The organism is Bradyrhizobium sp. USDA3010 (assembly GCF_056429065.1).
Window position 1 is genome coordinate 115344 of record NZ_JBWJZD010000009.1, and the last position, 109069, is coordinate 224412.

Consider the following 109069-nt stretch of genomic DNA (forward strand, 5'->3'; position numbering starts at 1 on the left):
CTGGAGAGCTTTCGCCGGGTGCTCGACGTCAATGTCGTCGGTGTCTTCCTCGGCATGAAATATGTGCTGCCGGTGATGCTGAAGCAGAACAAGGGCAGCATCATCAACACCGCCTCGATCGCCGGCCTGATGGGATCGCCGATGATCGCGGTCTACAGCGCCAGCAAGCATGCGGTGATCGGATTGACCAAGAGCGCGGCCTGGGAATGCACCGGCACCGGCGTGCGCGTCAATTGCGTCTGCCCCGGCATGATCGAGAGCCGGATGCTGAGCACCATTCTGCAAGGCCGCTCCGGCGGCAACGCGCCACCACCGGTCGAGAAGATCGTCGACCGCATCCCGGCACGCCGGCTCGGCCTCGCGAGCGAGGTCGCGTCGATCGTCGCCTTCCTCGCTTCCGACGAGGCGAGCTACGTCTCCGGCTCCGCCTACACCGTCGATGGCGGCCGCACCGCCGCCTGACGCTTCAGTTCAGCATCACAAGAAGGTTCGTTGCCTATGCCCGTCGTTCTCGATCCCGATGCCGCCGCCGTTTACAAGGCCTTCCAGGAGGCCGGCCGGCCCGCCTATGAATCGCTGACCGCACCGGAAGCGCGCGAATATTATCGGGCCGCCCGCATCGTCTCCAATCCCGAGCCGCCGGCGCTTGAATCGAGCAAGGCGCTTGCGATCCCGGCGCCGCACGGCGTGATCCCCGCTCGCATCTACACGCCGAAAACACTGCGCAAGAAGGACGGGCTCGCGCCGTGCCTGGTGTTCTTCCATGGCGGCGGCTGGGTGATCGGCGATCTCGATACCCATGAGGTGGTTTGCCAGAAGCTTGCCCATGAGGGCGAACTGATCGTGATCTCGGTCGATTACCGGCTCGCGCCCGAGCACCGCTTCCCTGCCGCGGTGGACGACGCCGTCACCGCGACCAAATGGGTCGCCGCCAATGCTGGGGATCTCGGCATCGATGCTTCGCGCCTGATCGTCGGCGGCGACAGCGCCGGCGGCAATCTGGCAGCCGTGGTTGCCCTCACCGCTCGCGACGGCGGACCGAAGCTCGCCGCCCAGCTGCTGGTCTATCCTGCGACCGATTTCTCGCGGAAGCATCCCTCGCACCGCGAGCCCGAGACCAGCATCCTCTTGACGCATTCGGTGATCGGCTGGTTCGGCAACCACTATCTCGGCGACGCCGACAACAGCGACTGGCGCGCCTCGCCCGCGCGCGCGAAAGACTTCGCCGGATTGCCGCCGGCCTATGTGCTGACCGCCGGCGCCGATCCGCTGCGCGACGAAGGCGACGAGTATGCGACATTCCTCAGGGATGCCGGCGTGCCCGTGACCTACCGGCATTTCCCCGGCCAGTTCCATGGCTTCTTCACCATGGGCAAACTGCTCAACCAGGCCAATGTCGCGGTGACCGAGATCAGCGCCTGGCTGAAGGCACAGGGCTAGTGTCCTCCTCGATCGAAATCGCCAGGCACACGCTGCTCTCCTGCGGTCTGGTCCTGGCGATCGGTACAGTCGCGGCGCTCTTCGCCCAGAAGGTCAGGATTCCCGACGTCGCGGTATTCCTCATCGTCGGCATCCTGATCGGCCCGCATGCCCTTGGACTTGTCGATATCGCCGCCGATTCCGCGCTGAACCAGATCATCCTGCTGTTCGGCGCAAGCTATATCCTGTTCGACGGCGGCGCGACGCTGCGGCTCGCCGTGCTGAAACAGGTCTGGATCACGATCGCAGTGATCGCGACGGCGGGCGTCGTGATCACTGCGACCATCACGGGACTGGCGGCCAAATTCATTCTCGGCGTTCCCGCGGTCGTGGCGTTCCTGCTCGCGGCAACGCTCGCCTCGACCGATCCGGCGACGCTCGTACCGATCTTCCGCCAGGTTCGCATCAGGGACCGTGTTGCGCAGACCGTGATGAGCGAGTCCGCGTTCAACGACGCCGTGGGGGCAATCATCACCTTCAGCCTACTGGGGATGGCGACAGGCAGCGCGTTCTCGCTCTCCGCCACCTTGTTCGAGCTGGTGGCGCATTCCGCCATCGGTATCGTCGCCGGCATCACGCTGGGCTATCTCGCGGCATTGTTGATCGCTCACGAGAAGTGGGCATTCCTTGCTGAATACGCGCCGGTGGTGACCGTCGTCGCCGTCATCAGCGCCTATTTCGCCGCCGAGGGCCTGCATGCATCCGGCTTCATGGCCGTGTTCGTGTTCGGCATCATGCTCGGCAACAAGGAACGTTTCGGGTTCCAGATGGAGCCGGGCGAAGCGCAGAAGCTCGATGAGTTCGTGCTGACCACGGCCTTCATTCTACGTCTGTTCATTTTCATTCTGCTGGGTGCTCAAGTCAATTTTGCCCTGATGCAGCAGTATTGGCTTGGTGGCGTCGCGGTCACGCTGGTGTTGATGTTCCTTGCGCGCCCCGCGACCGTCTTCCTGTGCGCGCTGCCCGACCGTCGCGCGCGCTGGAGCTTCGCGGAACTGCTGTTCATGTGCTGGACCCGCGAAACCGGCGTCATCCCCGCCGCGCTCGCCGGCCTCATGCTCGGCATGAAGGCGCCGGGAGCGGAGATGATCGCCTCCGTCACCTTCGTCGCGATCCTGACCACGATCCTGATCCAGGCCTCCACCACGCGCTGGCTTGCCGCGAAGCTCGGGCTGCTGGAAGCCGACCAGGGCTGACACTTATTCCGCGCCTATAACGCGCCTCCGGCGTTCGTCTCGCATTCCTATGCGGTCGCGCTGATATTCGATCAGGTCATCAGCGCAGCTTTCGCGCGCATGGGAGATCCCTCCCGGATTGGTGCTGCCATGTCACAAGACAACGATCGGAACCCGTATTCTCTGCCCGCGTGCATCGCGATTCTGCTCGTCTTCGGTGCCGCAACTCTGCTCAGCGGGCTCACAACCTGGCTCTGACCGCCGGCCTCGAGCAGGCTGTCGTAAGCACCATGTTCCGGGTTCTGCTACCGGCGACATGCCAAACGGTCGCAGGCCCCCCGAACAGGGTTGCCCTATGCCTGTCGCTGTGCAAAACGGGCGGTGGGTGTTAGCTGCATGCCGCAGTGACAGGTAAAGCGATGGTCGGGCCACCACGCGGACTGCGTGCGCCCGATGGATCACCGACTGCCCGCCCAGGACCCGCCGCGAGCCCAACGACTTGCCGAGCAGGCGTTCGCCACCCTCCAGCGCTTCCTGCACGTCGAAGCCGTCGGCGGCGGCGTGCTGCTGGCTGCGGCAGCCGCTGCAATGATCTGGGCCAATTCTGCTTTCGCCGACAGCTATCACGCGCTCTGGCACCAGCAATTCTCGATCGGGTTTGGCGGCTTCGTCAGCTCCCGATCGGTGCATTTCTGGATCAACGATGGGCTGATGACGATTTTCTTCCTCGTCGTCGGCATGGAGATTCGGCGCGAGATACATGAAGGCGCGCTGAGCAGGTTCGATCAGGCGATGCTGCCCGTGATCGCGGCAGCCGGCGGCGTCATCGCCCCGGCACTCATCTACATTGGCCTGAATGCCGATCCCGTGCGCGGCCAGGGCTGGGCCGTACCAACGGCAACGGACATCGCCTTTGCCGTGGGGGCGCTCGCTTTGCTGGGACGATCGATCCCGGTCAATTTGCGGGTGTTCCTGCTGGCGCTCGCCATCATCGACGACGTCATCGCGGTGTTGATCATCGCCTTCGTCTACTCCGGCGGACTGGAACTGAGCGGGTTTGTCGTGGCGGCGCTCGGCATTGTGATGGTCGTCGGGCTTCAGCGGATCGGCGTCGGCTCCGCCCTCGCCTACGTTCCGCCGGGCGCGCTGGTCTGGACCGGGCTGCTGATGAGCGGAGCGCATCCGACCCTTGCCGGTGTCGTGCTCGGCCTGATGACCCCGGTGCGGCCGATGCCGCTGCGGGAGCCGCCCCTGCAAATGGTGTCGCGCGTGGTCGCGGAGTTGCGCGACGGCGATGCGGCCTGGAAGGATATCCATCGCATCAGGTCACGGCGCCGTGCGCTCCACCTCGCGCATCGCGAGATGTTGCCACCGGTCGTGCGCGTGCAGACGGCGCTGCATGGCTGGGTCGCCTTCGGCATCATGCCCTTGTTCGCGTTGGCGAACGCCGGCATCAGCCTGACCGCTTCCGGCCTCGCTGCCGGAGCTCAGTCGGTGATGCTGGGGGTGGGGCTTGCCCTCGCCTTGGGAAAACCGGTCGGTGTGGTCGGTGCCACCTGGCTCGCGGTCAAGTCGGGGCGCTGTCGGCTGGCACCCGGCATGACGTGGGGCGGCGTCTGCCTCATCGGCCTGTTGGCCGGAATCGGTTTCACCATGTCGATTTTCACCGCCATGCTCGCCTTCCCCGACGAGGCGCTGCTCAACGCGGCAAAGCTGGGCGTGCTCGGCGGTTCGCTCGCCGCCGCCCTGCTTGGGCTCGGGTGGGGCGTAGCCTACGCGCGTCGTCAGCGCCAAGGGGCAACGGCACACCCCTGACGCTTCGCGGACTGCAAACGAACCCGATCCCCCGACGCCTCGCTCCCCACGCGCGATGCCCGGCGCAGCGATTGTGGCGTGCGATTCGTCGTGCTGCGATGCACAATTAACTTACTTATAAATTGTGGAAAAGCGAGACAAATCCGTTGACATTGCTAAACTCCATTCGCCGTAACAACTTATGGAGCGTTCGCATGAGTGTTAGTGCAGAAGTCCTCGCCCGCGCCCCGATGGAAACGACCGAGGGCGAAATCGACACGGTGAGTACGCATCGCCCACGCAGCAACATTCGGCCTCTCTCGCCGATGCCGGACTACGTCGAGCACCGCAACGGCGTCAACGAGGTGGGCAAGCTATCGGCCGAGGCGGTCGTGCGCGAATACGAAGCGGCGGTGAAGGAGATCGAGGCCCTCGGAACGGAACTGCAATTGGCCGCCAAGAACTGCGAGGTCATGGTGGCGGGTGTCCACGACATGATCGCGGAAATCAAGGAGTTCGCCGCGGGTTACCGCGATCAGGGCAAGCGTTTTTTCCTGCAGATCGAAGCCGTCTCGTTGATGACCACGGAGGTCAGGAATACCTGCGAAGCACTCAAGAAGAAGATCGCGACCGACACGTTGAGCAACTGATATTTCGGCTCGGGCACGTTTGGTGCTCAGCCGTCCGTGGATTTTCAGCGTGTGTGTAAGGTGAATAGCTGCGCTATTCCGGCGCGGCGGAACCGTTAGTTCTATTCAAGACCAGGTCGTTTGAGATCAAGTCGTTCAAGCTCAAGTCATTCAACATCCGGCCCCGCTTCGGCGGGGCCTTTGTGCTCCGGTAAACTCTGTGCGCAGCGTGTCCGCGAATGCGTCGGTGACCGGCTTAACGCACGTCAGGTGCGCGCTCAGCCAAGTCCGTTGCCGGCGGCAAAGCTGAAATCGGGGACCAGCGGTCGCTGAAATCCCTGGCCGGGAGCGCGTCGGTGTCGGAGACGACAACGCCCTCGGTCCGGGGCAGGTGCGACCTGATCGTCGCGGCGGTTGCAGTGACAGCCAGCAGGGTGACGGCCACGAACCCGGTAATCGTTCGATGCTTTGTCATGTAGAACCTCCTCGGGTCCCCAACGCCCACCTAACGTGGGTCACAGGAACCGTCGCGCCGGTTCATCAGTGCGACGACAGCATGGATCGCGTGAGATCGGACAATGAGCTTGTCCCAAACTCAAATTGCCTCTGCCGGCAGCGCCGGTGAGCTTGGCGGCGGTCGCCCATCGGCAGCTCTGTTCGCTTCGTCGCTGGAATGATCGCCCTTCTTTCCAGCAACGCGCCGGAGTTTCCGCAAGTCAACGACCTACCCCGCGCGCGATGCCCGGCGCAGCGATTGCGGCGGCTGGCCGAAGGCGCGGATAAAGGCGCGGCGCATCCGCTCCGGATCGCGGAAGCCGGTGATCTCGGCGACGCGTTCGATCGCCTCGCCCGACGACTGCACGCGTTGCCGCGCCACTTCGATCCTCAACCGTTCAACCGCTTTCGACGGCGTGGTGCCGGTCTCGGCGATGAAGGCGCGGGTGAAATGCCGCGAGCTCATCCCGGCCTTGTCGGCGAGGTCCTCGACCGTCAGCGGCGCGTCGAGATGCTCGCGCGCCCAGGCGAGCAGCGGCCCGAACCGGCCGTTCGGCGCCTTCAATTCCAGCAGCGAGGAAAACTGCGACTGCCCGCCGCTGCGCCGATGATACAGCACGAGCTGCCGCGCCGTGCTCTGCGCGACCTCGTCGCCGTAGTCTTCGGTGATCATGGCGAGTGCGAGATCGATGCCGGCGGTGATGCCGGCCGAGCTCCAGATATTGCCGTCGCGGACGAAGATCTGGTCCGGCTCGAGCTTGACCTTCGGATAGGTCTTCACGAAATGCGGTGTGCGCTGCCAATGCGTGGTGGCGCGGCGGCCGTCGAGCAGGCCGGCCTCGGCCAGCACATAGGCGCCCGAGCAGACGCTGGCGACGCGGATGCCGCGGCTCGCCATCCGCCGCACGAATGACAGCGTGGTCTGACACGTTGCCGGGGTGCGCACGCCGTTGCCGCCCGCGATGATCAGCGTCGTGATCGCCGCCGACGGCTTTAAGCCGCGCGCCAGCATCTCGACGCCGGACGAAGAGCGCACCGGCCCGGCCTTCACCGCGATCGTCTTGATCGCGGGCGGGTTGTTGGCGAAGCGCGCCGCGATCTCGAACGCCGCGATCGGGCCGGCCGCATCGAGCAGCTGGAAGTCGGGAAAGATCAGGATGCCGATCATCTGCAAAATCCTCGCAATGCCGGATCCCCGGAGGCGGCGCCGACGTCTGAAAATGAGGGAATTACGCCATTTTGGACATGAGGCCACCATGGCATCGTGGTTTCGTCAAGCGCTATTTGGAGACCTCCGATGTCCGAACCCCTGCAGATTGGATTGCTCGTCTTCCCGAAGGTGACCCAGCTCGACCTGACCGGCCCGCTGCAGGTGTTCTCCTCTGTCCCCGGCGCCAAAGTGCATCTGATCTGGAAACGGATCGAACCCGTTCCGACGGACTCCGTCATGGTCCTGACGCCGACCACAACCTTTGCCGACTGCCCGCAGCTCGACGTGATCTGCGTGCCCGGCGGGTTCGGCACCGACGACATGGTCGGCGACGAGGAGATGCTCGCCTTCCTGCGCAAGCAGGCCGAGGGAGCCAAATACGTCACGTCGGTCTGCACGGGATCGCTGGTGCTCGGCGCCGCGGGTCTGCTGAAGGGTTACCGCGCCACCACGCATTGGAGTGCGATCGAGTTCCTGGCGGGCTTCGGAGCCATCCCGACCAAGACGCGCGTCTGCGTCGACCGCAACCGCTTCACCGGCGGCGGCGTCACGGCCGGCATCGATTTCGCGCTGACGCTGGTGTCCGAGCTCGTCGATCGCAAGACCGCGGAAGCGATCCAGCTCAGGCTCGAATACAACCCGGCCCCGCCGTTCAATGCCGGTTCGCCCGATACCGCGCCGGCCGAGATCCTCGCCTTTATGAAGGAGCGGATGGGACCGGCACACGCGCGCCGGGGCGAATTGATGAGCCGCGCCGCGGCACGGCTGTCCTGACCCGATCGTGAGACAAAGAAGATCGTGAGACAAAGAAAAAGGCCGCCCGGTTTCCCGAGCGGCCCTTCCTGTCTCACGGCAGCCTCACATTTGCGGGCGATTTCCGGACGTCTGCACCGGGGGCCTATCTCCCGGCCGCATCCAACTCGGAGGCCGCTGCTCATCGGGACAGTCGCGATCTGGAGCCCGATCCGACGCGATGGTCTCCCATCTCCGTAAGATGGCTTCATTGAGCCGCGAAGACGTGCGCGGCGCAAGCGGCCAGTATCGGCAGCAGCCTACCTGTCCCCGCTGTTACCGTTGTCCACAGGCGCGCGTGCGTTGCACGCGCGGCGTTACGCGCGCGCACGTCCGAAACAACAATGCGTGAAGCTCAGCTTCGCGGCGTCCAGGCGTGGTAGTCGCCGGTCGCCTTGGGGCGGCGGCCGCTCGCCAGCGTCGAGCCGGACGGACGGTAGGCCTGCGCGGTGCCGGTCATGTTCGGCAGATGCGGCTTTTCCCATTCCCGCGGCGCGTACGTCTCCTCGGTCGGGGGCACATCAACCGTGTGGTGCAGCCAGCCGTGCCAGCTGGGCGGAATCCGGGACGCTTCGGCATAGCCGTTATAGATCACCCAGCGGCGCTCGAAATGCAGCGTCGGATCGATCTCGCCGCCCTTGGTGCGGTAGTAGCGATTGCCCTGCTCGTCCTCGCCGACCAGCTCGCCGTAGCGCGAGGTCCACAATTGCGTGCCAAAGGTCTGGCCGTTCCACCAGGTGAAGAATTTCAGCAGGAATTGTTTCATGCGCGGCCGGTCGGTTCGAGGCAGTCCGGCTCTGATGCCACCTGAATCTCCAAATGTCCAGCCGCCGCCAAGGTAGCCCGGCACTCCCGGAATGGGTCCGGGTTGCGGGCCCATTGGCGGCCAAATGACGCGGTCACGAGGAGTTTTGTTCACCCGCCATACATGCGCCGCCGGTCAAGCAAAGATGACGGACAATCAATGTCGAGCGCAGGAACGTCCGACCGCAGAGATGGTTAGACATTGTCCGGTTTAATGGAGTCCAAAATGATCAATATGAAGGTTCTGAGCACCGCCGCGGCGCTGGCGCTTGCGCTGCCGTTGGCTGTGGCGCCGACCATCTCGTTCGCCCAGTCTGCCGCACAGATGGGCGCGATGGGCGGTGGCGGTGGTGCGCGCGGCGGCGGTGGCGGTGGCGGTGGCCATGTCGGCGGCGGCGGTGGTGGCTTTGGCGGCGGCCGTGGTGCCGCGATGGGCGGTGGCGGCGGCTGGCAAGGCGGTGGTGGCGGCGGCCACTGGGCCGGTGGCGGCGGCGGTGGTTGGCGCGGCGGCGGTGGCGGCTGGCACGGCGGTTATCACCGTGGCGGCGGCTTCTGGCCAGGCGCGGTTGCGGGCGCAGTCGTCGGTGGAGCCCTCGCCTCGGGCGCGTATTACGGCGGTTATGGCCCCGGATACGGCTACTATGACGACAGCTACGGCTATTACGACGACAGCGCGCCTGTCGCCGTAGAGGTCGCGCCGGGCGGCGATGCAAGCTACTGCGCGCAGCGCTACAGGTCCTACGATCCGGCCTCGGGCACCTATCTCGGCTTTGACGGCCTGCGGCACCCCTGCCCGTAACGACCTCAATGCTTGAATTGGCGAAGGGCGGCGGCAACGCCGCCCTTTCTCATGTCCGCAACGCCACCGCGACGGCCGCAAACGTCACAACAAGCGCCGCGATGTCGCTCATGCTGAGCGGCTCGCGCAGCATGGCCGCTGCCGCCAGCACGCCGACGACGGGCACCAGCAGCGTGCCGATCGACGCGGTCGCCGCCGGCAGCCGCTCCAGCGCCGCGAACCAGCAGACATAGCAAAGACAGAACTGGATCAGCGTCATGTAGAGCATCGACGCCCAGCCGAGCTGCGACAGCGCGGTGAGCTGCGGCTGCTCGATCAGGACGCCGGCGATTGCGATCGGCACGCAGCCGATCGCGAGCTGCCAGGCGGCAAGCGACAGCGGCGGCATTGCGAGCTTGAAGGATTTGGTCAGCACCGTGCCAAGCCCGACGCAGAGCGCGCCCGCGAGCGCGAACAGGAGGCCCGGCAACTTGCCGAGGCTCGCGTCGAGACCGCCACCGCCGATCAGTGCGGCGATGCCGACAAGCGCCACGCCAAGCGCGAGCGCGCGCGGCAGCGACACACGCTCACCGAGCACCGGCCAGGCCACCAGCGCGACCCACACCGGGATCGAGATGCCGAGCACGGCCGCCTCGCTGGCCCGCAGCCAGATCAGTGCCAGGCCCATCGACGCGACCCAGCCGCCGATCGAAAGCGTCGACACCAGCGCAAGCCGCAACCACATGCCGTCAGGGACGCGCACCGGCTGTCCGCGCGCAACTGCCACCAGAGCGAGTGCGATCGCGCCAACCACGCCGCAGAGCCCGCGCGACGACAGCGGCGGCCACTCCGTGAGCAGGAACTTCATGATCGGGAAATTGAGACCCCAGCCGGTCGATGCGACCACCAGGAATGCGAGGCCGAGCGGTGACAGCGGGGCGCGGCCGGCGACTGGAACTGCGGTCATGGACCCGTCGTAATGTGGGCGGACAAATACAAGTGATGGTGTCAGGGCTAGCTGGAAATCTGCTTGTCAGCAAACAGCATATGCATTCTATGATACAGACTTTCCGTCTAGGTTCCGCCTTAATCGGCAGACAGGCCAAGCGAGTCGCCGGCACGCGAGGCCGCAGATAGAGGATGCATCGTGCCGAGCGTTCTCGTGGTCGATGACGACCCGATGGTGTGCGTTGCCATCGAGGTGTGTTTGCAACGCCAGGGCTTCGACGTCACCGTCGCGGATGGCGGTGAAGCGGGCATGCGCGCGCTGGACAAGGCGTCGTTCGACGTCATGCTGGTCGACGTCTTCATGCCGCATATGCGCGGTTTCGAGGCGATCCGCGTCTTCCACGAGCGCGCGCCCCATATTCCCGTGATCGCGATGTCCGGCTATGCCTTCGCCAATGCCGACCGTGCGCCGGATTTCCTGCGGATGACGATCGAGCTCGGCGCGTCAGCGTGCCTGCGCAAGCCGTTTACCCCGCAGGCGCTGGTTGCCGCCGTTAACGAATGTCTTGCGAAGTCCGCTCCTTCTGCTCGTCTTTCCAAATAATTGCTCGTACTAATCGTCGATGGCTTCCCAGCGTCTCATCCTCGGCAGCGGCCTTGCGATCCTCCTCGTCATCAGCGCGGCGTCGATCGGGCTGGATGTCAAGTCGCGCAGCGAGATTGATTCGGTCGACCGCACGCTCAGAATCCTCAAATGCATTTCGGACGCGCGTCCGCTGCCGCGCGCCGTCGAGAGCACAGCGCGCGGCTTCGCGCTGACCGGCGACGCGTCCTTTGCCGACGAGTTTCGCGAGCAGAGCAAGGCCCTCACTGCCGCCTTCGACGAATTGATGGCCGCGGTGAATTCGGCGCCCGGGGAGGCGCAAATGATCGCGGGCACCAGGGGAGAGGTCGCGCGCGCCATCGCGCTCGGCGCCGAACTGATCCGGTTGCGCACGGCCGGCGATACGGCCGGAGCCGCCGCGCTGATCTCCGCGGGCGAGAGCCGCTCCCTGATGGATAAGGTCGGCACGGCGCTCGACCGCCTGGTCACCGAAGAGCGCCGCCTGCTCGGGATTCGCACCGAGCAGTCGAAGACCAATGGCCGGCTGCTGCTGATGATCGATCTCGCCGGCGTAGTGATGATCCTGCTGCTCGCGGTCGCGCTGACGGTGACGGCCCGGCGCGCCAGCCGCGAACTGCAGGGCGCGCTCAGCGCGACCAAGGCGACCAATTTGTCCCTCGAGGGCAAGGTGGCCGAACGCACCAAGGATCTCGGCACCGCGCTCGAGGAGCTCCGCCGCTCCACCTCGGTGATGGAAACCACGTTCCGCAGCATGGCGGAGGCGGTGCTTGTCATCGACGCCAGCGGCACCGTGCTGCTCTCCAACCCGGCCGCCGAGAAGATGCTGCGCTACAAGCCGGGCATGACGGTCCGGCAGCTGCGCGCCATGAGCAACGTGTTCCAGGCCGACGGCGTCACGCCGATGCAGGCCGACGACATGCCGTCGGCCAGGGCGCTGCGCGGCGAGGAATTCGACGGGCTGGAATTCGTCGCCAAGCCGGTCCGTGGCGCCCCTCCGATTCACCTCGTGGTGTCGGGCCGGCCGTTGCGCGACGAAGACAACACCATCACCGGCGCGGCGCTGATCTATCACGACATCACCGCCTCTCGCGAAACCGAGCACAAGCTGCAGCAGGCGCAGAAGCTCGACGCCATCGGCAAGCTGACCGGCGGCGTCGCGCACGACTTCAACAACATGCTGACGGTCATCACCGGCACCACCGAAACGCTGGTCGACAGCCTGCGCAGCCAGCCCAAGCTTGTGCAAACCGCCGAGCTGATCGACCGCGCCGCCGAGCGGTGCCGCGAGCTGATCCAGCATCTGCTCGCCTTCGCCCGCCGCCAGCCGCTGGAGCCGCGCACCGTCGACATCAACGGCACCGTGGTCGATATCGCCAAGCTGCTGCGGCCGACGCTGGGCGAGCAGATCGAGATCGATCAGGTGCTCGCGCCCGATGTCGCCAGCGTCCATATCGATCCGTCGCAGCTTGCCAATTCGCTGCTCAACATGGCGATCAATGCCCGCGACGCGATGCCGAACGGCGGCAAGCTGTTGTTCGAGACCAGCAACATCGTGCTCGACGATGCTTATGCTGCTGTCAATCCCGACATCACGCCGGGCCGTTACGTGCTGCTCGCGGTCAGCGACACCGGCACCGGCATGTCGCACGCGGTGCAGGACAAGGTGTTCGAGCCGTTCTTCACCACCAAGGAGGTCGGCAAGGGCTCCGGCCTGGGCATGAGCATGGTGTACGGCTTCGTCAAGCAGTCCGGCGGCCATATCAAGATCTACAGCGAGGAAGGCCACGGCACCACGATCAAGCTCTATCTGCCCCCTGCCCGCGGTCAGGTCGAGGTCGAGGCGCCTGCGCCGGAGCCGCCGCGGCGCGGCAGCGAAGTCATCCTCGTCGTCGAAGACGACCAGCTGGTGCGCAACTACGTGGTCACGCAGCTTGGCGCCCTCGGCTACAAGACCATTGCCGTGCCCGACGCCCGCGCCGCGCTGGCGCTCGTCGACAAGGGCGAGAAGTTCGACCTCTTGTTCACCGACGTCATCATGCCCGGCGGCATGAACGGCCGGCAGCTCGCCGACGAGGTCACCAAGCGCCGTCCCGGCCTCAAGGTGCTCTACACCTCCGGCTATACCGAAAACGCGATCGTGCATCACGGCCGCCTCGACGAAGGCGTGCTGCTGCTGGCCAAACCCTATCGCAAGGCGCAGCTCGCCAGCATGCTGCAGCAGGCGCTCGGCGAGTGATGTGAGTTACCGCGTCGCCAGCGCGACGCCGGCGAGCGTGAACAGCAGCGCTGTGATCTGGGTCGGCCCGAGCGGCTCGTGCAGCGCGACGGCGGAGGCAATCACGCCGATGACAGGCACCGCCATGGTGCCGATCGCCGCCACCGAGGCCGGCAGCCGGGCGAGCGCGGCAAACCAGGCGACATAGGCGACGCAGAACTGGATCAGCGTCGAGTAGACCAAGAGCCACCAGCCGACCGTCGTGACGCGATCGAGATGCGTGGTCTCGATCAGGAGGCCGATGATCGCGATCGGCACGCAGCCGAGACCGATCTGCCAGGCCGCGGCCGGGATCGGCGGCATCACCAGCGGATATTTCTTCGCCAGCACGGTGCCGAGCGCAAAGCCGAAGGCGCCGCCGAGCGCCATGATGATTCCCGGCAGCTTGTCCTTGCTCGCGGAAATCCCGTTGCCGCCCATGATCGCGGCAAGGCCTGCGAATGCCATCACGAGCGCAATGGTCCGCAGCCACGTCGGCCGCTCGCCGAGCACCGGCCAGGCCAGCAGCGAGGCCCAGACCGGCATGGTGTAGGCGATCAATGCGGTCTCGCTCGCCGGCAGCCACAACAGCGCGAGCCCCATCAGCACCATCCAGCCGGAGACGTTGAGCGCTGCATACAGCACGAGGCGCGGCCACAGCCTTGCCTCGACATGCAGGCTCTGGGCGCGGAGCAGCGCCAGCACCGCCAGCAGCACGGCGCCGATCACGCCGGTGATGCCGCGCAAGGTCAGCGGCGGCAGCTCGCTGAGCAGGAACTTGGTGGACGGCCAGTTGAACCCCCAGCCCACCGAGGTGATGGCGAGGAACATCAGGCCGGCGGGCGCAAGGCGCGGCCGCGCGAAAGGCTTCTGGTCTGTCATGGAACCCGGCAAGGGTGTGAAGAGGATGTGAGTCGGCCGCAGCTTGCCCGCGATTTTGTCGCCCGACCATCACGCCTCTGACATGCCTGATCCTTACTTTGCCCGTAGGGCTACGTGAGTCCCCAAAATTCAATCAGCCACGGCGAATAAAATCTTCGCCTGTGAACAGCGGGGCGAACCTCCAATCCACAGGCGATAGGAATTTTTTTGGCTTGGGAATCCCTGAGGACTCACCGATAGTTGGCTCGATCACAGGCGCGGCACCGACCCCTGTTATCCCCCTCCGTCCACCATATTTAGTGTTTGATTCAGAAACTCGTACTAGTCCTTGACGGGCGCAACGGACATGGCCTAGCTTTCAACCTGTTCGGCGCGAGTGTGTTTGGGTCCCCGCCGGTCGCTCCCACAAGGGTTCCAAAATGACCACTCCGCCAGGCCTTCGGGCCGCGGGTGAAGGGCTTGTCTGCCCTGATTTTGGGCCGCCGTTGGGACGACAGAACGGGCCGAGAAGGACCCGGAAACAGAGGCCGTAACCGGCCCACGAGAAGCGTTGGCGTGACGTGTCGCGTGAGCGTTTGGGGCGTTGAATGCATGACCTGGAAGACCCGAAACATCGGTGTCCGCGCCGGGATCGTGCCGCCGCCAGGGCCGGGTCAAACCGGCGCCGGGCGGATGAGAGAAACAGGCCGGGTCCACCGGCTGAGCTGCGGATGACGGGAGGCGTGCTGACGCGTGTTCCCTGAGTCCGCGAACAGATAACATTCCGGCAACCTGCGAATAACGTGGGACCGGGCAGAAGAAGAGACGGGGCTCGACCATGCGAATCGAACGACGCAACACCACCAGCGGACAGTCTCCCTATGCCGGGATCAATTTCCGCCTGACCACATCTGAGATCCGCAACCCGGACGGCTCGGTCGTGTTCCGCGCCGAGAACGTCGAGGTTCCGGAGTTCTGGTCGCAGGTCGCCTCCGACGTGCTGGCGCAGAAGTATTTCCGCAAAGCGGGCGTTGCCGCGCGCCTGAAGAAGGTCGAGGAAGAAACCATACCGTCGTGGCTGTGGCGCTCGGTGCCGGACACCGAGGCGCTTAGCCTGCTGCCCGAGAACGAGCGCATCGTCGGTGAGACCAGCGCCAAGCAGGTGTTCGACCGCCTCGCCGGCTGCTGGACCTATTGGGGCTGGAAGGGCGGCTACTTCTCCTCCGAAGAAGATGCCCTCGCCTTCTTCGACGAGCTGCGCTTCCAGCTGGCAAAGCAGATGGTCGCGCCGAACTCGCCGCAGTGGTTCAACACCGGGCTGCATTGGGCCTATGGCGTCGATGGCCCCGGCCAGGGCCACTATTACGTCGACTGGAAGACCGGCAAGCTCACCAAGTCGAAGTCGGCCTATGAGCATCCGCAACCGCATGCCTGCTTCATCCAGGGCGTCGGCGACGACCTCGTCAACGAGGGCGGCATCATGGACCTCTGGGTGCGCGAGGCGCGCCTGTTCAAGTACGGCTCCGGCACCGGCTCCAACTTCTCGAGCCTGCGCGGCGAAGGCGAAAAGCTCTCCGGCGGCGGCCGCTCGAGCGGCCTGATGAGCTTCCTCAAGATCGGCGACCGCGCCGCCGGCGCGATCAAGTCGGGCGGCACCACCCGCCGCGCCGCCAAGATGGTCGTGGTCGATGCCGATCACCCCGACATCGAGACCTACATCGACTGGAAGGTGAAGGAGGAGCAGAAGGTCGCCGCCCTCGTCACCGGCTCCAAGATCAACCAGAAGCATCTCAAGGCCGTGATGAAGGCCTGCGTCAACTGCGAAGGCAGTGGCGACGACTGCTTCGATCCCGAGAAGAACCCGGCGCTGCGCCGCGAGATCAAGCTCGCGCGCCGCAACCTCGTGCCCGACAACTACATCAAGCGCGTCATCCAATTTGCCAAGCAAGGCTACAAGGACATCCAGTTCGACATCTACGACACCGACTGGGATTCCGAGGCGTACCTGACCGTCTCCGGCCAGAACTCCAACAACTCGGTGTCGCTGAAGGACGACTTCCTCCGCGCGGTGGAAACCGACGGCGACTGGAACCTGATCGGCCGCACCACCAGGAAGGTGACGAAGACGCTGAAGGCGCGCGACCTCTGGGAGAAGATCGGTTACGCCGCCTGGGCCTCCGCCGATCCCGGCCTGCACTTCAACACCACGATGAACGACTGGCACACCTGCAAGGCGTCCGGCGACATCCGCGCCTCCAATCCGTGCTCGGAATACATGTTCCTGGACGACACGGCGTGCAACCTCGCCTCCGCCAACCTGCTGACGTTCTACAGCACGACCACCAAGCGGTTCGACATCGAGTCCTACGAGCACCTCTGCCGGCTCTGGACCATCGTGCTCGAAATCTCCGTGATGATGGCGCAGTTCCCGTCGAAGGCGATCGCCGAGCTCTCCTACGAGTTCCGCACCCTCGGCCTCGGCTTCGCCAATATCGGCGGCCTCTTGATGACCATGGGCCTGCCCTATGACTCGAAGGAAGGCCGTTCGCTCTGCGGCGCGCTGACCGCGGTGATGACCGGCATCTCCTACAAGACCTCGGCCGAGATGGCGGCCGAGCTCGGCACCTTCCCGGGCTACAAGAAGAACGCCGCGCACATGCTGCGCGTGATCCGCAACCACCGCCGCGCCGCCCACGGCGAAAGCCGCGGCTATGAGGCGCTCGCCGTCAATCCGGTGGCGCTCGACCACGACTCCTGCCCGCAGGCCGACATCGTCGCGCATGCCAAGCTGGCGTGGGACGATGCGCTGGCGCTCGGCGAGGTCAACGGCTATCGCAACGCGCAAGTGACCGTGGTGGCGCCGACCGGCACCATCGGCCTGGTGATGGATTGCGACACCACCGGCATCGAGCCTGATTTCGCGCTGGTGAAGTTCAAGAAGCTCGCCGGCGGCGGCTACTTCAAGATCATCAACCAGGCGGTGCCGGCGGCCTTGCGCGCGCTCGGCTATCGCGAGAGCGAGATCGCCGAGATCGAAGCCTACGCCGTCGGCCACGGCTCGCTGTCGAATGCGCCCGGCATCAACGCCTCGACCCTCAAGGCCAAGGGCTTCACCGACGAAGCCATCGCCAAGGTGGAAAAGGCGCTGCCGACCGCGTTCGACATCAAGTTCGCCTTCAACAAGTGGACCTTCGGCGAGGACTTCATCCGCGACACGCTCGGCATCGGCTCCGAGGCCATCGCCGCGCCTGGCTTCGACCTGCTCGCGGCCGTTGGCTTCACCAAGCGCGAGATCGAGGCCGCCAACGTCCACATCTGCGGCGCGATGACGGTGGAAGGTGCCCCGCATCTGAAGGCCGAGCACTACCCGGTGTTCGACTGCGCCAACCCCTGTGGCAAGATCGGCAAGCGTTACCTCTCGGTCGAGAGCCACATCAGGATGATGGCCGCCTCGCAGCCGTTCATCTCGGGCGCGATCTCCAAGACCATCAACATGCCGAACGACGCCACGGTGGAGGACTGCAAGTCCGCCTATTTGTTGTCGTGGAAGCTCGCGCTGAAGGCCAACGCGCTGTACCGCGACGGCTCGAAGCTGTCGCAGCCGCTCAACTCGCAGCTCATCGCCGACGATGAGGACGAGGACGATGCGGTGGAAGCGCTCTACGAGAAGCCGATGGCGGCGCGTGCCACCCAGGTCTCGGAGAAGATCGTCGAGAAGCTGGTCGAGCGCATCATCGTGATGCGCGAGCGCGAGAAGATGCCGGATCGCCGCAAGGGCTACACCCAGAAGGCTGTGGTCGGCGGCCACAAGGTCTACCTGCGCACCGGCGAATATGACGACGGCCGGCTCGGCGAGATCTTCATCGACATGCACAAGGAAGGCGCGGCGCTGCGCTCCTTCATCAACAATTTTGCGATCGCAGTGTCCCTGGGTCTGCAATACGGCGTGCCGCTGGAAGAATATGTCGACGCCTTCACCTTCACCCGCTTCGAGCCCGCAGGCCCCGTCCAGGGCAACGACTCGATCAAGTACGCGACCTCGATCCTCGACTATGTCTTCCGCGAGCTCGCGGTGAGCTATATGAGCCGCTTCGACCTCGCCCATGTCGATCCGAACGAGTCGGGCTTCGACGCGCTCGGCAAGGGCGTCGAGGAAGGCAAGGAGCCGGATGAGGCCCCCGCCCAGCACCAGGCGACGAAGTATGTCTCGAGGGGCCTGACCCGTTCGCGCACCGACAACCTCGTCGTCATGCGCGGCGGCTCGGCCGCGGTGAGCGCGAGCGCCGACAACGCCCCCGCCGGCGGCAGCCGCGTCACGTCGCTGGCCTCGCACGGCGCCAGCGCCCGCGGCGCCTCCGACACCATCGAAGGCGCGGTCGCCCTGAAGCAGGAGGTCAGCCATGACCTCTCGCCGACCGAGAAGCTCGAGGCCCTGAACTGGAGCAAGCCCGGCACCGCCGCAGCCGCCGCCCCGTCCAAGGCCGAGCGTCGCGCCGAAGCGAAGGCCAAGGGCTACGAAGGCGAGATGTGCTCGGAGTGCGGCAACTTCACGCTGGTGCGGAATGGGACGTGCATGAAGTGCGATACGTGTGGGTCCACGACGGGGTGTTCGTGAGGTTAGTTGGAGTAAAAACTCCCAGTTATAACCGTAGCATCCAAGGGCGGCCAAAAGAGGCCGCCCTTTCTTCTAACAACACAGCACATTCGATTTGGGCGGACGCGATTTGAACCCTATACAGCCCCACCATAGTCCCATTAGCATTTGAGCTAAGCTTAAGTTAGCATCCTTTCTATCGGACCTTTCTCTTGAGCGAGCTGCCATGCCATTTGAAAACATCACATCGGAGCAGCACGAAGCGTTTCTTTCTTCCCTCAGGTGGGGGCAGTACAACCTACTTCTAGGCGCAGGCGCCAGCGTTGATTCATTCAACAAGCTAGGAAACCTCCCAACCGGTGGTACCTTCAAAGATGAACTCGCCGCGTTGAAGGGAGCGAATAAATCACAACCATTGCAACGCATCTTCTCCCTTCTGACCCAGAAAGAGGTCGCAGAACACGTCCAAAAGCGGTTCGAAAACTGCACGCCAGGTCCAACTTACCAATTGCTTTCTACCTTTATCTGGAAACGTGCCTTCACGTTTAACATCGATGACGCCGTGGAGGCTGCCTACAACCTAGAGGTCGCAACGACGGCCAGCGTGATCGATCTAATGGACGATCCGCTTGTTCTAATCGTAGATAACTTGGCCGACCAGGTATCCGTCTTCGGTGAACTCCTAGATCGATTAGAAAAGAAGGACGTCGTCATTCTTGCGGCAGACCGATCGTACCGATTCCGATACATACAGCAATCGCTCTCTGGCGCCGAATATTCGATATACAACGACCTCTCGCTCAAGGCCTTGGACGTCGAGCGTCAGCATGCTCGTCACGCTGTTTCTATTGAATATCATCCTTTCGCGCTAACGACTCTAGGCAAGATTCTGTTAGCTCAAATGACGATGAAGGAGTTTTCTTTAGGTTCTTCGTATGCAGAAGCTTACGAGAAATTGAACGAAGCGATCTCGTTGGAGAAGTCATGGTCACGCAAAGCGATTCAGCCCTACGTTTTGCTGTTTCGGGGAACTACTGACTTTGTGCTGCGCGGCGGCACCCTCTCTGTTAAGCAGTTAGAGAATATTCAAGCCCTGATTAAGGATAGCGAGAAAATATTCAAAAGGGACCAAGAGATGAAGGACGCGCTGCAAGGCTTACGAACTGCACTCTAGTGCTGGTCGGCGCGATTTTCGCGCGTAAGCATTCTATGCTGAGAGCCTCTGACGACCAACATCGTGCAGTCTACCGCGAGGCGTTGGCACGCTTTTCAAGAACCAGCGTGCGGTCGGCGATGTCCTTCAATTCGAACGCCTGGGAGTCGAGGAACGCGACGGACCCGTTGTTGGGGTCCGCGGCGAGGCGATGGGTTTCACCGAGATGATGCTTCAGCCAGGCCCGCTGCTCGGTCTGCAATTGCGCGTGCGCCTCGCCCTTCGACTTGGCGAGAAGCGCTTGATAGGCGGTGTTGAGCCTGGTGTCCCACTTGTCGATTTCGGCCTTGCCGCAATCGAGCATCTTCGTCGACACCCCTTCGGCCTTGTCCATGCACGCATCATACTCGGCGCTTTGCTGCGCGCGGACCGACAAAGTCCCGACCACCAGCGCAGCTGCAACAATGACAAGCCTTCGCGCAAGCATGACCGCGTCCAAATCACCCTTCTGCGTCTTTCGACAACCATCGCCGCACAAAAGCGTCCGAAATGAGATCAAAGGAATGATGCACCGGCTATCTGGCGATGCTGCCCAGCAAGCATAGGCGGATGAGCCAACGGGTCGCGCGAACGCGCGCCCGATGACGGGCTCCGCGATATCCGGGACCAGCATCGCAGGACGTTACCACCCGATCCCGCATATCGCTTCGCTCATGCGGGCTACCGGCTTTCCAGACATGGACGGCCCTCATGGGACGGGGAATGACGAGGCTCAACAAACGGTCAGGCGTCGCGGCGCATCGCTCGTGGTTCTCGTCATCCCCGGTTAGATCAGCCTCGGGTGCTCGGCGCGGGCGTGTTGAGCAACTGTTGCTCCCACAGATACGCGATGCCGCTGCCGCCGGCATGCTGCGTGATCACCTCGGTCAGCTTGGCGGCCTGTTCGGTCCGGGCCCAGTCGCGCTGCCATTCGGCCGCCACCGCCAGCCAGGTCATCATGTTGGCGCCGGCCGCGATCATGCGCTTGATGGCGACCTCGTGCGCCTCGACCGACACAGCGCCCGACGCATCGGTGACCACCGTCACGTCCCAGCCTTCGCCGAGCGCCTGGATCGCCGGCATCGCGACGCACACCTCAGTCCACAGGCCGGCGATGACAAGCTGCTTGCGGCCGGTAGCCTTGACCGCATCCACCACGTTCTGGTCCTGCCAGGTGTTGATGAACGTCCGGTCGATCACCTCTTGGCCGGGAAACACATCCGTAATCTGGGGGAACAGCAGACCGCCTCGTTCCGCTACCACGCTCGTCAGGATCGTCGGGACACCGAAGGCCTTGGCGGCCTTCGCCAGGCCCGCCGTATTGTTGATCACCATCTGCGGTTCGTGGCTGTTCACGTTCGCAAGCTGGTAAGGCTGATGGTCGATCAGAACGAGCACCGAATCTTCAGGACGAAGAAGCGAAGCAAGCCCGTTACGAAAACTCATGAATTCATCCTCTGTTGTGGTGAGACATGCGCCGACTGCGGCACTGTGCCCAGACACTTGTCATTCCTGTTGGTGATACGATAGCGCCCTATTCTGCCAAGCTGTGTCGCACAATGGGGAACGCCGAATTGGACGTCGAAGACCTGGTTGCATTCGTCGAAGTCGCAGATGCCGGTGGCGTCTCGGCCGCCGCGCGCCGGCTCGGCGTTTCGAAGTCGATCGTCAGCCGGCGGCTGGTCCGGCTTGAAGCGGAACTAGGCGTCCAGCTCCTTGCAAGAACCACCCGTGGCGCCGCTCTCACGGAAGCCGGGAACATTTTTCGAGATCATGCGGCCAGAGTCCGCGCCGAGATCGATGCGGCCAAGGAAACAATCCTGCCTGCCGGAGAACTAAGCGGCCGCTTGCGAATTGCCGTGCCGCTTTCCTTCGGCCCCAACCACTTCGCCCCCGTGCTCGCGGAAATGGCGCGACGCCATCCCCGGCTTCACATCTATACCGCCTACAGTGATCGCTTCGTCGATCTGATTGCCGAGGGATTTGATTGCGCCATCCGGGTTGGCTATCTCCAGGACTCCAACCTGATCGCGAGACGCGTCGGGCCGATCTACGGGAGGCTTGTCGCGAGCCCGGACTATATTGAGGCGCACGGTGCCCCGGAGACGCTGGACGAGCTCATCGCGCATGAAGCGCTGATGCAGGGCACCGAAACCTGGCAACTCATGGATGGCGACGAAATCGTCACGGTTCATCCGCGGGGGCGCTTCAAGGCCGACAACGGCACAGCTCTCGCCGTCGCCGCGGCAGCAGGGCTCGGCGTCGCCTGGCTCCCCGATTGCGTGATCCATGAATACCTGGCATCCGGAACGCTGGTTCCGGTCATGACACGCCATCCGCCACCTTCGGCAGGTGCCTACGTCGTTCGCCCGCCGGGCCAGCATCCCTCACGGAAGGTCCGGGCCCTCACTGAATTGTTGATCGAGCGTCTCGAAGACAATCCGCCCCTTGCGTGAGCCGCGCTGCCCGAATGATCCATCGAAGTACGAAAGCGACGACGTAGACCGGGCGGGCATAGCAAGCGTGGCCCGGATCAGCCAACGGGTCGCGCGAACGCGCGCCCGATGACAGGCTCCGCGACATCAGGAAGCTGCGCGCAGGTCGCAAGGTCAATCCCGCAGATCACTTCGCTCATGCGGGCGACTTGCCAAGGCTATTTCGGTGCGGTCAGTCTATCGACTTCCTGTTGGAGTTTCTGAAGGTCATAACCCGCGCCTTGCAGCATCGTGCTGTTGAAACGGACCAGCGCGGCGGTTGCAACGGCCTCCTTGATTTGAGCATCGGTCGCACCAGCGGCTTTCGCCAATTTGGTGTGACCGTAAACGCAATAGACGCACGGAATTTGTGCTGCCACACCGAGCGCAATGAGTTGCTTGGTTTTCGCGTCCAAAGCTCCCTTGGGATTCATCACAGCCAGCTGTTCGTCCCAATGCGGCTTCAGGACCTGCTCGGGAAGTGTCTGCTTCAAATATTCAGGAGCCTCCTGAGCGCTGACGCTTGGTTCCGTTGCCAAGGCCAACAACAGCGCTAAACCGGCACTCGCTAGTAAGGTTCTCATGACTGATCTCCCTTAAGTATAATTTGCGCCGAGCAATCAAAGTCGCCGCATGGCTGTGTGGCTCAGAACCACGCCCGCGGTTTGCAACGAGCCTGATTAGAACAGGGAAATGCGACCGGCGAAATGGGATTCAGCGCTGCGTTTGCACAGCAGCAATCCTGAGCCGCTCATATCCGCTTTGGGTGAATCGCGTCGTCTTTGCAGTCGGCCAGCTATTTCTGGTCTACCCGGACATGTCGCTGCATTGCGCCAACTGACGCGATGGGCCAGAAGCGGACACGCTTCGCATATCAGGGCTGAGTTGATACCGGACCAATGCCGGGGAGGCGGCACTCACGGGCTCCGAACTCGTTTTTGAAGCACTTTGTAGCATCATGCATTGCTACGTGCTTTGCGAAAAATTCTTTGGACCAGTCGCGCATGTCGGCCTTCTGGGTTGCTTCCAACATGATCCCGCGCTGAGGATCGTCTCGAAGTGTTCCGAGAACAATTCCCCGCCCGACACCAACGTGCGCGCAGCTATTGGTATACGCGAATATCTTGAGATACTCGGCATCGATTGATCCCTTGATCACTCGATCCACTCGCGCTTTCATTAGTGTGATAGTGGAGAAAGTACCGTCATGCGCGTAGCTCACGTTGTCCGTTGCGTCATAAATGGTCGCTTCGATGACAACCGGTGCGTCGATGTCGGTCGGGATACGTTCGTAGAGGATGCCGATTAATGATGCTGGCGTACCCGGCAACACACAGGCCAATGCGTTAGTGCAAGCAGCGCAATAAGCAATAAAACAGACAGCCCACGTACGCATAGCGGCAAGCCAATTGTTGGTCATCGCGCGAGGATGCCAATTCTCTGCAATGTCCGCAACGGGTCAAAATCCGACCGGGCGGCCCGCCTTGCCCAGGTCGGCTCACCTTCCGAAAGCAGACGTTGCAGCCTTCAAAGCAAGCGCAGGGCGGATGAGCCCACCGGGTCCGCGCGTAGCGCGGCCCGATGACAGGCTCCGGCGTAATCCGCCGTCTCGCTGGCAACAGTCGCGGCGGGTTTCGCTTCCGCCTTCGCTCAATGAGCTACCGCCGACACGTCGCCAACCCGCCCCACTGCCTCCGCGGACGTCAGGCCGCTTTCGCAGTCTTGTCTTCCGCCGGCGCGGTTTCCATCGCGCGCATGTAGAGATCGAGCAAGCTTTCACGCTCGTCACGCTCGTCCTGATCCTGCTTGCGCAGCTTGACGATCTCCTTGAGGATCTTCACGTCGAAACCTTCGCCCTTCGCCTCCGAGAAAACTTCCTTCTTCTGCTCGCTCAGTTCCGCCATTTCGGCGTCCAGGTTCTCGATCCGCTGGACGAAGGAACGAATTTTTCCGCCGGGAATGGTGATGTCGGACATGGTGTCTCCTGCTGAATGAGGTCGTGAAAATGAAAGCAAAGAGATGACCAATGTCTTAAGCCGCGCGATCGCCGCGGCGCCTCGATCGCGGAGGTATTTTTGTGACGACGGCGATCACGCGACGACACCGCGCTCGCATCATCGCATGCGCAACAGATCACTCAGGCCTCACCCGCCACCCGCAACGTGATCCGCGTCAATTCGGATGGGCGGCCGAGCCGCAAGGCAAAACCCGGCCAGAGCGCGGTGCCGTTGTTGACGTAAAGCGTCATCCCGTCGACGTCGTAGCGGCCTGAGACGAATCCGGCATTGGCAGGCGCAGCCAGGCGGTCGATCCCGATAATCAAGCCGCCATGAGTGTGGCCGGAGAGTTGCAGGGCGACGCCGTGTGCGGCGGAGTTGCGTGCGTCGCTCGGCTGGTGGTCGAGCAGGATGATGGGCGCGCCCTTGGGGGCGCCGTCGAGCACCGCGGCAAGGTCGCGGACCGGATGCGGCCTGCGGCGCGACGCGCGGTCGGTCATCCCCGCGATCACCAGCCGGCCGCCGCCGCGTTCGAGCACGATGTGCCTGTTCTCGAGCGAGCGCAGGCCCAACGCTTCGTAGTGCGCCATCCATCCGTCGTAGCCGAAGATATATTCGTGATTGCCGGAGATCACGTACACGCCGTCGGCGGCGACAAGATCCCGCAACGGCTCGATGTCGTTGCGCCGCGCATCGATGGTGCCGTCGATCAGATCGCCGGTGATCGCGATCAGGTCCACGCCGAGCTTGTTCGATCGCGCGACGACCTCGCGCGCCCACGGCGCCGGAAACAGGCGGCTGATGTGCAGATCGGTCAGTTGCAGGATGGTGTAGCCGTCGAACTGTTGCGGCAGCCCGCTGATGCCGACTTCGACATCCCTGAGCGGCGGAATGCGCATGGCCTGATGGACGCCGATCGCGGCGGCCGCGGCCGCCACGCCAGCAAGCGCGTAGCGGACGCCGTCGGGCGCACCGACGAAGCCGCCATGGATCAGGGCTGCGACCAATAGCCCGGCATCGAGCGCCAGTTGCAGCAGCGCCAGCAGCATGACCGCACCGAACGCCCAGTTGAAGAGCGCGACCACCGGACGCGGAAACTCCGGCGAGAATTCCGATCCCGACGACCATCTGTTCCAGCGGTGAAACTGCAAGGCGACCAGCACCAGCAACGCTGCGACGATCTTTGCCGGGAGCGGCCAGTCGAGCGGCCAGATGAAGCGGGCCAGGATCAAGAGACTGGTCAGGCCGAAGATGAGCTGGGGAATGGGTCTCGCTCCGGATTTGGATCGGGGGCTGTGTGGTGGGCGCTCAGCGAAGGTAGGGTGGATCGGACGCGGGCGTAAGCCGCCGATCAGCACATTTTCGGCATGTGGCGCGGCGCTAAGACGCCCCGCGCGCGCAGCTTTGCCGGGGAGCAAGGCTGACGTGGCATCGCGGCGGGCGCCCGCACTATTTCGGAATAATGGAAATGTATCGCTGATTTGCCCGACGCGTCAAGCCGCTTTTCCGGGTGCCGGCGGCAACCTGCTCCTTTGCATGGGGTTGTTTTCGATATTTTGGGATTCCTGGCCTTGCTTCGTCGGTATCAATATCTCGGTCGCATCCGGCAGATTGACCGGCACGCGGACAGTATCCATATGCATCTGCATGAACCGGCTGCCCGCGCCGTTTCGCATCCACCTGGACACAGCCAAATACCATCGGCTCCCCGTCCCCAGCATTCCGGAGTCGCCGTGGCCGCCCTCTCCATCCTTGACCTCGTCCGCGTGACCGAAGAGACCGACGCGCGCGGCGCGCTTTACAATGCGCGCGATGTCGCCCGCCATGCCGAGGCGCTCGGCTATCGCCGGATCTGGGTGGCGGAGCATCACAACATGGCAGGCATTGCGAGCGCCGCGACGTCGGTGGTGATCGGGCACATCGCGGCGGGCACCAAGACCATCCGGGTCGGCGCCGGCGGCATCATGCTGCCCAACCACGCGCCTTACGTGATTGCCGAGCAGTTCGGCACGCTGGCGCGGCTGTTTCCGGACCGGATTGACCTCGGCCTCGGCCGTGCGCCGGGCACCGATCAGCTCACCTTGCGCGCACTGCGCCGGACGCCCGAATCCGCCGAGAACTTTCCGCAGGACGTGCTCGAGGTGCAGGCGTTCCTGGCGGCCGCCGGTCCCAACCAGCGCATCCAGGCGGTGCCGGCCGCGGGCACCGACGTGCCGCTGTGGATCCTCGGATCGAGCAATTTCGGCGCGATGCTGGCCGGCGAGCTCGGCCTGCCCTACGCCTTCGCCTCGCACTTTGCCCCCGAGCTATTGATCCAGGCGCTGCAGATCTATCGCGCGCGGTTCAAGCCGTCGGAGCAGCTGCAGCATCCCTACACCATGGTCGGCGTCAACATCATCGCCGCCGACACCGACGCGGAAGCGCGGCGGCTCGCCACCACGCAGCAGATGTCGTTCACCAACATCTTCCGCGGCGCGCGCGGCCTGAGCCAGCCGCCGATCGACGACATCGAGAGCTACTGGTCGCCATCCGAGAAAGTCCAGGCGATGCGGATGCTCGCCCGCTCCATCATCGGCTCGCCCGAGACGGTGCGTGCCGGCATCGATGCGCTGGTCGCGGAGACCGGCGCCGACGAATTGATGATCGTGTCCGACGTCTACGATCACCAGAAGCGGCTGCGATCGTTCGAGCTGATCGCGGAGGCCGGCGGGATCAAGCCGCAAGCGTAGGGCGGATTAGCCGAAGGCGTAATCCGCCCTTCTTCGCAGCCGATCGGCGGGTTACGCTGGCGCTGACCCGCTCTACTCTTGCCATTCAATGCGCAGCGACGGCTTGCGGCGCCACCTGCTTGGCGCGGTTGTCGAGGCTGAGCGCGCCGGCGCCGAACGCTGCGATCTGCAGCAGTCCGCCCGCCATCATCACGTTCTTCAGGAAGTGGATCATCTGGTTCTGGTCGGCGAAATTGCTGTGGAACGCGATCGCGGTCGCGATCGAGAACACCGCCAGTGCCAGCGCCACGGCGCGGGCCTGATAGCCGGCAATCAGCAGCAGGCCACCGCCCAGCTCGACGGCGACCGCCACCGCAAAAGCGAGCGGCGGAAACGGCAGGCCGACGGCGCTGATCAGACCAGTCGTGGTCGTATACGCGCCGAGCTTGCTGAGGCCGCTCATGGCGAACGGGAGGCCGATCAGAAGCCGGCCGGCGAAGGGAAGATAATTGGTAGCGCTCATGGTCGTGAACCTTTCTTGCGTGGATGAATGCGGCGCCCCACCGTGCGTGGCCTCGCCGGTCGCGAACCGTCTTGCTGTCCGCTTCGTCCCTGTTATCGCCCCGCAGCCGCCGATCGATTAGTCGGCCAGTTTCAGACGGATCGTTCCACCAGAAGAACGGTCGCGCGGCATGCGACGACGGCGCACCGGACCACCCAGCGCCGGGATCACGCAGCGTCGTTCAGTCTGTGGAACGCTCCGTCTGGCAAACACCGGCTAATGCGGCCGGTCGGTCGCGCCTATGGTCCCCTGCATCGAAGGAGACGGACCATGTGCGATATCCTGATGAACAACCTGATCAAGGCCCTGCGCAGCTTCCAGCACGCCTGCCTCACGCCGGCCATCCGGGACGACGACGAGGACGATGGCGACATCGCAACGCCGAAGACCAGCCTCGACGACGGCTGGTGAGGCCGCTCGCGAGGCGCCCTCGCCGGCCATCCGCAGACCCAGCGGCGCGCCGATATCGCGCCCGACATGGCGGCACGCGGGGCGCCGCCGCGCTGGCTGTCGGACGGCTTTCCGGTCGACAGGCGGCGATTCGACGTTGAAAATCGAAGGGAACTATGATGCGGATGAATGATCTGGTCCCGCCCGATGCGGGCGGAATTGACCTGGCAGCGCCCTTCATGCGGGACTTCAACGACCTCTATTTCTTCGCGGCAGTGGTCAAGCACGAGGGGTTTTCGGCCGCGGCACGCGCGCTCCGCCTGCCGAAGTCCAGGATCAGCCGCCATGTCGCGCTGCTGGAGGAGCAGCTCGGCGTTCGCCTGATCGAACGCTCGACGCGCCGCTTGAGCATCACGGCGATCGGCCGCGACGTCTACCGGCATGCGCAGACCGTGGTCGACGCCGCGGAGGCCGTCGATGAGGTTGCTCTGCGGATGAAATCCGAGCCGCAGGGCCTTGTCCGCATCGGCTGCCCGGTCGGCGTGCAGCGCGCGCTGGCGCCGAAATTGCCCGAGCTGTTCGCCAAATATCCACGCCTCAGGGCGCAATTCCTCATCACCAACCGGCCGATCAATTTGATCGAGGAGCAGGTCGACGTCGCCATTCGCATCCGCGACAGCCTCGATACCGACAGCGAGATGCAGATGCGCAGGATCGGGACCAGCCGGAGGCTGCTGGTCGCGAGCCCGGCCTTGCTCAGGGCGCACGGCGCGCCCAAGGCGGCGGGAGATCTCGCGGCGCTGCCGATCCTCGATGCCACGGAAACGCCGGGCCCGCGGACATGGGAGCTGTCAGGCCCGCGCGGGCAAAAGGCCTCGGTCGCCGTCGAGCCGAAGATCTCGGCGGGTGACTTCACCATCCTCATTCACGCGGCCCAGGCCGGGCTCGGCATCGCGCTGCTGCCCGAGCTGCAATGTCAGGACGCACTCAGCGAAGGCAAGCTGGTCCGCGTTCTGCCGGACTGGAGCGCCAAGGACGGCATCATTCACCTCGTGTTTCCGTCCCGCCGCGGCATGTTGCCCGGCGTCCGCGCCACCATCGATTTCCTGGCCACCGCGCTCAAGGCGCAGATTTAGCTGGCTCAGGTCTGGCTGGTCCGTCCTGCGCGCTCGCCGTTCAGCCGCACACGCGACGGTTTTTTCTTGCTTTGCCCGCGTGCACCCCTACGGTGCGCCCGTCACGACGGATACGATCTCAACGATGGACGCGGCCATGAACTGCCCGAAATGCAATTCCGAGCATGCCTATCAGGACGCGGCTCTCTGGGTCTGCCCGGAATGCGCTCATGAATGGAGCGGCGAGGCGATCGCAGTAGCCTCGCAGGAGGCAAGCGTGCGCGATGCGCACGGCAATCCGCTGGCGGACGGCGACAGCGTCATCGTGATCAAGGATCTCAAGGTCAAGGGCTCGTCATCGGTCGTCAAGGGCGGCACCAAGGTCCGGAACATCCGCCTCACCGACGGGAGCGATGGACACAACATCGCCTGCAAGATCGATGGCATCGGCGCGATGAACCTGAAATCCGAGTTCGTGAAGAAGGCCTAGCAAGCGTCGGGCCGGTGAGCGGACCGCATCCTCAACGTGGCGCTTCTCCTGCCCTGTGCGTTCGCTCACACCCTGCTCAATGCCTGCGCGATGTCGGCGACCAGATCGGACGGATGCTCGATGCCGATCGAAAGCCGGATCGTCGTATCCAGCACCCCGATCTTCTTCCTGATGTCGGCCGGCACGCCGGAATGCGTCATCGTCGCCGGCAGGCTCGCGAGCGACTCGGTGCCGCCCAGACTCACCGCGAGCTTGAAGATCTGCAAGCTGTTGAGGAATTTCTCCGCGGCCGCCTGCCCGCCGACGATGTCGAACGAGAAGGTCGAGCCGGCACCAGAGCTTTGGCTTGCGAACACACGCCCCGCCGGCGACGCCGCGTCGTGATGGCCGAGATAATGCACCTCGGCCACCTTGGGATGGTCGCGCAGATAGTCGGCGACAATGTGCGCATTGCGATCGGCCTTTTCCATGCGCAGGCTGAGCGTTTCCAGCGAACGGCTGATCATCCAGCAGGAATGCGGATCGAGCTGGGTGCCGATCGCGCCGCGCAGCGCCTTGACGTCTTTCATCAGCTTCTTCGAGCCGAGCGCCGCGCCCGCGATCAGGTCGGAATGGCCGCCGACATATTTGGTCAGCGAGTAGAGCGAGAGGTCAGCGCCGTGCTCGATCGGCCGCTGAAACACCGGCCCGAGCAGCGTGTTATCGCAGGCGATGATCGGGGTAAAACCCTGCGCCTTGCCGATCGCGTCGGCGACGCGCCTGACAAGCGCGATATCGACCTGGCCGTTGGTCGGATTGGCCGGCGTCTCGATGAAGATCATCGCGACACGGCCCTTCTTCATGGCCTCGTCGGCAGCGGCGCGGACGATGCTCTCGTCGAGGCCGTCGGCAAAGCCGACGGCTTGAATCGAGAACCCCGCCAGCGTCCTGCTGAACAGCGTCTCCGTGCCGCCATAGAGCGGCTGCGAATGCAGGATGACGTCGCCGGGTCGCGCGAAGGCCAGCACCGTGGTCGAGATCGCCGACATGCCGGAGGAGAACAGCGCACAGCTCTCGGTGCGCTCGTAGATCGCAAGCCGGTCCTCGACGATCTCGCTGTTCGGATGATTGAAGCGCGAATAGACCAGCCCCGCTCCCATGCCTTCCGGAGGCTCGCGCCGGCCCGAGACGAAGTCGAAAAAGTCCTTGCCGTCCTCGGCGGTTCGGAACACGAAGGTCGAGGTCAAAAATACCGGCGGCTTGACGGCGCCCTCCGACAGCTGCGGATCGTAGCCGTAGTTCAGCATCTGGGTTTCCGGATGCAGCAGGTGATTGCCGATGTGGGTTCTGGACGGAAACGGTTTGACCACGGCCAGTCTCCTTGTTCGAGGAACCGTCGCATGTGCGGCAGGCCCTTGAGAATCTGCCGCAAGCATACTCCACCTTTGTGCCATTCCGCCAAAACACTGCGTCGAACACTCTGGATAACGAACGGCCGGCGTGCGCCCCGCGCCGCCGGCCGTCCGAAAACCGTAGCTCGCATCGCGCGTGCGTGATGTCGCTTGGCTCACGACATCGGGACCGATCGCCGACGCGGCCTGCTCACGCTGCGCGCTGCGCTGAATACACGGCTACCAGCCGCGATCCACATTGCGCACCTCGCCGGTCCGCGCATCGACATCGACCTGCATCCAGCGGCCGAGCCGGTCACGGCCCTCGACTTCCCACTCGTCGCCGAGGAACTTGGTGTTGGACACCGTCACGATGCCGAGATTGGTTGCGACGTCGAGGGCCGCCTCCATCGAGATCTGGCTGCCGGAATCATAGGCCATCGCCGGCGTCGCTGCGCCGATCGCCAACGCCGCAATGGCGGGAATAATGAAGCTTCGCATCAGTCACTCCTCATGGAACGGGAAATCATGTCGCATAAAACGAGCGGCAGACCCGATCAGTTCCAGGAACAGCGGCCACGGAGCAGCGCGAAACTTCAGCAGTTAAGGCAATTTGGTGGCAGTTCCAGTTTCACCGACGCGCGCTGCGCGACTTGCGCGTTGCCTTCTTCCACATCCGGAAGCCGCCCTCGAACGCGTTGGCGTTGTCGCCGAATCTGACCTTGGGCGGCGGGTTGTCGACCTTGTCGGCATTGCCGCCGCCGAGCACGACGTAATCGGGCTCCAGCGCCGCGGATAGCTGCGCAATGACGTCGTCGACGCTCTTGCGCCATTTCTTCCGGCCGCGCCGCTCGAGGCCGGCGGCGCCGACATAATCCTCGAACGTCTCGTCCCTGTGGTAAGGCAAATGCCCAAGCTCCATTGGCTCGTAAACCCCCTCCACGATCATCGCCGAGCCAAGCCCGGTGCCGAGGCCGAGAAACAGCATCCGCCCGCCCTGATAGCTGCCGATCGCCTGCATCAGCGCATCGTTGACGACCTTGACCGGCCGGCCGAACGCGCTGTGAAAATCAAAGCCGGCCCAGCCGCGGCCGAGATTGTGCGGCTCCGTCAGTGGACGGTTGTGCACCACTGGTCCGGGATAGCCGATCGAGATCACGTCATAGGACCAGTCCCTGGTCAGCGCCTTGACCTGCCGCACCATCTCGGTGGCGGACAGCGTTGGACCTGACTCGAATTCGCGCTTGATGCGCTCCTTGTCGGTCATGACCTTCACATGCGTGCCACCAATGTCGATCGCCAGCACCGTCCGGCGCGACGCGGGCTTCGTCGTCTTCCTGGCTGTCGTCTTGCTTGTCTTCTTGCCTGTCTTCTTGGCCATCGGTGCGATCTCTCTTGTGGGCACCGAGTGGAGCAGAGAAACGCATCGCGCGCCACAGCTCCGTTCTGCATTTGACTCCAGTTTGTTCGCGAGGAACGAATCGGAATCGAGAAAATCGGCGCAGCTCAAGCATTAACAAGATGTGTGCGCTCGACGTATCCGAGCAGTTGATGTTGTACCGAGATGGGATAATTGCTCCCGACACGCAATATCTCCGCGCATTTCGGGCGCACTGCGGTCGATCGCCTCACCTATCAAGCGACGAATCGCATCACAGCCACGTTCCCCATCCGACTCCAGATTGTTCGTGAGGAACGAATCGGAATCGAAAAATCAGCGCAAAGCGATTCTTAACAACGCGTTTGCGCAACTTACCGCGGATGCATTTCGTACGGCGGATCAGCGCAAGCGCAATCCGACATCTCTCGACAACGTCGTTGCGGCGCGTTACCGCTCGCGCGTCATCGGCGACGCTTTGCGCGGAGCCGTCTGCTGCCCCGTGCTGCGCGCGACGCGAGCCGCCACTCTTCGAGATGAAGCCAAAGTGCTTCCGCGACCGGTCCGTGCGCATGCTGCCGATGGCGGATTGCCGCCAAATGTTCCTCGCGGCCCGGAAAATTCGGTCCCGCGATGCTGATCAGTCGGCCATCCCTGAGCTCATCCTCGATCAGCCACGCAGGCAGATGGCCCCAGGCGAGACGATACAGGATCAGCTCCTTCTTCATCATCTGGTCCGGCACGCTGCACTGATGGGCGCCGTCGATCAGGAAGAAATTTTCCGACGACGGTCGCCGCGCCGTGTCACGGATCACGCACTGCGTGAAGGGGCGCATCTGCTCCGGCGTGATCCGCTTCGTCCACGCGAATGGCAGAAACCCGGGAGCGACAACCGGCACCATGGCCGTGGTTGAGAGTTCGATCTGCTCGAAGCGCGGATCGGACGGGTCCGCGCGATGAAACACGAGGTCGGCGTTATCATCGATCAAGCGCTCGAGCGGTCCCCCGACCGCCTCATATGCCAAATGCAGGCGCGTGTTGGGATATTTGGCAAAGAACCCCGAGAGCATTTGCAGGACGGGCGGCCGTGGGCAGAGGTCACCGATGACGACACGCAGGACAACCTCTTCCCCGCTGACAAGCTGTGCCGCATAGGTCTGCAGCAGATCGAGTTCGCGCAGCGCCAGCCGCGCGCGCTCGTGAAACGTCCGCCCTGCGTCCGTCAGCCCGACGCGGTACCCGCTGCGGTCGAACAGCGTGAGGCCGAGCTGCTGTTCGAGGCGCGCGACCGCCGCGAACACTGACGGGTGCGAGCGGTTCAGGGCGGCGCCCGCAGCCTGAAAGCTTCCCTTGGCCGCGACCGCGTCGAAGCAGCGCAAGTCGTGGAGCTTGATCCGGTCCATTGTCCACAAATCCTACAGAGACTGATCGATCTTAGTAATTTTATCTGCCGAGCGCGAGCCCTAGCCTGGCCGCGGGATTCCTCCAGCAGAAGGGACTGACGAAATGAGCGGCGATCGACACTTCACGACGGGGGACGGCTGCCGGATTGCGTACCGTATCGACGGTCCTGATGATCGGTCGGTGCTCGCGCTGTCGAACTCGATCGCCACCAATCTGCACATGTGGGACCGCTCAGTGCCGGCGCTTGGCCGGTCGTTTCGCCTGCTCCGCTACGACACCCGCGGTCACGGCGGTTCAGACGCGCCCGTGGGCGCCTATTCGATGGATCGGCTCGGTCGCGACGTGGTCGAACTGCTCGACGCCCTCGGGATCGATCGCGCACATTTCCTCGGCCTGTCGCTCGGCGGGTTCATTGGGCAGTGGCTTGGTGTCTTCGCGCCTGAACGCATCGATCGCCTGATCCTCTCGAACACCGCGTCCTATCTTGCGTCGGAGCTGCCGTTCGACGACCAGATCCGCGCGGTCCTGGCGACCAGGGATATGGACGCAATCGCTGAAGGCTTCATGCGCAACTGGTTTCCCGCGACGATGCTGGCTGCTCCGAACGCGATTGTCGACGAATTCCGCAGCATGGTGCTCACCACTCCGCCGCGCGGCCTCGCCGGATGTTACGCGGCACTGCGCGATGTCGATCTTCGCCGCGCCATCTCGCTGATTGCGGCGCCGACGCTGGTCATCGGCGGCGAGAGCGACACCGTCACGCGGGCCAGTCACAGCGAGGCAATCGCAGCGGCGATCCCCGATGCAAAGCTCATTCTGCTGCCCGGCGTTCACATCCTCAATGTCGAGCAGGCGGATCGATTCAACGATGAAGTCGCGAATTTTCTGCGCTCCGCACCGTAAGCGTTCTCGATACGACTCCATTTTGTTCGCAAAGAACGAATCGGAATCGGGCAAATCGGGGCGACGCAAATCTTAACAACGCGTTTGCAGTGTCGACGCCAATCGACTTTGTAGGGCGGATTAGCGCAAGCGTAATCCGCCATCGGTCCGCAACACCGGAGCGGCGGGTTACGCTTTGCTAACCCGTCCTACGCATCGTCCGGCCTCATACGCAAGCTCCGGCCGCAGCGTGCGCATCTTCTCCGCAAGCCTGTGGCTTGAGGTCTCCTCCGCATGCGCGAGCCGGTTGACGAGCGCGACGTAGTCCGCATCGCTCTTGTGCTGGTTGAGCTTCGACTGGCCCTCGATCCCGTCGACAACGATATCGATCACCCTGATCCCCGCCAGCATCTGATCGCGCTTGCCGGGCTCCATCTGCGTGAGGTCCCACGGCTGCTTCGGCAGCCGCGCCTCGGACACCGCGAGCAGCGCGTCGCCGTGGCCGCGGTTCTCCCCGTGATCGCGCATATGCGCAACGCCGGACAAATGCACCGCCTCGTAGAGCCAGGTGGAGACGTTATCGCGCGAGACGTACCAGTCGTTCGAGATGTAGGCGTCGTCACCGGAGACGATCAATAGGAAACGCCTGACGCCGTCGGCGAGCTCGACCAACGGGTTTTTCGCGGTGAGATGGACCTGCACGATCACGCGATCGTCGCGCCGCGCGATCACGAACGGCACATGAGATGCCCGCGGGCCGCGCGCATCGGCGGCGACGATGGCGCCGAAGCCGCGCGCCGCCGCAAAGGCCAGCGCGTGGTCGTCCTCGATGCGGAATTGGGGACGGAGGATGTGCATGGCGGCGGCGCTCGCGGCTGGAGGGAGACGACCCAGCGAAGCTAGCGCAACTTTTGCCGGAGATCACCGCCATGCACAGTCCGGCTCAGCAGATCATGGCATTGTCGCCGTGATCGCAGACGCCGCCCGGCTGATCCCGGGGCAGCGTTTCGAACTCGCCGTAGCGCGGCACGGTCATGCGCGGCGGGCCGCCGCCCCAGCGGCCGACGGCCGCGGCATGTCCCTTCACAAACGCGGATGGGCCGGCCGGGACTTCGCGCGCCATGGCCGATGTCGTCAGCATGCCGAGGGCGAGCAAGCCCGCGGCGACGTGTTTGATCGTGGTCATCGAGCGTCTCCTGCTGGATTCAACAGGATGGGACCATGTCGCCGGCCTGCTGAAGCGTTTTCGCTAGAACCATGACGGGCGGCGCCACCCGATTATTCCGCGACAACGCAGCGAATTTGCCTGTGCTGCGGCTCGGTTCGACACATTCGATTGATCGGAGCGTGACCGCCGGGACCGGAGGCCCGGGCGACCGCAGCCGAGTTGGCCTGCGCGCAAGTCAAATCCGGTTGCGAGAGCTGCGACAAAACAACCCGACGGGCAACTCAGCCAATCGCGTCAAGCCCGCGCTTAAGAAAATATTCCGTTTGGCATTTCGCGAGAATGCAGATGTATGACTCTCAAGCGGCACCAACACCCAGTGTCGTCCCGGCGAAGGCCGGGACGACGAATGGAGAGGAACGCGCGCCCGCCTCCATCACCGTATGCCGGCTGCAAGGGCAAAACCTTTGCGCTGGGACGACAGAGCTGATGCAGCTTAACAATGCGCAAAGCCACGATGCGCCGTTGAATTGGCCGCAACGGACAGGTTACGCTGTCGCCAATCACGCTCTCGCGCTGGAAGGATCACCATGAACGGCAATCGATATTACGGCGTTCGCGTCGAGGGCGCGAAATACGGCGTGGGGTTCGGCTCGGCACTGGCGATTGCGATCTCGTACACCAAGAACCACTCGATCCTGTGGGCGATCATCCACGGTATCCTGGGCTGGCTCTACGTGATCTACGCCGCGCTGTTCGGGTGATGCGGACGACATGACCGTCATCTCGATCCAGTCACAGGTCGCCTGGGGCCATGTCGGCAACAGCGCGGCGACCTTTCCGATCCAGCTGCACGGCATCGACGTCGTCGCCGTGCCGACCACGCTGCTCAGCAACCGGCCGGGCTATCCGACCATCCGCGGGCGGGTGCTCGATGTGCAGCTGGTCGCCGACCTCCTGCGCGGCATAGAGGAGCGCGGCGCGATCGAAAGCGCCCGGATGATCCTGTCGGGCTATCTCGGCTCGGCCGACATCGCGATTGAGGTCGCCGACTTCGTCGCCCGCGCGAAAGCGAAAAACCCGGCCCTGCTCTATTGCTGCGATCCCGTGCTCGGCGATCGCGACCGCGGCATGTTCGTGCGATCGGACATCCCGCCGCTGGTGCGCGACCAGCTCTGTCCGCTGGCCGACATCATCACGCCCAACCATTTCGAGTTTGAATTCCTCTGCGGCGCGCGCGTGACGACGACCGATGACGTCATTGCGCAAGCCCACGCGCTGATGGCGCGGGGGCCTGCGACCATCGTCGTCACCAGCGCCGAGCTTGCCGGCACGCCCGACAGTGAGATCGAGACGCTGGCGATCGAGCACACGGGAGCGTGGCACGTGCGCACCCCGCGCGTGCCGATCAGCCCGTCCGGCACCGGCGACCTGTTCGCCGCGCTGTTCGTCGCCGCCCGCGGGCGCGGCCTGGCGACACCGGAGGCGCTCAGCCACGCCGCCTCAGGCATCCACGGCGTGCTGGTGCGCACGGCGGAGCGAGTAACCGAGGAAATGCGCATTGTCGAAAGCGCCGCGGTGATGCTTGATCCGAAGCCGAGCTTCGCGGCGGTCGCCATCCCTGCATCCTGACATCCGGGACACGTTCATGATCGACATCACCACCCTCCTCACCTACGCCGCCGTCGTGCTCGGCCTGTTCCTGATCCCGGGGCCAGCCGTGCTGCTTGTGCTCGCGCGTTCGGTCACCGGCGGGCCGCGCGTCGGCGTCGCGACCGGGTTCGGCATCGCGCTCGGCGACCTCGTCCACACCGCAATGGCGACGTTCGGCCTGTCGGCCGTGCTGATGACCTCGGCGCTCGCGTTCTCGATCGTCAAATATGCCGGCGTGATCTACCTGATCGTGCTCGGCGTCCGCGCTCTGTTCGAGAAGAATGACGACCTGCATTTGCCGGCGGCGCAGCCGGTCGATCCGCGGCGCGCGTTCCGGCAGGCGATCTGGGCAGAGATGCTCAACCCGAAGACCGCGCTGTTCTTCCTCGCCTTCCTGCCGCAGTTCGTCCATCCCGGCCACGGCTCCGCCGTCGCGCAGTTCGCGACCCTCGGCCTGATCTTCGTCGCAATGAGCGCAGCCTACACCTCGCTGCTCGCGCTCGCCGCCGGTCAGATCAGCCCGTGGATCCGGCGGCATCGCCGCATCGGCCAGTGGCAGGGCCGCGTGGTCGGCACGATCTACATCGCGCTCGGCATCCGCCTCGCCTTTCAGGAGCGCTGATGTCTCCGCTCAAGCCGCAAGCCACATATGACGACTTCGCCCGCCTCGACATCAGGATCGGCAAGGTGGTCGAGGTGCAGCCGTTTCCGCGCGCCCGCAACCCGTCCCTGAAGGTCGGCGTCGATGTCGGCGCCGGGCGGATCATGTGGTCGAGCGCGCAGATCACGAATTATGAGCCGGCGGCGCTGATCGGCTCGCTGGTCGTCTGCGTCTGCAATCTCGGGCCGAAGAACATTGCCGGTTTCACCTCGGAACTGCTGATCCTGGGCGCCAAGGATGCCGACGGCCAGGTCATCGTGCTCGGCCCGCGCAGCGAGGTTGCGATTGGCGAGCCGATCTTCTGACGGCCCGACCCGATCACGGCGGCGTGATTCAAATCGTCTGGATTCCCCGTAGTTTACCGATGGGGGATCACCCGGATTCTAAGTGCCCGCGCGCGCTGCTATTCCAGCGCACGAGAATCGCTTCGGCATGGGAATCGGAAGATGTCCGCAGTTTACTTTCACTGCTCCGACGACAAGCACGTCATCCTGGATCGCATCGGCGCTGCGATGGATTTTTCGGAGGTCCGCGTGCATGCGGAGCAGCTGGCGCGCAGCTTTGTCATGACACCGAGTGTGGAGGACTGGCGCAACTGGGCGGTCCACGTCACCGACGATATCGGGACCGAGATCTTCGAGCTGCCGTTCACCGCCGTCCTCGGCGAATTGCACTGAGGGCATGCCATGAATTCGATGGAACTCGCCCTGCGGCCCGTGCGGCGTCACCTCACCCGCCTCGCTCAGCGCTGCGTCGCGCTGATCGAGGGCGTCATCCACCCCTATCGCCCCGAGCTGTATTACATGCGCGGGCCGGGTCCGAAATGCCGCGCCAGGCGGCAGGCCACGCTGCGCGACTAGTCCGAGGGTTTGAGCGACGAGAAAAGGCCGATGGGCGTTACGCCACCGGCCTTCTCCTGCGGCTGCCGGTTCCCGGAGTCCGGTTCCGCCGCAATTCCACCTGATCCCAAGCTTGCGACGACAGTTTTAATCAAATCTTAACGGCATGGCGGTGAGCTGGATGACAGGACTCCTTCGCCGTGCCGCGCGTGTAGTCGTTCGTCGTGCTGGATGCGTTGCACATCGTTTTTGCGCCGATCGCCCGACGATTGTGCGCGATGCATCTTAGGGAACGCACGACTCAGTGTTACCCTGTGATGCAAACCGAAACGGAGAACTTCGGATGCCGTACTACACCTTCGATCTCGTGGTGGGGGACGAGTTCCGGAATCAAGGAACGATCATCCTCGAAGACATCAGCCTTGCCTCCGATCGCGCCGATCAGCTCGCCAACGAGCTGTCGCAGGTCAAGCCGGAGTTGAAGGCACGCGGCTGCGCCGTGCGCGTCACTGACATCGACCGGCGCGAGCTCTACCGGACGCCGCTCGACCCCGTGCCGCACTGGCGCAGGGCCGGCTAGCGCCGGCAGGCTTTAGACTCTGTTGACCGCGCCCGTCCGCGCGCGGTCTTGATCTTGCTGCGTGCGGGGCGGCCGGTGTTGCCGCCTCGGCAAGACCAGTCGGCGCGTGGTCCGATCACTTCTTCATGTTCAACCGGCCGATGAAGTCACGTTTGCCGAGCGGCGCACCCTTGTGGCGGAGGATGTCGTAGGCGGTGGTCGAGTGGAAGAAGAAGTTCGGCAGCGAGAACGACATCAGGAATCCTTCAGCCGTGAACGGCATCGACCGCTCGCCGAGCTTGAACATCACTTCGCGCCCGAGCAACGCGTTGACTGCATCCGGCGTCAGGGCCGACAATTCGCTGAGCGCGTCCTTCACCAGCGCCTGCAGTGCGGCGTAATCCAGATCGGGCTTGCCGGACGGCGGGACGAACACGCCGTTCTTCGCAGCCTCCATCGCGCCGCGGGAGTGGTGCGCGAGCGAGACCACCTGAAAGCGGAACGGCAACATGTCCGGAAACAACCGGGTCTCGACGATGTCGGCCGGATCGATGCCGTTCTGCTTGAAATGCGCGAGGCTCTTGTCGAGAAAGCCCGAGGTGGCGCCGAGGATCTGCAGATAGTTGGCAACGGTCGCGTCGTACAGTGAAAAGGCCATGGCGAATTCCCCCATTAAGAAAATTTGTCTGATGCTTGCCGGAACAGAGTTCCCGGAATTTCCGGCGAAGGCAAGCGGCCGTGGGGATTCGCAAGTCGAATGGTCCAGCGCCGAGCGCCGGATCATCCGGATCATTCGGTCAGGCATCGCGGGCTCGGCGCGGTCAGCTCTGATGCGGTCCGCGCATCATCTTCATGGCGTCCTCGATATGGCGCCACTCGCGGGCCTCTTCGGTCTCGCCCTTGCTCTCGCAGGCGATGGCGTTCTGCGCCGCCTCGGCAATCGCCTGCAGGCCGTGCTTCTCCAGCATCTGCCGCGCGATGGTGTGGATCTGCATCTCGGCAATCATGGCGCTCTCCTCGGCTGTCTGACGCCGCAGGGACAGGCGTGACCGCGCCTCCCGCGGGCTGACTTCAAAACGGCCGAACGCCGCGTCTGGTTCCAGCATCCTGGCCGGCGCAACGGAATCAACCGTTTCCACGCGCCGCGGCGGCGGATACAGAGAGGCGGACCCCGCTCCTTCCCGAGTTGCCGTGACCATGGCGCAGAACATCTACGACGACCCCGGCTTCTTCGCCGGCTACAGCCAGTTGCCGCGGCAGGTCCGCGGACTGCTCGGCGCGCCCGAATGGCCCGCCATCCGTGCCATGCTGCCCGACATCACCGGCAAGCGCGTGGTCGATCTCGGCTGCGGCTTCGGCTGGGTGTCGCGCTGGATGCGCGAGCAAGGCGCCTCCGGCGTGCTCGGCGTCGACCTCTCGCAGAACATGATCGCGCGCGCCACGGCGATGACGCAGGATCCGGCTATCACCTACGAGATCGCCGACCTCGAAACGCTGGAGCTGCCGAAGGCCTCCTTCGATCTCGCCTACAGCGCCCTCACCTTCCACTACATCAGGGACTTCGATCGCCTAGCGCGGATGCTGTATCGCACCCTCGTTCCGGACGGGTATCTGGTCTTCACCATCGAGCATCCGATCTACATGGCGGCCGCCCATCCCGACTGGGGACAGGATCAGGACGGCCGCAAGACCTGGCCGGTCAACCGCTACTTCGTCGAAGGCGAACGCCGGACCGACTGGTATGTGAAAGGCGTGCTGAAATATCACCGCACCGTCGGCACCACGCTCAATGCGTTGATCGGCGCCGGCTTCACGCTTCGCCATGTCGAGGAATTCTCCCCGACGCGGGAGCAGATCAAGGCTGTGCCCGAACTGGCCGACGAACTGGAACGGCCGATGATGATCCTGGTGTCAGCGCAGCGCTAGCGCATGATCCGGAAAAGTGTGAAGCGGTTTTCCGGAAAGATCATGCGCAAACAGAGAACATCACGCCGCGAGCAGCTTGTCGAATTCCTCGGGCGGGTATGATTTTCCGTCCTTGTCGGTGATCACCACCTGCCATCCCTCGCTCGCCCAGACCTTGGCCTTGGCGATAATGATGAAGGTGCTCTCCCGCTCGATCCTGACCGTTTCGTTCTCGCGTTCTGCGATCATCTTGTAGGCCAATGCTTGTCCCTCGCCGACGTCATCCGTTCGGCGGTGTGTTGGCAGCGGCGTTGGGCCGCAATTCGCCGGGAGCATGACAATTTGGTGGAAGCACAGGCGCCAGATACGGCAGAGCGCAACGTGCGGTCGCGGCTAGCTCAACTTGCCCATCAAGGTCGGCATATCCAGCATGTGCCGCGTCTTGCCGCTGATGGCTCAGGCCCACCCGGTGAACGCACTCAGCGCACATGTCTCAAAGAAAAACCCCGCCTCGGTGGGACGCCAAGGCGGGGAAGGTTCGTTGGGTTGAAATCCACGCGCCTGGAAAAGGAGAGCGCGGGAAGTAGCGGCATCAATTCTATTTGTTGCCAGCGTTCGGACAACAGGATTAAAGCGCGTGCAACGCCGGGACTTTTTCCCGATCCGTTCGGCAAAAAATCCCGAACCTGACTTGCGACACCGCTCACTGCACAACGTCGAGCCGGACATTCGCGACGCCCTTGCCGATCATGCCGAGCGACTGTGCGGCGGAATACGAGACGTCGACGATGCGCCCGGGAACGTAGGGCCCGCGGTCGTTGACACGCACGGTGACCGAGCGGCCGGTCTTGACGTCGGTGACGCGCAGCTTGGTGCCGAACGGCAATGTCGGATGCGCGGCGGTCAGTTCGTGCGCGTTGAACTTCTCGCCGCTCGCGGTCTCCTGCCCTTCGCTGTAGAAGCTCGCGACGCCCTGCGACGCTATCCTGGTCTCGCCGCCTTTGCGCGAGGCGTATGGCGTGTGCTTGCGCGCCGTTGCGACATGTGTGCGCATCGCCGATGACGCAGCCCGCGTCGGCTCGGCCGATGCTGGCCGGCTCGCGAGCGCCTGCGAGCGCTGGCTGACGACGGAGGACTGCGCACAGGCCGCAAGCGACGCGGCGCCGATCACGATGGCGCAGAGCCGCAGCGGCTTTCGCGCACGAGCCAATGCAATTGCGGGCGCAACACCGCGCGCGCTGCGTTTGACGTCGACGTACGAAATGACTGCATCGTCGCGTGACATGTTGCATCCCCAACTCGCGCCCCAGCCCAAGCCGAAAATCCAACACCCGCATGGCCGAATCCAATCGGGGCGGAACGGTGGCGGAACGCGGTCGGACGGGCCGCAGGCGACCCGATTTCCCCTCGGCTGTGGTGGATGCGCCACACAACCAGGGAGATTCACTCGGACATGCGACCCCGGAGCTTCCCCAGGCGCGCAGGTCGGCGACCGCCCCCCGGCTCCCAGCGTCGGTTCCCGAAACTCCCCAACCTCTCCACCCTCTCGCCTTGCTTTGGTCAAACCGGACTGGAGTCGTGGGGCCAGGGCCAGGGGTCGATACAGAACTCAAATTGCCGGCCGCCCATTTGCGGTTGACCTTGGACTGAAACGGGGACCGCCATGCAATCGACACTGAAAGACGCAGATCCGCACGATATTTTCGCAATCGAACCTAGCTTCACCGCAACCCGCCCGGACAATGCCGCCGCCGCGCCGGCACCCGCCGCCAAGGGAGCGGCGGGGCAACGCGAGCCCTGGTTCGGCCCGAGCCTTGCGCCCTCGTCCACGCCACCGGTCGCGCCTGCCGCCTCGGTGCTGCCGGTGACGCCGATACCGGTGACGGCGCCGCCGGCCGCGCCGGAGTACAGCGCCGCAAGCCATGACGGCAGGCTGGACGACATCAGACTTGAACGCGCGCCGCGTCCGACCAGCAAATGGGCGATCCGCGCCTTCTGGTTCGTGTTCGCGATCGCCGGCGCCATGGGCACCGCGGCGTGGCAACACTACGGGCATCGCGTCAAGCAGGTGGTGGCCGAATACGTGCCTCAGGTCGAGGCCCTGACGTCGCTGCTGCCAGGCAAGGCCACTCCCGCTCCCGACCAGGCGAGCCCGCCCGCGCAGGCGGCTGCCGCCGATCAGCCGGCCGAAGCTGCTCCGGCGGCCGCGCCACAGGACGTCGCTGCAGCGCAGCCAGCGGCGACCGCAGCACCCGTTGCAGCGGCGGCACCGGTTGCCCCGGCAGCACCAGCTGACCAAACGCAGCTGTTGCAGTCGATGGCGCGCGATCTCGCGTCGATGGGACAGCAGATCGAGCAGCTCAAGACCAGCATCGATCAGCTGAAGGCGAGCCAGGATCAGTTGACTCAGCGGGTCGCAAGGACGACCGAGACCAGGGCCGTCGAACCACGGCCGGTCGCGCCGCGCCCGCGTGCCGCGATCACGCCGCCGCCTGCGGCGCCACGCACAGCTGTTGCTTCACCGCCGGTGCGCCGGTCGTACCCGCCGGCGCAGGCCTACATCCCGCCGCCACCACCGGCATCAGCAGCACCGCTACCGGCGCCCGTTGCAGCCTCACCGCAGACGGTAGCACCGCGGCCGGTTCAGCCGCAGCAGCCGTCCTCTGTTGTCGATGCTGATGATAACGGCCCCGTGGTTCGGCCGCCGATGCCGTTGCGCTAACGGGACTCAAAAAGTAGGGCGGATTAGCGCAAGCGTAATCCGCCGCCGCTGCCTCGACTGATGGCGGAATACGCGGGAGCCTGTCATCGGGCCGCGCTTCGCGCGGATCCGGTGGGCTAATCCGCCCTACGGTTCACGGCTTTACGCGCTCTGTCCCGGGGGCAGCACGACCACGGTCGCGCCCGGCTTGACGTGCTGGTAGAGATCGATGACGTCGGCATTGTTCATGCGGATACAGCCCGACGAGATCGCCTGCCCGATATATTCGGGCTGGTTGGTGCCGTGGATACGGTAGAGCGTGTCCTTGTTGCCCTGATAGAGGTAGATGCCCCGGGCACCGAGCGGATTGGCCGGTCCGCCGGCGACACGCTTCGGATACGGTCCGAGCCGCTCCTGGATATCCTGGGTCGGAACCCAATCGGGCCACTCCGCCATCCGACCGACGGTGGCCACACCGGAAAAGGCCATCGCCTCCTCGCCGACGGCGACGCCGTAACGGATCGCCTTGCCGCCGGGCAGCACGTAGTAGAGGTAGCGCGCGTCGGTATCGACCAGGATCGAACCCGGCTGCTCCTTCCGCGTGTAATCGACAATGTGGCGCTGGAACTGATCCGGAATCTTGGCCTCCGCATAGGGCGGATGCGCCAGCAATTGCCGATCGCGCGGCGTCATCGCGGCATCCGTCACCGGCGACAGCGTCGCCTGCATGCAGCCGCCAAGTGCGAGCGAACCCATCAGCACCGCAGCAAGCCCCAACTTCGACACGATCATTCTCCCCTGCGTCAAGTTGTGGCACTTGCTGCCGAAATCGTGCTGAAATCGTGGCAGCGCAGATTGGAACACGGCTGTTTGATCGGTTCCCTCGGGAAGTGTGTCCTTCTGGTTGCAGTCGGTTCCCGCGGACGCTAGCCTTGCGGCAAAATCTCTAAAACATCGGGAGGAATTCGATGCGCTACGCTCTGCTGATCGGCGGCCTGATCGTCGCAGCAACACCGGCCCACGCCGATCCGCGCGCGGCCTATGTCACGATGGTGCTGCAGGCCTTTGCCGCCAAGGTCGAGTGCCCCGGCACCGATCTCGTCTATCAGGACCTCGTGCAGCGCGCGCAGGACATGCACCTGCCCGACGGCACCACCGAGCAGGTGCGCAAGGCGATCGCCTACATGCACACCGGCGGCAAGATGGGCGAGAAGCAGGCCGACGACCTGATGACCGAAGTCGCGATCGCGACCCAGACCACCGACCTCGACCAGCGCCGCGCCGGCAGCATGACGACCTGGTGCCAGGACCAGAAGACGCGGCTGGCGGGCTACATCCGGACGAAGGAGTAGATTTCGATTCTCAATCGAGCTCTGGCGGCGCGAACCAATTGGTCAGCGACAGGCCGCCGTCGACCACGATCGATGCGCCGGTGACGTAGCCGGAGAGCTTGTGCGAGAGCACGGCAAGCGCCATCGGCGCGAGATCGTCCGCCTGGCCAAGCCGCCCCAGCGGAATGTGCTTGGCCAGCGCGGGATCGGCGACGAAGCCGCCGGCCGCGATCGCACCGGGCACCAGCGCATTGACGCGGATGCCGTAGCTGCCCCAGCTCTTCGCCAGCTCCTTCACCAGCATCGCCATCCCGGCCTTCGCCGTCGAGTAATGCGGCAGGTTGCGCGGCGTGCCGGCGTGCAGCGAGGTGAGCAGCAGAAGCGCGCCCGGCCGCTTCGCCGCGATCAGCTTGCGCGCCAGTTCGCGCGACAGATGAAAACCGGCATCGAGATTGACCGCGTGCATCTGCCGCCAGGTCTCTTCGTCGACCGCCATCACATGATCGGCCTCGCGGCGCGGCGGCGAGGCGCTGTGGACGAAATGCGTCACCTGCCCGACCGCGGCTTGCGCATGTGCCAGCAAGGCGTCGCACGCTGCACGTTGCGCGAGATCGCCGACCCAGGGTACGGCGAGATCAGGACGCGGAGCGGCCTTGATGGCGGCCGATACCTTGTCCGCATGCAGGTCGGCGAAAACCGTGCGCACACCTTCGCCGACCAGGGCCTGCGCGATGGCCCGGCCAATGCCGTTACCGGCACCGGTCACCAGGGCTGCCTCGCGCGCGGGATCGAAAGGCGATGTGAAGAGGCTCATGATGCCTGTCTCCGAGGAGGACGTGCAGCCCTGTGCTCAGTATGGCGGCGCCTTGCGCGCCCGCTGTGCCTTGGCGGCTTCGATCCACCAGGTGAAGTCGTCGGCAAAGCGTGGAAATGCGCGTTCGAGCGACTTGCCGCCCTCGCCGATCGGCTTGCCTTCGGCGGACAGGGTCTGCGCGATCGGCCCCGCGCTGATCGTGCTCGACACCACCACCATACCCATCTCCGACAGCGTGCCGTGCCAGGCGGTCGCGGCGCGCGCACCGGCGAAACGCCCGGCCGAGTAGCTCGCGATCGCCGCAGGACGCCAGAACCATTCCTCGAGGAAATGATCGGTCAGGTTCTTCAGCCCGGGCTGGATGCCCCAATTGTACTCGCCGGTGACGAACAGGAAGCCGTCGGCGTCCCGGATCTTTCCGGCGAGCGTTTCGAGCACGGCCGGCGCCTGGCCCTTGGGATGTTCCTTGTACATCCGGTCGAGCATCGGCAGGCCGACCTCCTTGGCGTCGATCAACTCGACATCGTTGCCGCGCGCACGAAGACCGTCGACGACGAAATGCGCCAGGCGGATGCCCATGCGATCTGAACGATAGGAGCCGTAGAGAACGAGAATGCGGTGGGTCATGATGGCGCGATCCTACCATGGCGCTGCGAGGGCCGTCCCGCGGCTCGCGCGCAGATGTTAACGGCATTTCCGGCGCGTTTTCCCGGCATTAAGCAATTCGTCGCAGGTCCCTCGCCGCGGCCAAAAATTGCCAGATTTGTTTTCTGGATATGCGTTCGCTTCGAGAAGGAGAACCCGACATGCGGATCGCAAAGCTGGTTTTCGCAGGCTCGCTCGCGGCCATCGCTGCCATTGCCACGCCGGCGCTGGCGAAGAGTGCCGAGCGGCAGAAAGCCGACGAAAAAGCCGCCACCACAACCAATTCGACCGGCTGCCAGGCCTACCAGCAGGCCGCCGACGGCACCTGGAACCAGCTCCCCTGTGGCGAGGCCGGCTCCAGCGGCACGACCCTGCCCCGCGCCGCGACCAAGGGCGCTGACGACAACGAGCGCTGATCGTCACCGCCGTGCCGCCACGCGCGGCCGAACGGCCCGGCGCCTCCGACTTTCGGACAATACGAATGTGCGGGACCGCCACGGCTCCCGCATCATAAACCCAAGCTTAATGCGCACCCGGTACGGTTGAGGCCTTCCCTCTTTCGTCAAGAAATGGCGCGCATCCCATGAAAATCGGTACTCTCCTGACGGCCGCGATCGTCTCATTGTCCGCGGTCGGCGGCGGCCTGGCGGCCTATGTCGCGGCGACCAAGTACCAGACCATGGACAAGGTTTCGACCGCGCAGAGCCGGCTCGAGATCGTCCGCGCCGTCGGCGATATCCCGCGCTACATGAACCCCGAGCGTGGCTACGCCACCAACCTGCTGCTCGCAGGCGGCACGATCGATCCGAAGCAGATCGCCGAACTCGACCGTCAGCGCCAGCTGACCGACGGCGCACTGGCCAAGGTCAATCAGGTGCGCGCCACCCTGCCGGGATCGCTCGACGATGGCGAGGCCGTCGCGCGCGAGATCGACGCGCTGAAGGTGAAGTTTGCCGGGCTGCGCGACGCCATCGCGACTGCAATCGCAGGTCCGGCCGATGCGCGCCGCGCCGCCGCCGGCAAGATCGTCGCCGACAATTCCGTGTTCAACGCCGGTGTCACCACGCTGCTCGACGAGCAGGTGCGCCGGCTCGCCGGCCTCGACGGCAATGCCTATCGCCAGGCCAGCTACGCCAATGTCGCCTGGATGCTGCGCGACACCGGCGGCCTCAATGCCAGCCTGCACAAGGCGCTGGTCGGCGCCAAGCGCGTCGCGACCGATCAGGAGAAGCTGGAACTTTACCGCTCAACCGGCCGCACCGAGCAGATCCTCTCGACGCTGCAGGAATTGCGCAATAATCCGGCGACACCCGCGAACGTCGTGACGGCGCTCGGCAAGATGCAGGCCGACTATGTCGAGCGCTTCGGCAAAGCGCTGAAGCTTGCCAAGGAAGGCGCAGTGACCGGCAAGTATGAGCTGGATCTCGACACCTACTATCCGGAATCGCAGATCGGCCTCGCCTCCATCATCACCGTGCGCGACGCGTTCTACGAGAATGCCGAGCAGGTGCTTGCGAGCGCCTATTCGTCGGCGCGCTTCAGCTTCGTGATCGCGCTGATCGGGCTGCTCGCGGTCGTTGCCGTCAGCGCCGGCCTCATCGTCGTGGTCCGCCGCCGCATCCTCAACCCGATCGCCGCCCTCACCGGCCGGATGTCGCGCCTCGCCGCGGGTGACGTCGCCGAGGCGATCCCGGGCGCCGCGCGCAACGACGAGATCGGCGCGATGGCCGCCGCCGTGCAAGTGTTCAAGGACAACAGGATCGAAGCCGATCGCCTCGCCAGCGAGAAGGAAGCCGAGAACGACGTCAAGATGCGCCGCGCCCGCGTGCTCGACGATCTGACCCGCGCCTTCGAAGCCAAGGTCACCGAGCTGGTCGGCGGATTGTCTGCCGCGTCCTCGGTGATGGAGGACACCGCGCAATCGATGTCCGCCACCGCGGCCGCCACCAACCGCCAGGCCGCGGTCGTCGCCGCGGCGTCGGATCAAACCTCGACCAACGTCCAGACGGTGGCGAGCGCGACCGAGGAATTGACCTCCTCGATCTCGGAGATCGCCCGCCAGGTCGCGACCTCGACCGAGATCGCCGCACGTGCGGTCGACCATGCAAGGCGCACCGGCGACACCGCGCGCTCGCTGGCCGAAGGCGCCCAGAAGATCGGCGACGTCGTGACGCTGATCCAAAGCATCGCGGCGCAGACCAACCTGCTCGCGCTCAACGCCACCATCGAGGCGGCCCGCGCCGGCGAGGCCGGCCGCGGCTTTGCCGTCGTCGCCTCGGAAGTGAAGTCGCTGGCCGGCCAGACCGCGAAGGCGACCACGGAGATCTCCGAGCAGATCACCGCGATCCAGACCGCAAGCGACGAGACCGTGACGGCGATCCGGAGCGTCGTCGACGTCATCACCGAGATCGACCAGATCGGCACCGCGATTGCCGCCGCCATCGAGGAGCAGGGCTCGGCGACCAAGGAGATCTCGCGCAGCGTTCAGGAAGCCGCGCGCGGCACCCAGGAGGTCAATTCCAATATCTCCGGCGTGCAGCGCGCCGCCGACGACACCGGCGCGGCTGCAACCCAGGTGCTGGGCGCCGCCGAGCAGCTCTCGACGCAGTCCAAGGACCTCGCCGGCCAGGTCAACCGCTTCCTCTCGGACGTCCGGGCGGCGTAGTCGACTGGCACGCTGCGATCACCGAGCGACAGGGCTCTGTCCGCCTCATTGCGAGGAGCGATAGCGACGAAGCAATCCATGCCCCAACTTGCGGCGCGATGGATTGCTTCGCTTGCGCTCGCAATGACGGGGGTGCCTGAAGGCTTTGCCGCCCTCTAGCCGCCGCGCAGGCCGAGCACGCGGCGGGCGATCGCCTGGCGATGGACTTCGCTCGGGCCTTCGTACACCCGCATCAGGCGGGCCTTCTGCCAGAGCGCGTTCAGCGGCAATTCCAGTGTCACGCCGAGCGCGCCGAGCGTCTGCATGGCGTGGTCGCAGGCGTCATAGGCCATTTCGGTCGCGAACACCTTGATCATCGAGGCCTCGTGGCGAATGTCCTCGCCACGATCGGTCTTGTCGGCGGCCTCGCGCACCATCAGCCGGCAGGCATGCATACGCGTGGAGATGTCGGCGATCCACCACTGGATCGCCTGGCGCTCGGCGAGCTTGACGCCGAACGTCTCGCGCTGCTTGGCGTGCTCGCACATCATGTCGAGCGCGCGCTTGGTGATGCCGACGCAGGTCGATCCCATCTCGAGCCGCCGCGTGCGCAGGCGCAGCTGCATCGGCGCATAGCCCTTGCCGACCTCGCCCAGCACCGAGTCCTTCGGGATGCGGCAATCCTCGAACACGATCTCATAGGTCGAGCCGCCGCCGACCATCGGGATCTCGCGCTCGATGATGAAGCCCGCCGTGCCCTTCTCGACGATGAAGGAGGTGATGCCGCCCTGGCGCTGGTCGTTGCCGACGCGCGCCATCACGATGATGAAGTCGGCGGCGCGCGCATTGCTGATCCAGATCTTGCGACCGTTCAGCACCCACTGCTCGCCATCGAGCACGGCGCGCGTCTTCATGCCCGCGGGATCGCCGCCGGCGCCGGGCTCGGAGATCGCGATCGCCGACACCATCCGGCCCTCGATATAGGGCTGCAGATATTTCTTCTTCTGCGCCTCGGTGCCGACCGCCTGCAGCATGCGCAGGTTCGGCGAGTCCGGCGGCAGCACGAACGGCACGCAGCTGCGGCCGAGCTCTTCATGCACTGCGGCCATCGTGCGCGTCGGCAAATCGTGGCCACCGAGATCCTCGGGCGCATCGAGGCCCCAGAGGCCGAGTTCCTTGGAGACGTCGCGCAACCGCTTGCGCTGCTCTGCGGTGAGCTCGGGATGATCGCTGCCGGGCAGTTTCGATTTCAGATATTGCGGCTCGAGCGGGATCAGTTCGCGATCGACGAATCTCGCGACGGTCTCGCGGATCATGGCTGTCTGTTCGTCATCGCTCATCTGGGATTCCTCGCCTGTGCTGTTTCGCTTCACAAAACCAGTAGCGCATTTTTTGTCGGCACAAATAGCGGAAACGTGCACTCGCACTCACGCTCGCGCGAGGGTTTCATGGTGCGGAATTCAATATCCCGCGGCGCGGTCAGCGCGTGCGCCATTGCGTCGGCCGACCGGGCGCGTCGAGCAATCGATCACGCAGCACGAGGTGATTGGCTGCCAGCAGGCGATCGACGATCGGTGCTCAGATCGCCGATGCTGCCGCGGCTCCGCGCTGGTCGCAGCCTCCTAATCGGCAAAGCCGACATAGCGGACAAAATCGCTGTTGGCCTCGCGGTCCGACCGCACTGCGTTGGCGGCAAAACTGTCGTCGGGATAGCCCATCGCGACGCAGGTCATGATCACCTGGTCTTCCGGGATGTTGGCGACCTCGCGCACGATGTCGGAGCGCATGATGCCCTGGCCGTTGATCACGCTGCCGAGGCCGCGATCCCAGGCTGCCAGGACGATGCCGTAGCAGAGCGCGCCGAGGTCGAAATGGCAGACCGCGCCGGGATCGAGGATCCGGTCGTAAGCCAGCACCAGCGAGACCGGGGCGTCGAACTGGCGGAAGCCGCGCAGCACCCAGTCCTGCCGCATCGGCTTGTCGTCGCGGGCAATCCCCATGGCGCCGAACAGCTTCTTGGCGATGTCGACCTGGCGGCCGCGGTGCACGCCCTGGTACTCGCCATGGCTGATGATGTCGCGCTTGGCCTTGGCGCCGGCGATCATCTCCTCCATGTTGCGGCGGCGCACTTCTTCCAGCGGCGCCCCGGTCAGGACATGGACGTGCCAGGGCTGGGTATTCATCGAGGACGGCGCGCGCTTGGCCACCTCGATGATCTCCTCGACGGTCGCCCGGGACACCGGCTGCTTCTTGAAGCCGCGCACGCTTTTGCGTGTCTGTACCAGCGTCTCGAATTCCATTCCGCGTTTCCCCCATTTTGTTCCGCGCTGCACACGGAAATTTCTCACGGCAATCCGGGTATTTTATAGACAAATTCGGCTGTGGGAACTTGATCGGGCCAAGAATCCGATATCCAATCCGGCCACTGGTTTGGTTTAGGGAGAACCCAGATGAAGCGGATTTTCTTGGCGGCCGTGATCGCGACCTTTGCCGCCGGTTCGGCATTTGCACAGGACGCCTCCTGCGAGACGAAGGCCGTCGGCAAGGACGGCAAGCCGCTGGCCGGCGCGGCCAAGACCTCGTTCATGAAGAAGTGCACGATGGATACCTGCGAGACCAAGGCGGTGGGCTCCGACGGCAAGAAGCTCGCCGGCGCGGCCAAGACCTCGTTCATGAAGAAGTGCCAGAGCGGCGCCTGAGCCCCTCGCCGGCGCTTATTTAGCCCCCTCAATCGGGACAGACTTCATCGGGACTCAATCGGGTCGCGCAGGGCGCGGCCCGAACCGTTGTTGATCGGCGTCCTCAGAACGAGACGCCGACCCGGACGCCCTTGCTCCAGACCCGCCGGCAACGCTTCCGGGTGCTGCCGTGAAACATCTCGAAGCGTTCGGGCAGCTGGACCGGCTTGGAGAATTCCAGGCAGGCCCCGCCAGCGGAATAGTCCACCAGCCGGCATTCGATCAGGGGCGCCTTCGGTTCGAGCTGGAGCTTGACCACGCTGGATACACATCCTGTCGGACGAACACGCGCAAATCGTCGGGGATGCATCAGCCCGCCTCTGGTGGAATCGTACCAACAGATTCCTCGGCGGGCGTTAAGATTCCGTTCAGGCGAATTGTTACGAATCGTGTCTACCGCCAGCCGGTTCGGCGGGCGCGACGCCAGTGCGGCGCGAGGCCGCCAGCGTCTCCGATGGCGCTTCCCCGAACTGCGACCGGTAGCTCCGCGAAAAATCGCTGAGGTGCCAGAACCCGTAGGCCAGCGCACAGGCCTTGACGCTGGGCGCGCCGGCGAGCAGTTGCTGGCGCACCAGCCAGAGCCGGCGCAGCCGCAGATAGCGATGCAGGCTGATGCCCCGATAGCGCTGGATCGCGTCATGCAGCGTGCGCACCGACACGCCGATCTGCCGGGCGAGTTCGCCGCTGTAGATCGGGTGAGCCACGTCGCCGGCCAGAATGGCGCGCGCGTCGTTGAAGACCTTGAACTGGCGCGTCGTGTTCGCCCGCGTCGCCCACTTGGCCGGCACGATCTCGGCGAACGCGTTGTCGATTGCGGCGAGCAGCGTCTCCTTGATCGACGCACCCGTCGCGAACTTTGCAATCGTGACCTGGTGCGACGTGACGAGCAGAACCTGCCTCACCACCTCGCGCAGCCGATCCTGCGCGCGTTGAGAGATCTCGTGAATGCTGAAATGGAGCCCGGCACTCGGCCAGCCGCGGTCGACAATCTCGGGCGTGAACATCATCGAGACATATTGGCGGGGCGTCTGCTCCACGGAGGTGTAGAACGCGCCGCCGCCGCCGAGCACGATCACCGCGCGATCGCGCTCGACGCCGTTGAACCGCATCGGAACGCCGTCATCCATCGTGAAGCCGACCGCGGTCGTGTGCCGCGCAAGCTGCGCGTCGACGATCCGCGGAAAGGACCGCGTGTAATTGAGCTCGCATCCCGGCAAACTCAGGATGACCTGCTCGGCCGAAATCTTCCGTGCAAGTGGCGTGAAATCAACATCCAGATCTCGGATCGAACTCCGGAATGCATCAACATCGTCAAAACGAAAGACTCTCGGCACCAGCAATGGCGCCGTCAAATGACTGCTCCTGTGAAATGATCTCTAAAATTCGCAGGCAGCGCCGCGCACAGCGCGCCGGCCGCATTGATAAATTCCGTGCACAAAATACGAATCGTCCAATGAGCTCAATCAGCAAAAATGCGGTCCGTTGGTTGAACCGGACAATCTGGAAAAATAGCGCTACTGCCGAATTTCGATAGTGTTTGCCGGGATATCCACCGTTGGGATCAGCCTCCACATCAATTTCTATACCCGTATTAAAGATTCGAGGAGCAGATTGACGTCGGGAACGATGATGTTCCCCGTCGCGGAACATTTTAGGGACCGCAATGACAGCCATTGCCTCGCCCGATCTTATTGCCAAGCTCGACCACGTCTTGAGAGCCGGTCCCCCAGACCTCCGCACGCGCATGCTGCAGGAGGTGGCCGGGCTGTTTCTCGACGACGCTCACCGCCTCAGCGAGCACCAGGTCAAGCTGTTCGACGATATCCTGATCCGTCTGATTGAGAGCGTCGAGCTGCGGACCCTGACCACGCTCAGCCGCTCGCTCGCGGACTTGCGCCTGGTGCCGCGGGAGCTCGCTCGTCGCCTCGCCAACCATGACGATGCCGATGTCGCCGCGCCGATCCTGCGAAACTGCGCGTGCATTCCGGACGCCGATCTGATCGACATTGCCTGGATGCGGGCCGAGGGACATCTCTGCGCCATCGCAGGACGCAAGGCCGTCAACCAGGAGCTCACGGACATTCTGCTGATGCGCGGCGACAGCAATGTGCTTCGCGCGCTCGCAGGCAATCCCGGCGCGGACATGACCAGCGCAGGCCTTGCCATGATGGTCGATGCCGCCGAGCGTGACGAGGACATCGCAGCCGCGTTGGTCTCGCGCAAGGACCTGCCTCACCACGTTCTTGCCGACCTCGTCGTGCGATCCACGCCGCGCCAGCAGGCCCGGCTGCTCAGGATCGCACGCCCCGAGTTCCAGCACGCGATCCGCGCCGCCATCGATGCCGGTCTCGCTGCGAAACCCCTTCAGGCAGTGTGAGTTGCGTTATGGCGTATGGTGACCGCAGGTCGGAGCGCGTCAAGCTTGAGACGCGCCATCCCGTCAATCTCATGGGAGTCGACGGCACGTGGCGGCGGAGCTGCATCCTGCTCGACGTCTCGCAAAACGGTGCCCGGCTCGAGGTCGACGGAACGCTTGATGTGCTGAAGGCCCAGGAGTTCTTCCTGGTCTTGTCCTCGCGCGGACTGGCGTTCCGCCGCTGCGAGCTGGTTCGTGTCGACGGCACCGAGATCGGCGTACGATTCATCGAAGAACGAAAGCGAAAGGGACGCGCCGTCATTCCGAGATCAGGATTGGTGGCACCCGGCCCGAGGGGAAGTTGACGACATGACCATGCAGAGAGCAACAAGCATCGTGGTATCAGCGGTCTCCGCCGCACCATTGCGCGGCACCATCGCAATCGAGTGCGCTGGCATCATCGCGACGTTCGAGATCGACGAAGAGCTCGCCCACCGCCTGTGCAGCGATCTCGAGCGGTTTCTGACCCAGGTTCCGCGCCGGACCAGCACGGCGCGGTCCGGCTGACATTGCCCCGAACGCCCGCGCCGCCTACTCGCGCTTGAAGCGATAGTCGAAGCGGTCGCCGTCCGCCTTGATCAGGCCGACGGTAGGCGCCGGAAAATGGATCGGCAGGATCAGCCGTGTCGGTCCCGGCAACGGAGGCAAAGAACTTTCGCCGCGAGACCGCCGATTGCTTCGGGTCCCAATCGGGCTTGGCCGACCAGTCCGGTTGGCGGCACTGGATCGCGTGGTGCATCAGGTCGCCGGCGACCACCGCGCGCTGCCCCTTCGAGAAGATGTTGACGCAGCAATGGCAGGGCGAATGGCCCGGCGTCGGCGTCAGCGTGACGGTGTCGTCGAGTGCATAGTCGTCGTCGACCAGGAGCGCCTGCCCGGCTTCGACGATCGGCAGGCAATTGTCGCGAAACACCGTGCCGGGCGGATTGGCGCCCTTGGCGTTCTCGGCCTCCCAGGCGGCATACTCGCCCTTGTGGAAGACGTATTTCGCGTTCGGGAAGGTCGGCACCCAGCGGCCGTCGCGCAGCGTGGTGTTCCAGCCGGTGTGATCGATATGCAGATGGGTGCAGAACACGTAGTCGATCTGCTCATAGGAGATGCCGAGCGCGAACAGCTCGTTGCGCCAGCGCTCCTTGCCCGGGAAATCGAACGGCGGCGGGTGTCCTTTGTCCTCGCCGGTGCAGGTGTCGACCAGGATGGTGTAGCGCGGCGTCCGCACCACGAAGGTCTGATAGGTGATCAACATCATGCCGCGCGCGGCATCGAAGACTTCCGGCTCCATCGTCTTCAAATGATGCTTGAACACGGCGTCGTCATAGGTCGGGAAGAAATCCTGTGGCCGCCGCCACGGCCCCTCGCGCTCGATCACCGCGTCGATCGTGATGTCGCCGATCCTGATCTGCTTCATGCCGCTTCGCTCCAGCCTTTTTGAGAAGCGTAGCGGGCGATGCTGAGCCGGACAAGCCGGACACAGCGCGGCAGGCCATGCGCCGTTGCATTGCTTGCGCGCGTGGCTTGCCGCAAACCGTAGTCTTTAAACAGCGTCCTTGGCGACCTTGAGGGGTGACGCCTTGACCGACTTGCTGGCCGGCTTCGCTGCAAATTCCATCGGCTCTTTCGTGAAAGGATTGACACCGCTGCGAGCTTCCGTGGCAGGCTTATGCACGACGGACATTTTCACAAAGCCAGGAATGACGAACTCGCCGGATTCGTTCAGCTCCTTGTAGCCAACAGTCGCCATATGCTCGATGACAGTCCTCACGTCGTTCTTCGATATCTGCGTGCCCTCGGCAATCGCGTCGATCAATTGATTCTTCGTCATCTTGGCCATGCTTAAATCCTCTGAATTTGGGGGGCGCGCGAGCTACGATGTAACTCTGTCCAGAATGTGGTAGAGCCACGCGGCGCGCTTGTTGTTCATGCCAACGGTCATGAAGTCACCGGGCTTAGAACCTATCGAGGCCTGAAACGCAAGCATGCGAATCGCAATACCTTCGATAGCGCAACAATCCGCAGTGTATATTTCTCGACCCGGTTAGCGCCTTGATTCCGCGCGCGGACTTGCTCAACAAGGCGATTGCCGTTGTCGACGAGTTCAAGAACCAGGCCGCGACAGCAAACTGCGAACCACCATCGCGTTGCCCGCTCGCCGTGATAGATACCACACCGCGCGAATTGCCCGATCGAGGACAATCATATGACTGAATCGAACCCAACCCTCCCCAAGCTTGCCGAAACCGTCATCGAGCCGACGGTCAAGCTGCGCGAGGTCAAGGTCGGCCGTTGCTGCGAAGTCCTCGGCGACACCGCGATCGAATACACCGAACTCGGCGATTACTCCTACCTCGGCAGCGGCTGCATCGTCGCCGACGCCCAGATCGGCCGGTTCTGCGCGATCGCGGCGCAGGTCCGGATCGGCGCGCCCAATCATCCGATCGAGCGTCCCTCGCAGCATCGTTTCACCTACTGCCCCGAATACTACTCGGCCTCCGCCGAGCGCGATCATGGCTTCTTCAGCGATCGGCGCGCCGACCGCGTCGTGATCGGCAATGACGTCTGGATCGGCCACGGCGTGATCGTGCTGCCCGGCGTCACCGTCGGAGACGGCGCGGTGCTCGCGGCCGGTGCGGTGGTCTCGCGCGACGTCGCGCCCTACACCATCGTTGGCGGCGTGCCGGCCCGGCCGATCAAGGAGCGGTTCAACCGCAAGATCGCGGCCGAGCTGTCGCAGATCGCCTGGTGGAACTGGCCACCCGAAACCATTTGGGAGCGGCTACCGGAATTCCAGTCCGGCGACGTCGAGGCGTTCTGCGCACGGTGGAAAACGTGAGCTAACTCCGCAACCCCGGCGCTTCCTGTCCGGTGCGCGCGACGTATTCGGTGTAGCCGCCGCCATATTGGTGGATGCCATCAGGCGTCAGCTCCAGCACGCGGTTGGAGAGCGCGGCGAGGAAGTGCCGGTCGTGGGAGACGAACAGCATGGTGCCCTCGAACTCGGAGAGCGCATTGATCAGCATCTCCTTGGTGGCGAGATCGAGATGGTTGGTCGGCTCGTCCAGCACCAGGAAGTTCGGCGGATCGAACAGCATCTTGGCCATGACGAGCCGGGCCTTCTCGCCGCCCGAGAGCACCCGGCACTTCTTCTCGACGTCGTCACCCGAGAAGCCGAAGCAGCCGGCGAGCGCGCGCAAGGAGCCTTGTCCGGCCTGCGGAAATGCGTCCTCCAGCGACTGGAACACGGTGCGCTCGCCGTCGAGCAGGTCCATCGCGTGCTGGGCGAAATAGCCCATCTTGACGCTGCCGCCGACCGCGACCGCGCCGTCGTCGGGCTCGGTTGAACCGGCGACCAGCTTCAGCAGCGTCGACTTGCCGGCGCCGTTGATGCCCATCACGCACCAGCGCTCCCGGCGGCGGATCATGAAGTCGAGCCCGTCATAGATGCGTTTGCTGCCATAAGCCTTGTGGACATTCTTCAGGCTGACGACATCCTCGCCGGAACGCGGCGCCGGCTGGAATTCGAACGCCACGGTCTGCCGCCGCCGCGGCGGCTCGACCCGCTCGATCTTGTCGAGCTTCTTGACGCGGCTCTGCACTTGAGCGGCGTGCGAGGCGCGTGCCTTGAAACGCTCGATGAACTTGATCTCCTTGGCAAGCATCGCCTGCTGCCGCTCGAACTGGGCCTGCTGCTGCTTGTCGGAGAGCGCGCGCTGCTGTTCGTAGAATTCGTAATTGCCGGAATAGGTGGTGAGCTGGCCGCCGTCGATCTCGACCACCTTGTTGATGATGCGGTTGATGAACTCGCGGTCATGCGAGGTCATCAGCAGCGCGCCTTCATAGCCCTTCAGGAACTGCTCCAGCCAGATCAGGCTTTCAAGATCGAGATGGTTGCTCGGCTCGTCGAGCAGCATGACGTCGGGACGCATCAGAAGAATACGCGCCAGCGCGACGCGCATCTTCCAGCCGCCGGAGAGTTTGCCGACGTCGCCGTCCATCATCTCCTGGCTGAAGCCGAGACCGGACAGCGCCTCGCGCGCGCGGCCGTCGAGCGCGTAGCCGTCGAGCTCCTCGAACTGGTGCTGCACCTCGCCATAGCGCGCGATAATGTCGTCCATCTCGTCGGCCTTGTCGGGGTCGGCCATCGCGGCCTCGAGTTCCCGAAGCTCGGCTGCCACCACGCTGACGGGTCCCGCCCCGTCCATCACCTCGGCGACTGCGCTGCGGCCGGACATTTCGCCGACATCCTGGCTGAAATAGCCGATCGAGATGCCGCGATCGAGCGAGACCTGGCCTTCATCGGGGATTTCCCGGCCCGAGATCATCCGGAACAGCGTGGTCTTGCCGGCGCCGTTCGGGCCGACAAGGCCGATCTTCTCGCCCTTCTGGAGCGCCGCGGAGGCTTCGATGAAGAGGATCTGGTGGCCGACTTGCTTGGAGACGTTATCGAGGCGGATCATGCGCTCATACTGGGAACTGAGGGTTTGCGGCCTCTTATTCGATCTGGGACGTGGGTGGAAGCCCAATCCTTAGGGTTTCGCGCCGTGCTTTACGCATGCCACGAACGTTGCCGATCGAATATGACATGAAATACTTCAGCGACCGGTTTTGGGGCGTCACATGCAAGTCTGGTTTCTCTATCTGCTCGGGCTCGGCGCCGGTATCGCCGTGGCTGTTCAACAGGTCCTGAACGGCAACCTCCGCTCCGCCCTGAATTCGCCGGCCTGGGCCGGGCTCGTCAGCTATCTCGGCGGTTTCGTGACGATGGCGGTCGTGCTGGTCGCGACGCGGGAGCCGGTGCCGTCCTGGAAACTGGTATCGGCTGTGCCATGGTGGGCCTGGAGCGGCGGCATCCTCGGCGGCGTCTTCATCCTGCTGATGATCCTGCTGCTGCCGTCACTCGGCGCCGCGACCTTGCTGGCGCTGGTGGTCGCGGGCCAGATGACCGCGGGCATTGCGATGGACCATTTCGGCGTGTTCGGGCTGACGCAGCATCCGATATCGATTTCACGACTGGCCGGCATCGCGCTGATCATCGGCGGCGTGCTTCTGATCAAGGATTGAGGCCATCGACAAGCCGGTCGATGCGATTGATTCCCTGAATGAGAAAGCTCCGCTGAATCCGGCGTCGAATGACGTGATGACGCAACCACCCGCGTAATCTCCGGGTGTGGACACCCGCCGATTCGTCGCTTAGCTGTAAGCACCCGCCCTCGTCGTGTTGCGTCATGCGGGACCGCCCCTCCCTGTTCATCTGCGTCAAAAGAATTGCGCATCCCGCCAGCGTCGAGAGGCCGCATCCCCGGCTTCGGCGTGGGTCAGAGGTTGCGAGGAGCACAACATGACCCATCGTTTCCGTTTGGTCGTCGCTGCGCTAGCAATGCTGCTCGGCAGCGGTAGCGCGGCGCCGGCCCAGCCGCTGCCCGACTACATGGCGCCGATCTCGGGCAAGACCACCTCCACGCCGGCCGATATCGCGACCAAGGACGTGCTGGCGCTCAACACCGGCATGTTCGAGCTCTATGGCGATGCGGCGCGGATCTTCCAGAAGAACATCCTCGACAAGCATCCGGTGATCCTCGGCCTGTTCTCCGGCGCCGGCGGCCGCCTGATCCTGTACCGGCCGGGCAAGCCGCCGACCGAAGCGCCGCAGGTGCCGGTGGTCTATCAGCTGCTCAAGTCGGTCGGCCACAGCACGATGGCGCTGGCCGAGGTGGTCGGCCCGTATGTCGACAATCCCGACGACAAGGCGTGGCGCGGCTCGATGCAGGCCTATCGCAGCCGGATGCAGTCGGCGCTCGACGGGCTCGATGCCACGCCAATGCAGGCGGACTGGCGCGACAACAACCGCGCCATCTTGAAGAACAACATCGCCTTCATGGATGAATGCCTCACCGCCGGTGCGATCCCCTTCGCGACGCTCGAGGCGTTCGGCAAGAAGCAGGCGCCGCTGCTCGCCAGGAACGTCGCCTGGGCCGCGCAGACCCAGGTCGCGCACTGGATGACCGTCATGACCGACTGGAAGACCCAGCTCGGCGCCGACTGGGACAACACCTATGGCGCGAGCAACACGATCTACGTCGCGCGGCAGAACAACGTGATCTTCAGCGTGCTGGCGCAGTTCTTCGGGCCTGACGCCATCAACAGCCGCCTGATGCTGATCGAGACGATTTCGTTCACCACCACGCCGTCGGACATGCTGGAGTCGCTGACCCGGATTATCGCCGACCGCTCGGTGGGCGCGCTGTTCTTTGGCAGCTACCATTTGATGGACTACGAACTGATGGGGGGCGATGCGCGCGAGGCGATCGTCGCCGAGACCAAGAAGCGCGGCATGACGACCTTCCTGCCGCCGCTGGTGCCGTTCGGTTCCAAGCAATGGCCGACCCTGATCACCCCGGGTCCGGGACCGGCCACCATCGCCGACCTCAAATGAGGCCAGATCTACAAGTGAGAAGGCTACGACCTATTGCGGCATTGCGATTGCGCTTGCTTTGCCGCAACACTGCAGCGTGTATTTTGTCGATTCATAAACTGCGGCGCGATGCGCCGCCGAAGCGGTGATGAGAGATCAGACCATGTGGCCCTCGCGACGCGACTTCGTGAAGTGGTTGTCGGCAGGCGGCATCTCGGTCAGCCTGTCGCATCTGGCGCTCGCGAAGGAACCGGCCTTCGCGACCCGCGAGACGCTTCCCGGGCGCGGCCATTTCAATCCGGCGGCCAAGGGCGCCGGCCGGGTCGACGGGGTGGCCAAGGTTACCGGCGCAAAGCTCTACGCCTCCGATTTTCGCGCCGCCGACATGCCCGGCTGGCCTGCGACCACCTCGCACGCCATCCTGGTCCGCGCCAACGACGCCACGCATGTCTATGCCGGCATGGACCTCGCCCGGCTCGATGGTCCGGCGAAGCCCTCGGTCGTCGTGACATCGGCCGATCTCGACCGGATCGGCACGCGGGTGCCGGAGTTCTATACCGGCGATCTGTTCTGCCCGGTCGGCACGACGCCGCTCTATCTCGGGCAGCCGGTCGCGCTGCTGATCTTCGAGCAGTTCGACGCCTTCGACCGCGCACGCCTCGCGCTGCGCGATGTCGGCTTCGTCAAGTTCGGCGACGAAACCGGCCCTGTGATCCTGCCGAACTACGGCGCCTATCGCTTCACCCGCGTCGCCGGCGCCACGCCAGAGGCGCCCGACATCTATTCGCCGATCCAGGCCGGCTGGGTTTCGCCGAGCCGCATCCAGAACGCGGCGCTGCCGGTCTGGCTGCCGCTCGCCAAGGAGACCAAGGCCGACTACGCCAAGGCCGCGATCCATGGCGAAGCGATCCGCGCCCAGCTTGGCAAGGACGATCCGTCGCAGCTCGTGCTCGACCGCGAGTTCGAGACCCAGTCGGTCGATCCGATGTTCCTCGAGCCGGAGAGCGGGCTCGCCTGGTACAGCGACAACAGCGGCAATCTCGAACTGGTGCTCGGCGTGCAGTCGCCTTATGAGGCGACCGAGTCGATCGCCTTCATGCTCGGCAAGGCCCGCCTGCCCTTCCGCCCCTCGCACATCAACGCGCAGTTCGCCCATGTCGGCGGCGGCTTCGGCGGCCGCGATCACACCCCATTCGTGCTTTACGTGGCGCTGGCGGCAATGTTCTTCCCGGGACGGCCGGTGCGGCTGGCGCACGACCGCTACCAGCAATTCCAGGGCGGCATCAAGCGCCACCCGATCAAGATGCGCTCGCGGATCGGCATCGATCGCAAGAGCGGCAAGATCACGGCATTCGCCGCCGACCATGTGCTCGACGGCGGCGGGCTCGCCAACTTCTCCGCCAACGTCGCGACCGTGGCCGCCACCGCGGCGATCGGCATCTACGACGTCCCGAAGGTCGACGTCACCACCGTGGCGCTGCATTCGCGCGGCGTCACCGCCGGTTCGATGCGCGGCTACGGCACGCTGCAGACCATGACTGCGCTCGAAGTGCTGATCGACGAGGCCGCCAGCGAGCTCAAGGTCGATCCGATCGCGTTCCGCCGCAACAATTCGCTGAAGCAGAACGGCCGGACCATGACCGGCAACCCCTACATCGTGTCGGTGCGCACGTCAGACATCCTCGACAAGCTCGAAAAGCATCCGATCTGGCAGCAGCGCGCCGACTTCAAGCAGAAGGCAACGGAAGGACGGCTGGTCGGCACCGGCGTCGCATGCGTCACCAAGGATTACGGCGCGGGCGCGGATTGCTCGCTCGGCCGGGTCGAGATCGATCCCGAGGGACGGATCGCGATCTTCTGCGATCACGTCGAGATGGGCAACGGCATCGGCACCGCGCTTGCCAACCGCGTTGCCGGCCATCTAGGCGCCGTCGCCGATGAGGTTGCCGTCTCCCGGGTCGACAGCTACGACGCGCTCGGGCTCGTCACGTCGGGCGATCCCTACACGATGGATCAGAAGACCCAGGATCTCGCCGAGAAGAATCCGCGCTGGGTGCCCGCGATCAGCTCGGCGACGAGTGCGTCGATCGGCGCCCATGTCGGCACGCACTCCTCGGCCGAGGCGGCCCGCGTCATCTTCCGCTTCGGCCTGTGGCCGGCCGCGCTCGAGCTCTGGCGCATCGGCAAGACCGATCCGCGCGCCCGGCAATGGGACAAGGCGCGCTGGAATGATAGCCAGCTCGTGCTCGACGATCTCGCGCCGCTGTCGCTGCCGAAGCTTGCCGCGACCGCGCATGCGCGCGGCTTCGTCACCGGCGCGGTGGCGCACAGCTTCTCGCGCTGGGCCTGGTCGCGCGGGCGCTTCCCGCTGTTCGGCGAGCAGTACCGCGCCGAGATCGACGCACTGGCGATCCGCCGCGGCCGCGGCCGGTTCGAGCGGATCGATCGCATCAGCGTGAAATTCCCGCCGACCGACAACAACCGGATCGGCACCGCCTACACCTCGATGTGCGGCACGCTGGTCCGTGTCGAGATCGAACGCGCGACCGGCATCCTGCGGATCGCCAAGGCCTACAGCGTGTTCGAATGCGGCCAGGCGCTCGTGCCTGAAGTGGTGCTTGGCCAGTCGCATGGCGGTTTTGCCATGGGCGTCGGCTACGCGCTGCTCGAAACCCTGCCGCCGTTCGAAGGCGGGCCCGGCAACGGGCAGTGGAATCTCGGCCAATACCTGATCGCGCGCGGCTCCGACCTGCCGCTGCATGATCTCGAGATCGAGATGCTGCCGCCGCTGACGCCGGACGAACCGCCGAAGGGCATGGCCGAGGTGGTGATGATCCCGATCGTGCCGGCGCTGCTCAACGCCATCAACGATGCCACCGGCCACCGCTTCCGCTCGTTGCCGGTAACATCGAGCCTGCTCAAGGGAGCGCTTGCGTGACGACGCTCAACCTCACCATCAACGGCCGGAAGCACGGCCCGATCGAGGTCCGCGACGACCTCTCGATGAACGATTTCCTTCGGGAAATGCTCGGCATGACCGGCACCAAGTTCGGCTGCGGCGCCGCGCAATGCCTGAGCTGCGCTGTCATCATCGATAACCCCGACGGCACCAGCTACACCAGCCCGACCTGCGTGGTGCCGGCGGCGAATTTCGACGGCATGGCGATACGTACCGTCGAGGGCCACGCCAAGGACGGCGAACTCTCCGCGTTGCAACGCGCCTTCATCGACCACTTCGCGTTCCAGTGCGGCTATTGCACGGCCGGCTTCCTCAACGAGGGCCAGGTGCTGCTCGAACGGCTGGCGAAAACGCCGGTGGCGCGGGACCAGCTCGAGACAATCATCGCCGAAGCGCTTGATGGCCATCTGTGCCGCTGCACCGGCTACATCAAGTATCATCAGGCGGTGCGTGACGTGATCCTCGCCGATTCCAAACGCTATCTGACCGCCAACAAGTGAGCCCGCGAGCGATGACATCGGATACGCGGTTTCGGATCATTGCAGTGCTGACGGCGCTCGCGACCAGCCTGTGTGCCGGCTACGCGGCGTCGGAGAGCGCAAGCCACGCCCTCGCCTCGCCGGAAAGCTTTGCCGGTATAGAGAATGTCGAGCAGCGCTCGGCGGCGATCTTCACCGAGCTCGGCAAGGTGCTCACCCATCCGCGCTGCACCAATTGCCACCCCGCCGGCGACAGCCCGCGGCAGGGCGACATCAGCCGCATGCACCAGCCCCCGGTCACGCGCGGCGCGGATGGCCATGGCACCAACGCCATGCGCTGCTCGATCTGCCACCAGCACGCCAATTTCGATCCCGGCCGGGTGCCGGGTCACCCGGAATGGCACCTCGCGCCGCGCGAGATGGCCTGGGCCGGCAAGACCATCGGCGAAATCTGCGCCCAAATCCGCGACCCCGCGCGCAATGGCGGCCGCAAGGTCGAGGATCTGATCGAGCATATCGGCAAGGACACGCTGGTGGGCTGGGCCTGGCATCCCGGGTTCGGCCGCTCGCCGGCGCCGGGCACGCAAGCAGAGGCAGGCGCCTTGGTCGAAGCCTGGGTGAAGACCGGCGCGGCCTGCCCCGCGCCCTAGTCGCAACGTCCGAACTAGTGGCGCTTGAAATACTGCACGTCGCGCTCGTGCTTTTCCGCCGCCGCGCGTGACTTGAAGGTACCGAGATTGCGGCGCTTGCCGGTCTTCGGATTGACCTTGCGGGAATACAGCCGGTACTCGCCGGAACGCAGCTTGCGGATCATGACATCGCCTCGCCAGTGCCTTTCGCACGACAACGACATGCAACCGCGAGCGTTCCTAGAGCTTCGGTTCCGAGTGCATCAGAACCGAAGCTCTAGATTCTTGTTTGACGCGTTTTCTTCACGCGAACCGGTGTCCACTTCGCTCGAAAACGCTTTAGAAGCAGAGGTTGGTCACGGTATTGCCGCGCTTGTCCTTGATCACGTACGGGCAGCGGGCGCGTTCCAGCGCCTTCTTGGCATCCTCATCACCGAGCGCGGCCGCCCGTTCGTAATAGGCTTTTGCGGCATCGCTATCCTTCGGTCCGCCGCGGCCGGCTTGCGCGAAGGCGCCCATACGCTCCAGCGCGCCGGGATGGTTCTGCGCAGCAGCCTTCTCGAACAACGCCCGCGCGCCGGCATCATCCTGCGCGCCGCCCTTGCCTTCAGCCAGCATCATGCCGAGCTGGTACTGCGCCTCCGCATTGGTCTCGGCAGACTTGGCGAGCAATTCGCGCGCGCGTGCCGGGTCGGACGCGACGCTGCCGCCGAGGGCGGCGAGATTGCTGACGCCGCGCGCGTTGCCGGCCTGCGCCGCGCGCTCCAACAGATTGCGCGCCTGCGCCTCGTCCTTGGCGACGCCGCTGCCATTACCGTAGAGCACGCCGAGCTCGACCATCGCCGAGGTTGAGCCCTTGTCGGCCGCCTTGCGCCAGGCCGACATTGCTTCCGCGGTCTGCCGGTTGGCGGCATAGGCACGGCCGAGCTCGTACATCGCGCGGCGCGACGATTTTGCCGCCACCGCGCAATACTTGATCGCGGTCGCGATATCCGCCGACGCAATGTCGGGCACGCCCTTCACGTCAGCTGGCTTGTCGGGATCGGTGGGATCGGCGGCAAGCCGGTCGCACAGCACGAGGTCGGCCGATTGCGCGTGGGCCAGCACAGGTGCGGCCAGCGCCACGGTAAGGACGATTGCATGGAGTGTTCTGAACATGACTGGCAGGTTGCGTCTCGGTGTGGACAAATTCAAGGCTCGAGCCCGGTCTCGCGCAGCACCGGCGCGACATCGGCCGACGCCAGGTAACGCAGCAGATGATCGGCGGCCGCTGCCCGTTGTGCGGCGACCATGCGGCCCGCGGAAAACACCGCCGGCGTCTGCAAACCCAAGGGAATTGGCCCGACGATTTCGATGCCATCGATCTGCTTCAACTCGCTGATCTGCTGGATCGCAAGGTCGGCTTCGCCTGTGACGAGCCTTTCCGCGGTAAAGCCCGCCGGAATGATCACCGCACGGGCGTTGATCGCCTCGGCAATGCCGAGACGCGCGATCAGCTGCGCGAACAGGATGCCGCTGGCGCCGAGCCGCGAATAGGCCACCGCCCGCGCGCCGAGCAGCGCCGCCCGCAGCGCGGCTTCGCTCGCGATGTCGGGATGCGCAGCGCCCGCCCTCACGGCGACACCGACATAGGAGCGCGCGAGATCGACGGCATTTTCCCGCGCAACGCGGCCTTCGCCGGTCATCTCGTCGAGGCCCTCGCGCGTCAGGATCACGAGGTCGGCGGCCTCGCCGACGCGCAGGCGTTCGAGCAGCGCCAGCGTCGGCGCGAAATCGGCGTCGATCCGAACACCACTTGCCGCCTGGTAAACCGCCGCAAGGCGCGCGACCGCGCCCTTCAGCGCCAGCGTCGAGAGCACGCGAACCGAATTGTCCATCCCGCTTACGCCCGCCGCATCAGCTTGAGCGTGGCCGTGAGGCGGAGGCTGCGCTTGCCGGCAAGCGCCGTCGCTTCGAGCACGGCGCCCTCCGCGTCGCAGGTGCCGGCAAAGCCGATGCCGACCTCATGGCCGCCGAACACCGGGTTCTCGCCCATCGCCGAGGTGTGCTCCTGATTGAGGATCTGCCCCTTCCAGCGGCCTTTCTCGGAGGTGTAGGTGCCGAGATAGTAGAAGAACGCATCGCCGCCAAGGATGCGGCCGTTATTCAGCAGCATCACGCCGGTGAGGCTGCCGTCGACACCGTCAAGCAGCTGGATGTGGATCGAATAGAGCCCATTGATGATGCCGCCCTCGCCGACGCCGCCTGCGATCGGGACTTCATCCTCGGTGATCGGCGTCATCACCGACTGGAACGGCACGCCGGGCAATTCCTTCAGTTCGCCTTTGAAGCGGTAGAGCTCGCCGTCCGGCCGGCCTGTGGCGAGCAGCGTCGCGTCATCGGTGCCGGCCATCGCACGATAGTTCGGATCGGGGTTGTGGCGGACGGTCTGGATCTCGACCGCGACCTCGTCGCCGGCTTTCTGGTAGGTGCCGATATGGGCGAAGGCCGAGTTGCCGCCGAGCATCTTGCCGTCGCCGACATACATCACGCTGCGGCCGACGGCGCCGCCCAGCTCGAACCGGACCTTGTAAAACCCCTCAAACAAGCGCCGTGTCCCCGGCAGCCAAGATATCACCGTTGTCTAGCGCGGTTCATAACGCAGTGAAACCGCTTTCGGCGGCAAGCCCGCCGCAAAGACTGTCGTCAAAAAGCAGAGGTCCGCCAAGGCAGTCGCCCTGGCGGACCCGATTGCGGTACCGGATGGCTCCATCCGGGTCCGACAGCTGCTAGGTCGCGGCCATTAAGCCGCAGCCATTTAAGCAGCAGCCATTTACGCCGCAGCCTTGGCGCCGGTCGGCACCTCGGAGATCGTCTTCAGGATCTGCGAAGCGATCTGGTAGGGGTCGCCTTGCGAGTTCGGACGGCGGTCTTCCAGATAGCCCTTGTAGCCATTGTTGATGAAGGAGTGCGGCACGCGGATCGACGCACCACGGTCAGCCACGCCATAGCTGAACTTGTTCCACGGCGCGGTCTCATGCTTGCCGGTCAGACGCTTGTCGTTGTCCGGCCCATAGACGGCGATGTGATCCATCAGGTTCTTGTCGAAGGCCTTCATCAGGCTCTCGAAGTACTCCTTGCCGCCGACTTCGCGCATGTACTTGGTCGAGAAGTTGGCGTGCATGCCGGAGCCGTTCCAGTCGGTGTCGCCGAGCGGCTTGCAATGGAATTCAATATCGATGCCGTAGCTCTCGGTGAGGCGCAGCATCAGATAGCGGGCCATCCACATCTGGTCAGCGGCGGTCTTGGAGCCCTTGCCGAAGATCTGGAATTCCCACTGGCCCTTCGCCACTTCGGCGTTGATGCCTTCGTGGTTGATGCCGGCGGCGAGGCAGAGATTGAGATGCTCTTCGACGATCTTGCGGGCGACGCTGCCGACGTTCTTGTAGCCGACGCCGGTGTAGTACGGGCCCTGCGGCGCCGGATAACCCTCTTCCGGGAAGCCGAGCGGACGGCCGTCCTTGTAGAAGAAGTATTCCTGCTCGAAGCCGAACCATGCACCTTCGTCATCCAGGACGGTGGCGCGCTTGTTCGAGACATGCGGCGTCTTGCCGTCGGGCATCATGACTTCGCACATCACCAGCACGCCGTTCTCGCGCGCGGCGTCGGGATAGCAGGCGACCGGCTTCAGCACGCAGTCAGAGCTGTGGCCTTCAGCCTGCTGGGTGGACGAACCGTCAAAGCCCCACAGCGGGAGCTGTTCAAGGGTCGGGAACGACGCGAATTCCTTGATCTGCGTCTTACCGCGCAGGCTCGGCGTCGGCGTATATCCGTCGAGCCAGATATACTCGAGCTTGTACTTGGTCATTGAACCTCTCTGTTGATGATGCAAAACCGTGAGGAACCGAAAGCCAGTCGGCCGCCGCACGCGTACCCGGCCACCATCGGCCGGCTCTTTCTAAGCAATTAAAGTGCCAGTCGCTGCACTGCGGCACCCGCCGGGCCCGCGGACGTCCACAGCGGACATCGCATTTTTAGCTGCGACAAAGCAGCGCAGCTGGCATGCGCCACGGTCAGCCAAAATCCCCTGCCAGCGCCCTCCGCCGCTCGTTTCTGCAGCAAATTCAGCTACCGCGTCCGCCGCCGATTAATGCGGCGGCAGCGCCATGTGACAGTTCGTGTCCAGCCATCGGGCGCCGAGCAACCTTCGGCTCGGCCCAAGCGTTGGTCAGCCGCATCCTGCCTCGCAGGATGCAAACCGGGATTTGCACACGAATTAGACAGATAATGACTGTTTTCTGGTCACCTTGCACCCTGCCGGACCCGGGCCGATATCGAAATGACGGTAACGACACGCGAATGAGTCGGGCGCACCATGGAGGCTCGCTCCGGCCATAGGAGACTTTGACATGATCACGACGGGCCAAAATCAGGGATCGGCAACGATCTACCAATTCCCGGCTGGGGGCCGCGCGGCTCTCGGCGGACGCCGCTACGGCGAGATGCGGACGGTACGCGAGCTGGCCGCTGAGGTCGCGACCTCGGCTTGCAGCGAGAGCTGGTACCATCAGGCGGCCATCGACGATGCCAAACCGAGCCGCGATCACTGATGCCGACGCAACGCAAAGGCGTGGCGCAAAAACGTCAGACAGCAGCAGGGCAATAGGAAAGGGTCGGAACGAAGCGTTTCGGCCCTTTTTTCATGCCAGCTCGCAGGCCGTCACCGGCCGCTTCGCATGCCGGAGCCTGGTCAATCCGGCCCGGGTGATCTCAAGCGTGACACCGCTGCCTCTGTAGCGCGTGCCCGTCAGCGACAGACGCTTCGTCAGTGTCACCGCCTTGCCGTCGAGTTGCAGATGCGCGCGGGTGTCCCCGTTGAAGAATGCGGCAATGAATTGCGTGCCGTCGGCACAATGATAATTCCGGAAGGCGGACTGCGCCGGCGCTGTCGGGGAACCAAAAATCTCGAAAAGAATTGCGCCGACGAGAATGGCGCCTCCGCGATAAGTCATATTCTCCCCCCGAGAGGCCGGTTATAGACCTGTGCGCCCATACTCCTGCGCCAGGACTTCTCTGCCCTGCGCCAAGATTCCTGCGCCAAGACCTCATCAGCTGCAACAGGTCCGCCCGATGTCAGAAGCCCCTGCCCGTCACCTCAACCTCGCCGGCGCCAGCAATTTTCGCGACCTTGGCGGCTACCAGACGCGTGACGGCCGGACGGTGCGCTGGCGGCAGATCTTCCGCTCCAACCATCTGGCGCATCTCACCGAGCAGGACGTCACCGTGGTGCGCGGCCTCGGCGTCAAGAGCGCATTCGATTTCCGCGGCGTCGCCGAGCGCGCCGAGGCGCTGTGCGGCATGAGCGACGTGACCGTGCATTCGCTTCCAGTCGAGCCGACGGTGGTTGCTTCGCTGCGCGCGATCGCCAGCCAACGTCAACTCCTGGAAGCCGACGCGATCGATGTGATGCGGGATTCCTACCGCGGCTATGTGCAGGACAACACGCCGCGCTATCGCACGCTGTTCGCCCATCTGCTCGAGGACCGCGCCCCGCTGGTGATCCACTGCACCGCCGGCAAGGATCGCACCGGCTTTGCCTGCGCGCTGATCCTGCACGCGCTCGGCGTGTCCGATCAGGTGATCGCGGACGACTACCTCCTGACCAACCAGTTCTACAAGCGCGACCCGGCCCATAGCACCGAGCTGCCCGATGACGTCAAGCAGGTGCTCGGCACCGTTCGCGCGGCGTTTCTGGAGGCGGCGTTCGAGGCGATCGATGCCGACTATGGCGGCCTCGACGGCTATTTCCGCGAAGGCCTCGGGCTCGGCCAGGCCGAGCGCAAGGCGCTTGAAGGCCGCTATCTGCAGGCCTGATCAATTTACGCGAGCGCGTTTTCGTGTGAAGCCTGTCCCGTACGTGATGCGGGATGGACACCGGTTCGCGTGAAGAAAACGCGGCCAAACCGAAAAAAGCTCAGGCCGCCGCGGCCTCGAGCTCGAGCTCCGCGTCGAGATCGGCGATCACATCCTCGAACGCCGAGATCGCCTGCTGAATCGCTGCGATCTGCATCAGCTCCCAACTGCCCACTGGCCCGTTGCGGTTTTGCAGCGCTACCACGAGATCGCGCCGCTGCTCCTTAAGCTGAACGAGCGGTAAACCGTGATCCGGAAGATTTCCCATTCGCATAACCCCTACCTTGGCTAGAGTTCCGCTTCTAGGCAAAGGGTTCTGAAAACGACTTACGGAAGTGCCGCAAATTTTATCCAACCGGCCCGCCTCCGTAGTCTTACGTAGTCAAGACGACGTACTCGCGCTGCGTGCCACCGCATCGTTGATCGCACCGAGCAACGCTTGCGTGACACAATCGGTCGCCCACTCGCTCGTATGGAGATGCTCCTGTGCACCATCGTCGAGTTCGGAGAGCGGAATTCCGGCAGCGACCCATTGTTTCATCAGCGCAAAGCGGCGGAACAGGTTGACTTTCCGGCTTGCAGCGACGTCGGCGATCATTGGCATGAACTGGTTGGCGAGCTTGAGCACGTCTGGAGCGCCGATGATTGCCTGGGTGTATTGCGAATCCATCACCACGACGTCCAGCGGCAGGCCGGCGAGCACATCGAGTCCTGCCTCGAATGTCGCTTGCACCTGATCGAAGTTGTAGTTCCTGTACACAGCGTTGGTGCCGACCTGCCAAATCACCATCACCGGTGCTTCAGCGATGACATCGGACTCGATGCGCGAGAACTCTTCCGGCGCCTCTTGCCCGCCGATCCCCCGGTTGATGATGTCGATCATCCGGCCGAAGGACTGCTTCTGGCTTCGCCACAAGATCTCCAGCCGCGGTGGAAACGGGAGAATTTTGTCGGCTCCCGCGGTCGACGATGATCCGAGGGCAACGATCTTGACCTTCCGGTCGCGCTTGAGCGCCTGCGCAAGATGCGGCAATCCGTAGCTGAACTTGACGAGTTCGAGATGGGTTTCGCACGGTCTTGGTGTCGGCATCGCAAACATCCTTGAGGTGAATGAATTGATGAATGCGCGCAGTAGGAGACGAAATTGGCAGCATTGCAAATGAAATCCGCCTGATCATAGTGGGCAGCAACCTGTTGCTGATACGGAGAGCGCCATGAACGGAAAAGCCATCGTCATCACCGGCGCGCTCGGCGCGCTTGGCAAGGTGGTCGCCGAAGAAGCCCTGGCGCGCGGCGCGCGCGTTGCCGGCATCGATCATGCGGCCTCGCAGCTTGCCGCGACGGCCGATCGTATCGAACTCGGCAATGTCGACCTCACCGACACCGCACAGGCGACGGCCGCGATCGACAAGGCGGCGGCGCATTTCGGCCGGCTCGACGGGCTGATCAATATCGCAGGCGGCTTTACGTTCGAGGCGGTGAGCGACGGCGATCCCGCGACCTGGCAGCGCATGTTCGCGATGAACGTGATGACCGCCTTCAACACGTCGCATGCGGCGATTCCGCATCTCACCAAGTCGGGCGCCGGACGGATCATCAATATCGGCGCGCTCGGCGCCTTGCAGGCGGCGTCCGGCATGGGCCCCTACGCTGCTTCCAAGGCCGGTGTGCACCGCCTCACCGAGTCGCTCGCCGCCGAACTCAAGGGCAAGGTCACGGTCAACGCGGTGCTGCCCTCGATCATCGACACCGCCGCCAATCGCGCCGCGATGCCGAAGGCCGACATTTCGAAATGGGTGACGCCGAAGGAACTCGCCGACGTGATCCTGTTCCTCGCCAGCGACGCCGCAAGCGCCGTCACCGGCGCGTTGCTGCCGGTCAACGGGCGAGTTTAGTCAGCAACCAGCAGCCGCAGCTTCGACCTGAAGCGGATGCTCTGCTTGCCGGCCAGCGCCATGCCGTCGCCCTCGGCGGTCTCGTCGGTGTAGGTGCCGGTAAAACCGATGGTGACCACCTTGCGTTCCCACACCGGGCGCTCGCCATAGGTCGGCGAATGCTCCTCGTTGGTGACCTCGCCCTTCCACTTGCCATCGGCCGCGGTGTAGCTGCCGTGGGCGAAGAAGAACGAGTCACCGCCGCGCATCTGGCCGTCGCGCAGCACCATGACGCCCTGGTTGCCGCCAGAGACGCCATCGAGGAATTCGACGGTGATGTGATAGAGGCCGTTCCGGATCATGAAAATGGTTCGCGCCTTGTCCCGGCCCAATAATAGCCGCCTGGCCGCGCTTTGGGCAAATTCCATCGGCCGCAGTGGGCGCAATTCCGCGCTATGTTGGGGCACCTGAGTCGCGGCCGGATGCCGCAGGAGCCTGCCTGTTGGAAACCGCGCTTTATCCGCCCGTCAAACGCTTCCTCGAAAAGCTCGGCTTCACGGTGAAGGGCGAGATCGGCGGCTGCGACCTCGTGGCACTGAGCGGCGGCGATCCGCCTATCGTCGTGATCGGCGAGCTGAAGCTCGCCTTCAATCTCGAACTGATCCTGCAGGCGGTCGATCGCGCCGCCGCCGCCGACGAGGTGTGGATCGCGGCCAAGGTTTCGGCCCGCGGCAAGGGCCGCGAGAGCGACGCGCGCTATCGCAATCTGTGCCGGCGGCTCGGCTTCGGCATGCTCGGCGTCACCGACCGCGGCGACGTCGAGGTGCTGGTGCCGCCGCCGACTGCGGCACCGCGCCGCAATCCGAAGAAGCGCTCGCGCCTGATCACCGAGCACCGGAAGCGCAAGGGCGATCCGGCCATGGGCGGATCGACGCGCGCGCCGATCATGACCGCCTACCGGCAGCAGGCGCTGGCCTGCGCCTGTGCGCTGTCGGATGGGCCCCGGCGGGTGCGCGACCTGCGCGCCGAGATTCCCGACGCCGGCAAGATCCTGCAGCATAATGTCTACGGCTGGTTCGATCGCGCGGAGCGCGGCATCTATGTCCTGACCGATGCCGGCCGTGCCGCGCTGAAGCGCTGGCCGCAGCAACCGATCAATGCGTCAGGGGCGGAAGCCGCCCCGTAACGGACTGGGGGAGATCATGATTGTCGTCACCGGCAGCGTCACCGCCCGCCCCGACTCGTTCGACGAGGTGCGGCGATTGAGCCTCGAACATGTCCATCGCTCGCGCACCGAGCCCGGCTGCATCTCGCATGCGGTCCAGGTCGACTGCGAGAATCCGCTCAGGCTGGTGTTTTTCGAGCAATGGGCCGACCGCGCCGCGCTGGCGGCGCATTTTGCGGTCCCCGCCTCGCGCGATTTCGTCCGCTCCCTGCAATCCCTTGCGGCCGCAGCGACCACCATCGAACTTTATGACGCTCACAAGATTGAGAGACTCTAGCTGCATGGCTGGATTGCCATCTCATATTCATATTGCAATGCAACATTGGGGACCTTACGTATCTCCCGCGATTCAAAGATGAGGCGGCGATGAGCGGAGACTGGAATACCAAGTATGGCACCCGGCGCGTGCGGCATGATCCGCCGACGTTGGAGGAGGCAATCTTCGCCGCCATCGGCATCACCGATGACGTGGAGGCCCAGGCCGAGATCGCGTCGTCGCTGATGGGGCTGCCCTATGAAGTGGTGCTGGCCGAGGTGAAGAAGACCGCGCGCGTCAGCGCCCGCACCGGCACGGCAACCCGCGTGATCGCCGGCGAACAGGGCGCGCAGCGCTCGGTCGTGGTCGAGCGCCGCGTGGTCCGCCGTCTCGTACCCGCCAAGCGCACCGGCACCTGAAATACAACATCCGGTTACTCAAAGAAAAAGGGCAATCCGCTGAACGGATTGCCCTTTTTACGTTTGATCGGAGATTCTTATTGGGCGCGTTTCCTTCCCGCAAACTGGTGTCCCGTTCGCTTGGAAACGCTATCGGCTCAGGCGGCCCGGCCCCAGCCAGACATCTGCATCACCATTCGCCAATAGGCGCGGTTCATGTCGACGATCACGCGCGCGGCCTCGACCGGCGTAACCGGTGCAGCGGCCGGCGCCGGTTCAGGCTGGTGCTGTTCGGTCAGGTCGATGCTGCCCGTAGACTCACCATGACGGAAGGTCAGCTGCGCACCGAACTTGGTGGCAAGCGCACGCATCGCGTCGTTCTGCGCGCCGGTGGTGATGCGCAGGCTGCTGTAGCCCTTGGCATGCGCCTCGGCGATCAGTTTGCGGAACAGGGTGCTGCCGACGCCCTTGCGCCGCACCGACCGCTCCACGCTGAAGGCAATTTCCGGCTGTGCATCCGGTGACTGCTCCGGCGGATGCAGTTCGGCCGCGCCGCGGACCACGCCATCCTCGAAATAGGCGATGATGACCGTGCCGTCGTTGGCGCAGCGTTCGGCGTAGCGGCGGATGAAACTGTCGTCGATGAAGCCATGAAAACGATCATGGCGGCTGGTACGGTCCAGTCGCAACAGGTGATCGCGCAGCAGAGGAAGCTCCTCCTGCTGGCTCAACGTCCGCACGGTGCCCTTGGCGGACGTCGGACGGATGGAATCATAGTTCATTTCATAACTCCTCTTGGTAGCCCTCGAGGAGGCGTCGAGTCCCTAGTGGTCGCTATATTGTGCGCCGCACCATACAATTCAAGTACTGAGATTCATTTAAATAAACAATGTTGTGATTTGAAAATCATATCATCACCTTATCATAATACCAGCTGAGTTTGCGTGACGACGGCGACCAGCTTGCCGTCCTCGGTCTCCAGCCTGGTCTGCCAAACCTGGGTCCGCCGGCCCCGATGGACCGGGGTCGCCGTTGCGATCACGGTGGTCCCCTCCTTGGCCCCGCCGATGAAGTTGGTCTTGCTCTCCAGCGTCGTGGTGCCCTTGGCGTCCTCAGGCAGGTTGATCACGGTGGCGGCAGCGCCGACCGAGTCCGCGAAGGCCATCACCGCGCCGCCGTGGATGGTGTTGCGGAGGGTGCAGAGGTCAGGCCGCACCAGCATCTTCGCGACCACGCGATCCTGGCCCGCCTCGGTGAAGGTGACGCCCTTCAGTTCCGCAAACGGCATCTTCATCGACTGGATCTTTTCGAGCGGCGTCATGGGCACTCCCTGCTTGTGCGGGCTTCTTCGAGACTGGTGCCGACATGATGGATTGCCTCGTCGGGCCGGGCAATGACCTCCGAGGTAATGATGCGGATGACGTCATGGCCGCCGTGACAAACCTTGGTCAGTCTGCATACCGTTGTGGATGCGTGACTTCCCTCCCCGCCGGATCGTCTGCCTGACCGATGAGACGGTCGAGACGCTGTATCTGCTCGGCGAGCAGGACCGCATCGTCGGCGTCTCCGGCTATGCGGTGCGGCCACCGCAGGTGCGCCGCGAGAAGCCGCGGGTGTCGGCGTTCATCTCCGCCGACATCCCAAAGATCCTGGCACTCGATCCCGATCTGGTGCTCGCCTTCTCCGATCTGCAGGCCGACATCGTCGCCGATCTCGTGCGTGCCGGTGTCGCCGTCCACGTCTTCAACCAGCGCGACGTCGCCGGGATCCTTGCGATGGTCCGCACTTTGGGTGCGATAGTCGGTGCCGCCGAGCGCGCCGGGCAACTCGCGCAAGGCCTCGAACAACGGCTGAACGCGATTGCGGCAACGCCGCGGCCGGCCCCGCGGCCAAAAGTCTATTTCGAGGAATGGGACGATCCGCTGATCAGCGGCATCGGCTGGGTGTCCGAACTGATCGAGATCGCCGGCGGCGCGGACGCGCTGCCGCATCTGCGCGCGCATAAGGCCGCCAGGGATCGCATCGTCACGCCCGACGCCGTGCGCGCGGCGATGCCCGACGTGATCCTAGCATCCTGGTGCGGCAAGAAGGTCGTGCCCGACCGCATCCGCAAGCGCTGTGGCTGGAGCGACATTCCGGCCGTGCGCAACGACCGCATCGTCGAGATCAAGTCGCCGATCATCCTGCAGCCCGGCCCCGCTGCGTTGACCGACGGGCTCGATGCGATCGTCAAGGCGTTGTGGGCGGCGCGCGCGTGAATCTCTCCGCCGTCATTGCGAGGAGCGAAGCGACGAAGCAATCCATGTCTGCGCACGTGGTGAGATGGATTGCTTCGCTTCGCTCGCAATGACGCAGACGGGGCAGCTACGCCTTCTCCACCCCGCACCATTCCGCGATGAACAGCGCGGTGGCCTTGGTCGACTTCCGCAGCGAGTCCAGCTCGACATATTCGTTGAAGCCGTGCATCGCCGCGCCACTGGCGCCAAAGCAGAGGCTCGGGATATCGTAGTTCAGGCCGTAGAAGCGCGTGTCGGTCAACGCGGTGAAGGCGCGGTCTTCCACCGCCCCGCCATAGACCGCCTGATGCGCCCTGGCGAAGGCCGCTTCCGCCGCTTCGGAGTTCACCAGCTCATAGCCTTCCGACAGGAAGCCCGACCACTCGACCTGCGGCGGATTATTGGAGAGGAAGCGGTGGTCGCGCGCCGCAGCCGAGACGCAGGCCAGGATCTCCTTCTGGCACTCGGCGATCGACCAGCCCGGCAGCACCGCGATGCGGCAGTCGACATCGCACCAGGCCGGCACGCTGGAGGCCCAGTCGCCGCCCTTGATGATGCCCGGATTGAAGTTGATCGGGTGATTGACGTCCTTGAAATGGCGATCGGCCTTGGCACGTTCGTTCCAGGCGATCTCGAGCTTCTCCAGCGCGTGGACTAGGTGATACGCCGCCATGATCGCGTTCGAGCCGGCGCCGGCCTCGAACACATGCACCGGGAAGCCGCGCACCTTCAGGCGGAACCAGATCACGCCGACCTGCGAGCGGATCATCTTGCCGTTGGTCGGCTCCGGGATGAAGCAGGCATCGGCGCGATAGCCGCGCTGCAAGGTCGAGAGCGCGCCGACGCCGGTGCTCTCCTCCTCGATCACAGACTGGAAGTGAATCCGCGCCGTCGGCTTCAGGCCGGCCTGCTTGATCGCATCCAGCGCATAGAGCGCGGCGATGGTGCCGGACTTCATGTCGCAGGCACCGCGGCCGTACATCTTGCCGTCCTTGATCACAGGCGAGAACGGCGGTGTTTCCCACATGTCGAGCGGGCCGGTCGGCACCACGTCGCAATGGCCCTGCAGGATCAGCGATTTGCCGGCATTGGTGGCCGGGCGATAAGTGCCAACCACCGTACGGGCTTTCGAGAAATCGTGCTCGATGGGGCCGAAGCCGCGCAAATCCTTCAGTTCGTCGAGATTGATGTGCCAGTCGTCGACCTCATAGCCGCGCTCGCGCAAGAGATCGCCGATCATGTCCTGGCACGGCCCCTCGGCGCCGCGGGTCGAGGGGATCGCGACAAAGGCCTGCGTCGTCGCAAGCTGCGCATCGAATCCTTCGTCAACGGCGGCAAGGATTCGTTGTTGCGTCTCGGCAGTCATGCGGCAGCTCCATGGGGGACATCAGACAAGGTGGGAGCCGCAGCGTAACCTGATTTCAACCTTCCGGGTATTGTGCAAAATAGGCATCCCGCAATGCATCTTCGAGCAGACGGCCTTCCGAATAGCCATCGAGCGTTGTCGGCCGCGTCACGCCGTCGAGCAGCCGCGGGCACGGCTCGGGCGCGCCGAGCACCGTGCGCACCGGAATGCGCTCGGCATAGATCGGCAACTCGTAATCCTCGTCGTCGTCGGCGACGCCCTTGGCGCGCACCTTTGCCGAGGCCTCCTCGATCTCCATCGCGATGAACGAGGTCGCCTTGATCTCCTGCTTGTTGCTGGCGCGCAGGCTCGCGGTGCGCTCGGGAAAGAAACGGTCGACCATCGCAACGATCGCGCGCTCCTTCTCTTCCGGGTCGGTCACGAGGTAGGCAGTGCCGAACGCCATCACCGCGCGATAGTCGGCTGAATGATTGAAGCCGCAACGCGCCAGCACCAGGCTGTCGAGATGGGCGACCGTCAGGCACACCCGCTGCCCTTCCGACTGGTTCTCCAGCATCCGGCTCGCGCTCGAGCCGTGCCAATAGAGCTTGGTGCCCTCGCGCCAGAAGAAGGTCGGCGTGCAATAGGGCTGGCCGTCGATCACGTAGGAGACGTGGCACAGCATCGAGGCGTCCAGGATCTTGTGCACGGTGGCGTGGTCGTAGAAGCCACGGTCATGGCGGCGCTTGACCCGGTTGCGGGACGACATGGGGTAGGACGGAGTGGACGCGCCTTCGGTCACGGCAGTGCCTTTCGAAATCTGGAATCTGTCCAGAGTTGTAGCGGTCCATTTGGTCTGCGATAGTGCCAATTCCATGCGAAAAATTCCGACCAATTCCCGCAAGCCGGCGGCGCGCAAGCCCGAGCTGCCGCTCGACCTCACCGGCCCGCACGTGACCCCTGGCGCGGCCTCGCAGCAGCGGCTCTATCAGGCGCTGTGCCACACCATCGTCGGCGGCCTCGTCAAGCCGGGCGAGCCCCTGCCGCCGTCGCGCGCGCTGGCCAGGCAGACGGGGTTTCGCCGCAACGCGGTCACCACGGCCTATGAGCGGCTGATCGCCGACGGCTTTGCGGTGGCAACCACCGGCTCCGGCACCTTCGTCGCCGCGCGCATTCCGGCGCAGGCCACAGCGCCCCGACGCGCGAAGATCGAGATCGAGCCGCCGCAGCACAACGCACTGTCGCTCGGCTGCACCCATATCGATGAGCGCGCGCTGCAGCGCTTCCGCGCCTTTGCCGGCCGCCGGCTCCGCGCCTTCGGCTCCGAGCATCTGCACTACGGCGATCCCCGCGGCAGCAGCGAGTTGCGCGCCGCGATCTCGGACCATCTGCTGTCGGCGCGCGGGCTGCGCTGCGATCCCGACCAGATCATGCTGGCCTCGGGCACGCTGCATGCGCTGCGCATCGTGCTTGGCGCGATCCTCAAGCCCGGCGACCAGGTCTGGTGCGAGGATCCCGGCTATCCGGCGGCGCGGCGCGCGATCGAGCATTGCGGCTATCGCCCGGTGTCGGTGCCGGTCGATGGCTCCGGCATGCGCATCGACAGGGGGCGCGTATCCGCTCCCGCGGCGCGCGCCGCCTATGTGACGCCGTCGCACCAATTTCCGCTCGGCGTGCAGATGGCGATGCCGCGCCGGCTCGAGCTGCTCGACTGGGCCAGGGACGCCGGCGCCTTCGTGTTCGAGGACGATTACGACAGCGAGTTCCGCTATGACGGCGCGCCGCTGCTGTCGCTCGCCGGCATCGATCATCTGCGCCGCGTGATCTACATGGGCACGTTTGCAAAGACGCTGTTTCCGGGATTGCGGATCGGCTACTGCGCCCTGCCCGAAGCCTTGATCGGTCCGGTGACGGCGGCGCGTGCCGCGCTCGATCGTTTTCCCGGCACCCTGATGGAAGGCGCGGTCGCGGACATGCTGAACTCCGGCGCCTTCGCCGCCAACTTGCGCAAATCGCGCAAACTCTATCGCGAGGCGCGCGACGTGCTCGCGTCGACACTCACCCGCGCATCCGAGGGCGAGCTCACGGTTCCCGTGCCGTCGCAAGGCCTGCATCTGGTGGCGCGGCTCGATCCCGCGACCGATCCGCTGGTTGCCGCGCAGGCCAAGGCGGCTGCCGGCGTCGGCGGCTGGCTGCTCGCCGAGACCTATCATCGTGCACGCCCGCTGCCCGGCTTCGTGCTGGGATTTTCAGGTCATCCGGTTCCGCAACTGGTCGCGTCGGCGGAACAATTGGCGAAGGCAACGCTGGCTGCGCTGCGCGCGACGCGCAAGATATCGGTGAAGCCATCCGCCAGGCCGCAGCGCTATAGGAGAATCGCAACCACCTGACTAAGGTCGCCCGCGTTCAGTCAGTGTCCGCCTACGGAGATACCGGATGCCCAATCGCAACGTCCTGTATCTCGTGATCGGCGCGCTGGTCGTGATCGCAGGGATGCTCGGCTACAATCTGTATCAGGCAAAGAAGCAGCCTGAAGGCCTGCAGATCAATGTCGGCCCCGACGGGGTCAAGATCCAGAACAAGTGAAGGGGGCTGCGATGCCGCGCATTGGATTGGTCGCGCTGGTCAGCGCCGCAGCACTTGTCGCGATCATTCATTCCGCCTCCGCACAGACCGTCATGCGCGAGGCTGACATCGTCGACCTCCGGGTCGGTCAGCGCGTCCCGGTCGATGACGGCTCCTGCCCCGCCGGGCAGATCAAGCAGGTGATCGGCGCCAAGCTGAGCCAGAACGGCGTGGTGCGGACCCAAAGCTGCGTGCCGCGCCTCGCCAAAAAGTAAAGCGCCCCGCTATCGCGAGGCGCCTCGTCCATCATTGCATCGGCAACACGCTGCTCAGTTCGAAATCGGCTCGAACATGCATTGCAGCGTCGGCTTGGCGATCTTGGTGAAGGTCGGGCCAATCTCGTTTTGCTTGGACGGCGGCACCCAATCGGTCTCGATGGTCGGCACGCCGGTCTCGCTGATGCCACGCAGCAGCGCCTGGCGCAGATCGGGATCGTCCACCGTCGCGGCAGCATGGTCATGCAGGCAACCGCACACCGCCTCGGGATGGGCCCAGCGCCCGAGCATATGCGGCGCGCACTGGCGCACGAACTCGTCGCGCGGTTCGGGCACCCGGTACAGCGACCGGATCTGTATCGAGTCGAGCGGAAGTTGGGATTGGGCCTGCGCGGAACCTGCCAAGAGACTCATCGAGGCGAGCGATGCCAGGATCGCGGCGGAACAGATGCGGAGCAACATGGGGAGCCTTTACCGGCAGTTCTGTTTGTCGCGTCGCGCTCAGTTGGCCTGCGCCATCACCATCGGGGCCGAGGTGACCACCGGCGAGCCGTTGTAGGAGAAGGTGCCGATGCCGGGCAAACCATTGTCCGGGGTACCAGCCATCGACGAACCAGCCATCACGAAAGCGAGGGCGAGGATCAGGCTCATGGTCCGCATCTGGCAGTCTCCGTCATTCCTGTTCGGCGTCCGGCGCCGTTGTGTTGACGGTTTGATAACGATCTGCGGTTTCGGGAGTTCTGCGGAACAAGCTGAAAATGGTTTCGTCGGCCGGAGAATTGTTTCGTCGGCGGGCAACCCACGAAACATTGGCCGGAAAACGCCAATGTTATCAGTGACAGCACACCACCCCTGAGCGTGTTCAAAATTTCGCGCGTCGGGAGCCGCCCGGCGGCTGCGAGCTAGCGCGCTTTGTTAACTTTCCTCTGCTGAGACAGGAGGCAGCACTGCAAGGGCGGCGTGAACCGGCCAGCGGTTCGCCCGACTCATCTGGGCGCCGTGCAACCTTCTCGGCGGTGGCACGTTGAGGTGATTCCCGGTCCAACGAAGGATGTCAGTCGTGGGCAATGGCAACATCGGTGCTGGCAATCAATCCCCGGCCAGCAAATCCGGCCAGCAGCAACAGATGACGGCCGCGATGCCACAGCAGGGCGCCTATGTGATGGGCGACAATGAGTGCGCGCAGCAGAAGCTGGTCCGCCTCATCGGCTGCCACGACCCGAAGGCGCGCCCCGGCCTCAGCGTCAGCGCGAAGCAGTTCGGGCAAACCAAGCGCTAGCTCGCCTGCCGCTTCAGCCGCCCGGGCCAAGCCCCTGCTCCTGCTACTGAATGAACTCGCCGCACTTCTGCACGGCGGTGCTGTCGGCCGCGCCCCAAGGCATGATCGGCACCGACGACGTCGAGTTCTTCGGCGAGCCCTCGATCAGCTTGTCGGAATAGACCATATAGACCAGCACGTTGCGCTTGGCGTCGCAGCCACGCACGATCTGCATCTTCTTGAAGAACAGCGACCGCCGCTTGCTGAACATGTCGTCGCCCTGGCCGAGCTTGCTCTTGAAGCGGATCGGCCCGATCTGCCGGCAAGCCAGCGAGATATCGGAGACTTCCTCGGCAAGCCCAAGCCAGCCCTTGAAGCCGCCCTTCTCCGGCACCGTGAAGTGACAGGCGACGCCCTCGACCTCGGGGTCGTCGACGCCATAGGTCGCGAGCTTGTCGTTGGGGCTCACCCATTTGAACACTGTCGAGCGGCGAAAGATCAGGTCCGGCTCGTCGGCCGCGGCCGCGGGAACTGCCTGCCCCAAAGCCAACAACATCAGCAGCGCCGCGCAGCCCCATCGAGACGACAATCGCACGTCACACAGGCTCACATTTCTCGATGTCATTAAGGTCTCCGCGGGGTGGGTCCCGCCTATGTAGTGCGCAAACGCCGCACAGGAAGGCGCTGACAGTTCGGTGATCAGAGCGGGCGCTTTAACCTCCTGTGAGGCTTTTTTGCTACTCTTTCGTCGAAAAAAACGCCCCTCACGGAAGGGTTAGATCGCTTGCGCTGGTGAACGCGTTCGGCGTCTGCGACAACCAACAGATAGTTTGGACTGGGATTCGGAATATGCGCGCAAGCGGACGTCGGATTTCGATTTTTGATTCTGCGAATGGGCGGTTCTGGCAGTTCGCAATTCTGACGGCGGCCGGCACCGTGGCGGCCTCCTCGCAGGCCGATGCAGCCCTGTTCTACTGGAACCGTGACTCCGGCTATTACGGCGATGTCGAGCCGATGCCGCCGCAGCAGCCCCGGCCGAAGCCGAAGCGCGGTACAGCCAAGAAGAATCCGGCGATCGAGAAGGAGGCCGGCCGCAAGCCGCAGGGTCCCCTGATCATCTCGGTCTCGATCGACCAGCAGCGGGTCAGCATCTACGACGCCAACGGCCTCTATGCCGAGAGCCCGGTATCGACGGGCATGAAGGGGCATTCGACCCCGATGGGTGTCTTCAGCGTCATCCAGAAGCAGAAATACCACCAGTCCAACATCTACAGCGGCGCGCCGATGCCGTACATGCAGCGCATCACCTGGTCGGGCATCGCCATGCACGCCGGCGTGCTGCCCGGCTATCCGGCCTCGCATGGCTGCATCCGCATGCCGATGTCGTTTGCAGTCAAGATGTACAACTGGACGCGAATGGGCGCGCGCGTGTTCGTCACGCCGGGCACGATCTCGCCGGAGAGTTTCTCGCATCCGCTGCTGGTGACGCAGAAGGTCATCCCGCAGCAGCCGGTTGCCGATGAAGTCCTGAAGATGGATGCGCCGCTCGGCGTGAAGAGCGACAAGGGTGCGGACAAGCAATCCAGTCTCGACTTGCGCAGCAGCGTCGGCCATGCGCCCGCGTCGCTGCGCGACAACACCCACACTGCCGACGCCAGCGGCGCGATGCCGGCGGCAAGCGCTTCGGCGACGATGTCCGATGCGTCCTCCTCGACCGCGCGCGACGCCATTGCGGAGAAGATCGCGGCTGACAAGTCCGAGACGAGCGCGACCGAGACTGCCGCGGCCGACAAGCCGGCCGAAACCAATTCGGCCGCTGACGACAGCAGCGCCGCCACCGACGACAAGACCGTCGGCGAAGTCACCGGCAGCACCGACACGCCGAAGTCCGAGGTGTCCGCAAGCGACCCGGTGAAGGCCGAAGCCAAGGCCGATGAGCCCAAGCCGGACGCCGCCAGGCCCGGCGTTGCCGAGGCACCCAAGGCCGACGCATCGAAGGCTGATGCAGCCAAGGACGCCGCCAATGCGGCGAATGCGGTCAAGACGGCGGACAAGCCCGCCGAGGCCGCAACCGCCGCAGATACTTCCGATGCCAAGCAGGACGCAGCCAAGGATCCGGCACGGCTGCCGGGCGTCGCCAAGATCGACGCGCCGAAGCGCGCCGGACAGATCGCGGTATTCATCAGCCGCAAGGATTCCAAGCTCTATGTGCGGCAGAACTTTGCGCCGCTGTTCGAGGCGCCGGTGACGATCGCGGCGAGCGACCGGCCGCTCGGCACGCATGTGTTCACCGCGGAAGCCGACAAGACCGACGCGAACCTGCTGCGCTGGTCGGTGGTGACGCTGCCGACCCGCATCGACGTCGAGGAGCGTGCCGCGCATCGCCGCAAGCTGGCGGCCGCAGCGCCGGCCGAGGTCAAGCCGCAGCCGGCGACCGACACCCCGGCCGAGGCGCTCGACCGCATCTCGATCCCGGCCGACGCGATGGCGCGGATCAACGAAGCACTCGGCACCGGCGGATCGATCATCGTCTCCGACCTCGGCGTGAACCAGGGCGAGACCGGTGAAGGCACCGACTTCATCCTGCCGCTGCGCTGATTGCGATATATAACGCCTTCTTGAAAGCCTGCGCCTGCCCACTGGATTATGATGTCGGCGACATCTGTTCCGGGGACGAGACCATGATGGACCGCAGGACATTGATCGTGGCGGCGTTGGCCGCGGCTGCGGGATCCCGTGCGCTGCATGCGGAGCAGCCGGCGATGAGCCGGATCACGGCCTACGCCTTCTCATTTCCGGCGCTCTCTGGCGGCGACATTCGCCTTGCCGACTATGCCGGCCATCCCCTGATGATCGTGAACACGGCCTCGCTCTGTGGCTTCACGCCGCAATATGCCGGCCTGCAGCAATTGTGGACCGAATTCCGCGATCGCGGCTTCGTCATCATCGGCGTGCCCTCCAATGATTTCGGCGGCCAGGAACCCGGCGGCCCGACCGAGATCGCCGAGACCGCGCAGCATCAATACGGCGTCACCTTCCCGATCGCGGCAAAAGCCGTGGTCAAGGGCGCCAACGCGCACCCGTTTTACCGCTGGGCGGCGGAGGCACGGCCGAAGGACGTGCCGCGCTGGAATTTCCACAAATACCTGATCGGCCGCGACGGCTATATCGCGGACGTCTTCCCTGAGTCGGTCACGCCGGACGACACGCGCATCAAGACCGGGATCGCACGGGCACTGGCGGCGGCCTGAGAGGCGGCGGTAATCCCCGGAATTAACTGGGATTTCGGACAGGGCCCCGCCACGTTCATTGCCTTGGCGTCGGCACTGTGACTAGGGTACGATCGGTTTGGGGGTGAAGCGGCCTTGGTTGCGGCAGTGCCGGCACCGGGCGCGATCAGCAGGGAACACGCCATGCGCATTGCGGCAGGTCTGATTTTCGCAGGGACCGTATCGTTGCTCGCGTCGAGCGCAGCTTGGCCGCAGACGCCGCCCGCCAAAGGCGCCACCGCGGCGCCGGCGGCCGCAGCACCAGCGCCTGCCGCGGCTGCACCGCCGCCCGCCGCAGCGGCCGCTCAAGTGCCGCCGAAGCAACCGCCGCAACCGGCACGCGCCGCCTGCAACAATCCGAACGCGCTCGGCGTCGCCCGCACCGTCGAGATCGACACCACCGGCGGTCCAGGCTTCGGCTTCGAGCATTTCAAGCAGCTCGACTTCCTGCGCGACCATGAGGTGGTGCTGACCTTCGACGACGGTCCGTGGCCGGGCAACACGCCGGCGGTGCTGAAGGCGCTCGCGGACGAATGCACCACGGGCATCTTCTTCCCGATCGGCAAGCACGCCACCTATCACCCGGAGATCCTGCGGCAGGTCTATGCCGCCGGCCACACCGTCGGCTCGCACACCTGGTCGCACGAGAATCTGAACAACAAGAAGCTGACCGAGGATCAGAAGAAGGACGAGATCGAGCGCGGCCTGGCTGCGGTCAAGTGGGCGCTCGAGACGTCACCCTCGCCGTTCTTCCGCTTCCCGGCGCTGCAGCATCCGCCGGAGATGGTCACCTATCTCGGCAACCGCAACATCGCGATCTTCTCCTGCGACCTCGACTCCTTCGACTTCAAGTCGAAGAACTCGCAACAGGTGATCGACACCGTGATGAAGAAGCTCGCCAAGCTCGGCAAGGGCATCATCCTGATGCACGACTTCCAGAAGCACACCGCGGAAGCCCTGCCGACGCTGCTGACGCAGCTCAAGGCCGGCGGCTACAAGGTGGTGGCGATGCGCGCCAAATTCCCCGCGACCGTGCTGCCGCAATACGAGCAGGAACTCGCCAAGGACGTCAAGCTGCCGACCGTGAGCTCGCGGCCGGTGAACAGCGTCGTCACCACCGTCGATCAGTAGCCGCGCCGGCGATCGCTTCTGTGCCAGCGTTGCGTATTGAGGGCTTTGTCATCGTCTCGGCCGACGGCCGGCTGGCGAACGCGCACAACGTGATGCCTGACGATCTCAAGGTCGAGGGCGACAAGCGGTTCTTTACCGCAGCGCTCGACCGCGCCGACCTCGTCGTCCATGGCCGCCACTCCCAAGAAGAGCAGCCGAACGCGCCGAAACGGCGCCGCCTGATCGTGACTGGCAAGGTCGCGGCCGTCGCACCCGATCCTGACAATCCGAAGGCGCTGTTGTGGAATCCCGCCGGCTGCCCGTTCGAGACCGCGAGCCGCGAGGCCGGCGTGACCTCGGGCATGGTCGCGATCATCGGCGGCCCCGGCGTATTCGGCATGTTCATGGACCGCTACGACACGTTTTGGCTCTCGGTCGCACCGAAGGTGCACATCCCCGACGGCGAGCCGTGCTTTCCCGGCGTCCCTACCCGCACCCCGCAGCAGGTGCTGTCGGCGCACGGCCTTCACGCCGGTGCGCCGCAACTGATCGACGCCGCGCAGGACGTCAGCGTGACGCCATGGCGGCGGGTGGGTTGAGATTGGCGGGTTAGCCGAAGGCGCAACCCGCCGGCTCCTCTTGCCCGACGCCCAGGTTGGCGGATTACGCTTCGCTAATCCGTCCTGCGCAGCTACTTAGCGCTCTACACGTCCCCATACGCCGGGTCGTCGCGGCGCGGGCCGCGGCCGTAGCCGGCGATGATGAACAGCGCGCCGATCAGCGACAGGTTCTTCAGCGCGTCGATCAGGGTCTTGGCGTTGTCGGGCGCCGGCTGATTCCAGAAATCATGGAAATAGAAGGTCGTGAAGCACACGAAGATGATCAGCAGGATCGCGAAGAACCTTGCCAGCACGTTCACCGCGATCATCAGCCCCGCGATGATCTCGAAGCCGCCGACCGTGATCGCCAGCAGTTGCATGAACGGCATGCCGACGAAGGTTTCGATCTGCTGCGTGTAAGGTGCGACGATGGCCGGGATCGTCACCTTGGCCGTGAGCAAATCCGCCGTCGCCTGGATGCCGAACAGCTTGCTCGCCCCCGAATAGAGGAACAGCACGGCAAACAGAATGCGCCCGAAGGTGATGAACGCTGGCATGGGTCGGCCTCACTGGATGGCAGAAATCGGACGAAGCAGGCGGAGCGAGTATGGCCGCCCCGCCTGCTTCGATCAAATCGAATCCGTCTCGAGCATGATCCGGAAAAGTGCCTAGCGGTTTTGCCCCGCGACAAACGCCATGTGTTTGCGCGGAGATCATGCTGAAAGCAACTCTTGCTCAGCCGAACAGCGTCGGCTGCGCGCGGCCGGCGCGCTCCTGGGCCTCGACCGCGGCCACCGCGGTCATGTTGAGGATGCCGCGCGCCGTCACGCCGGGAGTGAGGATGTGCGCCGGACGGGCCGGACCGATCAGGATCGGCCCCACCGGCAACGCGTTGGCCAGCGACTTGATCATCTGGTAGGCGATGTTGGCGGCGTCGAGGTTCGGCATGATCAGGATGTTGGCCTCGCCTTCCAGCCGCGACTGCGGCAGGACGAGCTTGCGCGCAACCGCCGACAGCGCGGTGTCGCCCTGCATTTCGCCGTCGGCCTCGATTTCCGGATGCTTGTCCTTCAAGAGCTGGGTGGCCCGCCGCATCTTGCGCGAGGAGTCCGTATCATAGCTGCCGAAGTCGGAATGTGACACGAAGGCGACCTTCGGCTTGAAGGCGAAGCGCTGAACGTGGATCGCCGCGAGCGATGCGACTTCCGCCAGTTCCTCCGCGCTCGGATTCGGCCGCACCTGGGTGTCGGCGAGGAAATGGGCGCCGGTGGAGGTGATCATCAGCGCCAGCGCGGCATAGTCGCTGACCCCCGGCAGGAAGCCGATGATCTCGCGGACATGGCGCAGATGGCTCATGTAGCGGCCCTCGACGCCGCACAGCATCGCGTCGGCCTCACCGCGCGACACCGCCAGCGCCGCGATCACTGTATTGTTGGTGCGGACCACCGTTCGCGCGGCCTCCGGCGTCACGCCGCGACGCCCGGCGACGTCGATGTAGGACTGCACGTAGGAACGGTAGCGCGGATCGTCCTCGGGATTGACCAGGTCGAAATCGCGGCCGGCCTTGATCGACAGGCCGAAGCGCTTGATCCTGGTCTCGACCACGGACGGACGGCCGACCAGGATCGGCCGCGCCAGCTTTTCCTCGAGCACCACCTGGGTCGCGCGCAGCACGCGCTCGTCCTCGCCCTCCGCGTAGATCACGCGCACCGGCTGGGTCTTCGCCTTGGCAAACACCGGCTTCATGGTGAGGCCGGAGCGGAACGCGAAGCGTTCGAGGTTGGCCGCATATTCGTCGAAATTGGTGATCGGCCGGGTCGCGACGCCGGACTCGATCGCGGCCCTGGCCACGGCCGGTGCGATGCGCAGGATCAGGCGCGGATCGAATGGGCTCGGGATCAGCGAGCCCGGACCGAACCCCTGCGTCTCGCCGGTGTCGAAACCATGGGCCACCGCATCCGACGGCGGATCGCGCGCAAGCTGCGCGATCGCATCGACCGCGGCGTGCTTCATCGCCTCGTTGATCGCGGTGGCGCCGACGTCGAGCGCGCCGCGGAAGATGAAGGGGAAGCACAGCACGTTGTTGACCTGGTTCGGATAGTCCGACCGGCCGGTGCAGATCATCGCGTCGGGACGCGCCGCGCGCGCCTCTTCCGGCATGATCTCCGGCACCGGATTGGCAAGCGCCATCACCAGCGGCTTGTCGGCCATCTGCTTGACCATCTCAGGCTTCAGCACGCCCGGCGCCGACAGCCCGATGAAGATGTCCGCGCCCGGAACGACGTCGGCGAGCACGCGCGCGTCGGTCTTCTGGGTGTAGACCGCCTTCCAGCGGTCCATCGTGGTGTTGCGGCCCTCATAGACCACACCGTCGATGTCGCAGACGAAGATGTTCTTGCGCTGCGCCCCCATCGAGACCAGCAGATTGAGCGTCGCGATCGCAGCCGCGCCCGCGCCCGAGCAGACGATCTTCACGTCCGACAGTTGCTTGCCGTTCAGCAGCAGCCCGTTGACGATCGCGGCCGCAACGATGATGGCGGTGCCATGCTGATCGTCGTGAAACACCGGGATCTTCATGCGCTCCTTGAGCTGCGTCTCGATCTCGAAGCACTCCGGCCCGCGGATGTCCTCCAGATTGATGCCGCCGAAGGTCGGCTCCAGCGCCGCGACGGTCTCGACCACGCGCTCGATCGTATTGGCGTTGATCTCGATGTCGAACACGTCGATGCCGGCGAATTTCTTGAACAGCACCGCCTTGCCTTCCATGACGGGCTTGGATGCCAGCGGGCCGATATTGCCGAGCCCGAGCACCGCGGTGCCGTTCGAGACCACGGCCACCAGATTGGCGCGAGCGGTCAGCGTCGCCGCCTCGGCCGGGTTCTTGGCGATCTCGGTGCAGGCGGCGGCCACACCCGGCGAATAGGCCAGCGCCAGGTCGCGCTGGTTGGCGAGCGGCTTGATCGCCTGGATCTCGAGCTTGCCCGGCCGCGGCAGCCGGTGATAGGCGAGCGCGGCATTATGGAGTTCTTCAGACGATGACGACATGCGTGCTTCCCGCGTTTCCGGCCCAAATTTCTTGTTTCTGTGCTAATCCAGGCAAAAGTCAGTTGTCCGGCAAATCGAGCCGGATGTGAAGCATGTCCCGCCGCTTGGATGCAACATCGGATACTATCCTCGTCAACAGGCCCGGGCGGGCCGATTCATCGATGCTGCACCTTCCGACCGCCGATTGGCAATTTTTTTCCCTTGATGATCCGGAGTTGACCGAATGAAGAAAATTCTGCTCGGCCTGCTCGCCGTCGCAGTCGTCGCGGCCGGCGGCTATTTCGGTTTCGACTTCTATGCCCAGCGCCGGGTCACGCGCGACGTCGAGGCCGCCTTCGAGCAGATCCGTGCCGCCGGCGCCAAGGCGAGCCACGGCAAGATCGCGTTCGACACCAAGAGCCGCACCCTGACGATTTCGGACATCGCCACCGAGTCGGGGACGCAATCCCCGGTCAACGTCAGGATTGCCAGCCTTACCATGACAGGCCTTGGGCAAACCGACGCAGGCCGGATCTCCGCCGACAATGTCGCATTCAATGATGTCGAGATCGGCGTGGCGGGGCCGACGCCGACCATCGCCACCCTGACCTACAAGGCGCCGCGCATCACCGTGAAGGACTATTCCGGTCCGGCCGGCCTGCCCCAGCTTCCGGCCTCGTCCTCGATCTTCGAGCTGTACCGGTTCGCATTCACCCAGCTCGCGAGCATCAACGCATCGTCGGTGACCGCGCCCACCTTGACCGGAACGATGACCTTCAGCGCCGCCGCACATGTCGGCGACGGCGCCGGTGGCGAATTCGCCTATTCGGGCCTTGCCATCGAAAACATGAAGAACGGAAAGATCGGCACCAACAAGATCGACAAGGTCGCGTTCACCATCAACTCGCAGGCGGCGGGCAAAGCGATCAAGACGACCGGCGATCTTGCAAATATGGTCGCGACCGATATCGACGTCGGCGCGATGGCGGCGATATTCGATCCGGCCAAGGCCAACGACGACCGAGAGTACCGGGTTCAGGGGCACGTTTCCGCCGGTCCCTACGTGATCACCACCACGACCACGCCTCCCCTCAACATGCGGATCGATGGCATGACCATCGACGACGTCAGGGTGAACCCGTCAAAGATGCAACTGCCGGCGCTGCTCGCGATGATCCCGCCGCCGGGCAGTCCACCGCCGTCTCCGGCCCAGGCGCGCGAACTGCTGGAGAAAGTCGCGGGCCTCTATTCGGGTGCCAGCATCGGAAATGCCGAGCTGCATGGGCTCTCGGTCGAGACTCCGAAAGGCCCGCTCAAGCTTGCCTCGATGCGGTTCAACTTCGAACACGGCAAGATCGGCGAGCTTGCGGTCGAGGGACTTGATGGCAATGCCCCGAACGGTCCCTTCAAGGTCGGACGTTTCGCGCTGAAGTCGCTCGATGTCGCCAGCTTCATCCGGCTCTCGGCGCAGTTCGCCGCGCAGAAGCCGTCGCCCGAGCAGGCGCTCACGCTGTTCCCCCTGATCGAGGGTGTCGAGATCAAGGGTGTCACCTCGCCCTACAAGGCCACCGGCAAGCCGGTCAACATCGACGTCCTCAGCCTCGACTGGGGCCAGTTCGTCGGAACGATCCCGAGCAAGCTGCGGCTGGTCGCAAAGATGGCGGCGCCGCTGGATGCGGCCGATCCGCGGCAACAGGCACTCGTCGCCGCCGGGATCGACCGGATGGCCGTCGATGCCGATCTCGGCGCGGTCTGGACCGAGGCGTCACGCTCGTTCGCGCTCGAGCCGGTGAAGCTCGACATCGCGGGCCTGTTGAACGCGTCGGCGAAGGTCTCGCTCGCCAACGTGCCGCGCGAGGCATTTTCGACCAGCGCCGCGGAATCCCTGGGCGCAGCCGCGCAGATCGAGACCGGCACGATCGAGCTGACCGTCCACGACCTCGGCGTCATCGATCTCGCCATCGCCCAGTACGCGCGCACCCAGAATGTCAGCCGCGACGAGGCGCGCAACGCGGTCCTCGGCACCATCAAGGCGCAGGGCGAAGCGGTGAGCGGCGGCAGTGCCGATGTCACGGCGCTTGTGACCGCCATCAGCCAGTTCATCGAGACGCCGGGACAGACGCTGGTCATCAAGCTGACCCCACGCGCGAAAGCGCCGGCACTTCAGCTGATGCAGCTGCTCAAGACCGACCCGCCATCGGCGCTGGCGCAATTCAAGATCGAAGCCTCGACGGGACTGTGAGCGTCCATTTTATCCCGTAGCCGTAGCCGGATGGAGCGAAGCGCAATCCGGGGGCTAGGGCTACGCGCCGGAAGCCGCCCGCTTGCGGCGGCTCCCGCCGCGCACTGCTAAATATCGAAAACAACCCCATGCAAAGGAGCTGGCGGCTGTCGGCGCTCGGCCAGGCAACTTGACACGTCGGGCAACTCGGGGGTATATTTCCAATATTCCGAAATCGCGCAAGTGCCGCCTCGCCCGCAAGTGTCCGCTTGCGGGGCGAGGTGACGACCGGCCTAGCTCTTCGCCGGCAGGTTGGTCTTGATGTGCAGCTCCTTGAGCTGCTTCGGCGAGGCTTCCGACGGCGCGCCCATCAACAAATCCATCGCCTGCTGGTTCATCGGGAACAGCGATATCTCGCGCAGATTGTTGGTGCCGCAGAGCAGCATCACGATGCGGTCGAGGCCGGCCGCCATGCCGCCGTGCGGCGGTGCGCCGTACTGGAACGCGCGGTACATGCCGCCGAAGCGGTCGATGACCTCCTGCTCGCCATAGCCTGCGATCTCGAACGCCTTCACCATCGCTTCCGGCTTGTGGTTGCGGATGCCGCCGGAGGCGATCTCGTAGCCGTTGCAGGCGATGTCGTACTGGAACGCCTTGATCGTCAGCGGGTCCTGCGACTTCAGCGCGTCGAGACCGCCCTGCGGCATCGAGAACGGGTTGTGCGAGAAGTCGACCTTCTTGTTCTCCTCGTCATACTCGTACATCGGGAAGTCGACGATCCAGGCGAGCTCGAACCGGTCCTTGTCGATCAGGTTCAATTCCTCGCCGAGCTTGGTGCGCGCGAGACCTGCGAACTTCCAGAACTTCTCGGGATCGCCGGCGACGAAGAACGCGGCATCGCCCTCCTTCAGGCCGAGCTGGTCGCGGATCGCAGCGGTCCGTTCGTGGCCGATGTTGTTCGCAAGCGGACCGGCGCCCTCGCCGCCCTCGCGCCACATGATGTAGCCGAGGCCCGGCTGTCCCTCGCCCTGCGCCCACGAGTTCATGCGGTCGCAGAAGGCGCGCGAGCCGCCACCGGTGCCGGGGATCGCCCAGACCTGGTTCTTCGGGTCTTCCAGCATCCGCGCGAACACCTTGAAGCCGGAGCCGCGGAAATGCTCGGAGACTTCCTGCATCACGATCTTGTTGCGCAAATCAGGCTTGTCGGAGCCGTATTTGCGCACCGCTTCCGCGAACGGAATTCGCGGCCAGTTCTTCGTGACCGGCTTGCCCTTGGCAAAATCCTCAAAGACGCCAGTGATGACGGGCTCCATCGCCGCGAACACGTCATCCTGGGTGACAAAGCTCATCTCGACGTCGAGCTGGTAGAACTCGCCCGGCAGGCGGTCGGCGCGCGGGTCCTCGTCGCGGAAGCACGGCGCGATCTGGAAGTAGCGGTCGAAGCCCGACATCATCAAGAGCTGCTTGTACTGCTGCGGCGCCTGCGGCAGCGCGTAGAACTTGCCGGGATGAATGCGCGAGGGCACCAGGAAGTCGCGCGCGCCTTCCGGCGACGACGCCGTCAGGATCGGGGTCTGGAATTCGAAGAACCCCTGCTCCTTCATCCGCTTGCGCATGGAATCGACCACCGCGCCGCGGGTCATGATGTTCTGGTGCAGCTTCTCGCGACGCAGGTCGAGGAAGCGGTATTTGAGCCTGATGTCTTCAGGATATTCCTGCTCGCCGAACACCGGCAGCGGCAGCTCGGCCGCCGGGCCAAGCACCTCGATCTCCTTGATGTAGATTTCGATCAGGCCGGTCGGCAGTTCGGGATTGTCGGTGCCGGCGGGACGGCGGCGCACCTTGCCGTCGATCCGTACCACCCACTCCGAGCGGAACTTCTCGACCTCGGCGAATGCCGGCGAGTCCGGATCGGCCACGCACTGGGTGATGCCGTAATGGTCGCGCAAATCGACGAACAGCACGCCGCCATGGTCTCGGACACGGTGGACCCAGCCTGACAGCCGGGCCGTCTGGTCGATATCGCTCTCTCGGAGCGCGCCGCATGTGTGTGACCGGTAGCGATGCATATTCGTTCCAAAACTGATGTCGGAGGGTCGAATCGCGACAGGGCCAAAATGCTCTGTCCGAAGTTGCGGAGGGTTTACCCGACGAGGCCGGGTGCGGCAACCAAGGGAACGGCCGGTTTTGCCCCGAAACCGCAGATTTTACGCCGATCCGGCGCCAAGTGGGCGCCGATCGTTTGCCTATTCGGCCCGCAGGCCTATCTTCCCGACATGACCATCCATTTCCCCTTCCAGAACACCTATTCGGCGCTGCCGGCGAACTTTTTCGCCCGCGTCGCGCCGACCCCGGTGGCCGCCCCCCGGTTGATCAAGCTGAACCGGCCGCTCGCGGTCCAACTCGGGCTGGATCCGGACCTGCTCTCGACGGCGGAGGGCGCCGAAATCCTCGCCGGCAAGCGGCTGCCTGACGGGGCGGACCCGATCGCGATGGCCTATGCCGGCCACCAGTTCGGGCACTTTGTGCCCCAGCTCGGCGATGGCCGCGCCATCCTGCTCGGCGAGGTCATCGACAAGGATGGCGTCCGCCGCGACATCCAGCTCAAGGGCAGCGGCCCGACCCCGTTCTCCCGCCGCGGCGACGGCCGCGCCGCGCTCGGTCCGGTGCTGCGCGAATACATCGTCAGCGAGGCGATGTTCGCGCTGGGCATCCCAACCACCCGCTCGCTCGCCGCCGTCGTCACCGGAGAGCCCGTGATGCGCGAGACCGCGCTGCCGGGCGCGGTCCTGACCCGCGTCGCCGCGAGCCACATTCGCGTCGGCACCTTCCAGTTCTTCGCCGCCCGCGGCGACACCGACGGCGTGCGTGCGCTGGCCGACCATGTCATCGCGAGGCACTATCCCGAGCTGAAGGATGCCGGCCAGCCCTATCACGCGCTGCTCGACGGCGTCGTGGCGCGGCAGGCCGCGCTGGTCGCGCGCTGGCTGCTGGTCGGCTTCATCCACGGCGTCATGAACACCGACAACAGCTCGATCTCGGGCGAGACCATCGACTACGGCCCGTGCGCCTTCCTCGACGCCTACAACCCGGCGCAGGTGTTCTCCTCGATCGACGAGATGGGCCGCTACGCCTATGCCAACCAGCCACGCATCGCTTTGTGGAATCTGACCCGGCTCGCCGAATGCCTGCTGCCGCTGTTCGACAGCGAGCAGGAGAAGGCCATCGAACAGGCGCAAGTGATCCTCGGCGAGTTTCCGGAGAAGTTCACCGCGGCCTATCAGGCCGGGCTGCGCGCCAAGGTCGGCCTGTTCACTGCGCGCGACGGTGACGAAGCGCTGATCCAGGATCTGCTCGACGCGATGGCCAGGAACGCGGCCGACTTCACGCTGACCTTCCGCCATCTCGGCGAGGCAGCGAGCGGCGACGCCGCCGACGTCCGCGCGCAATTCACCGATCCCGCAGCGTTCGACGAATGGGCCGGCCGCTGGCGCGCCCGCCTCGCGCTGGAACAGCAGACGCCGGCCGACCGCAAGGCCGCGATGGGGGCCGTCAATCCGGCCTTCATCCCGCGCAACCACCGCATCGAGGCGGTGATTGCGGCCGCCGTCAACAACGACGACTACGCGCCGTTCGAGGAACTGCTGACGGTGCTGGCGAAGCCGTACGAGGACCAGCCGCAGTTCGCGGCCTACGCCGATCCTCCGCTGCCCGAGCAGATGGTGACGCAGACGTTCTGCGGGACGTGACTTTGTAGGGCGGATTAGCGAAGCGTAATCCGCCACTGCTGAGCAAGCGTCGCGGCGGGTTACGGCTTGCGCCTAACCCGCCCTACGCACCGCTACCCGTCCTACTCTCACACCGTCACCACGATCTTCCCGAACTGCACGTTCGACTCCAGATACCGGTGCGCCTCCACGATCTCCTCGAAGGCAAACGTCCGCGCGATGATCGGCCTCAGCGCGCCGTCGGCAAGCCCGTCGAGGATAAACGCCTTCGCCGCTTCGAGCCGCACCGGATCCTGGACAATCTCGTGCACCCGGTAGCCGCGCAGGATCAGGCTCTTGCTCAGCACCGTGAACAGCGGAAACGGCGTCGGCGCCTCGCTGAGCCCGCCATACTCGATCAGGATGCCGCCATCCGCCATCGCTGACGTCAGCGGCATGAAGACGGGGCCGCCGACCGGGTCGAGCACCACGCGAACGCCGTTCGGCCCTGCGATCCGCTCCAGCCTCGATTGCAGGTCTTCCTCCGCGGACGCGATCACATGCGCAGCGCCGGCGTCGCGCAGGGCCTGCGCCTTGGCTGACGTGCGTGTCACCGCGATCGGGATCGCACCGATACGGTTGGCGATCTGGATCGCGGCGAGCCCGACGCTGCTCGATGCTGCCGTGATGACGACGAACTCCGCACGGACAAGCTTCGCAATATCGATCAAGGCGCCATACGCCGTGAGGTATTGCATCCACACCGCGGCAGCCTCCTGAAAACCCAGCGCCGGCGGATGCTTGACGACGAGTGCGGCCGGGAACGTTGCGAGCTCGCCATAGGCCGGCCAGCGCGCCATCGAGATCGGCGGCACGATGCTGACGGCATCCCCGAGCGCAAAGCCGCCGACCCCCTCGCCGATCGCTTCGACAAGCCCGGCGGCCTCGAGGCCGAGGCCGGACGGCAGCGCCGGCGTCTCGATATAGGTCCCCGTGCGCATCAGGGCCTCGGCGCGGTTCAGTCCGAGCGCCTTGATCCGGATCCGGATCTCGCCGGGCGCCGGCGGCGCGATCGCCACGTCCTCGATGCGCAACACCTCGGGACCACCATGTTGATGAAAACGAACCACGCGAGCCATCGGCAACACTCCAAAACAGTTGAGTTGAATGAGCTATGCCAAGGCCAGTTCTGCGGATAAATCATCCCGCAGACTGAACAGTCAAAACTTAGGGTTTCGAATGATGGACCGCCTGACCAGCATGGCCGTGTTTCTCAGGGCGGTCGATCTCGGTTCCTTCGCGGCCGCCGCCGAGGCGCTCGAGATGTCCGGCCCGATGGTCGGCAAGCATGTCCGCTTCCTCGAAGAGCGGCTCGGCGTCCGCCTGATCCACCGCACCACGCGACGTCAGAGCCTGACCGAGTTCGGCCAAGCCTATTACGAGCGTTGCCGCGCGGTGCTCGCCGAGGCGGAAGCCGCCGACGCGCTCGCTTCCGATCAACTGTCCGAACCGCGCGGACGGCTCAAGGTCACGATGCCGGCGCTGTTGGGCCGGCATTGCGTCGCGCCGCTGCTGCTCAAGCTGGCGCAGAAATATCCTGCCCTGGAGCTCGATCTCTCGTTTGGCGATCCGGTCACCGATCTGATGGACGGCGGCTACGACCTTGCGATCAGGACCGGCGATCTCGACGAGCAATCCGGCGTGATCGCGCGGCGCATCGCGCGCCAGCGCATGGTAGTGTGCGGCTCGCGCGCCTATTTGAAGGCGCACGGCAAGCCGCGCACGCTCGACGAACTCGGCCATCATCAGGCGATCGTCTATCGCCGCCTGGGACGCGCGCGCCCATGGCTGTTCCCGCGTGACGGCCAGCCGCCGCGCGAGGTCTGGCCCGCCGGACGGCTCAAGCTCGACGATCTCGAGGCCATCGCCGACGCCGCGGCGCGCGGCATGGGGTTGGCGTGGCTGCCCTCCTGGCTGGTGCGCGAACGCCTCGAGCGCGGCGTGCTGGTCCGCGTTCTCGGCAACGAAGGGGAGCTTCCCTACGATTGTCATGCGTTGTGGCTGCCGACGCCGCGACTGCCGCTGAAGGCCCGGCTTGCGGTCGACGCGCTCGCAGCCGCGCTGCCGAAGCTCGTGGCCTAGCGCGAACGCATTGTGCCGCGACGCCCGTCGTGAGCGTTAACTCACCCTCCACCATGCCGGGAGGCTCGCGGCGGTAACCATAAGGCTTAACAGCGCGTCAACGCTCCCCCAGCAAGTCTAATTGTTTCTAATGGGGGAGAATGGCCCGTGGACGCATTTGCATTCGAATTCATGGGACTGGCGATGATCGCGCTGTGTCTTGTCGTGCTGGCGATGCCTGCGGCACGGCGGCCGTCTAAGAACATCGGATACGAGTGAGGCGCCGGAGTCGAAACTGGCACCCGCCACTTCATGCGCGCGTTCTCTACCGGATGAGGCCAAGATGACCTCGAATGTCATCCTCGTCTCCGCCGTCGTTTCGGTGGTTACCCTCAGGGATTATCTTGCATTTGGCCCAATAATTTTGGCGCGATAATACCGCGCCTGGACGCCATCGAATGGAGATATGCTTGCCCTGATGAGTCCTGGCGCGGGACGCAAGTCAGGGAATTGACGCTTGAACGACACCGACGTCCAGCAGCCCCAGACATCGCCCTCCACCGCGAGCTCAGCTCACTCGCCGCTCGAAGTGCTGTTCATTTTCCTCAAGCTCGGCGTGACCTGCTTCGGCGGTCCGATCGCGCATATCGGTTATTTCCGCGACGAGTTCGTCACCCGCAGGCGCTGGCTTAACGAACAGGCCTATGCGGATCTGGTCGCGCTCTGCCAATTCCTGCCGGGGCCTGCGAGCAGCCAGGTCGGCTTTTCGCTTGGCCTGATGCGCGCCGGCTATCTGGGCGCGCTGGCGGCCTGGACCGGCTTCACGCTGCCCTCGGCGATTGCGCTGGTGCTGTTTGCCTTCGGCGCCAGCGGATTGAGCGGCCCGGCCGGCGCGGGGCTGGTGCATGGCCTCAAGCTCGTCGCGGTGGCGATCGTCGCCCAAGCGGTCTGGGGCATGGCGCGCTCGCTTTGTCCGGACCGCGCGCGCGCATCCATTGCGACGGTCGCGGCACTCGTCATCCTCGCGAGCTCCTCGTCGATCGCGCAGATCGGCGCCATCGTGCTCGGCGCCGTCGCCGGGTTGTGGTTCTGCCGTGCGCAACCGGTCAACGGCGTCACGCACATCGCGATGCCGGTGTCGCGCCGCGTTGGCCTCTGCGCACTGATCCTGTTCCTTGCCCTGCTGGTCGGGTTGCCGCTCCTCGCCCGCGCATGGCCCGGTCTCGGCCCGTTCGAGGCCTTCTACCGCTCCGGCGCGCTGGTGTTCGGCGGCGGCCATGTCGTGCTGCCGCTGCTGCGCGAAGCCGTGGTGACGCCGGGCTGGATCGGCGACGACGCGTTCCTGACCGGCTACGGCGCCGCGCAGGCCGTGCCGGGCCCGCTGTTCACCTTCGCCGCCTATCTCGGCGCCGTGATCGGCGGCGTGCCGGGCGCGATCACCGGCCTCGTCGGCATCTTCATTCCGGGAATTCTCATCCTGCTCGCGGCGCTGCCGTTCTGGGATGGTTTCCGCAAACGGCCCGCGGCACAGGCGATGATGCGTGGCGTCAACGCCGCCGTGGTCGGCATCCTCGGTGCCGCGCTCTACAATCCGGTCTGGACCAGCAGCGTACAGCGTCCGCTCGATTTCGGCATCGCGCTGGCCGGCTTCGTCCTGCTCATGGCATGGCGCGCGCCGCCGCTCGTGGTGGTCGTCCTCAGCGCGGCGGCCGGTATCGCCACCGGCCTCTTGCAATCGTGAACAGCCGCTCAGGCGTTCGGCCGGCCGGATTAACAACGCCTTCATGCCTCGCCGCCATGATTGGGCGCGTATGCCGAGCCTAGCCAAACAACCGGATCCGACCCGGGTTCCCGTGCTGGACCTGCTGCGGCTCGCCGCGGTCGGGGCCGTGATCCTGTACCATTACGGCTTCTGGGGCACCGCATCGCACGGCGTTCAAAAGGTGGCGATGCCGTACCTCGCCCCGGTCGCCCAATACGGCTTCCTCGGCGTCCCCGTGTTCTTCGCCATCAGCGGCTTCGTCATTGCCTATTCGGCCGAAGGCCGCACGCCGGTCGGTTTCGCGATCGCCCGCTTCAGCCGGATCTATCCGACCTTCGTCATCTGCATGACGCTGACCTTCCTCACCACGCTGCTGCTCGGCCAGGCGTATTTCCACGTGACGTGGGAGCAATGGCTGGCAAATCTGTTCATCGCGGCGCCGATGCTCGGTCAGCCCTACATGGACGATGCCTACTGGTCGCTGGTGATCGAGGTCGTGTTTTACGTCTGGGTCGCGCTGTTTCTGGCCTGGGGCATTTTCCCGCGGAAGATCGACACCATCATCCTGGCGTGGATCGCCATCACCTTCGCCAACGAGCTGACGCTGGACGTTCCGCTGTTCGAGAAGCTGTTCATGGCCGACGACAGCGGCTTCTTCGCCGTCGGGCTCCTGATCTATGAGCATTACCGCGGACGGCGCGACACCAGGCTCTACAGCCTGCTGACGCTGGCGATGGGCACCGCGACGTTCCAGGCCGTGCACAAGCTGGAACGGCTCGGCGTCCACACCCATGGCAGCTTCGATCCGCGCGTCGTCACCGTGATCTGCGTCGTCTCGCTCGGCGTCGTGTTCGCCGCCACGCGGATCAAGTCGGTGCCGCTGCCGGACAGCCTGGTCAGGGCCGTGGGCGGCATCACCTATCCGCTCTATCTGCTGCACCTGCAGCTCGGCTACGTGCTCCTGCTCCTGATGACGCCAACGCCGGGCGCGCTTTCGACCGTGCTCGTGGTGGCAAGCATGGCGACGCTGGCATGGTTCGTCTGGCGCTTCCTCGAAGGCCCGGCGCATGATCTCGTCAGGGACAGGCTCACGATGCTGGCCTCGCGCCACGGATGGCCGTCGCGCATTCGCGACGCGCGGATCGATCCGGGCCACATCGCCGCCCCGGTCGAAGCCGGGCAAATCGCCAATCACTGATTGCGTCGCGACCAGCGATTGCTCGCCCATCCGGCGCAAAACACGGCATCGGCGTCGGCTCATCGCGATAGCGAAGCTCGCCATAGGCGCCGCGCATCGCCATCGTCGCCTTTCTCGATGACCTGACGAGGGTACAGGGTTGCAGCCAGGCTGAGACAAAGCTCGTCGAGATCGCCCGCGTGTATCCCGGCCGGAATGGCCGGCACGACGCTTCGACATTGCGCACGACCCAAGACGTAGATGACGGGATTTCGCGTCCGCCAGCATAGGCGGAATTCAGCGGCGCCGCCGGATCACCGAACTCCGCCGTCATCGCCGCATCGCACGCATCGCCGTGGTGAAGCAGGACGATGCCGTGGTCGGCCTTGAACGGTGAATGTTGGCGCGATTAGAATCTTTCTTCAGTCAGCCAGTTCGTGTCGATGATGCTGTTGATGTCGTCGAGCACGACATCGCGGCGATGCTCCGGGACATCAGAGGCGATTTGAAACAGCTCGCTGGTAACAGCCACCGGCGGCGTCGCGATCACGGCGGCTCCTCGTTGCTTATTAATCTATTTCGATTCCCCAATCTTCCGTCGAAGCTCTGCATTTGTCACATCGACGAACAAATTCGGAATGTCGTCGGCGCGGTGCAACAGCCACGCCGCGGCGATCATGATCGCGATTCCGGCCGCGCTCACCACGAGCTGTGCGATGACCGCACCGCTGTATTGGGTCAAGACCCAATGGGCGGAGAACGAAAGCAAGACCCCGAGGCAAAAGATCGGAAGCGAATGCTCGCCGCACAAGGTCAGCGGACGCAATGATCGGGATTTCAGCGGCGGCCAGTCCCGCGGAATCAGGCCATGGACAACGACCGCGAGCGCGAGGAAGTGGGTCAAGCGCAACATATCCAGATCCGTTTTGTCGATCGGGTAGATGAACTTCATCATCCATCCCGGTATGAACATCTCCAGCGCATGGAAATGCCACGTCATCACGATCAGGAATGCAAAGATCAGCCAGGCAATCGCTACCGCCGCGACGATCCGCGACTGGATGAGTCTGGCGATCTGAGACAATGCGCCCACCCCACACCACTGGCCGAAGACAAAGAGCAACTGCCAACAAAATGGATTGAAGTACCACGCCGTGCCCGGCGGATAGGAGGCGATGTTCCAATCGAACCATCGCGCCAGCACGTAGAGAACGATCGAAGCCAGTAAGGTGAGATTGGGACGACGCACCAAGGCCCAGATGACCAGTGGGGACGCGAACAGCAAGACAATGAACAGCGGCAGCACGTCGAGATCCACGGGCTTGTATCGCAGGGTGAGCGCCTGCCCGATCAGGATATCCGGATGCTGGAGAAAATTGAAAACGTTGAATTCGTTTTCATACATCGGATTGTCGAGCCGTCGGGAAGTTCTCGCGACCTGGGCCGTGAAGATCAGGAACAGCATGATATGCGCCACGTAGATATGCGCGGCCCGCGTCCACAGCCGCTTCGCTGCGGACAGCAGGAAACCTGAAGCGATGATCGGGCCGTAGATGAAACCGGCAAGGTAACCCGAGATGAAAACGAAGAACTCCGCAGCGTCGCTGAAGCCGTAGTTGCGCAGCGTAATCCAGCCGATTGCTCCATCATTGGGGATGTGATCCAGAAATATCATCCACAACCCGAGCCCTCTGAACAGGTCGAGCCGAACATCGCGTTCAATCGTTTCCTCGATCTGGTGCGCGTGGTGGAGCTCCATCCGGACGATCCTCACTCGGCTGCTTCTGAGATCGCGATAGCTGCACCCGTCGGAGCCTTGATTCGCGTCGGGCTGGAATGCGTTAGCCGACAGCAAATCCGGGTCAACAGGCGAAGATCATAGACATCCATATACTCCCGCGTGACATCACCGTCCAAGTGCCGCACCCGCGTGCTTGACGTTTGTCGGGTGAGCCGCATTCGTCGGGCGGAGTGGAGGCTGACAAAGCATCGCGACTCGCGGGGGTGTGTCCGGCGGCATCCCGTGACGACTTGGACGCTTAGGTCGGGCCGACCCGGCGCATTCGGTCAGAGGCGCATGACTCACAGGCCGCGCAACATATTCAGCGTCGTCCCGGCCTGGTGCGCTATTGCGCACGGGGGCCGGGACCCATTACCACCGAAAGTGATTATTGCGCGACGCTGGGGCCACAGCCCTCTTCAACAACACGACCTTGCGGTTATCGGTCCCTGCTTTCGCCGGGACGACGAATGGATTCGTAGTGCAATCGGGCCGAAAACGCCCGCGAATCGCGGCCAATCAATTCAAAAATGCCCTGTCCCTCACCCCGCGCAAGGCCAAAATCCCTGCAAGACCCTTGACATAGCTGCCCTTTCGGCAGAACGCGTGGTGTCAAGCCGTCATGGACTGTTCATGGATCTGATTAGCACGACCCCCGACCTCGCCGCCGCCTGCGACCGGCTCGCCAAACACAAGGTCATCACCGTCGACACCGAGTTCCTGCGGGAGACGACCTACTATCCCCTGCTCTGCGTCGTGCAGATGGCCAGCGCGGATGAAGCCGTCGTGGTCGACGCGCTGGCGCCCGGCATCGACCTCAAGCCGTTCTTCGATCTGATGTCGAACGAGGCCGTGCTGAAGGTGTTTCATGCCGCGCGGCAGGACATCGAAATCGTCTGGCACCTCTCCGGCACGATCCCGCATCCGATCTTCGATACCCAGGTCGCGGCCATGGTGCTCGGCTATGGCGACAGCATCGCCTATGACCAGCTGGTCGATCGCGTCACCGGCCACCGCCCGGACAAGACCCATCGCTTCACCGACTGGTCGCGCCGCCCGCTGACCGAGGAGCAACTGCATTACGCCGTCTCCGACGTCACCCATCTGCGCGAAGTGTTCGCGGCGCTCGATGCCGACTTGAGGAAGCGCGACCGCAGCGATTGGGTCAGCGAGGAGATGGAGATCCTGACCTCGCCGAAGACCTACGACTTCCATCCCGAGCGCGCCTGGGAGCGGCTCAAGACCCGCGTGCGCAAGCCGCGCGAGCTCGCGGTGCTGATCGAGGTTGCCGCCTGGCGCGAGCAGGAGGCGCAGAGCCGCGACGTGCCGCGCTCGCGTGTGCTCAAGGACGATGCGGTCGGCGACATCGCCACCCATGCGCCGACCTCGCTGGAGAAGCTCGGCAATCTGCGTTCGCTGCCGAAGGGTTTCGAGCGCTCGAAATGGGGTGCCGATATCATCGCCGCGGTGCAGCGCGGGCTGGCCCGCGACCAGGCCACGCTCCCCAAGCTGGAAAAACCGAGAAACAATTCCAATGGCGCGGCGACCGTCGAGCTGTTGAAGGTGCTGCTGCGCATGACCTCCGAGCGCCACGGCGTCGCCAGCAAGGTGATCGCCACCGTCGACGACCTCGAACAGATCGCGGCCAGCGATGAGGCCGAAGTCGGCGCCCTGCACGGCTGGCGGCGCGAATTGTTCGGCGAAGCGGCGCTCAAGCTCAAGCACGGCCAGCTCGCGCTTGCGATCGACAAGGGCCGCGTGGTGCGGGTGGATCGGGGTTAGCGCACGAAGTTCGCGTGGTGCACGCGAAGTTCCCGCACCTCCGATCCGTCGGCCAGTGGCCGAACGCGCCGCGCCCGAGTTCGACCGCCACAGGCTGAGGTTGCGTCACGCGAAACCAGCGCGCTTGCTAAGGCGCAGATTTCGTGTTGCAATCCCTTCACAATCGGATTGCGGCCGTTCGACTGTGCGTTTCACGACGTTGATAGCCAAGGCTTCGAGAGGCGAAACTTCGGACTTGAAGACCTTGGATATAGAGACCCGGGAATTGAACAGACAGCGGAAAGCCCGCTTGTGGCGTGGCACGTGGAAAACGTGGCCGCGTCTTTTTTATGTCTAGACTGGGAGAGAGACGATGCCGAAGGGTACCGTCAAATGGTTCAACCCGACCAAAGGTTACGGGTTCATCAAGCCGGCCGTCGGCGACAAGGACGTGTTCGTCCACATCTCGGCGGTCGAACGCGCAGGTCTCAGCACATTGAACGAGAACCAGACCGTCGAGTACGAGCTGGTGGAGAACCGCGGCAAGGCGTCGGCAGAGAACCTCAAGGTTCACTGAACGCCGCTGCTGGCGGAATTCATCCTGACACCTCCCCCGGCCGCATCACCCGGGGGATTGTTCTCGGGGATCTCTCGTGCAACCGGGCGCTAAGGCGCCGGCGCGATCAGCGTGCTGTCGGTTGCGGCGCTGCCCTGCGTCCTGCAGACGTCGCCTTCGAGCTTGAGCCGGCCGCTCGCCAGAAGCCGCAGCGCCTCCGGATAGATGCGATGCTCGATGGTGATCACGCGTGCAGCGAGCGTCTCCGGCGTGTCGTCGTCAGCCACGGTGACCGCACCCTGCATGACGATCGGCCCGGCGTCGGTCTCCGGGATCACGAAATGCACCGTCGCGCCGGACAGCTTGACCCCCGCCCGCAAGGCCTGGCCGTGCGGATCGAGGCCGGGAAAGCAAGGCAGCAGCGACGGATGGATGTTGAGCATCCGCCCGTACCAGTGCCGGACGAATTCGGCGGTGAACAACCGCATGAAGCCGCCGAGGCAAATCAGCTCGACTTGGCTGTCGTCGAGCGCCCGCTGCAGCGCCGCCTCGAATGCCGCGCGGTCCTTGCCGAACGGCTTGCTCTCGATGACGACGGTCGGAATGCCGCTCGCGGCCGCCTTCTCGAGCCCGGGAGCGTTGGCGCGGTTGGAGATCACGGCGACGATCTCGGCCGGAAAATCCGCAGCCTTCGCAGCCTCGATCAGCGCGGCCATGTTGGAGCCGCGGCCGGAGATCAGAATGGCAACCCGGCGCTTCATCGCGAGAGATCGAGATGACCGTGATAGACTACGCGATGCTCGCCACTGGCCTCGATCACCTCACCCAGCAGCGTCACGGTCTCGCCGCCGGCGGTGAAGGCCTCGGTCACCGCATCGACCGCATCGGCCTTGACGATCGCGATCATGCCGATGCCGCAGTTGAAGGTGCGCAGCAGCTCGAGCTCGGCGATGCCGCCCTGCTCGGCCAGCCATTTGAACACCGGCAGCACCGGCAGCCGCGCCAGATCGATGCCGACGCCGAGATGCTTCGGCAGTACGCGCGGAATGTTGTCGGTGAAGCCGCCGCCGGTGATGTGGGCGAGCCCCTTCACCGCGCCGGTCTCGCGGATCGCACGCAGGCAGGATTTCACATAGAGCCTGGTCGGCGTCAGCAGCGCCGCACCGAGCGTCATGACCGGTGCGAACGGCGCCGGCGCATCATAGCCAACGCCGGACTGCTCGACGATCTTGCGCACCAGCGAATAGCCGTTGGAGTGCACGCCGGAGGACGCCAGCCCGATCACGGCGTCTCCCGCCGCTATATCCCCCGTCGGCAGCAGGGTGCCGCGCTCGGCCGCGCCGACGGCAAAGCCGCCGAGGTCGTAATCGCCGTCCTTGTAGAGGCCGGGCATCTCGGCGGTCTCGCCGCCGATCAGCGCGCAGCCGGATTCGCGGCAGCCCTCGGCGATGCCAGCGACGATCTGCGCGGTGGCCTCCGGGTGGAGTTTGCCGCAGGCGAAATAGTCGAGGAAGAACAACGGTTCCGCGCCCTGCACGACGAGGTCGTTGACCGACATCGCGACCAGGTCGATGCCGATGCCGTTGTGGATGCCGGTCTCGATCGCGATCTTCAGCTTGGTGCCGACGCCATCGGTCGCGGCCACCAGGACCGGATCCTTGAAGCCGGCGGCCTTGAGGTCGAACAGCCCGCCGAATCCGCCGATTTCGGCGTCCGCGCCGGGCCGTGCGGTGGCCCGCACCATCGGCTTGATCAGATCGACCAGACGATTGCCGGCGTCGATATCGACACCCGAATCCGCGTAAGTGAGCCCGTTTTTGCGCTCGGTCATGCCCAATTCCAGATGATAAGGGGCTGGTTACGAGGAATTCCGCCCCCGCGCAATGGCTCGCGGCAATGCCGCCGCGATACTATGTAGATAACACCCGGCCGCCGCGCAAAAGAGCCGGATATCGAGTAAAATCAGGCTTCTAGCCGGGAAGCGATTCAAGTTGAGCATTCCGAATATCATCACCCTCGGCCGCATCATCCTGGTGCCGGTGATCGTCTGGGCCATCGTCTCCAGCCAGATGGAGATCGCGTTTGCGATCTTCGTGATCGCCGGCGTCTCGGATGCGGTCGACGGTTTCCTCGCCAAGCGCTTCAACATGGCGAGCGAGCTCGGCGCCCTGCTCGACCCGCTCGCCGACAAGGCGCTGCTGGTGTCGATCTATGTCGCGCTCGGAATCTGGGGCGCGGTGCCGCGCTGGATCGTGATTCTCGTGGTGTCGCGCGACATCATGATCGTCTCCGCCGTGATTGTGTCATGGTTGTTCGACAAGCCGGTCGAGATGAAGCCGTTGATGGTGTCGAAGCTGAACACGGTGGCACAGGTCGCGTTCGCGGCCCTGGTGCTCGCCTCGCTCGGCTTCGGGTTTCAGCCGCACCCTTACGACCTGATCCTGATGGGTCTGGTCACGATCTTTACTTTGGGTTCGGTGTCCCTCTATCTCGTGGAGTGGGTGCGGCACATGAGCACGATCGAGGCTCGGTAGCGCACGATCCGGAAAAGTGGAAACCGGCTTTCCCGCGACAAACGCGAAGCGTTTGCGCAGGGATCATGCTAAAATAATGTGGTTTGGAGATTTGCGTGGCCGGTAGCGTTCAACCTCGTCAATTGGCCTTGGCCCTGCCGCACGAGGAGAAGCTGACCCGCGACGATTTCCTCGAGGGGCCCGCCAATGAGGCTGCGCTGGCGCTGATCGACGGCTGGCCCGACTGGCCCAACCGAATCATGCTGCTGGTGGGGCCCGAAGGCTCCGGCAAAAGCCACCTCGCCGCGATCTGGGCCGAGATCGCCGGCGCGCGCTCGACCGTGGCGCATGCCCTGACCACCGACACGGTGCCGACGGCACTTGCGACCGGCGCGCTGGTGGTCGAGGACCTCAGGCCGTCGGATTTCGATGAGCGCGCGATGTTCCATCTGATGAATCTCGCGCGCCAGGACGATGCCTTCGTCCTGATCACCGCGCGCGTGCCGCCGTCGGCGTTCGAGATCGAGCTGCGCGATCTGCGCTCGCGGCTCCGCGCGGTACCGACGGTGACGCTGCTGCCGCCCGACGACCAGCTGTTCCGTGGCCTGATCGTCAAGTTCTGCGCCGACCGCCAGATGAGCGTGGACGAGCCGCTCGTCAGCTACCTGACCAACCGGATCGAGCGGTCCTATACCGCCGTCCGCCAGGCGGTCGAGCTGCTCGACACCGAGGCGCTGCGGCTGGGCCGGCCGGTGACCCGGGCGTTGGCGGCGGAGCTGCTGCGCGATGCCTGACCGTCCCCGCGGCTTGACGGCGCAGGCCAACGGAACATCAATGTCATCGAAACGTCATCGCAATATCACATGTTCTGTGCGGCCCTCGGCTAGACCGCTCCGGCCCCCTGCCCCGAATTGGACCAGCACTTGATGGACACGGCACAAGCACCTGAAATCAAAGAGAAAGAGGCGGAACTCCCGCCCGTCCCGGCGATCGCGAGCAGCCCTGAGCGATTCATCAACCGGGAGCTGTCCTGGCTGCACTTCAACCGCCGGGTGCTCGAGGAATCAGTCAATCTCGGCCATCCCCTGCTGGAGCGGGTCCGCTTCCTGTCGATTTCGGCGAATAACCTCGACGAGTTCTTCATGGTCCGCGTCGCCG

The 109069-nt window shown here is 64.6% G+C and carries 121 protein-coding genes and 1 pseudogene (2 of these 122 only partly in view); 64 read left to right on the forward strand and 58 right to left on the reverse strand.

What is annotated here, in order from left to right; translation table 11 throughout:
- The 5 genes from AC066Y_RS16480 to AC066Y_RS16500 form a co-directional block, all read left to right on the forward strand.
- A protein-coding gene (locus AC066Y_RS16480; RefSeq protein ID WP_456723320.1) for an SDR family NAD(P)-dependent oxidoreductase crosses the window boundary here: on the forward strand, nt 1–462 show its 3' portion. It extends 318 nt beyond the left edge of the window; 462 of the gene's 780 nt are visible here — the last part of the coding sequence; its start codon lies beyond the left edge, outside the window; it ends in the stop codon at nt 460–462.
- Between the two features lie 36 nt (nt 463–498).
- Nucleotides 499–1440, forward strand: a complete 942-nt coding sequence (locus AC066Y_RS16485; RefSeq protein ID WP_478274799.1) for an alpha/beta hydrolase — start codon at nt 499–501, stop codon at nt 1438–1440.
- Nucleotides 1440–2675 (forward strand): cation:proton antiporter, encoded by a 1236-nt coding sequence (locus AC066Y_RS16490; protein ID WP_478274800.1) that lies wholly within the window; start codon nt 1440–1442, stop codon nt 2673–2675. Before AC066Y_RS16485 ends, AC066Y_RS16490 begins: the two co-directional genes overlap by 1 nt.
- 432 nt (nt 2676–3107) lie before the next feature.
- Nucleotides 3108–4469, forward strand: coding sequence for a Na+/H+ antiporter NhaA (nhaA, locus tag AC066Y_RS16495; RefSeq protein WP_478274801.1), 1362 nt, complete (start codon nt 3108–3110; stop codon nt 4467–4469).
- Between the two features lie 194 nt (nt 4470–4663).
- Nucleotides 4664–5098, forward strand: coding sequence for a hypothetical protein (locus tag AC066Y_RS16500; protein ID WP_456655909.1), 435 nt, complete (start codon nt 4664–4666; stop codon nt 5096–5098).
- A 235-nt stretch (nt 5099–5333) separates the two neighbouring features.
- Here AC066Y_RS16500 and AC066Y_RS16505 read toward each other — a convergent pair whose 3' ends face one another.
- Nucleotides 5334–5552 carry a hypothetical protein gene (locus AC066Y_RS16505; RefSeq protein WP_478274802.1) on the reverse strand — a complete coding sequence of 73 codons (219 nt, stop codon included), beginning with the start codon at nt 5550–5552 and terminating at the stop codon, nt 5334–5336.
- A 249-nt stretch (nt 5553–5801) separates the two neighbouring features.
- Nucleotides 5802–6740, reverse strand: a complete 939-nt coding sequence (locus AC066Y_RS16510; RefSeq protein ID WP_478274803.1) for a GlxA family transcriptional regulator — start codon at nt 6738–6740, stop codon at nt 5802–5804.
- 129 nt (nt 6741–6869) lie between these two features.
- On the opposite strand from AC066Y_RS16510, the gene AC066Y_RS16515 reads away from it, so the two are divergent.
- Entirely contained in the window at nt 6870–7556 is a 687-nt protein-coding gene (locus tag AC066Y_RS16515; RefSeq protein ID WP_478274804.1) for a DJ-1/PfpI family protein, read from the forward strand.
- Nucleotides 7557–7929: 373 nt separating this feature from the next.
- On the opposite strand, the gene AC066Y_RS16520 is transcribed toward AC066Y_RS16515, so the two are convergent.
- A complete protein-coding gene (locus AC066Y_RS16520; RefSeq protein ID WP_478274805.1) occupies nt 7930–8340 on the reverse strand; it encodes an NADH:ubiquinone oxidoreductase subunit NDUFA12 in 411 nt (136 codons plus the stop codon).
- Between the two features lie 264 nt (nt 8341–8604).
- Here AC066Y_RS16520 and AC066Y_RS16525 point away from each other — a divergent pair, with 264 nt between their 5' ends.
- Nucleotides 8605–9177: a BA14K family protein gene (locus AC066Y_RS16525; RefSeq protein ID WP_478274806.1), complete on the forward strand. Its 573-nt coding sequence runs from the start codon at nt 8605–8607 to the stop codon at nt 9175–9177.
- Between the two features lie 49 nt (nt 9178–9226).
- Here AC066Y_RS16525 and AC066Y_RS16530 read toward each other — a convergent pair whose 3' ends face one another.
- Nucleotides 9227–10123: a DMT family transporter gene (locus AC066Y_RS16530; RefSeq protein WP_478274807.1), complete on the reverse strand. Its 897-nt coding sequence runs from the start codon at nt 10121–10123 to the stop codon at nt 9227–9229.
- 180 nt (nt 10124–10303) lie between these two features.
- On the opposite strand from AC066Y_RS16530, the gene AC066Y_RS16535 reads away from it, so the two are divergent.
- Together AC066Y_RS16535 and AC066Y_RS16540 are read left to right on the forward strand one after the other, a co-directional pair.
- Nucleotides 10304–10708: a response regulator gene (locus AC066Y_RS16535; RefSeq protein ID WP_342722252.1), complete on the forward strand. Its 405-nt coding sequence runs from the start codon at nt 10304–10306 to the stop codon at nt 10706–10708.
- A gap of 19 nt (nt 10709–10727) precedes the next feature.
- Nucleotides 10728–12965: a CHASE3 domain-containing protein gene (locus AC066Y_RS16540; protein ID WP_478274808.1), complete on the forward strand. Its 2238-nt coding sequence runs from the start codon at nt 10728–10730 to the stop codon at nt 12963–12965.
- 6 nt (nt 12966–12971) lie between these two features.
- Here AC066Y_RS16540 and AC066Y_RS16545 read toward each other — a convergent pair whose 3' ends face one another.
- Nucleotides 12972–13865, reverse strand: coding sequence for a DMT family transporter (locus tag AC066Y_RS16545; protein WP_478274809.1), 894 nt, complete (start codon nt 13863–13865; stop codon nt 12972–12974).
- Nucleotides 13866–14682: 817 nt separating this feature from the next.
- Between AC066Y_RS16545 and AC066Y_RS16550 the strand changes: the two genes are divergently transcribed.
- Complete coding sequence (locus AC066Y_RS16550) at nt 14683–18459, forward strand: vitamin B12-dependent ribonucleotide reductase (RefSeq protein ID WP_478274810.1); 3777 nt, start codon at nt 14683–14685, stop codon at nt 18457–18459.
- Nucleotides 18460–18664: 205 nt separating this feature from the next.
- A complete protein-coding gene (locus AC066Y_RS16555; protein ID WP_478274811.1) occupies nt 18665–19612 on the forward strand; it encodes a hypothetical protein in 948 nt (315 codons plus the stop codon).
- Between the two features lie 70 nt (nt 19613–19682).
- Here the strand turns inward: AC066Y_RS16555 and AC066Y_RS16560 are convergent, their stop codons facing one another.
- Both AC066Y_RS16560 and AC066Y_RS16565 read right to left on the reverse strand, forming a co-directional pair.
- On the reverse strand, nt 19683–20264 hold the full coding sequence (locus tag AC066Y_RS16560; RefSeq protein WP_478274812.1) for a lysozyme inhibitor LprI family protein: 582 nt from the start codon (nt 20262–20264) through the stop codon (nt 19683–19685).
- 158 nt (nt 20265–20422) lie between these two features.
- The gene (locus tag AC066Y_RS16565) at nt 20423–21076 is read right to left on the reverse strand and encodes a hydrolase (RefSeq protein ID WP_478274813.1); all 654 of its coding nucleotides are present in this window, start codon (nt 21074–21076) and stop codon (nt 20423–20425) included.
- Nucleotides 21077–21204: 128 nt separating this feature from the next.
- Here AC066Y_RS16565 and AC066Y_RS16570 point away from each other — a divergent pair, with 128 nt between their 5' ends.
- Complete coding sequence (locus AC066Y_RS16570) at nt 21205–22086, forward strand: LysR family transcriptional regulator (RefSeq protein WP_478274814.1); 882 nt, start codon at nt 21205–21207, stop codon at nt 22084–22086.
- A gap of 197 nt (nt 22087–22283) precedes the next feature.
- Here AC066Y_RS16570 and AC066Y_RS16575 read toward each other — a convergent pair whose 3' ends face one another.
- The 5 genes from AC066Y_RS16575 to AC066Y_RS16595 form a co-directional block, all read right to left on the reverse strand.
- The gene (locus tag AC066Y_RS16575) at nt 22284–22688 is read right to left on the reverse strand and encodes a carboxymuconolactone decarboxylase family protein (RefSeq protein ID WP_478274815.1); all 405 of its coding nucleotides are present in this window, start codon (nt 22686–22688) and stop codon (nt 22284–22286) included.
- A 290-nt stretch (nt 22689–22978) separates the two neighbouring features.
- A complete protein-coding gene (locus tag AC066Y_RS16580; protein ID WP_478274816.1) occupies nt 22979–23524 on the reverse strand; it encodes a hypothetical protein in 546 nt (181 codons plus the stop codon).
- Nucleotides 23525–23807: 283 nt separating this feature from the next.
- Nucleotides 23808–24080, reverse strand: coding sequence for a DUF2312 domain-containing protein (locus AC066Y_RS16585; RefSeq protein ID WP_478274817.1), 273 nt, complete (start codon nt 24078–24080; stop codon nt 23808–23810).
- A gap of 161 nt (nt 24081–24241) precedes the next feature.
- On the reverse strand, nt 24242–25366 hold the full coding sequence (locus AC066Y_RS16590; protein ID WP_478274923.1) for a metallophosphoesterase: 1125 nt from the start codon (nt 25364–25366) through the stop codon (nt 24242–24244).
- Between the two features lie 228 nt (nt 25367–25594).
- Entirely contained in the window at nt 25595–25750 is a 156-nt protein-coding gene (locus AC066Y_RS16595) for a hypothetical protein (RefSeq protein ID WP_478274818.1), read from the reverse strand.
- 84 nt (nt 25751–25834) lie between these two features.
- Between AC066Y_RS16595 and AC066Y_RS16600 the strand changes: the two genes are divergently transcribed.
- On the forward strand, nt 25835–26830 hold the full coding sequence (locus AC066Y_RS16600) for an LLM class flavin-dependent oxidoreductase (protein WP_478274819.1): 996 nt from the start codon (nt 25835–25837) through the stop codon (nt 26828–26830).
- A gap of 85 nt (nt 26831–26915) precedes the next feature.
- Here the strand turns inward: AC066Y_RS16600 and AC066Y_RS16605 are convergent, their stop codons facing one another.
- Nucleotides 26916–27332: a DoxX family protein gene (locus tag AC066Y_RS16605; protein ID WP_478274820.1), complete on the reverse strand. Its 417-nt coding sequence runs from the start codon at nt 27330–27332 to the stop codon at nt 26916–26918.
- Nucleotides 27333–27641: 309 nt separating this feature from the next.
- Here AC066Y_RS16605 and AC066Y_RS16610 point away from each other — a divergent pair, with 309 nt between their 5' ends.
- The 3 genes from AC066Y_RS16610 to AC066Y_RS16620 all read left to right on the forward strand — a co-directional run bounded on the left by AC066Y_RS16610 (nt 27642) and on the right by AC066Y_RS16620 (nt 29366).
- Nucleotides 27642–27782 carry a hypothetical protein gene (locus AC066Y_RS16610; protein ID WP_171947553.1) on the forward strand — a complete coding sequence of 47 codons (141 nt, stop codon included), beginning with the start codon at nt 27642–27644 and terminating at the stop codon, nt 27780–27782.
- 164 nt (nt 27783–27946) lie between these two features.
- Nucleotides 27947–28897 (forward strand): LysR family transcriptional regulator, encoded by a 951-nt coding sequence (locus AC066Y_RS16615; RefSeq protein ID WP_478274821.1) that lies wholly within the window; start codon nt 27947–27949, stop codon nt 28895–28897.
- Between the two features lie 124 nt (nt 28898–29021).
- Entirely contained in the window at nt 29022–29366 is a 345-nt protein-coding gene (locus AC066Y_RS16620; RefSeq protein ID WP_478274822.1) for a zinc ribbon domain-containing protein YjdM, read from the forward strand.
- 65 nt (nt 29367–29431) lie between these two features.
- Here AC066Y_RS16620 and AC066Y_RS16625 read toward each other — a convergent pair whose 3' ends face one another.
- From AC066Y_RS16625 to AC066Y_RS16640, 4 genes are all read right to left on the reverse strand, one after another.
- On the reverse strand, nt 29432–30715 hold the full coding sequence (locus tag AC066Y_RS16625) for a cystathionine gamma-synthase family protein (RefSeq protein WP_478274823.1): 1284 nt from the start codon (nt 30713–30715) through the stop codon (nt 29432–29434).
- Between the two features lie 261 nt (nt 30716–30976).
- A complete protein-coding gene (locus AC066Y_RS16630) occupies nt 30977–31237 on the reverse strand; it encodes a PepSY domain-containing protein (protein WP_478274824.1) in 261 nt (86 codons plus the stop codon).
- Nucleotides 31238–31367: 130 nt separating this feature from the next.
- A complete protein-coding gene (locus AC066Y_RS16635; protein ID WP_478274825.1) occupies nt 31368–32117 on the reverse strand; it encodes an ROK family protein in 750 nt (249 codons plus the stop codon).
- A 461-nt stretch (nt 32118–32578) separates the two neighbouring features.
- Nucleotides 32579–33517: a LysR family transcriptional regulator gene (locus tag AC066Y_RS16640; RefSeq protein WP_478274826.1), complete on the reverse strand. Its 939-nt coding sequence runs from the start codon at nt 33515–33517 to the stop codon at nt 32579–32581.
- 103 nt (nt 33518–33620) lie between these two features.
- On the opposite strand from AC066Y_RS16640, the gene AC066Y_RS16645 reads away from it, so the two are divergent.
- Nucleotides 33621–34421, forward strand: a complete 801-nt coding sequence (locus tag AC066Y_RS16645) for an alpha/beta fold hydrolase (protein ID WP_478274827.1) — start codon at nt 33621–33623, stop codon at nt 34419–34421.
- Between the two features lie 168 nt (nt 34422–34589).
- Here AC066Y_RS16645 and AC066Y_RS16650 read toward each other — a convergent pair whose 3' ends face one another.
- Both AC066Y_RS16650 and AC066Y_RS16655 read right to left on the reverse strand, forming a co-directional pair.
- Nucleotides 34590–35258 (reverse strand): FMN-binding negative transcriptional regulator, encoded by a 669-nt coding sequence (locus AC066Y_RS16650; RefSeq protein WP_478274828.1) that lies wholly within the window; start codon nt 35256–35258, stop codon nt 34590–34592.
- An 85-nt stretch (nt 35259–35343) separates the two neighbouring features.
- Nucleotides 35344–35586 (reverse strand): hypothetical protein, encoded by a 243-nt coding sequence (locus AC066Y_RS16655; protein WP_478274829.1) that lies wholly within the window; start codon nt 35584–35586, stop codon nt 35344–35346.
- Between the two features lie 569 nt (nt 35587–36155).
- Here AC066Y_RS16655 and AC066Y_RS16660 point away from each other — a divergent pair.
- From AC066Y_RS16660 to AC066Y_RS16690, 7 genes are all read left to right on the forward strand, one after another.
- Nucleotides 36156–36329, forward strand: a complete 174-nt coding sequence (locus tag AC066Y_RS16660; RefSeq protein ID WP_016840760.1) for a hypothetical protein — start codon at nt 36156–36158, stop codon at nt 36327–36329.
- 10 nt (nt 36330–36339) lie between these two features.
- The gene (pdxY, locus tag AC066Y_RS16665) at nt 36340–37197 is read left to right on the forward strand and encodes a pyridoxal kinase PdxY (protein WP_478274830.1); all 858 of its coding nucleotides are present in this window, start codon (nt 36340–36342) and stop codon (nt 37195–37197) included.
- A gap of 16 nt (nt 37198–37213) precedes the next feature.
- Nucleotides 37214–37840: a LysE family translocator gene (locus tag AC066Y_RS16670; protein ID WP_092113636.1), complete on the forward strand. Its 627-nt coding sequence runs from the start codon at nt 37214–37216 to the stop codon at nt 37838–37840.
- On the forward strand, nt 37840–38184 hold the full coding sequence (locus tag AC066Y_RS16675; protein ID WP_478274831.1) for a tRNA-binding protein: 345 nt from the start codon (nt 37840–37842) through the stop codon (nt 38182–38184). The genes AC066Y_RS16670 and AC066Y_RS16675 overlap by 1 nt, the downstream gene beginning before the upstream one ends.
- A 141-nt stretch (nt 38185–38325) precedes the next feature.
- Complete coding sequence (locus AC066Y_RS16680) at nt 38326–38556, forward strand: DUF6894 family protein (RefSeq protein WP_092113631.1); 231 nt, start codon at nt 38326–38328, stop codon at nt 38554–38556.
- Between the two features lie 9 nt (nt 38557–38565).
- Complete coding sequence (locus tag AC066Y_RS16685; protein WP_478274832.1) at nt 38566–38739, forward strand: hypothetical protein; 174 nt, start codon at nt 38566–38568, stop codon at nt 38737–38739.
- Nucleotides 38740–39061: 322 nt separating this feature from the next.
- Nucleotides 39062–39298 carry a hypothetical protein gene (locus AC066Y_RS16690; protein WP_092113629.1) on the forward strand — a complete coding sequence of 79 codons (237 nt, stop codon included), beginning with the start codon at nt 39062–39064 and terminating at the stop codon, nt 39296–39298.
- Nucleotides 39299–39413: 115 nt separating this feature from the next.
- Here the strand turns inward: AC066Y_RS16690 and AC066Y_RS16695 are convergent, their stop codons facing one another.
- Together AC066Y_RS16695 and AC066Y_RS16700 are read right to left on the reverse strand one after the other, a co-directional pair.
- Complete coding sequence (locus AC066Y_RS16695; RefSeq protein WP_478274833.1) at nt 39414–39935, reverse strand: DUF1993 domain-containing protein; 522 nt, start codon at nt 39933–39935, stop codon at nt 39414–39416.
- Between the two features lie 163 nt (nt 39936–40098).
- On the reverse strand, nt 40099–40284 hold the full coding sequence (locus AC066Y_RS16700; RefSeq protein WP_092125583.1) for a hypothetical protein: 186 nt from the start codon (nt 40282–40284) through the stop codon (nt 40099–40101).
- Nucleotides 40285–40474: 190 nt separating this feature from the next.
- On the opposite strand from AC066Y_RS16700, the gene AC066Y_RS16705 reads away from it, so the two are divergent.
- A complete protein-coding gene (locus AC066Y_RS16705; protein WP_478274924.1) occupies nt 40475–41203 on the forward strand; it encodes a class I SAM-dependent methyltransferase in 729 nt (242 codons plus the stop codon).
- A gap of 60 nt (nt 41204–41263) precedes the next feature.
- Here AC066Y_RS16705 and AC066Y_RS16710 read toward each other — a convergent pair whose 3' ends face one another.
- Nucleotides 41264–41443 carry a hypothetical protein gene (locus tag AC066Y_RS16710; protein ID WP_092113623.1) on the reverse strand — a complete coding sequence of 60 codons (180 nt, stop codon included), beginning with the start codon at nt 41441–41443 and terminating at the stop codon, nt 41264–41266.
- A gap of 442 nt (nt 41444–41885) precedes the next feature.
- Nucleotides 41886–42467 (reverse strand): septal ring lytic transglycosylase RlpA family protein, encoded by a 582-nt coding sequence (locus AC066Y_RS16715; protein WP_478274834.1) that lies wholly within the window; start codon nt 42465–42467, stop codon nt 41886–41888.
- A 378-nt stretch (nt 42468–42845) separates the two neighbouring features.
- Here AC066Y_RS16715 and AC066Y_RS16720 point away from each other — a divergent pair, with 378 nt between their 5' ends.
- A complete protein-coding gene (locus tag AC066Y_RS16720; RefSeq protein WP_478274835.1) occupies nt 42846–43904 on the forward strand; it encodes a hypothetical protein in 1059 nt (352 codons plus the stop codon).
- Nucleotides 43905–44045: 141 nt separating this feature from the next.
- On the opposite strand, the gene AC066Y_RS16725 is transcribed toward AC066Y_RS16720, so the two are convergent.
- Nucleotides 44046–44675 (reverse strand): L,D-transpeptidase, encoded by a 630-nt coding sequence (locus tag AC066Y_RS16725; protein ID WP_456757018.1) that lies wholly within the window; start codon nt 44673–44675, stop codon nt 44046–44048.
- A gap of 176 nt (nt 44676–44851) precedes the next feature.
- Between AC066Y_RS16725 and AC066Y_RS16730 the strand changes: the two genes are divergently transcribed.
- Entirely contained in the window at nt 44852–45235 is a 384-nt protein-coding gene (locus AC066Y_RS16730) for a hypothetical protein (RefSeq protein WP_456757019.1), read from the forward strand.
- Nucleotides 45236–45245: 10 nt separating this feature from the next.
- Here the strand turns inward: AC066Y_RS16730 and AC066Y_RS16735 are convergent, their stop codons facing one another.
- On the reverse strand, nt 45246–46028 hold the full coding sequence (locus AC066Y_RS16735) for an SDR family NAD(P)-dependent oxidoreductase (RefSeq protein WP_478274836.1): 783 nt from the start codon (nt 46026–46028) through the stop codon (nt 45246–45248).
- 36 nt (nt 46029–46064) lie between these two features.
- A complete protein-coding gene (locus AC066Y_RS16740; protein WP_229167849.1) occupies nt 46065–46655 on the reverse strand; it encodes an NADPH-dependent FMN reductase in 591 nt (196 codons plus the stop codon).
- A gap of 179 nt (nt 46656–46834) precedes the next feature.
- Between AC066Y_RS16740 and AC066Y_RS16745 the strand changes: the two genes are divergently transcribed.
- Nucleotides 46835–47089, forward strand: a complete 255-nt coding sequence (locus AC066Y_RS16745) for a hypothetical protein (RefSeq protein WP_478274837.1) — start codon at nt 46835–46837, stop codon at nt 47087–47089.
- Nucleotides 47090–47256: 167 nt separating this feature from the next.
- Nucleotides 47257–49338 (forward strand): methyl-accepting chemotaxis protein, encoded by a 2082-nt coding sequence (locus AC066Y_RS16750; protein ID WP_478274838.1) that lies wholly within the window; start codon nt 47257–47259, stop codon nt 49336–49338.
- 155 nt (nt 49339–49493) lie between these two features.
- Here AC066Y_RS16750 and AC066Y_RS16755 read toward each other — a convergent pair whose 3' ends face one another.
- Both AC066Y_RS16755 and AC066Y_RS16760 read right to left on the reverse strand, forming a co-directional pair.
- Nucleotides 49494–50657 (reverse strand): acyl-CoA dehydrogenase family protein, encoded by a 1164-nt coding sequence (locus AC066Y_RS16755; protein WP_478274839.1) that lies wholly within the window; start codon nt 50655–50657, stop codon nt 49494–49496.
- A 282-nt stretch (nt 50658–50939) separates the two neighbouring features.
- Complete coding sequence (locus AC066Y_RS16760) at nt 50940–51617, reverse strand: nitroreductase (RefSeq protein WP_456757026.1); 678 nt, start codon at nt 51615–51617, stop codon at nt 50940–50942.
- Nucleotides 51618–51767: 150 nt separating this feature from the next.
- Between AC066Y_RS16760 and AC066Y_RS16765 the strand changes: the two genes are divergently transcribed.
- Nucleotides 51768–52016 (forward strand): hypothetical protein, encoded by a 249-nt coding sequence (locus AC066Y_RS16765; RefSeq protein WP_076860250.1) that lies wholly within the window; start codon nt 51768–51770, stop codon nt 52014–52016.
- Between the two features lie 103 nt (nt 52017–52119).
- On the opposite strand, the gene AC066Y_RS16770 is transcribed toward AC066Y_RS16765, so the two are convergent.
- From AC066Y_RS16770 to AC066Y_RS16780, 3 genes are all read right to left on the reverse strand, one after another.
- Nucleotides 52120–52365, reverse strand: a complete 246-nt coding sequence (locus AC066Y_RS16770; RefSeq protein WP_478274840.1) for a PilZ domain-containing protein — start codon at nt 52363–52365, stop codon at nt 52120–52122.
- A gap of 70 nt (nt 52366–52435) precedes the next feature.
- Nucleotides 52436–53164, reverse strand: a complete 729-nt coding sequence (locus tag AC066Y_RS16775) for an AraC family transcriptional regulator (protein ID WP_478274841.1) — start codon at nt 53162–53164, stop codon at nt 52436–52438.
- A gap of 202 nt (nt 53165–53366) precedes the next feature.
- On the reverse strand, nt 53367–53729 hold the full coding sequence (locus tag AC066Y_RS16780; RefSeq protein WP_478274842.1) for a hypothetical protein: 363 nt from the start codon (nt 53727–53729) through the stop codon (nt 53367–53369).
- On the opposite strand from AC066Y_RS16780, the gene AC066Y_RS16785 reads away from it, so the two are divergent.
- Genes AC066Y_RS16785 through AC066Y_RS16795 form a run of 3 tightly spaced genes read left to right on the forward strand, consistent with a single transcriptional unit; the run spans nt 53719 to nt 54978 of the window.
- On the forward strand, nt 53719–54432 hold the full coding sequence (locus tag AC066Y_RS16785; RefSeq protein ID WP_478274843.1) for a DUF2336 domain-containing protein: 714 nt from the start codon (nt 53719–53721) through the stop codon (nt 54430–54432). The two genes, AC066Y_RS16780 and AC066Y_RS16785, sit on opposite strands and share 11 nt — an antisense overlap.
- Before the next feature lie 8 nt (nt 54433–54440).
- Entirely contained in the window at nt 54441–54776 is a 336-nt protein-coding gene (locus tag AC066Y_RS16790) for a PilZ domain-containing protein (RefSeq protein ID WP_478274844.1), read from the forward strand.
- Nucleotides 54777–54780: 4 nt separating this feature from the next.
- Complete coding sequence (locus AC066Y_RS16795) at nt 54781–54978, forward strand: hypothetical protein (RefSeq protein WP_478274845.1); 198 nt, start codon at nt 54781–54783, stop codon at nt 54976–54978.
- Nucleotides 54979–55002: 24 nt separating this feature from the next.
- On the opposite strand, the pseudogene AC066Y_RS16800 reads toward AC066Y_RS16795, so the two are convergent.
- Nucleotides 55003–55879, reverse strand: a pseudogene (locus tag AC066Y_RS16800) (MBL fold metallo-hydrolase).
- A gap of 126 nt (nt 55880–56005) precedes the next feature.
- Complete coding sequence (locus tag AC066Y_RS16805) at nt 56006–56302, reverse strand: HU family DNA-binding protein (RefSeq protein WP_092113589.1); 297 nt, start codon at nt 56300–56302, stop codon at nt 56006–56008.
- 366 nt (nt 56303–56668) lie between these two features.
- On the opposite strand from AC066Y_RS16805, the gene AC066Y_RS16810 reads away from it, so the two are divergent.
- Nucleotides 56669–57301, forward strand: coding sequence for a DapH/DapD/GlmU-related protein (locus AC066Y_RS16810; RefSeq protein ID WP_478274846.1), 633 nt, complete (start codon nt 56669–56671; stop codon nt 57299–57301).
- Nucleotide 57302: 1 nt separating this feature from the next.
- On the opposite strand, the gene AC066Y_RS16815 is transcribed toward AC066Y_RS16810, so the two are convergent.
- Entirely contained in the window at nt 57303–58925 is a 1623-nt protein-coding gene (locus AC066Y_RS16815; protein ID WP_176531710.1) for an ABC-F family ATP-binding cassette domain-containing protein, read from the reverse strand.
- A 160-nt stretch (nt 58926–59085) separates the two neighbouring features.
- Here AC066Y_RS16815 and AC066Y_RS16820 point away from each other — a divergent pair, with 160 nt between their 5' ends.
- The 5 genes from AC066Y_RS16820 to AC066Y_RS16840 all read left to right on the forward strand — a co-directional run bounded on the left by AC066Y_RS16820 (nt 59086) and on the right by AC066Y_RS16840 (nt 64968).
- Nucleotides 59086–59529: a DMT family transporter gene (locus AC066Y_RS16820; protein ID WP_478274847.1), complete on the forward strand. Its 444-nt coding sequence runs from the start codon at nt 59086–59088 to the stop codon at nt 59527–59529.
- A 277-nt stretch (nt 59530–59806) separates the two neighbouring features.
- Nucleotides 59807–60901, forward strand: coding sequence for a hypothetical protein (locus tag AC066Y_RS16825; RefSeq protein WP_478274848.1), 1095 nt, complete (start codon nt 59807–59809; stop codon nt 60899–60901).
- Between the two features lie 142 nt (nt 60902–61043).
- Nucleotides 61044–63818, forward strand: a complete 2775-nt coding sequence (locus AC066Y_RS16830; protein ID WP_478274925.1) for a xanthine dehydrogenase family protein molybdopterin-binding subunit — start codon at nt 61044–61046, stop codon at nt 63816–63818.
- The gene (locus AC066Y_RS16835) at nt 63815–64339 is read left to right on the forward strand and encodes a (2Fe-2S)-binding protein (protein ID WP_176531713.1); all 525 of its coding nucleotides are present in this window, start codon (nt 63815–63817) and stop codon (nt 64337–64339) included. The genes AC066Y_RS16830 and AC066Y_RS16835 overlap by 4 nt, the downstream gene beginning before the upstream one ends.
- 11 nt (nt 64340–64350) lie before the next feature.
- The gene (locus AC066Y_RS16840; RefSeq protein WP_478274849.1) at nt 64351–64968 is read left to right on the forward strand and encodes an Isoquinoline 1-oxidoreductase subunit; all 618 of its coding nucleotides are present in this window, start codon (nt 64351–64353) and stop codon (nt 64966–64968) included.
- 14 nt (nt 64969–64982) lie between these two features.
- Here the strand turns inward: AC066Y_RS16840 and AC066Y_RS16845 are convergent, their stop codons facing one another.
- The 5 genes from AC066Y_RS16845 to AC066Y_RS16865 form a co-directional block, all read right to left on the reverse strand.
- Complete coding sequence (locus AC066Y_RS16845; protein ID WP_016843021.1) at nt 64983–65132, reverse strand: hypothetical protein; 150 nt, start codon at nt 65130–65132, stop codon at nt 64983–64985.
- A gap of 154 nt (nt 65133–65286) precedes the next feature.
- On the reverse strand, nt 65287–66105 hold the full coding sequence (locus AC066Y_RS16850; RefSeq protein ID WP_478274850.1) for a tetratricopeptide repeat protein: 819 nt from the start codon (nt 66103–66105) through the stop codon (nt 65287–65289).
- A gap of 32 nt (nt 66106–66137) precedes the next feature.
- Nucleotides 66138–66824, reverse strand: coding sequence for a substrate-binding domain-containing protein (locus AC066Y_RS16855; RefSeq protein WP_478274851.1), 687 nt, complete (start codon nt 66822–66824; stop codon nt 66138–66140).
- Nucleotides 66825–66829: 5 nt separating this feature from the next.
- Nucleotides 66830–67534 (reverse strand): GrlR family regulatory protein, encoded by a 705-nt coding sequence (locus AC066Y_RS16860; protein ID WP_478274852.1) that lies wholly within the window; start codon nt 67532–67534, stop codon nt 66830–66832.
- A 225-nt stretch (nt 67535–67759) separates the two neighbouring features.
- On the reverse strand, nt 67760–68794 hold the full coding sequence (locus AC066Y_RS16865) for a glutamine synthetase beta-grasp domain-containing protein (protein ID WP_478274853.1): 1035 nt from the start codon (nt 68792–68794) through the stop codon (nt 67760–67762).
- A 541-nt stretch (nt 68795–69335) separates the two neighbouring features.
- On the opposite strand from AC066Y_RS16865, the gene AC066Y_RS16870 reads away from it, so the two are divergent.
- Complete coding sequence (locus tag AC066Y_RS16870; protein ID WP_212317633.1) at nt 69336–69536, forward strand: DUF2735 domain-containing protein; 201 nt, start codon at nt 69336–69338, stop codon at nt 69534–69536.
- 90 nt (nt 69537–69626) lie between these two features.
- Here the strand turns inward: AC066Y_RS16870 and AC066Y_RS16875 are convergent, their stop codons facing one another.
- Nucleotides 69627–69938 (reverse strand): MliC family protein, encoded by a 312-nt coding sequence (locus AC066Y_RS16875; protein WP_478274854.1) that lies wholly within the window; start codon nt 69936–69938, stop codon nt 69627–69629.
- 118 nt (nt 69939–70056) lie between these two features.
- Here AC066Y_RS16875 and AC066Y_RS16880 point away from each other — a divergent pair, with 118 nt between their 5' ends.
- The gene (locus AC066Y_RS16880) at nt 70057–70800 is read left to right on the forward strand and encodes a tyrosine-protein phosphatase (protein WP_478274855.1); all 744 of its coding nucleotides are present in this window, start codon (nt 70057–70059) and stop codon (nt 70798–70800) included.
- A 100-nt stretch (nt 70801–70900) separates the two neighbouring features.
- Here the strand turns inward: AC066Y_RS16880 and AC066Y_RS16885 are convergent, their stop codons facing one another.
- Together AC066Y_RS16885 and AC066Y_RS16890 are read right to left on the reverse strand one after the other, a co-directional pair.
- Nucleotides 70901–71107, reverse strand: a complete 207-nt coding sequence (locus AC066Y_RS16885) for a hypothetical protein (protein ID WP_038375209.1) — start codon at nt 71105–71107, stop codon at nt 70901–70903.
- Nucleotides 71108–71221: 114 nt separating this feature from the next.
- Nucleotides 71222–71938, reverse strand: a complete 717-nt coding sequence (locus tag AC066Y_RS16890; RefSeq protein WP_456757046.1) for an SGNH/GDSL hydrolase family protein — start codon at nt 71936–71938, stop codon at nt 71222–71224.
- A 115-nt stretch (nt 71939–72053) separates the two neighbouring features.
- Here AC066Y_RS16890 and fabG point away from each other — a divergent pair, with 115 nt between their 5' ends.
- Nucleotides 72054–72734 carry a 3-oxoacyl-ACP reductase FabG gene (gene fabG, locus AC066Y_RS16895; protein WP_478274856.1) on the forward strand — a complete coding sequence of 227 codons (681 nt, stop codon included), beginning with the start codon at nt 72054–72056 and terminating at the stop codon, nt 72732–72734.
- Here fabG and AC066Y_RS16900 read toward each other — a convergent pair.
- A complete protein-coding gene (locus AC066Y_RS16900) occupies nt 72731–73075 on the reverse strand; it encodes a GrlR family regulatory protein (RefSeq protein ID WP_092113555.1) in 345 nt (114 codons plus the stop codon). The genes fabG and AC066Y_RS16900 overlap by 4 nt on opposite strands.
- Nucleotides 73076–73215: 140 nt before the next feature.
- Here AC066Y_RS16900 and AC066Y_RS16905 point away from each other — a divergent pair, with 140 nt between their 5' ends.
- The 3 genes from AC066Y_RS16905 (at nt 73216) to AC066Y_RS16915 (ending at nt 74613) form a co-directional block, all read left to right on the forward strand.
- Entirely contained in the window at nt 73216–73899 is a 684-nt protein-coding gene (locus AC066Y_RS16905; protein WP_478274857.1) for a DUF2161 domain-containing phosphodiesterase, read from the forward strand.
- 16 nt (nt 73900–73915) lie between these two features.
- The gene (locus AC066Y_RS16910) at nt 73916–74215 is read left to right on the forward strand and encodes a putative quinol monooxygenase (RefSeq protein ID WP_176531724.1); all 300 of its coding nucleotides are present in this window, start codon (nt 73916–73918) and stop codon (nt 74213–74215) included.
- Nucleotides 74216–74304: 89 nt separating this feature from the next.
- The gene (locus tag AC066Y_RS16915; protein ID WP_478274858.1) at nt 74305–74613 is read left to right on the forward strand and encodes a hypothetical protein; all 309 of its coding nucleotides are present in this window, start codon (nt 74305–74307) and stop codon (nt 74611–74613) included.
- Between the two features lie 137 nt (nt 74614–74750).
- Here the strand turns inward: AC066Y_RS16915 and AC066Y_RS16920 are convergent, their stop codons facing one another.
- Complete coding sequence (locus AC066Y_RS16920; RefSeq protein ID WP_456723385.1) at nt 74751–75374, reverse strand: GNAT family N-acetyltransferase; 624 nt, start codon at nt 75372–75374, stop codon at nt 74751–74753.
- Nucleotides 75375–75514: 140 nt separating this feature from the next.
- Nucleotides 75515–75913: a PaaI family thioesterase gene (locus tag AC066Y_RS16925; protein WP_092113549.1), complete on the reverse strand. Its 399-nt coding sequence runs from the start codon at nt 75911–75913 to the stop codon at nt 75515–75517.
- A gap of 148 nt (nt 75914–76061) precedes the next feature.
- On the opposite strand from AC066Y_RS16925, the gene AC066Y_RS16930 reads away from it, so the two are divergent.
- Entirely contained in the window at nt 76062–76850 is a 789-nt protein-coding gene (locus AC066Y_RS16930; RefSeq protein ID WP_478274859.1) for a cobalamin-binding protein, read from the forward strand.
- A gap of 106 nt (nt 76851–76956) precedes the next feature.
- Here the strand turns inward: AC066Y_RS16930 and AC066Y_RS16935 are convergent, their stop codons facing one another.
- Complete coding sequence (locus AC066Y_RS16935) at nt 76957–78234, reverse strand: ArgE/DapE family deacylase (protein WP_478274860.1); 1278 nt, start codon at nt 78232–78234, stop codon at nt 76957–76959.
- A gap of 55 nt (nt 78235–78289) precedes the next feature.
- On the reverse strand, nt 78290–78982 hold the full coding sequence (locus AC066Y_RS16940; RefSeq protein ID WP_478274926.1) for a pyridoxamine 5'-phosphate oxidase family protein: 693 nt from the start codon (nt 78980–78982) through the stop codon (nt 78290–78292).
- A 106-nt stretch (nt 78983–79088) separates the two neighbouring features.
- Between AC066Y_RS16940 and pdxR the strand changes: the two genes are divergently transcribed.
- Genes pdxR through AC066Y_RS16955 form a run of 3 tightly spaced genes read left to right on the forward strand, consistent with a single transcriptional unit; the run spans nt 79089 to nt 81053 of the window.
- A complete protein-coding gene (pdxR, locus tag AC066Y_RS16945; RefSeq protein ID WP_478274861.1) occupies nt 79089–80603 on the forward strand; it encodes a MocR-like pyridoxine biosynthesis transcription factor PdxR in 1515 nt (504 codons plus the stop codon).
- 46 nt (nt 80604–80649) lie between these two features.
- Nucleotides 80650–80799 carry a hypothetical protein gene (locus AC066Y_RS16950; protein ID WP_165445530.1) on the forward strand — a complete coding sequence of 50 codons (150 nt, stop codon included), beginning with the start codon at nt 80650–80652 and terminating at the stop codon, nt 80797–80799.
- 11 nt (nt 80800–80810) lie between these two features.
- The gene (locus AC066Y_RS16955; RefSeq protein WP_478274862.1) at nt 80811–81053 is read left to right on the forward strand and encodes a DUF6719 family protein; all 243 of its coding nucleotides are present in this window, start codon (nt 80811–80813) and stop codon (nt 81051–81053) included.
- Between the two features lie 54 nt (nt 81054–81107).
- Here the strand turns inward: AC066Y_RS16955 and AC066Y_RS16960 are convergent, their stop codons facing one another.
- Entirely contained in the window at nt 81108–81515 is a 408-nt protein-coding gene (locus AC066Y_RS16960) for a hypothetical protein (RefSeq protein ID WP_478274863.1), read from the reverse strand.
- 39 nt (nt 81516–81554) lie between these two features.
- Nucleotides 81555–81713 carry a hypothetical protein gene (locus AC066Y_RS16965; protein WP_478274864.1) on the reverse strand — a complete coding sequence of 53 codons (159 nt, stop codon included), beginning with the start codon at nt 81711–81713 and terminating at the stop codon, nt 81555–81557.
- A gap of 391 nt (nt 81714–82104) precedes the next feature.
- Here AC066Y_RS16965 and AC066Y_RS16970 point away from each other — a divergent pair, with 391 nt between their 5' ends.
- Nucleotides 82105–82332: a hypothetical protein gene (locus AC066Y_RS16970; protein WP_478274865.1), complete on the forward strand. Its 228-nt coding sequence runs from the start codon at nt 82105–82107 to the stop codon at nt 82330–82332.
- Between the two features lie 43 nt (nt 82333–82375).
- Here AC066Y_RS16970 and AC066Y_RS16975 read toward each other — a convergent pair whose 3' ends face one another.
- Nucleotides 82376–82936, reverse strand: coding sequence for a CreA family protein (locus AC066Y_RS16975; RefSeq protein WP_478274866.1), 561 nt, complete (start codon nt 82934–82936; stop codon nt 82376–82378).
- A 224-nt stretch (nt 82937–83160) separates the two neighbouring features.
- Between AC066Y_RS16975 and AC066Y_RS16980 the strand changes: the two genes are divergently transcribed.
- The 4 genes from AC066Y_RS16980 to AC066Y_RS16995 all read left to right on the forward strand — a co-directional run bounded on the left by AC066Y_RS16980 (nt 83161) and on the right by AC066Y_RS16995 (nt 87289).
- Nucleotides 83161–84909, forward strand: coding sequence for a L,D-transpeptidase (locus AC066Y_RS16980; protein ID WP_478274867.1), 1749 nt, complete (start codon nt 83161–83163; stop codon nt 84907–84909).
- A gap of 83 nt (nt 84910–84992) precedes the next feature.
- Nucleotides 84993–85562 carry a glutathione peroxidase gene (locus AC066Y_RS16985; RefSeq protein WP_456670319.1) on the forward strand — a complete coding sequence of 190 codons (570 nt, stop codon included), beginning with the start codon at nt 84993–84995 and terminating at the stop codon, nt 85560–85562.
- A 162-nt stretch (nt 85563–85724) separates the two neighbouring features.
- Nucleotides 85725–86711, forward strand: coding sequence for a polysaccharide deacetylase family protein (locus AC066Y_RS16990; RefSeq protein ID WP_478274868.1), 987 nt, complete (start codon nt 85725–85727; stop codon nt 86709–86711).
- A 20-nt stretch (nt 86712–86731) separates the two neighbouring features.
- Complete coding sequence (locus AC066Y_RS16995; RefSeq protein WP_478274869.1) at nt 86732–87289, forward strand: dihydrofolate reductase family protein; 558 nt, start codon at nt 86732–86734, stop codon at nt 87287–87289.
- A 104-nt stretch (nt 87290–87393) separates the two neighbouring features.
- Here AC066Y_RS16995 and AC066Y_RS17000 read toward each other — a convergent pair whose 3' ends face one another.
- Both AC066Y_RS17000 and AC066Y_RS17005 read right to left on the reverse strand, forming a co-directional pair.
- Entirely contained in the window at nt 87394–87846 is a 453-nt protein-coding gene (locus AC066Y_RS17000; protein WP_478274870.1) for a DoxX family protein, read from the reverse strand.
- A 178-nt stretch (nt 87847–88024) separates the two neighbouring features.
- Nucleotides 88025–90334 carry an NADP-dependent malic enzyme gene (locus AC066Y_RS17005; protein WP_207838983.1) on the reverse strand — a complete coding sequence of 770 codons (2310 nt, stop codon included), beginning with the start codon at nt 90332–90334 and terminating at the stop codon, nt 88025–88027.
- Between the two features lie 223 nt (nt 90335–90557).
- Here AC066Y_RS17005 and AC066Y_RS17010 point away from each other — a divergent pair, with 223 nt between their 5' ends.
- Complete coding sequence (locus AC066Y_RS17010) at nt 90558–92555, forward strand: hypothetical protein (protein WP_478274871.1); 1998 nt, start codon at nt 90558–90560, stop codon at nt 92553–92555.
- Between the two features lie 272 nt (nt 92556–92827).
- On the opposite strand, the gene aspS is transcribed toward AC066Y_RS17010, so the two are convergent.
- Nucleotides 92828–94603, reverse strand: a complete 1776-nt coding sequence (gene aspS, locus AC066Y_RS17015) for an aspartate--tRNA ligase (protein ID WP_478274872.1) — start codon at nt 94601–94603, stop codon at nt 92828–92830.
- A gap of 207 nt (nt 94604–94810) precedes the next feature.
- Here aspS and AC066Y_RS17020 point away from each other — a divergent pair, with 207 nt between their 5' ends.
- Complete coding sequence (locus AC066Y_RS17020; protein ID WP_478274873.1) at nt 94811–96283, forward strand: protein adenylyltransferase SelO; 1473 nt, start codon at nt 94811–94813, stop codon at nt 96281–96283.
- Nucleotides 96284–96390: 107 nt separating this feature from the next.
- On the opposite strand, the gene AC066Y_RS17025 is transcribed toward AC066Y_RS17020, so the two are convergent.
- Nucleotides 96391–97380, reverse strand: coding sequence for a zinc-dependent alcohol dehydrogenase family protein (locus AC066Y_RS17025; RefSeq protein ID WP_478274874.1), 990 nt, complete (start codon nt 97378–97380; stop codon nt 96391–96393).
- 103 nt (nt 97381–97483) lie between these two features.
- On the opposite strand from AC066Y_RS17025, the gene AC066Y_RS17030 reads away from it, so the two are divergent.
- The 3 genes from AC066Y_RS17030 (at nt 97484) to AC066Y_RS17040 (ending at nt 101322) form a co-directional block, all read left to right on the forward strand.
- Nucleotides 97484–98383 carry a LysR family transcriptional regulator gene (locus tag AC066Y_RS17030; protein WP_478274927.1) on the forward strand — a complete coding sequence of 300 codons (900 nt, stop codon included), beginning with the start codon at nt 97484–97486 and terminating at the stop codon, nt 98381–98383.
- A gap of 496 nt (nt 98384–98879) precedes the next feature.
- The gene (gene chrA / locus AC066Y_RS17035) at nt 98880–100103 is read left to right on the forward strand and encodes a chromate efflux transporter (protein ID WP_478274875.1); all 1224 of its coding nucleotides are present in this window, start codon (nt 98880–98882) and stop codon (nt 100101–100103) included.
- A gap of 70 nt (nt 100104–100173) precedes the next feature.
- Nucleotides 100174–101322, forward strand: coding sequence for an acyltransferase family protein (locus AC066Y_RS17040; RefSeq protein ID WP_478274876.1), 1149 nt, complete (start codon nt 100174–100176; stop codon nt 101320–101322).
- A gap of 388 nt (nt 101323–101710) precedes the next feature.
- Here AC066Y_RS17040 and AC066Y_RS17045 read toward each other — a convergent pair whose 3' ends face one another.
- Nucleotides 101711–101851 carry a hypothetical protein gene (locus AC066Y_RS17045; RefSeq protein ID WP_478274877.1) on the reverse strand — a complete coding sequence of 47 codons (141 nt, stop codon included), beginning with the start codon at nt 101849–101851 and terminating at the stop codon, nt 101711–101713.
- A gap of 24 nt (nt 101852–101875) precedes the next feature.
- Entirely contained in the window at nt 101876–103060 is a 1185-nt protein-coding gene (locus AC066Y_RS17050) for an OpgC domain-containing protein (RefSeq protein ID WP_478274878.1), read from the reverse strand.
- A 654-nt stretch (nt 103061–103714) separates the two neighbouring features.
- On the opposite strand from AC066Y_RS17050, the gene rnd reads away from it, so the two are divergent.
- Complete coding sequence (gene rnd / locus AC066Y_RS17055) at nt 103715–104863, forward strand: ribonuclease D (protein ID WP_092113500.1); 1149 nt, start codon at nt 103715–103717, stop codon at nt 104861–104863.
- A 352-nt stretch (nt 104864–105215) separates the two neighbouring features.
- Nucleotides 105216–105419 carry a cold-shock protein gene (locus AC066Y_RS17060; protein ID WP_021079877.1) on the forward strand — a complete coding sequence of 68 codons (204 nt, stop codon included), beginning with the start codon at nt 105216–105218 and terminating at the stop codon, nt 105417–105419.
- A gap of 89 nt (nt 105420–105508) precedes the next feature.
- On the opposite strand, the gene purN is transcribed toward AC066Y_RS17060, so the two are convergent.
- Both purN and purM read right to left on the reverse strand, forming a co-directional pair.
- Nucleotides 105509–106159, reverse strand: coding sequence for a phosphoribosylglycinamide formyltransferase (gene purN / locus AC066Y_RS17065; RefSeq protein WP_478274879.1), 651 nt, complete (start codon nt 106157–106159; stop codon nt 105509–105511).
- Nucleotides 106156–107229, reverse strand: coding sequence for a phosphoribosylformylglycinamidine cyclo-ligase (gene purM / locus AC066Y_RS17070; protein WP_092113495.1), 1074 nt, complete (start codon nt 107227–107229; stop codon nt 106156–106158). Before purM ends, purN begins: the two co-directional genes overlap by 4 nt.
- A gap of 160 nt (nt 107230–107389) precedes the next feature.
- Between purM and AC066Y_RS17075 the strand changes: the two genes are divergently transcribed.
- The 3 genes from AC066Y_RS17075 to AC066Y_RS17085 all read left to right on the forward strand — a co-directional run.
- The gene (locus AC066Y_RS17075; protein WP_092113493.1) at nt 107390–107932 is read left to right on the forward strand and encodes a CDP-alcohol phosphatidyltransferase family protein; all 543 of its coding nucleotides are present in this window, start codon (nt 107390–107392) and stop codon (nt 107930–107932) included.
- Between the two features lie 95 nt (nt 107933–108027).
- Nucleotides 108028–108705, forward strand: coding sequence for a P-loop NTPase family protein (locus tag AC066Y_RS17080; RefSeq protein ID WP_478274880.1), 678 nt, complete (start codon nt 108028–108030; stop codon nt 108703–108705).
- A 132-nt stretch (nt 108706–108837) separates the two neighbouring features.
- On the forward strand, nt 108838–109069 hold the beginning of the coding sequence (locus AC066Y_RS17085; RefSeq protein WP_478274881.1) for an RNA degradosome polyphosphate kinase. 1961 nt of this gene lie beyond the right edge of the window; the window shows 232 of its 2193 coding nt (coding positions 1–232); its start codon is at nt 108838–108840; its stop codon lies off the right edge, out of view.

Bases quoted from the DNA above. Each gene is read 5' to 3' on its own strand.
- AC066Y_RS16575 (WP_478274815.1), bottom strand. From the start codon at position 22,688: ATGAGAACCTTACTAGCGAGTGCCGGTTTAGCGCTGTTGTTGGCCTTG.
- AC066Y_RS16640 (WP_478274826.1), bottom strand. From the start codon at position 33,517: ATGGACCGGATCAAGCTCCACGACTTGCGCTGCTTCGACGCGGTCGCG.
- AC066Y_RS16880 (WP_478274855.1), top strand. From the start codon at position 70,057: ATGTCAGAAGCCCCTGCCCGTCACCTCAACCTCGCCGGCGCCAGCAAT.
- pdxY (WP_478274830.1), top strand. From the start codon at position 36,340: ATGACCGTCATCTCGATCCAGTCACAGGTCGCCTGGGGCCATGTCGGC.
- AC066Y_RS16815 (WP_176531710.1), bottom strand. From the start codon at position 58,925: ATGATCCGCCTCGATAACGTCTCCAAGCAAGTCGGCCACCAGATCCTC.
- AC066Y_RS16655 (WP_478274829.1), bottom strand. From the start codon at position 35,586: ATGACCACGATCAAACACGTCGCCGCGGGCTTGCTCGCCCTCGGCATG.
- AC066Y_RS16805 (WP_092113589.1), bottom strand. From the start codon at position 56,302: ATGGCCAAGATGACGAAGAATCAATTGATCGACGCGATTGCCGAGGGC.
- AC066Y_RS17010 (WP_478274871.1), top strand. From the start codon at position 90,558: ATGAAGAAAATTCTGCTCGGCCTGCTCGCCGTCGCAGTCGTCGCGGCC.
- AC066Y_RS16920 (WP_456723385.1), bottom strand. From the start codon at position 75,374: ATGAACTATGATTCCATCCGTCCGACGTCCGCCAAGGGCACCGTGCGG.
- AC066Y_RS16720 (WP_478274835.1), top strand. From the start codon at position 42,846: ATGCAATCGACACTGAAAGACGCAGATCCGCACGATATTTTCGCAATC.
- AC066Y_RS16585 (WP_478274817.1), bottom strand. From the start codon at position 24,080: ATGTCCGACATCACCATTCCCGGCGGAAAAATTCGTTCCTTCGTCCAG.
- AC066Y_RS17030 (WP_478274927.1), top strand. From the start codon at position 97,484: ATGGACCGCCTGACCAGCATGGCCGTGTTTCTCAGGGCGGTCGATCTC.
- AC066Y_RS16965 (WP_478274864.1), bottom strand. From the start codon at position 81,713: ATGCGGACCATGAGCCTGATCCTCGCCCTCGCTTTCGTGATGGCTGGT.
- rnd (WP_092113500.1), top strand. From the start codon at position 103,715: ATGGATCTGATTAGCACGACCCCCGACCTCGCCGCCGCCTGCGACCGG.
- AC066Y_RS16610 (WP_171947553.1), top strand. From the start codon at position 27,642: ATGTGCGATATCCTGATGAACAACCTGATCAAGGCCCTGCGCAGCTTC.
- AC066Y_RS16550 (WP_478274810.1), top strand. From the start codon at position 14,683: ATGCGAATCGAACGACGCAACACCACCAGCGGACAGTCTCCCTATGCC.
- pdxR (WP_478274861.1), top strand. From the start codon at position 79,089: ATGCGAAAAATTCCGACCAATTCCCGCAAGCCGGCGGCGCGCAAGCCC.
- AC066Y_RS16780 (WP_478274842.1), bottom strand. From the start codon at position 53,729: ATGGCTGTCATTGCGGTCCCTAAAATGTTCCGCGACGGGGAACATCAT.
- AC066Y_RS16740 (WP_229167849.1), bottom strand. From the start codon at position 46,655: ATGACCCACCGCATTCTCGTTCTCTACGGCTCCTATCGTTCAGATCGC.
- AC066Y_RS16580 (WP_478274816.1), bottom strand. From the start codon at position 23,524: ATGACCAACAATTGGCTTGCCGCTATGCGTACGTGGGCTGTCTGTTTT.
- purM (WP_092113495.1), bottom strand. From the start codon at position 107,229: ATGACCGAGCGCAAAAACGGGCTCACTTACGCGGATTCGGGTGTCGAT.
- AC066Y_RS16700 (WP_092125583.1), bottom strand. From the start codon at position 40,284: ATGATTGCCGAGATGCAGATCCACACCATCGCGCGGCAGATGCTGGAG.
- AC066Y_RS16990 (WP_478274868.1), top strand. From the start codon at position 85,725: ATGCGCATTGCGGCAGGTCTGATTTTCGCAGGGACCGTATCGTTGCTC.
- AC066Y_RS16505 (WP_478274802.1), bottom strand. From the start codon at position 5,552: ATGACAAAGCATCGAACGATTACCGGGTTCGTGGCCGTCACCCTGCTG.
- AC066Y_RS16935 (WP_478274860.1), bottom strand. From the start codon at position 78,234: ATGACTGCCGAGACGCAACAACGAATCCTTGCCGCCGTTGACGAAGGA.
- AC066Y_RS16675 (WP_478274831.1), top strand. From the start codon at position 37,840: ATGTCTCCGCTCAAGCCGCAAGCCACATATGACGACTTCGCCCGCCTC.
- AC066Y_RS16685 (WP_478274832.1), top strand. From the start codon at position 38,566: ATGAATTCGATGGAACTCGCCCTGCGGCCCGTGCGGCGTCACCTCACC.
- AC066Y_RS16645 (WP_478274827.1), top strand. From the start codon at position 33,621: ATGAGCGGCGATCGACACTTCACGACGGGGGACGGCTGCCGGATTGCG.
- AC066Y_RS16595 (WP_478274818.1), bottom strand. From the start codon at position 25,750: ATGCAGATGCATATGGATACTGTCCGCGTGCCGGTCAATCTGCCGGAT.
- AC066Y_RS16890 (WP_456757046.1), bottom strand. From the start codon at position 71,938: ATGTTTGCGATGCCGACACCAAGACCGTGCGAAACCCATCTCGAACTC.
- AC066Y_RS16950 (WP_165445530.1), top strand. From the start codon at position 80,650: ATGCCCAATCGCAACGTCCTGTATCTCGTGATCGGCGCGCTGGTCGTG.
- AC066Y_RS17000 (WP_478274870.1), bottom strand. From the start codon at position 87,846: ATGCCAGCGTTCATCACCTTCGGGCGCATTCTGTTTGCCGTGCTGTTC.
- AC066Y_RS16900 (WP_092113555.1), bottom strand. From the start codon at position 73,075: ATGATCCGGAACGGCCTCTATCACATCACCGTCGAATTCCTCGATGGC.
- AC066Y_RS16510 (WP_478274803.1), bottom strand. From the start codon at position 6,740: ATGATCGGCATCCTGATCTTTCCCGACTTCCAGCTGCTCGATGCGGCC.
- AC066Y_RS16770 (WP_478274840.1), bottom strand. From the start codon at position 52,365: ATGCATCCCCGACGATTTGCGCGTGTTCGTCCGACAGGATGTGTATCC.
- AC066Y_RS16760 (WP_456757026.1), bottom strand. From the start codon at position 51,617: ATGGAATTCGAGACGCTGGTACAGACACGCAAAAGCGTGCGCGGCTTC.
- AC066Y_RS16855 (WP_478274851.1), bottom strand. From the start codon at position 66,824: ATGGACAATTCGGTTCGCGTGCTCTCGACGCTGGCGCTGAAGGGCGCG.
- AC066Y_RS16545 (WP_478274809.1), bottom strand. From the start codon at position 13,865: ATGACAGACCAGAAGCCTTTCGCGCGGCCGCGCCTTGCGCCCGCCGGC.
- AC066Y_RS16925 (WP_092113549.1), bottom strand. From the start codon at position 75,913: ATGACGCCGCTCGAAAAGATCCAGTCGATGAAGATGCCGTTTGCGGAA.
- AC066Y_RS16705 (WP_478274924.1), top strand. From the start codon at position 40,475: ATGGCGCAGAACATCTACGACGACCCCGGCTTCTTCGCCGGCTACAGC.
- AC066Y_RS16840 (WP_478274849.1), top strand. From the start codon at position 64,351: ATGACATCGGATACGCGGTTTCGGATCATTGCAGTGCTGACGGCGCTC.
- AC066Y_RS16940 (WP_478274926.1), bottom strand. From the start codon at position 78,982: ATGTCGTCCCGCAACCGGGTCAAGCGCCGCCATGACCGTGGCTTCTAC.
- AC066Y_RS16980 (WP_478274867.1), top strand. From the start codon at position 83,161: ATGCGCGCAAGCGGACGTCGGATTTCGATTTTTGATTCTGCGAATGGG.
- AC066Y_RS16745 (WP_478274837.1), top strand. From the start codon at position 46,835: ATGCGGATCGCAAAGCTGGTTTTCGCAGGCTCGCTCGCGGCCATCGCT.
- AC066Y_RS16845 (WP_016843021.1), bottom strand. From the start codon at position 65,132: ATGATCCGCAAGCTGCGTTCCGGCGAGTACCGGCTGTATTCCCGCAAG.
- AC066Y_RS16690 (WP_092113629.1), top strand. From the start codon at position 39,062: ATGCCGTACTACACCTTCGATCTCGTGGTGGGGGACGAGTTCCGGAAT.
- AC066Y_RS16865 (WP_478274853.1), bottom strand. From the start codon at position 68,794: ATGACCAAGTACAAGCTCGAGTATATCTGGCTCGACGGATATACGCCG.
- aspS (WP_478274872.1), bottom strand. From the start codon at position 94,603: ATGCATCGCTACCGGTCACACACATGCGGCGCGCTCCGAGAGAGCGAT.
- AC066Y_RS16615 (WP_478274821.1), top strand. From the start codon at position 27,947: ATGAATGATCTGGTCCCGCCCGATGCGGGCGGAATTGACCTGGCAGCG.
- AC066Y_RS16695 (WP_478274833.1), bottom strand. From the start codon at position 39,935: ATGGCCTTTTCACTGTACGACGCGACCGTTGCCAACTATCTGCAGATC.
- AC066Y_RS16715 (WP_478274834.1), bottom strand. From the start codon at position 42,467: ATGTCACGCGACGATGCAGTCATTTCGTACGTCGACGTCAAACGCAGC.
- AC066Y_RS16775 (WP_478274841.1), bottom strand. From the start codon at position 53,164: ATGCGGTTCAACGGCGTCGAGCGCGATCGCGCGGTGATCGTGCTCGGC.
- AC066Y_RS16565 (WP_478274813.1), bottom strand. From the start codon at position 21,076: ATGAGTTTTCGTAACGGGCTTGCTTCGCTTCTTCGTCCTGAAGATTCG.
- AC066Y_RS16680 (WP_092113631.1), top strand. From the start codon at position 38,326: ATGTCCGCAGTTTACTTTCACTGCTCCGACGACAAGCACGTCATCCTG.
- AC066Y_RS17040 (WP_478274876.1), top strand. From the start codon at position 100,174: ATGCCGAGCCTAGCCAAACAACCGGATCCGACCCGGGTTCCCGTGCTG.
- AC066Y_RS16955 (WP_478274862.1), top strand. From the start codon at position 80,811: ATGCCGCGCATTGGATTGGTCGCGCTGGTCAGCGCCGCAGCACTTGTC.
- AC066Y_RS16850 (WP_478274850.1), bottom strand. From the start codon at position 66,105: ATGTTCAGAACACTCCATGCAATCGTCCTTACCGTGGCGCTGGCCGCA.
- AC066Y_RS16790 (WP_478274844.1), top strand. From the start codon at position 54,441: ATGGCGTATGGTGACCGCAGGTCGGAGCGCGTCAAGCTTGAGACGCGC.
- AC066Y_RS17005 (WP_207838983.1), bottom strand. From the start codon at position 90,334: ATGTCGTCATCGTCTGAAGAACTCCATAATGCCGCGCTCGCCTATCAC.
- AC066Y_RS16875 (WP_478274854.1), bottom strand. From the start codon at position 69,938: ATGACTTATCGCGGAGGCGCCATTCTCGTCGGCGCAATTCTTTTCGAG.
- nhaA (WP_478274801.1), top strand. From the start codon at position 3,108: ATGGATCACCGACTGCCCGCCCAGGACCCGCCGCGAGCCCAACGACTT.
- AC066Y_RS16555 (WP_478274811.1), top strand. From the start codon at position 18,665: ATGCCATTTGAAAACATCACATCGGAGCAGCACGAAGCGTTTCTTTCT.
- AC066Y_RS16750 (WP_478274838.1), top strand. From the start codon at position 47,257: ATGAAAATCGGTACTCTCCTGACGGCCGCGATCGTCTCATTGTCCGCG.
- AC066Y_RS16985 (WP_456670319.1), top strand. From the start codon at position 84,993: ATGATGGACCGCAGGACATTGATCGTGGCGGCGTTGGCCGCGGCTGCG.
- purN (WP_478274879.1), bottom strand. From the start codon at position 106,159: ATGAAGCGCCGGGTTGCCATTCTGATCTCCGGCCGCGGCTCCAACATG.
- AC066Y_RS16915 (WP_478274858.1), top strand. From the start codon at position 74,305: ATGAGCGGAGACTGGAATACCAAGTATGGCACCCGGCGCGTGCGGCAT.
- AC066Y_RS16520 (WP_478274805.1), bottom strand. From the start codon at position 8,340: ATGAAACAATTCCTGCTGAAATTCTTCACCTGGTGGAACGGCCAGACC.
- AC066Y_RS16530 (WP_478274807.1), bottom strand. From the start codon at position 10,123: ATGACCGCAGTTCCAGTCGCCGGCCGCGCCCCGCTGTCACCGCTCGGC.
- fabG (WP_478274856.1), top strand. From the start codon at position 72,054: ATGAACGGAAAAGCCATCGTCATCACCGGCGCGCTCGGCGCGCTTGGC.
- AC066Y_RS16660 (WP_016840760.1), top strand. From the start codon at position 36,156: ATGAACGGCAATCGATATTACGGCGTTCGCGTCGAGGGCGCGAAATAC.
- AC066Y_RS17050 (WP_478274878.1), bottom strand. From the start codon at position 103,060: ATGGAGCTCCACCACGCGCACCAGATCGAGGAAACGATTGAACGCGAT.
- AC066Y_RS16810 (WP_478274846.1), top strand. From the start codon at position 56,669: ATGACTGAATCGAACCCAACCCTCCCCAAGCTTGCCGAAACCGTCATC.
- AC066Y_RS16825 (WP_478274848.1), top strand. From the start codon at position 59,807: ATGACCCATCGTTTCCGTTTGGTCGTCGCTGCGCTAGCAATGCTGCTC.
- AC066Y_RS16670 (WP_092113636.1), top strand. From the start codon at position 37,214: ATGATCGACATCACCACCCTCCTCACCTACGCCGCCGTCGTGCTCGGC.
- AC066Y_RS16485 (WP_478274799.1), top strand. From the start codon at position 499: ATGCCCGTCGTTCTCGATCCCGATGCCGCCGCCGTTTACAAGGCCTTC.
- AC066Y_RS16970 (WP_478274865.1), top strand. From the start codon at position 82,105: ATGTCAGTCGTGGGCAATGGCAACATCGGTGCTGGCAATCAATCCCCG.
- AC066Y_RS16525 (WP_478274806.1), top strand. From the start codon at position 8,605: ATGATCAATATGAAGGTTCTGAGCACCGCCGCGGCGCTGGCGCTTGCG.
- AC066Y_RS16930 (WP_478274859.1), top strand. From the start codon at position 76,062: ATGCGTGACTTCCCTCCCCGCCGGATCGTCTGCCTGACCGATGAGACG.
- AC066Y_RS16515 (WP_478274804.1), top strand. From the start codon at position 6,870: ATGTCCGAACCCCTGCAGATTGGATTGCTCGTCTTCCCGAAGGTGACC.
- AC066Y_RS16635 (WP_478274825.1), bottom strand. From the start codon at position 32,117: ATGGCCAAGAAGACAGGCAAGAAGACAAGCAAGACGACAGCCAGGAAG.
- AC066Y_RS17020 (WP_478274873.1), top strand. From the start codon at position 94,811: ATGACCATCCATTTCCCCTTCCAGAACACCTATTCGGCGCTGCCGGCG.
- AC066Y_RS17025 (WP_478274874.1), bottom strand. From the start codon at position 97,380: ATGGCTCGCGTGGTTCGTTTTCATCAACATGGTGGTCCCGAGGTGTTG.
- AC066Y_RS16500 (WP_456655909.1), top strand. From the start codon at position 4,664: ATGAGTGTTAGTGCAGAAGTCCTCGCCCGCGCCCCGATGGAAACGACC.
- AC066Y_RS16870 (WP_212317633.1), top strand. From the start codon at position 69,336: ATGATCACGACGGGCCAAAATCAGGGATCGGCAACGATCTACCAATTC.
- AC066Y_RS16730 (WP_456757019.1), top strand. From the start codon at position 44,852: ATGCGCTACGCTCTGCTGATCGGCGGCCTGATCGTCGCAGCAACACCG.
- AC066Y_RS17060 (WP_021079877.1), top strand. From the start codon at position 105,216: ATGCCGAAGGGTACCGTCAAATGGTTCAACCCGACCAAAGGTTACGGG.
- AC066Y_RS16795 (WP_478274845.1), top strand. From the start codon at position 54,781: ATGACCATGCAGAGAGCAACAAGCATCGTGGTATCAGCGGTCTCCGCC.
- AC066Y_RS16650 (WP_478274828.1), bottom strand. From the start codon at position 35,258: ATGCACATCCTCCGTCCCCAATTCCGCATCGAGGACGACCACGCGCTG.
- AC066Y_RS16910 (WP_176531724.1), top strand. From the start codon at position 73,916: ATGATTGTCGTCACCGGCAGCGTCACCGCCCGCCCCGACTCGTTCGAC.
- AC066Y_RS16605 (WP_478274820.1), bottom strand. From the start codon at position 27,332: ATGAGCGCTACCAATTATCTTCCCTTCGCCGGCCGGCTTCTGATCGGC.
- AC066Y_RS16820 (WP_478274847.1), top strand. From the start codon at position 59,086: ATGCAAGTCTGGTTTCTCTATCTGCTCGGGCTCGGCGCCGGTATCGCC.
- AC066Y_RS16785 (WP_478274843.1), top strand. From the start codon at position 53,719: ATGACAGCCATTGCCTCGCCCGATCTTATTGCCAAGCTCGACCACGTC.
- AC066Y_RS16830 (WP_478274925.1), top strand. From the start codon at position 61,044: ATGTGGCCCTCGCGACGCGACTTCGTGAAGTGGTTGTCGGCAGGCGGC.
- AC066Y_RS16960 (WP_478274863.1), bottom strand. From the start codon at position 81,515: ATGTTGCTCCGCATCTGTTCCGCCGCGATCCTGGCATCGCTCGCCTCG.
- AC066Y_RS16735 (WP_478274836.1), bottom strand. From the start codon at position 46,028: ATGAGCCTCTTCACATCGCCTTTCGATCCCGCGCGCGAGGCAGCCCTG.
- AC066Y_RS16885 (WP_038375209.1), bottom strand. From the start codon at position 71,107: ATGGGAAATCTTCCGGATCACGGTTTACCGCTCGTTCAGCTTAAGGAG.
- AC066Y_RS16975 (WP_478274866.1), bottom strand. From the start codon at position 82,936: ATGACATCGAGAAATGTGAGCCTGTGTGACGTGCGATTGTCGTCTCGA.
- AC066Y_RS16560 (WP_478274812.1), bottom strand. From the start codon at position 20,264: ATGCTGGTCCCGGATATCGCGGAGCCCGTCATCGGGCGCGCGTTCGCG.
- AC066Y_RS16630 (WP_478274824.1), bottom strand. From the start codon at position 31,237: ATGCGAAGCTTCATTATTCCCGCCATTGCGGCGTTGGCGATCGGCGCA.
- AC066Y_RS16725 (WP_456757018.1), bottom strand. From the start codon at position 44,675: ATGATCGTGTCGAAGTTGGGGCTTGCTGCGGTGCTGATGGGTTCGCTC.
- AC066Y_RS16765 (WP_076860250.1), top strand. From the start codon at position 51,768: ATGAAGCGGATTTTCTTGGCGGCCGTGATCGCGACCTTTGCCGCCGGT.
- AC066Y_RS16620 (WP_478274822.1), top strand. From the start codon at position 29,022: ATGGACGCGGCCATGAACTGCCCGAAATGCAATTCCGAGCATGCCTAT.
- AC066Y_RS16540 (WP_478274808.1), top strand. From the start codon at position 10,728: ATGGCTTCCCAGCGTCTCATCCTCGGCAGCGGCCTTGCGATCCTCCTC.
- AC066Y_RS16755 (WP_478274839.1), bottom strand. From the start codon at position 50,657: ATGAGCGATGACGAACAGACAGCCATGATCCGCGAGACCGTCGCGAGA.